The organism is Lysinibacillus sp. UGB7 (assembly GCF_049058285.1).
GTDB lineage: Bacteria > Bacillota > Bacilli > Bacillales_A > Planococcaceae > Lysinibacillus > Lysinibacillus sphaericus_B.
Genome location: NZ_JBMGUV010000011.1, coordinates 57672 through 151692, shown reverse-complemented (window position 1 = coordinate 151692; position 94021 = coordinate 57672). Strand labels below are relative to the sequence as shown.

Annotated in this window: 103 protein-coding genes, 5 pseudogenes and 2 riboswitches (1 of these 110 running past the window's edge); of the genes and pseudogenes, 73 read left to right on the top strand and 35 right to left on the bottom strand. The window is 36.1% G+C overall.

The genetic code is table 11. The features are described from left to right. Window positions 1-73 precede the first annotated feature (73 nt). On the top strand, window positions 74-334 hold the full coding sequence (locus tag ACOMCU_RS12355; RefSeq protein WP_421050350.1) for a DUF3953 domain-containing protein: 261 nt from the start codon (window positions 74-76) through the stop codon (window positions 332-334). 370 nt (window positions 335-704) lie between these two features. Beyond that, a complete protein-coding gene (locus tag ACOMCU_RS12350; protein WP_421050349.1) occupies window positions 705-935 on the top strand; it encodes a hypothetical protein in 231 nt (76 codons plus the stop codon). 528 nt (window positions 936-1463) lie between these two features. Here ACOMCU_RS12350 and ACOMCU_RS12345 read toward each other — a convergent pair. The 3 genes from ACOMCU_RS12345 to ACOMCU_RS12335 form a co-directional block, all read right to left on the bottom strand. Then, entirely contained in the window at window positions 1464-1799 is a 336-nt protein-coding gene (locus ACOMCU_RS12345; RefSeq protein ID WP_421050357.1) for a tyrosine-type recombinase/integrase, read from the bottom strand. A 305-nt stretch (window positions 1800-2104) separates the two neighbouring features. After that, window positions 2105-2422 carry a hypothetical protein gene (locus ACOMCU_RS12340; protein WP_421050348.1) on the bottom strand — a complete coding sequence of 106 codons (318 nt, stop codon included), beginning with the start codon at window positions 2420-2422 and terminating at the stop codon, window positions 2105-2107. Window positions 2423-3072: 650 nt separating this feature from the next. Then, entirely contained in the window at window positions 3073-3189 is a 117-nt protein-coding gene (locus tag ACOMCU_RS12335; RefSeq protein ID WP_010859527.1) for a YjcZ family sporulation protein, read from the bottom strand. Between the two features lie 892 nt (window positions 3190-4081). Between ACOMCU_RS12335 and ACOMCU_RS12330 the strand changes: the two genes are divergently transcribed. The 3 genes from ACOMCU_RS12330 (at window position 4082) to ACOMCU_RS12320 (ending at window position 7897) form a co-directional block, all read left to right on the top strand. After that, the gene (locus ACOMCU_RS12330) at window positions 4082-4237 is read left to right on the top strand and encodes a hypothetical protein (protein ID WP_421050347.1); all 156 of its coding nucleotides are present in this window, start codon (window positions 4082-4084) and stop codon (window positions 4235-4237) included. Between the two features lie 1322 nt (window positions 4238-5559). Continuing rightward, entirely contained in the window at window positions 5560-6840 is a 1281-nt protein-coding gene (locus ACOMCU_RS12325; protein ID WP_010859178.1) for a hypothetical protein, read from the top strand. A gap of 619 nt (window positions 6841-7459) precedes the next feature. After that, window positions 7460-7897 carry a hypothetical protein gene (locus ACOMCU_RS12320; RefSeq protein ID WP_421050346.1) on the top strand — a complete coding sequence of 146 codons (438 nt, stop codon included), beginning with the start codon at window positions 7460-7462 and terminating at the stop codon, window positions 7895-7897. Between the two features lie 219 nt (window positions 7898-8116). Here the strand turns inward: ACOMCU_RS12320 and ACOMCU_RS12315 are convergent, their stop codons facing one another. Then, on the bottom strand, window positions 8117-8767 hold the full coding sequence (locus ACOMCU_RS12315; RefSeq protein WP_421050345.1) for a FusB/FusC family EF-G-binding protein: 651 nt from the start codon (window positions 8765-8767) through the stop codon (window positions 8117-8119). 461 nt (window positions 8768-9228) lie between these two features. Here ACOMCU_RS12315 and ACOMCU_RS12310 point away from each other — a divergent pair, with 461 nt between their 5' ends. From ACOMCU_RS12310 to thrS, 9 genes are all read left to right on the top strand, one after another. Then, a complete protein-coding gene (locus ACOMCU_RS12310) occupies window positions 9229-9627 on the top strand; it encodes a MarR family winged helix-turn-helix transcriptional regulator (protein ID WP_421050344.1) in 399 nt (132 codons plus the stop codon). Beyond that, entirely contained in the window at window positions 9627-9974 is a 348-nt protein-coding gene (locus ACOMCU_RS12305; RefSeq protein WP_010859182.1) for a DUF3147 family protein, read from the top strand. Before ACOMCU_RS12310 ends, ACOMCU_RS12305 begins: the two co-directional genes overlap by 1 nt. Window positions 9975-9990: 16 nt before the next feature. Continuing rightward, window positions 9991-10467, top strand: coding sequence for a GNAT family N-acetyltransferase (locus ACOMCU_RS12300; protein WP_421050343.1), 477 nt, complete (start codon window positions 9991-9993; stop codon window positions 10465-10467). 91 nt (window positions 10468-10558) lie between these two features. Continuing rightward, window positions 10559-11023 carry a hypothetical protein gene (locus tag ACOMCU_RS12295; RefSeq protein WP_010859184.1) on the top strand — a complete coding sequence of 155 codons (465 nt, stop codon included), beginning with the start codon at window positions 10559-10561 and terminating at the stop codon, window positions 11021-11023. Between the two features lie 228 nt (window positions 11024-11251). After that, window positions 11252-11761, top strand: a complete 510-nt coding sequence (locus ACOMCU_RS12290; RefSeq protein WP_010859185.1) for a hypothetical protein — start codon at window positions 11252-11254, stop codon at window positions 11759-11761. 303 nt (window positions 11762-12064) lie between these two features. Continuing rightward, window positions 12065-12853 carry a lipid II flippase Amj family protein gene (locus ACOMCU_RS12285; protein WP_036131353.1) on the top strand — a complete coding sequence of 263 codons (789 nt, stop codon included), beginning with the start codon at window positions 12065-12067 and terminating at the stop codon, window positions 12851-12853. Window positions 12854-12891: 38 nt separating this feature from the next. Then, window positions 12892-13503 (top strand): hypothetical protein, encoded by a 612-nt coding sequence (locus ACOMCU_RS12280; protein ID WP_421050342.1) that lies wholly within the window; start codon window positions 12892-12894, stop codon window positions 13501-13503. Window positions 13504-13689: 186 nt separating this feature from the next. Continuing rightward, window positions 13690-14094, top strand: a complete 405-nt coding sequence (locus tag ACOMCU_RS12275) for a hypothetical protein (RefSeq protein ID WP_010859188.1) — start codon at window positions 13690-13692, stop codon at window positions 14092-14094. Between the two features lie 666 nt (window positions 14095-14760). Continuing rightward, window positions 14761-16689, top strand: a complete 1929-nt coding sequence (gene thrS, locus ACOMCU_RS12270; RefSeq protein WP_421050341.1) for a threonine--tRNA ligase — start codon at window positions 14761-14763, stop codon at window positions 16687-16689. A gap of 93 nt (window positions 16690-16782) precedes the next feature. Here thrS and ACOMCU_RS12265 read toward each other — a convergent pair whose 3' ends face one another. After that, window positions 16783-17271 (bottom strand): hypothetical protein, encoded by a 489-nt coding sequence (locus ACOMCU_RS12265; RefSeq protein WP_010859190.1) that lies wholly within the window; start codon window positions 17269-17271, stop codon window positions 16783-16785. 234 nt (window positions 17272-17505) lie between these two features. Then, entirely contained in the window at window positions 17506-17673 is a 168-nt protein-coding gene (locus tag ACOMCU_RS12260; protein WP_010859191.1) for an aspartyl-phosphate phosphatase Spo0E family protein, read from the bottom strand. Between the two features lie 544 nt (window positions 17674-18217). Here ACOMCU_RS12260 and ACOMCU_RS12255 point away from each other — a divergent pair. Further along, window positions 18218-18580 carry a DUF4440 domain-containing protein gene (locus ACOMCU_RS12255; RefSeq protein ID WP_421050340.1) on the top strand — a complete coding sequence of 121 codons (363 nt, stop codon included), beginning with the start codon at window positions 18218-18220 and terminating at the stop codon, window positions 18578-18580. 167 nt (window positions 18581-18747) lie between these two features. On the opposite strand, the gene ACOMCU_RS12250 is transcribed toward ACOMCU_RS12255, so the two are convergent. Beyond that, entirely contained in the window at window positions 18748-19302 is a 555-nt protein-coding gene (locus ACOMCU_RS12250) for a GNAT family N-acetyltransferase (RefSeq protein ID WP_010859193.1), read from the bottom strand. A gap of 494 nt (window positions 19303-19796) precedes the next feature. Between ACOMCU_RS12250 and ACOMCU_RS12245 the strand changes: the two genes are divergently transcribed. The 3 genes from ACOMCU_RS12245 to ACOMCU_RS12235 all read left to right on the top strand — a co-directional run bounded on the left by ACOMCU_RS12245 (window position 19797) and on the right by ACOMCU_RS12235 (window position 21543). Next, on the top strand, window positions 19797-20393 hold the full coding sequence (locus ACOMCU_RS12245; RefSeq protein ID WP_421050339.1) for an SMI1/KNR4 family protein: 597 nt from the start codon (window positions 19797-19799) through the stop codon (window positions 20391-20393). A 53-nt stretch (window positions 20394-20446) separates the two neighbouring features. Continuing rightward, window positions 20447-20932 (top strand): GNAT family N-acetyltransferase, encoded by a 486-nt coding sequence (locus tag ACOMCU_RS12240; protein ID WP_421050338.1) that lies wholly within the window; start codon window positions 20447-20449, stop codon window positions 20930-20932. A 191-nt stretch (window positions 20933-21123) separates the two neighbouring features. Further along, window positions 21124-21543, top strand: coding sequence for a GNAT family N-acetyltransferase (locus ACOMCU_RS12235; RefSeq protein WP_421050337.1), 420 nt, complete (start codon window positions 21124-21126; stop codon window positions 21541-21543). A 170-nt stretch (window positions 21544-21713) separates the two neighbouring features. Here the strand turns inward: ACOMCU_RS12235 and ACOMCU_RS12230 are convergent, their stop codons facing one another. After that, window positions 21714-22448: a class I SAM-dependent methyltransferase gene (locus ACOMCU_RS12230; protein WP_421050336.1), complete on the bottom strand. Its 735-nt coding sequence runs from the start codon at window positions 22446-22448 to the stop codon at window positions 21714-21716. Window positions 22449-22786: 338 nt separating this feature from the next. Between ACOMCU_RS12230 and ACOMCU_RS12225 the strand changes: the two genes are divergently transcribed. From ACOMCU_RS12225 to ACOMCU_RS12215, 3 genes are all read left to right on the top strand, one after another. Continuing rightward, window positions 22787-23437 carry a type II CAAX prenyl endopeptidase Rce1 family protein gene (locus ACOMCU_RS12225; protein ID WP_421050356.1) on the top strand — a complete coding sequence of 217 codons (651 nt, stop codon included), beginning with the start codon at window positions 22787-22789 and terminating at the stop codon, window positions 23435-23437. A gap of 99 nt (window positions 23438-23536) precedes the next feature. Further along, a complete protein-coding gene (gene ccsB / locus ACOMCU_RS12220; protein ID WP_421050335.1) occupies window positions 23537-24712 on the top strand; it encodes a c-type cytochrome biogenesis protein CcsB in 1176 nt (391 codons plus the stop codon). A gap of 22 nt (window positions 24713-24734) precedes the next feature. Then, window positions 24735-25163: a hypothetical protein gene (locus ACOMCU_RS12215; protein WP_421050334.1), complete on the top strand. Its 429-nt coding sequence runs from the start codon at window positions 24735-24737 to the stop codon at window positions 25161-25163. Window positions 25164-25234: 71 nt separating this feature from the next. Here ACOMCU_RS12215 and ACOMCU_RS12210 read toward each other — a convergent pair whose 3' ends face one another. The 3 genes from ACOMCU_RS12210 to ACOMCU_RS12200 form a co-directional block, all read right to left on the bottom strand. Beyond that, window positions 25235-25435 (bottom strand): cold-shock protein, encoded by a 201-nt coding sequence (locus tag ACOMCU_RS12210; RefSeq protein ID WP_010859201.1) that lies wholly within the window; start codon window positions 25433-25435, stop codon window positions 25235-25237. A 356-nt stretch (window positions 25436-25791) separates the two neighbouring features. Then, entirely contained in the window at window positions 25792-26418 is a 627-nt protein-coding gene (locus ACOMCU_RS12205; protein ID WP_421050333.1) for a response regulator transcription factor, read from the bottom strand. Beyond that, on the bottom strand, window positions 26411-28606 hold the full coding sequence (locus ACOMCU_RS12200) for a sensor histidine kinase (RefSeq protein ID WP_421050332.1): 2196 nt from the start codon (window positions 28604-28606) through the stop codon (window positions 26411-26413). Before ACOMCU_RS12200 ends, ACOMCU_RS12205 begins: the two co-directional genes overlap by 8 nt. Window positions 28607-28819: 213 nt before the next feature. Here ACOMCU_RS12200 and ACOMCU_RS12195 point away from each other — a divergent pair, with 213 nt between their 5' ends. The 23 genes from ACOMCU_RS12195 (at window position 28820) to ACOMCU_RS12085 (ending at window position 47454) form a co-directional block, all read left to right on the top strand. Then, window positions 28820-29740: a hypothetical protein gene (locus ACOMCU_RS12195; protein WP_010859203.1), complete on the top strand. Its 921-nt coding sequence runs from the start codon at window positions 28820-28822 to the stop codon at window positions 29738-29740. Window positions 29741-29909: 169 nt separating this feature from the next. Continuing rightward, window positions 29910-30887, top strand: coding sequence for a thymidylate synthase (locus ACOMCU_RS12190; protein WP_010859204.1), 978 nt, complete (start codon window positions 29910-29912; stop codon window positions 30885-30887). A gap of 198 nt (window positions 30888-31085) precedes the next feature. After that, window positions 31086-31292 (top strand): hypothetical protein, encoded by a 207-nt coding sequence (locus ACOMCU_RS12185; protein ID WP_421050331.1) that lies wholly within the window; start codon window positions 31086-31088, stop codon window positions 31290-31292. Between the two features lie 55 nt (window positions 31293-31347). Further along, entirely contained in the window at window positions 31348-31554 is a 207-nt protein-coding gene (locus ACOMCU_RS12180) for a thymidylate synthase (protein ID WP_421050355.1), read from the top strand. A 149-nt stretch (window positions 31555-31703) separates the two neighbouring features. Further along, complete coding sequence (locus ACOMCU_RS12175) at window positions 31704-32114, top strand: Rrf2 family transcriptional regulator (RefSeq protein ID WP_421050330.1); 411 nt, start codon at window positions 31704-31706, stop codon at window positions 32112-32114. Between the two features lie 73 nt (window positions 32115-32187). Beyond that, window positions 32188-32817 (top strand): NAD(P)-dependent oxidoreductase, encoded by a 630-nt coding sequence (locus tag ACOMCU_RS12170; protein ID WP_010859208.1) that lies wholly within the window; start codon window positions 32188-32190, stop codon window positions 32815-32817. Between the two features lie 149 nt (window positions 32818-32966). After that, window positions 32967-34385 (top strand): aspartate ammonia-lyase, encoded by a 1419-nt coding sequence (gene aspA, locus ACOMCU_RS12165; protein WP_010859209.1) that lies wholly within the window; start codon window positions 32967-32969, stop codon window positions 34383-34385. Window positions 34386-34762: 377 nt separating this feature from the next. Beyond that, window positions 34763-35053 carry a PAS domain S-box protein gene (locus ACOMCU_RS12160; RefSeq protein ID WP_010859210.1) on the top strand — a complete coding sequence of 97 codons (291 nt, stop codon included), beginning with the start codon at window positions 34763-34765 and terminating at the stop codon, window positions 35051-35053. 48 nt (window positions 35054-35101) lie between these two features. Continuing rightward, a complete protein-coding gene (locus ACOMCU_RS12155) occupies window positions 35102-35257 on the top strand; it encodes a hypothetical protein (protein ID WP_421050329.1) in 156 nt (51 codons plus the stop codon). Between the two features lie 37 nt (window positions 35258-35294). Further along, the gene (locus ACOMCU_RS12150; RefSeq protein WP_010859211.1) at window positions 35295-36536 is read left to right on the top strand and encodes a methyl-accepting chemotaxis protein; all 1242 of its coding nucleotides are present in this window, start codon (window positions 35295-35297) and stop codon (window positions 36534-36536) included. Between the two features lie 509 nt (window positions 36537-37045). Beyond that, entirely contained in the window at window positions 37046-37348 is a 303-nt protein-coding gene (gene ureA / locus ACOMCU_RS12145) for an urease subunit gamma (RefSeq protein ID WP_010859212.1), read from the top strand. A gap of 16 nt (window positions 37349-37364) precedes the next feature. Continuing rightward, window positions 37365-37733 carry an urease subunit beta gene (locus tag ACOMCU_RS12140; protein ID WP_010859213.1) on the top strand — a complete coding sequence of 123 codons (369 nt, stop codon included), beginning with the start codon at window positions 37365-37367 and terminating at the stop codon, window positions 37731-37733. Further along, window positions 37730-39445 (top strand): urease subunit alpha, encoded by a 1716-nt coding sequence (gene ureC, locus ACOMCU_RS12135; RefSeq protein ID WP_421050328.1) that lies wholly within the window; start codon window positions 37730-37732, stop codon window positions 39443-39445. Before ACOMCU_RS12140 ends, ureC begins: the two co-directional genes overlap by 4 nt. Before the next feature lie 97 nt (window positions 39446-39542). Continuing rightward, window positions 39543-39986 carry an urease accessory protein UreE gene (locus ACOMCU_RS12130; protein ID WP_421050327.1) on the top strand — a complete coding sequence of 148 codons (444 nt, stop codon included), beginning with the start codon at window positions 39543-39545 and terminating at the stop codon, window positions 39984-39986. Next, window positions 39928-40668, top strand: a complete 741-nt coding sequence (locus tag ACOMCU_RS12125) for an urease accessory protein UreF (protein WP_230491839.1) — start codon at window positions 39928-39930, stop codon at window positions 40666-40668. Before ACOMCU_RS12130 ends, ACOMCU_RS12125 begins: the two co-directional genes overlap by 59 nt. A gap of 20 nt (window positions 40669-40688) precedes the next feature. Further along, on the top strand, window positions 40689-41318 hold the full coding sequence (ureG, locus tag ACOMCU_RS12120; protein ID WP_421050326.1) for an urease accessory protein UreG: 630 nt from the start codon (window positions 40689-40691) through the stop codon (window positions 41316-41318). Further along, window positions 41311-42117, top strand: a complete 807-nt coding sequence (locus tag ACOMCU_RS12115) for an urease accessory protein UreD (protein ID WP_421050325.1) — start codon at window positions 41311-41313, stop codon at window positions 42115-42117. Before ureG ends, ACOMCU_RS12115 begins: the two co-directional genes overlap by 8 nt. A 35-nt stretch (window positions 42118-42152) precedes the next feature. Further along, on the top strand, window positions 42153-43745 hold the full coding sequence (locus ACOMCU_RS12110) for an ABC transporter substrate-binding protein (protein ID WP_421050324.1): 1593 nt from the start codon (window positions 42153-42155) through the stop codon (window positions 43743-43745). Further along, window positions 43735-44703: an ABC transporter permease gene (locus ACOMCU_RS12105; RefSeq protein ID WP_421050323.1), complete on the top strand. Its 969-nt coding sequence runs from the start codon at window positions 43735-43737 to the stop codon at window positions 44701-44703. The genes ACOMCU_RS12110 and ACOMCU_RS12105 overlap by 11 nt, the downstream gene beginning before the upstream one ends. Then, window positions 44703-45515: an ABC transporter permease gene (locus tag ACOMCU_RS12100; protein WP_010859221.1), complete on the top strand. Its 813-nt coding sequence runs from the start codon at window positions 44703-44705 to the stop codon at window positions 45513-45515. The genes ACOMCU_RS12105 and ACOMCU_RS12100 overlap by 1 nt, the downstream gene beginning before the upstream one ends. Further along, window positions 45508-46257: an ABC transporter ATP-binding protein gene (locus ACOMCU_RS12095; RefSeq protein WP_010859222.1), complete on the top strand. Its 750-nt coding sequence runs from the start codon at window positions 45508-45510 to the stop codon at window positions 46255-46257. Before ACOMCU_RS12100 ends, ACOMCU_RS12095 begins: the two co-directional genes overlap by 8 nt. A 6-nt stretch (window positions 46258-46263) precedes the next feature. Beyond that, a complete protein-coding gene (locus ACOMCU_RS12090) occupies window positions 46264-46992 on the top strand; it encodes an ABC transporter ATP-binding protein (RefSeq protein ID WP_421050322.1) in 729 nt (242 codons plus the stop codon). A 264-nt stretch (window positions 46993-47256) separates the two neighbouring features. Beyond that, window positions 47257-47454: a hypothetical protein gene (locus ACOMCU_RS12085; RefSeq protein WP_010859224.1), complete on the top strand. Its 198-nt coding sequence runs from the start codon at window positions 47257-47259 to the stop codon at window positions 47452-47454. 100 nt (window positions 47455-47554) lie between these two features. On the opposite strand, the gene ACOMCU_RS12080 is transcribed toward ACOMCU_RS12085, so the two are convergent. Further along, window positions 47555-48022: an NUDIX hydrolase gene (locus ACOMCU_RS12080; protein ID WP_421050321.1), complete on the bottom strand. Its 468-nt coding sequence runs from the start codon at window positions 48020-48022 to the stop codon at window positions 47555-47557. Between the two features lie 439 nt (window positions 48023-48461). Further along, a riboswitch (cobalamin riboswitch) is annotated at window positions 48462-48644 on the top strand. 274 nt (window positions 48645-48918) lie between these two features. Here ACOMCU_RS12080 and ACOMCU_RS12075 point away from each other — a divergent pair. Then, complete coding sequence (locus tag ACOMCU_RS12075) at window positions 48919-49701, top strand: hypothetical protein (protein WP_421050320.1); 783 nt, start codon at window positions 48919-48921, stop codon at window positions 49699-49701. 966 nt (window positions 49702-50667) lie between these two features. Here the strand turns inward: ACOMCU_RS12075 and ACOMCU_RS12070 are convergent. Then, a pseudogene (locus ACOMCU_RS12070) lies at window positions 50668-52607 on the bottom strand (GTP-binding protein). Between the two features lie 175 nt (window positions 52608-52782). Continuing rightward, window positions 52783-52967, top strand: a riboswitch (cobalamin riboswitch). Between the two features lie 226 nt (window positions 52968-53193). Here ACOMCU_RS12070 and ACOMCU_RS12065 point away from each other — a divergent pair. Beyond that, a complete protein-coding gene (locus tag ACOMCU_RS12065; RefSeq protein WP_421050319.1) occupies window positions 53194-54189 on the top strand; it encodes an ABC transporter substrate-binding protein in 996 nt (331 codons plus the stop codon). 95 nt (window positions 54190-54284) lie between these two features. Next, the gene (locus ACOMCU_RS12060) at window positions 54285-54956 is read left to right on the top strand and encodes a precorrin-3B methylase (protein ID WP_421050318.1); all 672 of its coding nucleotides are present in this window, start codon (window positions 54285-54287) and stop codon (window positions 54954-54956) included. 23 nt (window positions 54957-54979) lie between these two features. Here ACOMCU_RS12060 and ACOMCU_RS12055 read toward each other — a convergent pair whose 3' ends face one another. Continuing rightward, window positions 54980-56176, bottom strand: coding sequence for a class I SAM-dependent rRNA methyltransferase (locus tag ACOMCU_RS12055; RefSeq protein WP_421050317.1), 1197 nt, complete (start codon window positions 56174-56176; stop codon window positions 54980-54982). A 60-nt stretch (window positions 56177-56236) separates the two neighbouring features. After that, window positions 56237-57154: an alpha/beta hydrolase gene (locus ACOMCU_RS12050; protein ID WP_421050316.1), complete on the bottom strand. Its 918-nt coding sequence runs from the start codon at window positions 57152-57154 to the stop codon at window positions 56237-56239. A 172-nt stretch (window positions 57155-57326) separates the two neighbouring features. Here ACOMCU_RS12050 and ACOMCU_RS12045 point away from each other — a divergent pair, with 172 nt between their 5' ends. Then, a complete protein-coding gene (locus ACOMCU_RS12045; RefSeq protein ID WP_421050315.1) occupies window positions 57327-57815 on the top strand; it encodes a dihydrofolate reductase in 489 nt (162 codons plus the stop codon). 65 nt (window positions 57816-57880) lie between these two features. Here ACOMCU_RS12045 and trhA read toward each other — a convergent pair whose 3' ends face one another. Further along, window positions 57881-58516, bottom strand: coding sequence for a PAQR family membrane homeostasis protein TrhA (gene trhA / locus ACOMCU_RS12040; RefSeq protein ID WP_219361896.1), 636 nt, complete (start codon window positions 58514-58516; stop codon window positions 57881-57883). A gap of 275 nt (window positions 58517-58791) precedes the next feature. Between trhA and ACOMCU_RS12035 the strand changes: the two genes are divergently transcribed. From ACOMCU_RS12035 to msrB, 5 genes are all read left to right on the top strand, one after another. Further along, on the top strand, window positions 58792-59634 hold the full coding sequence (locus tag ACOMCU_RS12035; protein WP_421050314.1) for a DegV family protein: 843 nt from the start codon (window positions 58792-58794) through the stop codon (window positions 59632-59634). A 327-nt stretch (window positions 59635-59961) separates the two neighbouring features. Next, window positions 59962-60891, top strand: coding sequence for a GDSL-type esterase/lipase family protein (locus tag ACOMCU_RS12030; RefSeq protein WP_230491841.1), 930 nt, complete (start codon window positions 59962-59964; stop codon window positions 60889-60891). Window positions 60892-60895: 4 nt separating this feature from the next. Beyond that, window positions 60896-61474, top strand: coding sequence for a YpmS family protein (locus ACOMCU_RS12025; protein ID WP_010859237.1), 579 nt, complete (start codon window positions 60896-60898; stop codon window positions 61472-61474). Between the two features lie 13 nt (window positions 61475-61487). After that, a complete protein-coding gene (gene msrA, locus ACOMCU_RS12020; protein WP_421050313.1) occupies window positions 61488-62018 on the top strand; it encodes a peptide-methionine (S)-S-oxide reductase MsrA in 531 nt (176 codons plus the stop codon). Continuing rightward, entirely contained in the window at window positions 62015-62443 is a 429-nt protein-coding gene (msrB, locus tag ACOMCU_RS12015) for a peptide-methionine (R)-S-oxide reductase MsrB (RefSeq protein ID WP_421050312.1), read from the top strand. Before msrA ends, msrB begins: the two co-directional genes overlap by 4 nt. A 558-nt stretch (window positions 62444-63001) precedes the next feature. Here msrB and ACOMCU_RS12010 read toward each other — a convergent pair. Beyond that, the gene (locus tag ACOMCU_RS12010) at window positions 63002-64840 is read right to left on the bottom strand and encodes a methyl-accepting chemotaxis protein (protein WP_010861446.1); all 1839 of its coding nucleotides are present in this window, start codon (window positions 64838-64840) and stop codon (window positions 63002-63004) included. A gap of 273 nt (window positions 64841-65113) precedes the next feature. Here ACOMCU_RS12010 and ACOMCU_RS12005 point away from each other — a divergent pair, with 273 nt between their 5' ends. Together ACOMCU_RS12005 and deoD are read left to right on the top strand one after the other, a co-directional pair. After that, on the top strand, window positions 65114-65335 hold the full coding sequence (locus ACOMCU_RS12005; RefSeq protein WP_010861445.1) for a YozE family protein: 222 nt from the start codon (window positions 65114-65116) through the stop codon (window positions 65333-65335). A gap of 115 nt (window positions 65336-65450) precedes the next feature. Beyond that, window positions 65451-66158, top strand: coding sequence for a purine-nucleoside phosphorylase (deoD, locus tag ACOMCU_RS12000; RefSeq protein WP_010861444.1), 708 nt, complete (start codon window positions 65451-65453; stop codon window positions 66156-66158). An 80-nt stretch (window positions 66159-66238) separates the two neighbouring features. Here deoD and ACOMCU_RS11995 read toward each other — a convergent pair whose 3' ends face one another. After that, on the bottom strand, window positions 66239-66550 hold the full coding sequence (locus ACOMCU_RS11995; protein ID WP_010861443.1) for a tyrosine-type recombinase/integrase: 312 nt from the start codon (window positions 66548-66550) through the stop codon (window positions 66239-66241). A gap of 157 nt (window positions 66551-66707) precedes the next feature. After that, window positions 66708-67409 carry a tyrosine-type recombinase/integrase gene (locus ACOMCU_RS11990; RefSeq protein WP_421050311.1) on the bottom strand — a complete coding sequence of 234 codons (702 nt, stop codon included), beginning with the start codon at window positions 67407-67409 and terminating at the stop codon, window positions 66708-66710. Between the two features lie 319 nt (window positions 67410-67728). Here ACOMCU_RS11990 and ACOMCU_RS11985 point away from each other — a divergent pair, with 319 nt between their 5' ends. From ACOMCU_RS11985 to ACOMCU_RS11965, 5 genes are all read left to right on the top strand, one after another. Beyond that, window positions 67729-68133, top strand: coding sequence for a phage holin family protein (locus ACOMCU_RS11985; protein WP_421050310.1), 405 nt, complete (start codon window positions 67729-67731; stop codon window positions 68131-68133). Further along, window positions 68130-68798 carry a M15 family metallopeptidase gene (locus ACOMCU_RS11980; protein ID WP_421050309.1) on the top strand — a complete coding sequence of 223 codons (669 nt, stop codon included), beginning with the start codon at window positions 68130-68132 and terminating at the stop codon, window positions 68796-68798. The genes ACOMCU_RS11985 and ACOMCU_RS11980 overlap by 4 nt, the downstream gene beginning before the upstream one ends. 204 nt (window positions 68799-69002) lie before the next feature. Next, complete coding sequence (locus tag ACOMCU_RS11975; protein WP_421050308.1) at window positions 69003-69344, top strand: hypothetical protein; 342 nt, start codon at window positions 69003-69005, stop codon at window positions 69342-69344. Window positions 69345-69498: 154 nt separating this feature from the next. Beyond that, window positions 69499-69720 (top strand): transcriptional regulator, encoded by a 222-nt coding sequence (locus ACOMCU_RS11970; RefSeq protein ID WP_421050354.1) that lies wholly within the window; start codon window positions 69499-69501, stop codon window positions 69718-69720. Next, a complete protein-coding gene (locus ACOMCU_RS11965) occupies window positions 69717-70061 on the top strand; it encodes an aconitate hydratase (protein WP_421050307.1) in 345 nt (114 codons plus the stop codon). The genes ACOMCU_RS11970 and ACOMCU_RS11965 overlap by 4 nt, the downstream gene beginning before the upstream one ends. A gap of 41 nt (window positions 70062-70102) precedes the next feature. Here ACOMCU_RS11965 and ACOMCU_RS11960 read toward each other — a convergent pair whose 3' ends face one another. The 5 genes from ACOMCU_RS11960 to ACOMCU_RS11940 form a co-directional block, all read right to left on the bottom strand. Continuing rightward, a complete protein-coding gene (locus ACOMCU_RS11960; protein ID WP_421050306.1) occupies window positions 70103-70354 on the bottom strand; it encodes a helix-turn-helix transcriptional regulator in 252 nt (83 codons plus the stop codon). A 220-nt stretch (window positions 70355-70574) separates the two neighbouring features. Next, window positions 70575-70706 carry a hypothetical protein gene (locus ACOMCU_RS11955; protein ID WP_421050305.1) on the bottom strand — a complete coding sequence of 44 codons (132 nt, stop codon included), beginning with the start codon at window positions 70704-70706 and terminating at the stop codon, window positions 70575-70577. Between the two features lie 134 nt (window positions 70707-70840). Further along, a complete protein-coding gene (locus ACOMCU_RS11950; RefSeq protein ID WP_421050304.1) occupies window positions 70841-71308 on the bottom strand; it encodes a hypothetical protein in 468 nt (155 codons plus the stop codon). 105 nt (window positions 71309-71413) lie between these two features. After that, a complete protein-coding gene (locus tag ACOMCU_RS11945; protein ID WP_421050303.1) occupies window positions 71414-71722 on the bottom strand; it encodes a hypothetical protein in 309 nt (102 codons plus the stop codon). An 88-nt stretch (window positions 71723-71810) separates the two neighbouring features. Next, on the bottom strand, window positions 71811-72008 hold the full coding sequence (locus ACOMCU_RS11940) for a helix-turn-helix domain-containing protein (protein ID WP_421050302.1): 198 nt from the start codon (window positions 72006-72008) through the stop codon (window positions 71811-71813). A 178-nt stretch (window positions 72009-72186) separates the two neighbouring features. On the opposite strand from ACOMCU_RS11940, the gene ACOMCU_RS11935 reads away from it, so the two are divergent. Then, the gene (locus tag ACOMCU_RS11935; protein ID WP_421050301.1) at window positions 72187-73071 is read left to right on the top strand and encodes a helix-turn-helix domain-containing protein; all 885 of its coding nucleotides are present in this window, start codon (window positions 72187-72189) and stop codon (window positions 73069-73071) included. A gap of 238 nt (window positions 73072-73309) precedes the next feature. On the opposite strand, the gene ACOMCU_RS11930 is transcribed toward ACOMCU_RS11935, so the two are convergent. Next, entirely contained in the window at window positions 73310-74485 is a 1176-nt protein-coding gene (locus ACOMCU_RS11930; protein ID WP_010861463.1) for a hypothetical protein, read from the bottom strand. Between the two features lie 549 nt (window positions 74486-75034). Here ACOMCU_RS11930 and ACOMCU_RS11925 point away from each other — a divergent pair. After that, window positions 75035-75517: a GNAT family N-acetyltransferase gene (locus ACOMCU_RS11925; protein WP_010861031.1), complete on the top strand. Its 483-nt coding sequence runs from the start codon at window positions 75035-75037 to the stop codon at window positions 75515-75517. 252 nt (window positions 75518-75769) lie between these two features. On the opposite strand, the gene ACOMCU_RS11920 is transcribed toward ACOMCU_RS11925, so the two are convergent. The 4 genes from ACOMCU_RS11920 to ACOMCU_RS11905 all read right to left on the bottom strand — a co-directional run bounded on the left by ACOMCU_RS11920 (window position 75770) and on the right by ACOMCU_RS11905 (window position 78883). Beyond that, complete coding sequence (locus tag ACOMCU_RS11920) at window positions 75770-76432, bottom strand: cysteine hydrolase family protein (protein ID WP_010861030.1); 663 nt, start codon at window positions 76430-76432, stop codon at window positions 75770-75772. Window positions 76433-76449: 17 nt separating this feature from the next. After that, window positions 76450-76998 carry a hypothetical protein gene (locus tag ACOMCU_RS11915; protein WP_421050300.1) on the bottom strand — a complete coding sequence of 183 codons (549 nt, stop codon included), beginning with the start codon at window positions 76996-76998 and terminating at the stop codon, window positions 76450-76452. A 627-nt stretch (window positions 76999-77625) separates the two neighbouring features. Further along, a complete protein-coding gene (locus ACOMCU_RS11910; protein ID WP_421050299.1) occupies window positions 77626-78057 on the bottom strand; it encodes a hypothetical protein in 432 nt (143 codons plus the stop codon). Window positions 78058-78577: 520 nt separating this feature from the next. Next, entirely contained in the window at window positions 78578-78883 is a 306-nt protein-coding gene (locus ACOMCU_RS11905) for a hypothetical protein (protein ID WP_421050353.1), read from the bottom strand. A gap of 132 nt (window positions 78884-79015) precedes the next feature. On the opposite strand from ACOMCU_RS11905, the gene ACOMCU_RS11900 reads away from it, so the two are divergent. Beyond that, window positions 79016-79177, top strand: coding sequence for a hypothetical protein (locus tag ACOMCU_RS11900; RefSeq protein WP_421050298.1), 162 nt, complete (start codon window positions 79016-79018; stop codon window positions 79175-79177). 146 nt (window positions 79178-79323) lie between these two features. Here the strand turns inward: ACOMCU_RS11900 and ACOMCU_RS11895 are convergent, their stop codons facing one another. Beyond that, complete coding sequence (locus ACOMCU_RS11895) at window positions 79324-79599, bottom strand: YesK family protein (protein WP_010861017.1); 276 nt, start codon at window positions 79597-79599, stop codon at window positions 79324-79326. A gap of 461 nt (window positions 79600-80060) precedes the next feature. Here ACOMCU_RS11895 and ACOMCU_RS11890 point away from each other — a divergent pair, with 461 nt between their 5' ends. The 6 genes and pseudogenes from ACOMCU_RS11890 to ACOMCU_RS11865 all read left to right on the top strand — a co-directional run bounded on the left by ACOMCU_RS11890 (window position 80061) and on the right by ACOMCU_RS11865 (window position 83934). Then, complete coding sequence (locus ACOMCU_RS11890; protein ID WP_421050297.1) at window positions 80061-80975, top strand: collagen-like triple helix repeat-containing protein; 915 nt, start codon at window positions 80061-80063, stop codon at window positions 80973-80975. Window positions 80976-81072: 97 nt separating this feature from the next. Then, a complete protein-coding gene (locus tag ACOMCU_RS11885) occupies window positions 81073-81405 on the top strand; it encodes a hypothetical protein (RefSeq protein ID WP_421050296.1) in 333 nt (110 codons plus the stop codon). 294 nt (window positions 81406-81699) lie between these two features. Further along, window positions 81700-82113 (top strand): hypothetical protein, encoded by a 414-nt coding sequence (locus ACOMCU_RS11880; protein WP_010861015.1) that lies wholly within the window; start codon window positions 81700-81702, stop codon window positions 82111-82113. Between the two features lie 324 nt (window positions 82114-82437). Further along, window positions 82438-83132: pseudogene (locus ACOMCU_RS11875) on the top strand (DDE-type integrase/transposase/recombinase); the annotation flags it as partial. A 1-nt stretch (window position 83133) separates the two neighbouring features. Continuing rightward, a pseudogene (locus tag ACOMCU_RS11870) lies at window positions 83134-83308 on the top strand (IS1595 family transposase); the annotation flags it as partial. Window positions 83309-83364: 56 nt separating this feature from the next. Then, window positions 83365-83934 (top strand): dihydrofolate reductase family protein, encoded by a 570-nt coding sequence (locus ACOMCU_RS11865; protein WP_421050295.1) that lies wholly within the window; start codon window positions 83365-83367, stop codon window positions 83932-83934. A gap of 512 nt (window positions 83935-84446) precedes the next feature. Here ACOMCU_RS11865 and ACOMCU_RS11860 read toward each other — a convergent pair. From ACOMCU_RS11860 to ACOMCU_RS11850, 3 genes are all read right to left on the bottom strand, one after another. Further along, window positions 84447-84827 (bottom strand): hypothetical protein, encoded by a 381-nt coding sequence (locus ACOMCU_RS11860; RefSeq protein WP_421050294.1) that lies wholly within the window; start codon window positions 84825-84827, stop codon window positions 84447-84449. Between the two features lie 703 nt (window positions 84828-85530). Beyond that, window positions 85531-85956, bottom strand: a complete 426-nt coding sequence (locus ACOMCU_RS11855; RefSeq protein WP_010861010.1) for a DUF4181 domain-containing protein — start codon at window positions 85954-85956, stop codon at window positions 85531-85533. Between the two features lie 365 nt (window positions 85957-86321). Then, complete coding sequence (locus ACOMCU_RS11850) at window positions 86322-86492, bottom strand: hypothetical protein (protein ID WP_196228944.1); 171 nt, start codon at window positions 86490-86492, stop codon at window positions 86322-86324. A gap of 364 nt (window positions 86493-86856) precedes the next feature. Here ACOMCU_RS11850 and ACOMCU_RS11845 point away from each other — a divergent pair, with 364 nt between their 5' ends. Next, a complete protein-coding gene (locus ACOMCU_RS11845) occupies window positions 86857-87093 on the top strand; it encodes a hypothetical protein (protein WP_155242508.1) in 237 nt (78 codons plus the stop codon). A 411-nt stretch (window positions 87094-87504) separates the two neighbouring features. Here ACOMCU_RS11845 and ACOMCU_RS11840 read toward each other — a convergent pair whose 3' ends face one another. Beyond that, entirely contained in the window at window positions 87505-88929 is a 1425-nt protein-coding gene (locus ACOMCU_RS11840) for a VanZ family protein (protein ID WP_421050293.1), read from the bottom strand. A 355-nt stretch (window positions 88930-89284) separates the two neighbouring features. Next, window positions 89285-90328 carry an Ig-like domain-containing protein gene (locus ACOMCU_RS11835; protein WP_421050292.1) on the bottom strand — a complete coding sequence of 348 codons (1044 nt, stop codon included), beginning with the start codon at window positions 90326-90328 and terminating at the stop codon, window positions 89285-89287. 1789 nt (window positions 90329-92117) lie between these two features. Here ACOMCU_RS11835 and ACOMCU_RS11830 point away from each other — a divergent pair. The 3 genes and pseudogenes from ACOMCU_RS11830 to ACOMCU_RS11820 form a co-directional block, all read left to right on the top strand. Beyond that, window positions 92118-92593: pseudogene (locus tag ACOMCU_RS11830) on the top strand (GNAT family N-acetyltransferase). A 359-nt stretch (window positions 92594-92952) separates the two neighbouring features. Then, a pseudogene (locus tag ACOMCU_RS11825) lies at window positions 92953-93432 on the top strand (bclA protein); the annotation flags it as partial. Window positions 93433-93844: 412 nt separating this feature from the next. After that, a protein-coding gene (locus tag ACOMCU_RS11820; protein WP_421050291.1) for a leucine-rich repeat domain-containing protein crosses the window boundary here: on the top strand, window positions 93845-94021 show its 5' end (the start). It continues 675 nt past the right edge of the window; 177 of the gene's 852 nt are visible here — the first part of the coding sequence; the start codon lies at window positions 93845-93847; its stop codon lies off the right edge, out of view.

Here is a 94021-nt window from a genome sequence, read left to right as displayed (position 1 = left end):
ATCTAAATAATATAAAGGGCTAAAAATTTACAATCATTTCCATGACCTCTTTTTTGTTGTATGATAAATAAAAATGAAATTTAAAGAGGAGTGGAATATTATGCTGAAGATTTTACAAATTGTTTTTGTAATCATAGTAGTCTCTCTCTCAGCTTATCTACTTATAACACGTGATTACGATCTGATTTTTTTAATGGTATTCTTCTCGGGTTTAGTCATGTTAACTCGAGGAATTGAAGAATTTCAGAGAGAGAACAAAGTTTATGGTTGGTTACTGATCGGGCTATTTTTATTTTCAGTATATGTGTCAATTCATAGTTTCGTATTGATCTAAATAAAGGAGTGGTTTTTATGTGAACTTTGTCCACTTTCTAAATATTTTTCAGTCAAACTTTCTAAAACAAACTTACTACAGTAACAATGTGCACGGAAATGCACTGTAAAACACATTCGCTTACAATAGCACGTCAAGCTCTATGTGCTCCTACAAATGAGCTATCGACAACTAAATAGGTTTACCACAATAGACGAGCCTTCATCCTGAGTGGGGATGAGGGTTTTTATTATGCTTTGAAAACTGCATCAAACAGCCAAAACTATATGTGATGAGAGGGACGAGTTTGGTGTGGTTTTGAAAGTGGAATTTGTAGAAAATTATTCCAATTTTTTACCTCTCAGATTATTATTGAGTGGGAGGATAAGTAATGAATAAAAATTTTAGTTTATTGTATGACAGTGATGAGATTAATAGGTTTTTTAAAGATATATTAGTTCTAGACATTTATGATTATAACACTATGGAAAAATATGTAGAGAAAAACGTGGGTAAATTGAGTGTAAAAGAACTAAAAATTATATTAAAGACTATAACGGAGGAAAAAGATAATCTTAACTCCATTAGAATTTTTTTGTTACTCCGTTCACTGCTTTATTAACTATAATTGCTATCTTTATAACAGCATTTTTTACGATTTTTACTGCACTATCCATTTATTTAATTCCTACGGGAGATGAAAAAATAATTAATAGTGTTGAGGATGCATTTTCATATTGTCCGGAATTGTAATAGCATATACTATCTTGTTTTCATTATATTTTTTTCTAGAAATATTAAATATGCTAAAAAAAGTAAAATTACAGGAAGCTATTAAAGTAATTTTAGCTATAAAAAAATCGAAATAAACATAAACATCCTTCGGGGTGTTTTTATTTTGCCCTGAAAAGCCAGTATCGTGCAGACCTCCCCTTGCTGCTAAACAAACGGTACTTGCTTTGGAGAGTAGAATACATAATAGGTCAGGTTCATCGTGAACCAGACATGATTCTGGAGATGGTGTTTATGAGATATGGCTAATTGGGATGAAATTAAACAAGAGTGGGAAACCACAAAGATTACACTGGCTGAAAGTGTCCACTATTCGGGGTTCAGTTCAGTCTTGATATAGGGGTTTTGGGGCTGTCTCTTAGAGATTAGCCCCACTTTTAGCCCCAGTTTCAATAGCACGGTCAAATGTATCTATAATTTTATCTTCCATTTCCCTCAATACATGCCCGTATGTTTTATAAATCATTTCAGGTGTGTTCCCCAATCGTTCGGCAATCGCCCTTACCGGTACACCGTCATTCATTAAAATAGTAGCGTGCGAGTGCCTGAGAGAATGGATAGTGCACTCTTTTAGTCCAGCACGTTGAACAATTCTTTTAAAGCCTTTGTGTAGGGTTGTCAGCGGCATAGGTATCATGCTTTCTAATGAAAGGAATACATAATCCTCAACCTCTAGCCCCGTATGATAACAAATTTTCTTTGATTACCTTTTGATAACGAATTAACTGATCAATGACAATCTTACCAACTTTGATTTTACACCGTGTTCAATCAAGAACTAGGTAAATAAAAAATCGCAAATGCTGATTATGTAAAAATAGTCCAAGATGGTAACGAGTGGCGATTTACTACTGGTACATACGCAACTTAAGCAGTTGCCGATAATGCAATTGCAGAGATGAAACGTCTTGGCATTTTATCGTATGCCGAGTCAATACCTGCATAACATTAAAGACTAAGATAGCTTAATTGCCGTCTTGGTCATTTTCTAATTCATGATTAAAAATTTATATAACCTTCATCACTGTCTAGATCATAATATCGAAAATCTTTTATTCCGTGTTTTTCCTGTAAGTATTCTTTTACTATTTCTATATCTTTACCAAAAGTAGGAAATGGAAAGCTTCCAAATCTAATTATATGGGATTCTTCTTCAGATATAGAAGCGTATAGTATTTCCTTTTCATCGTAGTGGAAATTGACATTCCACCCTCTATAACAAATCAAATAAGTTCCGTCGTCTCTTAGTCCGCATTTGTCTTCATAAGGAACGATGTTAACATTACATAATTTATCATTTATAAAAAATGAATCCATGTTGCCTTACTCCTTTATAAATTTTATTTACACATTGCATTTTAATGGAGGTTTTTGATTAAGTACATAATTATTTTAATCCAGAGATTGAACCGCCGTATACGGAACCGTAAGTACGGTAGTGGGCGAGGTCAGCTAGTGATGAAAATACCTTTAAACCAGATGAACCCCTCTCAAGAGCTCACTACGCATTATTCCTATATCGCGTTTTTAATTATGAAAAATCGACTGAAAATCCAGTTGAAATTCCAGAAAAAGAAATTCTTAAATTAAGCATGGATATGTCTTTTGAAAGCAGGACCATATTTTCTATCTCAGTGGCAAAGGCTGTCCGAAACGTAAAGCTTATGATCCTACTAAAATGCAGAGGATGCAAGACGTAAAGGCAATTAAAAAACATTGGGAAAGAACTAGAGCACATTAGTAAATTGCGTAGGTGGAAGAAGTGAATCTTTGAAAGAAAATGTTCAATGAGTTGTGACTAAGTATGCATGTGAGGAAAGAAACTAATAAAAGGGTCACCAGGGTGGGGGTCGACCCTTTGGTCATAACAACAGTGTATAAAGGTTATAGAAAAGCATTATACTATTATTATGATAGTTTGTAGAAGGAGTAATAGAGATTATTGATTGTTGCCAATAATGAAGGTGTTAATTATGCATGAAACTAGCGCCGACAATAATTAAAAGAATAAATAGGACAACGATTAGAGCGAATGATAAATTATCATGTTTGCCATAGTCTGTACCATAAACTTCATTTCCCATATTAAATTTCCCCCTTTCTATAATCTAGAATATGTAAAGTTATAGATAGGAGAGATGCTATTCATCTAATCAATCATTCTTTCCTTTTGTAAAAAATAAATAATCATATTACGTAGTTTGATAAAGAACGTGGTTCGTGTGGAGCTGTATGAAATCCAATTGAAGTAGATATTTATAATTCCTAATTAAAAGAATATTACTGAAAAGGGTCACTTCCCATCCAAAAGTGACCCAAACCAACAAATCGGGAGGTGTAAGGCTATTTTAGCTTTACATTACTATTATTATGATTGGATTACTATGTTTATATAGTTCATTGCCTTTGAATTAGATTTAAATTAAAAAAACCGCAGCGAGGGAAGTTGCTGCAGTATAGAGATTAACTGCACAATATGTTATTTCTTTTCATCTTTTTTACTATCCCATGCCCATGTTATAAACGCATAAACAATAGTAGCAAATAAGGAATAAAAAAATTTTTCATTCAAATCCCAATTACCTTTTCTGAAATAATCTCCAACTGATAAAAGTAAAAACAATATGACGAAGTAAAAAATATATAAGTATTTTCTGATAAATGTCATTTGAATCACCTTAATATGTATTTTATGTAAATTGTAACATAAAAAAAGCTGCAGCGAAGGGAGTTGCTGCAGCTTTAAATCAGTAGAGAAAAACTTTATGACAATATTTATTTTGTACACTTTATGTTTATTTATGCATTAAAAAAGCCGCAGTGTATCAGACGCTACAGCCTAGAATTGATTCATGCCCATTGATGTTGCATTAACAGCATTATACCACAACTTAGGAGGGCAAAATTAATGGGCAAACAAGGGCAAAATAAAGTTATAAAGAAAATTTATTACACTGGATTGAGCATTATCGATGGATGGTTGAAACGATTGAGGAAGCAAGACAGCCAGTAGAGAAGGTTGATAACGGCAGTTACATTAGAGCTAAAACAACTATGTATGGCATCGAGGCAACACTACCAAAGGCAAGTGGTGGTGCATGTGATCCAGTTCTTGGCATTTATAAAAATTAATTACCAGGAAGGCGACTGACGACCCATAAACTTGTTCGGGGCATGACATACATGACCGGCCTATATTTTTTAAAAGATTAGGTATCTAAATAATATAAAGGACTAAAAGGAGCAGAACGGAAATGCACTGTAAACTAAAAACAATTTGATTTCCAATATAACATGGTGTAGTTCTACCACGATTTTGCAAGTGAGTTATCGACAATTAAATAGGTTTACCACAAAAGATGAGCCTTCATCCTGAGCGGGATGGAGGTTTTTATTATGCTTTGAAGACTGCATCAAACAGCCAATACAAAATGTGATGAGAGGGCGGAGTTTGGTGTAGTTTTGAGAGTGAATTTGTAGAAAATTGTTCCAATTTGTTACTTCTCACATTATGAGAGTGGGAGTGATTGGAATGTATAGTATAGGGAATTTTATGAAGCTTATGGAATTATAAGAGGAAAATAATTTACTTGAAGCTGAACTAAATTTGCTTGCAGAAAACAAAGTTCAACCAGAAATGAAACAAGCAATTATTAGTTTGAACGATAAATTATTACGGTATTTGGAAGCGTGGGGTTTTAAGGTTCAGAGCAGAGATAATAGATTTATAGCTTCGTATAAAAAAGGGACTATTAGCACAGAAATTATAGAAGACGATACGCACTCAAATTAAAGATAAATAACAATGAAATTGATACAATAAATTCAATTGTTTCACCTAGGATATACTATAGGGCTCAAGAAACTGTTGAGGATGAACATTTTGGGAAACAGATAATGGATGTTCAGAATAAAATTAAAGAGAAAATGGGGTTATTAACCAGTTATAAAGATTTGAAATTTGAGTATCAAAACAATAAAAATGATATCTTTTATTCTGAAGAAGAGTTAATTGAAACATATTTTGGATAGAGTAACAGACGCACCTTCAGTAGTAAGAGGGTGTTTTTATTTTGCCTTGAAAAGTGAGTATCGAGCAGAGTTTCCTCCCCTTTGATTCGTCGGTACTTGCTTTTAGAGTGAAATAATTCATCAAAATGTTATTACATATTTTCAGTATTCTAACTTAATATTAGATAAGAAAAGCACCCCTTCCAAAATATTTTTCCTAATAGAATCCATTCACGTTCGACCACGAATGGATTTTTTTGAAAATATAAATAATGGAAAATTATTAATATTATATTCTTTGATGTATTTATTATAAAAAATAGTATTTTTTTCTATAATTGAAATTTTATATATGATATACTATTTTTGTTTTACATAGAAATTGGTAATAATTTGTTGATTGAAGAGGAGGGGAAATAACATCTTTAGAAGGTGTGATTGGTATGAGTAAATTGAAACATTTTTTTGGAAAGTTAAATAAGATTGATATGTTTTCACCGTATTTCTTTTTACCGTTTATTTTAGTGCTATATTTCTTTACAAGCTTATTTGATTGGCATAAATTTGAACAATTCAGTGTACGTATATCCATATGGCCAGTCGTTATTTTAGCTCTTGTCTGCTATTACATAGGTGTATATATGATCGATAAACGCCAGTGGACGATTCCTTCATTCGGGCTTTCGCTCCTAGGAAAATATGTGATTCACTTTGTTATTATATTAACTTTGCTTGGGCTAGGTGCCTATTTAATGATGATTTTTAGTGGCGACTTAGGGATTACTGACGAAGCAAACCGCCGTAATCTAGACCCAAAGTTAAACTTCTTTAGCCAGTTATTATGGTTTGGGACTTTATTGCTGTTGTCTTATAAAATGATTTTGGAAAAGAATATGACATGGAAAAAGGCAATCATCTACGGTTCAATTTTCGCGGTGGTGATGTTCCTGTTCTTATTAATGGGCTATCGAACGCCATTAATCATCATGTTGTTTACAGGAATCATCATTTTCCACTATGTGGTTAAACGAGTAAAGTTGACGTGGTTCTTAACGGCATTAGTCGTGATTGGTGTTGCTTTCTCAATGTTTGGATTTATACGTGTCCTCACAGAGGATTTATCAAAAGATTTTAATAACCGTGATCAACCGAATGTGGAATTAACAGCAGAGGCAAAAGAGAAGCTATTAACGGCTGAACAAAAGGTAAACTTAACACCAAAATGGATGCGTGCCATAAACGCGGAAAGTGTAACAAGCCATATCGTTTTGAGTAAGATTATTGAGTATACACAAGATGAAGGGCACTTAAATGGTGAAATGCACAAGGGGATTTTCAATACGATTTTACCAGGTGAACAAACTTCACCTCGCATGAAGGTAACAGAAGTCGTAAACTCAATAAGTGTAAAAGATGGTATATTTATTACTCGTGAAACACGAACAACAACCCCGACCTTTATAGGACAATTGTTCTTAGATGGTGGTTATTTGTTAGTGGCGATTGGCTTCCTGTTATATGGTGTGTTAATTTCATTAATCTATAATAAAGTGAAGCAGGAGGGAATTCGCAGTTTCCATACTGTAGCATACGCATTTATTATTACGTTGTTTACCGTATCGATGCATACGGGTTTACTAGATTTAATCTTTATTTTAATGCTTGGGTTTGTGATTATCGCATCCTCTATCATTAAAACGGACAAGCGAAAACTTCAATCTTAGAAAAGATAGGCTTCACCAAAAAGTCGGTTTACACTTGCTTTTGGTGATAGCCTTTTTTTGTGGGGTATATTGAAAGGCATGTAAATATATTGAAACTTTTTGCTGTTTTAACCGTATAAGTAAAGAAGTGAGGTGGAAACACATGCTCCAGCTCAGAATATATGGTGTCATCATGTATTAGTGGATGGTTATTACTAGATAAGTATTTTTACAAGCGATTTCAAATTCCAAAGCAACCAAGCATGATGGATCAAACGGTTCATACAGAAGCGAGAGAATTTCTAATAGGCCTTTATCTTCTTAAGTAAATGTTAATGTTGAGCACACTTGCTTATTTTGTTAGTTATTTGAGTATTATGTCTGTATTAATGCGAATCTAAATTAGAATGTACAGACAAGAGGAGGGGTGATATATGATAAAAAGTAGGCGTTACTTTAGTATAGCCATAGTGCTGTTATTCGTTGGTATATTGCTAGCGATGCCGTACCCGATGCGTTGAATAATATTAGCGATGTTGTTTTGTTGAATGTTCCTATCGTTACACTTGATGCTATTCAAGTAAAGAGTATATTTGCAATCATCTTACTAATCGGAAGTCTTTATTTTTTAAGGAGGGCATTGAAGAAACATTTCTTTATGGTATATGTAACTGTGATTTTAAGCTTTGTCTTTATACCATCTTTCTTTGTTTATATCTATCAAATTACATTTGCAACAGGCATTGAGGCAATATCGTTTGAAGCCTATAAAAGTGATTGTACATTTGAAATACTGGATGAAAATACTTTACAAGGGGCTTGCCTATTAGCGCTACATAATTTAAGTAAGGATGATGTTACGTTTCAAGTAGAATTTAATGATGCCCACTACAAGGAAAAAATGATCTTCATGAATAATAATGCACCATACGAGGTTACGCTTCACGGACAACAAAAAAAGCTAGTGAAAATTAAGACAGTAATGGATATGACACAAATGGAAGGTCACATTGATGAAGGCAAAATATCCAATCTAAGTATTAAGATCTCAGCATGTCATCAACAACGGAGGATATAACAGGGTTACGTTTAGTGAAGGATAATCAATAAGCTATACAACATTACATAATACTTTTATATTGACAAACAGAAAACGATACTATCCAAAATAGGTGATGGATAAGTTAGAGAATATTCAAACAGTACTCCTCAAAAATTTAAGGGACATACTCCATTTAGAACCGAATAGCTGAGCTAAATAAAAAGCCTTCTCCCTATCAAGGAGAAGGCCCGTTTATTATTGTGTGATGCGATTGAAAAAAGCATTTACTTTTTGCATATCAGCTACATGCTGATTACAGTTGGCACTGTCCGCACAAATGTAATTACTGTGATTGGTAAATGTTCCAACGACTTGGCCTTTAACGGAAGTTGTAAAAAGACCAACATCGGAGTGACGGTTACAGATCGCACAAATACCACGAATCGTACTGTTTGCGAAAATACCTTTAATGGCTTTTAGCTGCCCTTCTTGCTCGATGAGTACATATTTTCGATGCGTACCAGGATCATCCCAAGCTAAATAGCACATTTGCCGAAAATCCATATCATTCAAACTGGGCAACTTTAACTTTTTTTCCTTTTTGAACAAGCTTTTTATCGTACTTGCTGTGACTGGTTTGAAAGGGATGACGTAGGGCTTTAAACTTTCTAAATAATCCTCACCCTGTTTACGCTCTGTTACGGTAAATAGCGTCTCGATAAGCTGAGCTTCGGCAGCAGTCATTGTAACCTTCGTTGTAATTTCAGTTTCAACAATACCGCGAACGGCGAGAATGACATTTTTATCTTTTGTTGTAGCAAGTGCTTGTAAGATTTTATTCATTTGTTGCTCGAGTAAATGATAGTTAGCAACCGTTAAAAACGGCTGGATTGTTTGTTTTTCCATGTGAAATCACTCCATTACATATAGGCTTTTGGTTGTGGCCTAAAGAGATCATCCATTATGTTTCATCTGGGTTAACTTAATCTAGATCTCTTTGACCTGCAAAGATGTGGTTCTAGAGCAAGCATTACAAAAGAATGCGACCATTTCGATTCCTCCTTGTAAAGAAAACTACAATTATCTTAACATTTTAAGGAAACGAAATAAAGAAAAGGAGTAATTTATTTGTAATACATGCACTACTTATTATCAAACTCAGGAGATAGAGGCAGTTCATTTAAAATGTCGATAAATAGCAAAAGTTGGGCGATAAATCACAAAAGATGGGTGATAAAACAAACAAGTTAGGCGATAAATCCAAAAAGTTAAGGGATAACGAGATACCCTCCTAAAAAAATCCTCTTTTAATATATCGATAATTACGATATAATCGTTTCTAACGATATAATAAAGGAGTAATAGTCATGATTGAGGATATAAATAATTATTTTACAACCATTTTCTATCATCTGCACGCTACACATGAGGATGTTATTTCGCATCAGAGTGTCCGCATATTGCAAATGATTCAAAAGGAAGATGAAGTGACGGTTCGTCAAATTGCCGAGTTATTGAATATTTCACAAAATACAGCGTCTGAACATATAAAAAAACTAGTACGTAATGGGTGGGTGCAAAAGGAGCGGGCAGTTGATGATCAGCGCAAAGTGAATCTCCACCTAACGGCGCAAGGGCTAACTGTCGTAAAGAAAAACACTGAATTGGATGATCAGAAGCTACAGTATGCACTAAATCATTTATCAGCTAGTGAACAGCAAACAATCTTACAGGCATTTCGTCTATTAAGTGAGGTGTCGAAGTAATGTATACACTGTTAAAAATTCTTAGCTCCGCAGCAATTATTGGTATCGTAACAGAGGTGGCAAGGAGGTTCCCTACATACGGGGGCATTATTGCAGCTCTACCACTTGTCAGTATTTTAAGTATTATTTGGCTGACGGTTCAAAGTGAATCGAGTGACCATATCCAACGATTTACAGTTGGTGTTTTGGTCGGTCTTCCAGCAACGATGGTCATGCTTTTTGTCATCTATATGGCGATGAAATCATCCGTCCATATTGTGTTTGCGATTGGACTGGGCATTATTTCGTGGGCGGTGTTTTTAGGTATTCAAAAAGCGGTTGCGGGTGTATTTCATATTTCAATTTAGAGTAGGAGATATATAAATGTCAATTGTACTAATTCAGCAGTTGCCTCAACAAAAAGTTTTGCAGTTTTTTAAAGAGCATTGGGGAAGCACAGAGATGGTTATTTCCAGTGGCATCTATGACTGTAGCCAATTAGATGGCTTTGCTTATGTTGATGAAGATCAAACAATTATGGGCCTAGTCACCTATATTATTCGTGGTGAGACATGTGAAATTATTTCGCTCGATAGTATAGATGGTGGAAAAGGTGTTGGTTCATTACTTGTACAAGCCGTAGAAAAAAATGCAGCCCAAAATGACTGCATCATGATGACGCTTATTACCACAAACGATAATTTACCAGCATTAAGATTTTATCAAAAAAGAGGGTATCATTTAGTAGAAATCCTACAAAATGCAGTAGAGCTTGCAAGAGCTAATAAGCCTGAAATCCCATTGATTGGCGATCAAGGTATTCCGATACGTGATGAAATTGTATTGAACAAAACATTGTAAAGTACTGTGAATTTTTGATAATGAAAAAATCGATTCCACTGGCAATGATTTCTCGCTATACTTGTTGTGAAGCAGGAAAGAGAGGAATAGAATGAAAAAAGTACTATTTGTTGTGTTTTTTAGTTTGTTTGTGGTGGGGGCTGTTTTGATTATCTATCTAAAAAGTAATCCACCACTTGTCATAAATGGTTATACAAGCCTTGATGATAATTCAACGGTTCGATTTATAGAAATTGACAATAAGGGACTGCGGGAGATTCAGTTACAGAGTATTGTCGTCAATGAAAAGCATCCTGAAAGTGTTGAATTGGTGGTAAGTAAGTCTGAGCCATTTGAAGCAGAAACTAAAATAGAAGGCAATCCAAACTTTACATTTCATAAATTACAGCAAGTGAAGATTTTCCCTAGTCAATACATAGATAGACAGGCAATTGGCAAGCAGCCACAGCACTACGCTCTAAAGGTAAATGCTTCAGATATCCAAAAGATTACCATTCAGTACGAATATTTAAAAATGCCTTTTACAGTAACTGCTGAATTGCAAACGACAAAATAGAAAAAAATAATGAATGAGCGAGGTCAATGAAAGCTTCTACCTTCTACCTTCTACGATCTCACAAATGAATGGGATGCCTACTTATTACTTCTTAAGTAAGGCATCCCGTTTTTTGTCACATCATTTATGCCCATGTCATATCCTAAGATTGTTTGGTGAAAACATACTATTATACCCAAAACATGGTAATCTATTGGTAATAGTAATTGGGAAGATAGGAGGGGTCTAATGGGGTTGATTATTATTGGCGTCGTGCTTGTCATGTGTATTTTTATTGCGATTTTAGTTGCTGTATTTAAACTCTCAAAAGAAGATATTAAACTTCAAGTAGCAGCGACGTGTGCAGGGAAAAATGAGTTGGATCAGGCTATTATAAAGATATATTTTACATTCTCAATTGGCAAACTCGCCAGTCGCAAAAAAGAAATACTCGGTACTATTGACTGGTCAGAAGGATGGATGCCAGTGTGCTACAATTTGAAAGAGCAGGGGGTATTTAAAGAGGAGCGTTTACTCGTTTCGCAGGGTGAAGATTCGTATGCAACTTTTGAATTTGATGCCACAAACGCGGTAGACGAACAGGGGCAAGGGGAAGGCTATGTCGTTTTAGTATTAGAGAATCCTACAAATGTGACGAGCTTTCGAGCTGGCATCGTACTCGCCGTAACTGCCAATATGGTGACCTATCAACTTTCAGAGTCTACAAGTTGGAACAATGAGTTTGTCATAAACCATTAATTAATCTATAAAATGCTATTCACAAGGGAAATCTTATGAATAGTATTTTTTTGTTTTTGGAAATAAAATGTAAAATATAGTGTTCAACGGAACTTATTAACATCAATTTCGTAAAATATAATAATGAAAGGCGTGTTTGGCTTAAATTCTTCACTTTATTTTTAAAAAAGAAAGGGGAAATAGAAAACACTCACCAAAATGGTGACAGCATTTTCAGATGAATAAAAGCGTGAGTGCTTAGAAAACAAGCGCTTGCTGAAAAGAAGGTATAAATATTTGGACATATTAACGGAAAAGCTCATCATGATATCTTTATTCATTCTCATCATACATTCCATTGAAACACTCGCATATGCAGTGCGTTTATCGGGAGCTCGTGTGAAATTATTAGCTTCGGCACTATCACTGTTTAATGTCATGGTAATGGTATCAAGGTTAGCGAATATGATGCAACAACCCTTTACAGGGAGTTTGATAGATAAAGCACCCGAGGAAAACACCTTTGCGTTTGTAGAGCAGCAATTTCGCATTATTATTGGCTCTGCTTCACTCGGAACTTTACTAGGTATTCTTTTGTTACCAACGTTTGTAGCCATTTTTTCGAGAGCAATTATTCATTTGTCAGAGGAAAGAGGATCTATTCCTGGACTTATAAAAAAGGGCTTTAGTATGGAATATTTTAAACGAGGGATGAAGCATATACGTGTGCCGAGCTTCTCCTATTTAAAGGGAATCAGTTGGCGCGACATCCCACTTAAATTATTTATCATTAATGTAGTGATTACAGCGATTTATACGATAGGTGTTTTGTCGGCACTTTATGCTTCTTTATTGGTGCCTGAAAGAGAGACAACGGCGGTGATGGCTTCGGGACTTATCAATGGGGTGGCGACGATGTTATTGATCGTATTCATTGACCCGAAAATTTCAATTCTTGCAGATGATGTAATCAATCAAAGAGGTAGTTATCTTAGTCTAAAAAGAGTCTCGGTAATGATGATGGGGTCTCGTTTGTTAGGAACAATCTTAGCACAAGTTTTATTTATCCCGGGTGCCAAATATGTAGCATGGTTTACCCAATTTATGGTGTAAATCATTATTTTTTATTATTTAATTTAAGGAGGAGTAACTTGAACCGAGAATCTGATAGTGGTCCAACAGATCATTATGATGAGCAACTTCTCACGATTGATGAACAAATTTGTGCGTTAATACAACAGCGTAGAAACCTTTCAAACAATAATCCAGGTCTTCCTCCAGATGAGGCAATGTCAATATGGGCTAAAAAATACGGTTTTTATGAAGCCTATCTTGCCTCGTTATTTTACATGATGAGAACGGAGAATCATTATAAACCACGTGTTGAACCAACTGATTTTAGGAAGTACATCCCCGTTTTAAAATCGCTTGAAAAGGATGGACGAAATTACACGGTAAGCTTTATACGTCAATATGAAAATGCTAGCGTTGTACAACTACTCGTCGATTGGGATGCTACAAATGATACGCCCATAAATCTTATTCAAAAATCTTCTCGCAATCATTTTGAGTTGTCTTTAGGGGAACCTTATGAATGTCGGTTGGATCGCAGTGGAGGGTCAACAGGACATTATAGTACTAACTTTGTTGTTACGCCACCGTTGCCTGACGATATTGCAGGACTAGACTTTGTCTTTAAAGAATACAGTGACGTCTTTGGAGAAAAACCTACAGGATTAGCAATTGTCATGCAAGGGGACTAACTACTTTTCACTTCCACTGTGTTTGACAATTCATATGTAAACGCAAGATTCAAGGGAGAGTAGCGTCGAAGGGGAATATTATTTGTAAGAGGGTGATTTCTCCTCTTGCTTGCATTTTTATGCAATATAGGAAGTAGGTCATAAACTATAGTGAGGGGTTTAGTTACACCTGGGAATATTCATCTTATGTTACTAGGGTTAGGAATAAAAGGGGGACTAAAGAAAGAAGTGAAATCGATGAAAAAATACTACTGCCTGCTGTTAATGATTTTCATATTAGGTGCATGTAGCGAGGGCTCTCAAGAAGTACATTATGTGGCAAAAAGCGAGCATTGGAAAGCAATTTATCACAGTAATACCAATAACGGCTTACAGCTAATTTATCTTGGTGATGAACTAGAACTTGGCGATTTACACATAAATATTGAAGGTGCACAAGACTCACTGGATATGTTAGATATTCGTGTAAATAGTGATGGTAAAGTTAGTATACCTAAAAAAGATATGGCTAAAATTTTCAATGAAAGTACCTCCGAAACGATTATTCAAATTAGTTGGCAGTCAAACAAAGAAATATTAGATGTTCAATAAGTCTTGAGATTACGGGCTTTTTCCCGCATGAACGGTCAGTAAGCCCGAGATGGTCTATGCACTGACCGTAAAAGCCTGATTGGTTCAACTAGCAAACCATGGGAGTTGAAGAAAACCCCCATGGTTTGCTAGCACTCGATAGGTATACATACAATAATTGGAGTGTATTATGAAAATATAACAGACGAAGATGATGCACGGACAACATAAATTGCTTTTGGAGTGTGTGATGACGAAACAATGAGGAATAAAAATATTTTTTTATGGTGAAATAGCTGTAAAAATACATTGCTGTATCAACAAATAAAGAGAATTCAGCGTACATTAAAAATAATTTTCAATTATTGACAAGTTATGGCGTGTCCGATATAGTGAATATCAATTTCATGAAACAATGAAAACAGCGATGATTAGGACATGAGTTTTGATTGAACGATTCACAGAGAGGGAAGTCTAGGCTGAGAACTTCCTAATGCAGCATCAAACCTTACTACCTAGGAGCAGTGCTTGGAAACTTGCACCGTGTATGCGACGTTACAGCATAGTCAATGAGCCACTAGAGCATCTAGTGGGAATTTGGGTGGAACCACGGGTAATTAACACATACTCGTCCCTTTTTGGGGCGGCTATGTGTTTTTTTATATTTACAGAAAAGGAGAAGAGAACATGTCAAATCAATCAATTAACATTCAGTTTCCAGATGGTAAACAACAAGTATTTACAAAAGGTGTTACACTAACCGACATTGCACAAGCGATTAGTCCAGGTTTACGTAAGAAAGCAATTGCAGGAAGTGTCAACGGAACCATCATTGATTTGACACGCCCGATAGTGGAAGATGCACAAATTACACTATACGATGCTCGCTCAAAAGAAGGAATAGAGGTTATTCGACACTCAACAGCTCATTTATTAGCACAAGCTTTTAAGCGCTTATTTCCAACAGCTCAATTTGGTGTAGGGCCGGTCATCGAAAATGGATTTTATTATGATATCAACATGGCACATACGCTTGTACCAAGTGATTTACAACAAATAGAAAAAATGATGAAGCAAATTGTTCAAGAAAATATTCAAATCTTGCGAAAAGAGGTAACGCGAGAAGAAGCGAAACAGCTATTTGCACACGATAAGTTAAAGTTAGAGCTCCTAGAGGATATCCCTGAAAACGATATTGTGTCGGTTTATGAACAGGATGAATTTTATGATTTATGTCGTGGGCCACATGTATCTTCAACAGGTAAATTACAACATTTTAAATTAATGCATGTTTCAGGTGCGTACTGGCGTGGTAATAGCCAAAATCAAATGTTGCAACGTATTTATGGCGTAGCATTTGCGACAAATGAGGAAATGAATGATTACTTTGTTTTCTTAGAAGAAGCTGAAAAGCGCAATCATCGTAAACTTGGAAAAGAACTTGATTTGTTTATGTTTTCAGAAGAAGCACCTGGTATGCCATTTTACTTAGCAAATGGTCAAATCATTCGAAATGAATTGGAGTCCTTTTTACGCAATCTACAAACAAAATATGACTACCAAGAAGTACGTACACCGTTGATGATGAATCAGCGCTTATGGGAACAATCAGGACATTGGGATCACTATAAAGAGAATATGTATTTTACACAGGTAGATGAACAAAGCTTCGCTTTAAAACCAATGAACTGTCCAGGGCATATGTTGATGTTCAAAAATGAACGCCATTCTTACAGAGATTTACCGATTCGTATGGCTGAATTTGGTCAAGTTCATCGTCATGAGTTTAGCGGCGCTTTAAATGGACTTCTACGTGTACGTTCGTTTTGCCAAGATGATGCGCATATTTTTGTGACACCTCAACAAATAGAGGACGAAATCGCGCTCGCGCTAAAAATTATTGATCAGGTGTATAAGGTATTTGGCTTTCAATACGACATTGAATTGTCGACACGCCCTGATGACTTTATGGGGGATATTAAGCTTTGGGACCAAGCCGAAACGGCATTAGAAAACGTACTAAATCATTTAGGATACCCTTATATAATGAATGAAGGTGACGGGGCATTCTATGGACCAAAAATCGATATTCATATTAAAGACGCCATTAAGCGAAGCCATCAGTGTGCAACAGTCCAACTCGATTTCCAATTGCCAGAGAAGTTCGATTTAACATACATTAATGAGCTAAATGAAAAAGTAAGGCCTGTCGTCATTCATCGTGCTGTTTTTGGCTCACTTGACCGTTTTCTAGGCATTTTGATTGAACATTTTGGAGGTGCCTTCCCAACATGGTTAGCACCTCAACAAGTAAAAGTGATTGGTGTAGCAGATTCGCATCAAGTATATGTACAGCAAGTGATGCAAGCCTTACAACAGGAACAAATACGTGTTAGTGAAGATAATCATCAAGAAAAACTTGGGAAAAAAATACGAGAAGCCCAGATGAAAAAGATACCGTACATTCTAGTGCTCGGTGACAAAGAATGTGACAACCAAAGTGTGACAGTTCGTAAATACGGTAAGTCAGAATTAACGACTATGCCACTTCAGCAGTTTATAGAGGAAATAACACAAGAAATTTGGGATAAAAAGTTGCCTGGTCGTGATTTATAGAGAAGTTGACAATCTATTTTTAATGTAATACTTCTAGAAATGGTTTTTCATGCATACTATTAACTATAGAGATTATATAAACTAACTCTCTATTCATTGACTATCAGCTTGTTGATAGGGGTTATCGTAATGATGATAATGACTTCCACCGAGAAGTATGCTTTTTGTTTCGGCATCAATGACAACGAATTTATGGAATTCTTCTTGTCCATTTTGATAAAAAGATGCCAAAAAATATACTTGTCGATTCGGATGAATAAATGTGTGATTGGAAAGATCCATTTTGTCATTGGCATGATTCGTTTTCACATTAAATGTATGCTCAGCATCCGGTACGTCTTTAAACAGTATTTTTTGACGCATACTAAACGTAGCATTGTTATATTCCTCGTAGATTGTTCTATCTAATTGCTGATAAAATTCGTCTTTATCTAGAAATGATTTAGTTTGATTGACAGGGTATTGTAAAGTTGGGCTGGATGTTTCAACGGGTGCACAAATATTGTCTGTCGAAACTTCTGGCGTTGTTTGAGGTTGAAACAAGTTCGAAATAACAACCAATGATAGAAATAATAACTGCATGATTGTACCTCCTGATTTAGCAATAACAGTAGGTTTCCCTAATTCTTGTTATGTATACATTGATTTACATACTTGTATATGAGGGAAGTTGCTAGTAAGGAGGCTATAAGGTAGCCGTGGCAATAATCTAATTTTGTGATGATAAAACCAGCCATGCGAACGTTTCGTTTTGACTGGTTTTATTGTAAATAAGTATGCTAAATGAAAGTTATTTATAAAAACTCCTCCTTCGACTTAAGATGCTTGCTTTAAATATCTATTCAGTAATACATCTAATTCTTGACTACAATCAACGACTTTGGGATGGGTAAATCCTAAATCTTTTGCCTTTTTGTACATAATTCTTCTTTTAATTTCAATTTCAACCTTCAAGAATTGTTTAAGTAAAAAATTCACAAACATAATTTCCTCCTATGATTTTCTCCATATTCATGAAATAAATTCTAGTGGCCTCGATTCAACTTTTTCATTGTATATCACTTAAATTAAAAAATATGTCATATTGTGTATCGGAAAAGAAATTCGTAAATTAGTCACACATAAGTGGCTTAAACCTTAATAGGGAATAAAATTCGTTAATTAATTATAAAGGACTTTAGTATTTGGTTGATTTACTTTTAATGTAATTTTAATGTAGTTTTATAACTAATATAATAGATTTTTAAGCTTTTGTATGCACTGAATTTTAGAAAATCTAAAGAATAAGACATTTATTTTTAGTGTCTTTTTTACTATATAGAAAGTCGATTAGAATGGTAATAGAATGTAACGAAACGTATTGATCTACTTATCTTGTCATAATTTATCAAATAACCTTTAATGTTGTTTATTTATTAAATAGTTTCTTTCATTTAAGAGCTAAAGATTAAAAAATAAATAAATCGTTGTATATTTTTGTAATAAATGGAATAATTGTTTTAGAATTATTTAAACATTTCTGGAGGAGATGAGTAGTGTAGTGGATACAAAGCTGAAAGAACAAATATTAATGCTAGAAAAACAACTAATGCATTATATAAAAGATGATTTTGAAAAAATACTAGCAGATCATTATGTGGAGTTTGGTAGTTCTGGTATGAAATACGATAAAACAATGCAATTAAGCGCTCTAGATGATGAAACGGGCTTACATAAAATACCTTACAACATTACAGATTTTACAATTAAACAATTAGCCCCGAATATAGTCCATTCCACATATTGTACAACGACAATGGCAAGTGGTAAAAAATCGTTAAGAAGTTCCATTTGGCTTTTACATGAAACGCAATGGAAAATGTACTTTCATCAAGGGACACCAACAATGTGAACAAAAGGATAATACAGAAAAAAAGTAGCCTTGCAGAGGGAAAGACGAAGTGTTTTTTGTGCGACCGTTGGGGCAATTTTAGTTACTAACGTAAAGGATTGGGTATAATTCACAAATAGAAAACGCACGCATTCAGTAAATTTTGAATGCGTGCGTTATTGTTTTCGCTAACCCAATTCAGACCACTCTTCACGTAATAGACCAAATAAGATGATGTCATGAAATTTGCCGAAGCGGAAAAGTTCATTTCGTAAGATGCCTTCTTTTGTAAAGCCACATTTTTCGTAGGAACGTATGGCTGAGCCATTAAAGCTAAATACCTGAAGTTTAATTTTGTTTATCGCGATGTAATGAAAGATAAATGTGATGAGGGTCCGCATGGCATCTGTACCAAATCCTTTTCCGTGCCACTCTTCACCTATTGAAATCCCCACAAAGCAAGTGCTGTTTGTCCAGTTAATCGAAAAGACACTACATGAACCAATAAGCTGGTGAGAAGTCTTTTCAAAAATCCCAAAAATGAATTCTTCTTTTTTTCCACTAATACTTTGAAAGAATGAAGAATGGTCTTCAAATGTATTTGGAAAAGGAATTTCATCATTGGCGAGTAATAAAGTGCTCTTTTCGCTCTCAATTTTTACAAATGCATCTAAATCAGAAGTAGTCATTTGTTTTAAAGTAATCAATTGACCTTGAAGAAAATCATTAAAATATTGTTCCATTATATATTCTCCCTCGTTCAAGGGCTGCAGTATGAGTTACAACCCTTGGATCATTTGTTTTGCAACCAAACATCTACTGATCTTTGCGCAATCATATTCACAACTCCTTAAAATCAGAATGAAAAAATAATAGCACATATTGGAATTTTTTGAAATAATGATTTAATTGAAGTGAAAATTAATGAAAAATGGAACTATTTTCATTTTGATGCGTATAACACTAAGAAGCTATTCCCGAATTGATAGTTTAATGGTAGATAACAACGAAATAGGGAGGTTGGTAATTTTTGTAATTTTAATAATCTAAATGTTTTATCTTTCAAGGATTTATAATTCTTGCAATTTTGCTGATTATGGAAAGTTAAACAACAAGAATGTATTTTAATAGAAATTGTTGAGATTTATTAGTACAAGCTGAGGCAATGATTTAGAACATATATATTGATTCGACACGGACCGCAACCGGACCAAAAAAGAAAGAAGGGTAATAAAGTATGCGACAGTTTAATCGATATTTTAGTGAATTAATTCAATATTTACCTGAAGAAGAACAGCATCAATTACAACTCACTGCAGGCGCAACTGAACACCAAATTTACGCCTTACTGGCAGTGTTTCCACAATGTCCACAGTCACTTATAAGTCTATTAAAAGATGTCAACGGAACATATTATTGTAAGCATGGTGCGCATACGATTTGTGTGCTAGTCCTTGGCTCCGATTTATATGAATATCCTTATTATTTAAAGTCAATTGAGCAAATCATGAATGATGATCACATGGATGCGGAGGATAGCATTTTAGATCGATATGGAGAGTTTATGGACCAAATTGAATTAGATGAACGAATCAATATCCATGTGCCGTTAAGAGAGCGATTATGTTTTTCTGATTGCATGAATAATGGTGGTACGTCGTGCTTATACATTGACTTTACACCAAATGAGCGAGGAACAGTCGGGCAAATAATTCGTTATGTACATGACCCTGATAGTTATGAGGTCATTGCACCTTCTTTTGATGTGTATCTACAGCAACTCATGGATGGGGCATATGAATTTACTGCCATTTATGAGGAAGAGCGGGACTAGGGTTTAATGCTAGTAAACGTTTACTCAATTCACCACTAGAAAGAAGGGGTATAATGCAACTAAAATTTTATGAAGAAACCGATAGACAATTGATTGAGCAGTACACGATAACAGAACAACAGCTTCGTTATACGAAGTCCCCTCAAGATAGCATCGAACTAGCAAGAGTCGAAGCAAGCCGTCATCCAGTTCTAGCACTGAAAGAAGAAAAACTCGTTACGTTTTTGGTGCTCCATGAAAAAGAAGGTGTCATACCGTATTCTACGAATGAACGAGCCATTTTAATCCGCTCATTTTCGACAGATTTTCATGAACAAGGGAAGGGCTACGCAAAGAAGGCATTACAATTATTGCCTACTTTTGTCCAAAAGTATTTTCCTACTATAAATGAGCTTGTTTTAAGCGTAGACTTGCCGAATATAGCGGCACAGGAATTGTATAAGAAATGTGGTTTTGTTGATGAGGGAGTGCGTACAAAGAGTTACGATGAAGAGCTTATAGTGATGAGTTACTACCTTGATGGAAACAAAGTTGACTAAAAAACATGTGATAAAGAGCATTCTTTTTAGCAGGAATTTTTTTGGCTGTTGTACTGACAAATTATCAGTCGTTTGTTTCTACTTAAAGTAAAAAACATGTTCTGGCATCATGGCTGGAACAAAATTTTTTTAGCATCGTCAGTGAAAGATCAATAGCAAGTTACTATTATTACGATTGGAAGAGATGGACAATGGAATATTCGATGTACGCTTGTATGGATGATTTAGATGAACTTGTCACAATCGATCAACAGGTGATTGGAAGTACTACTAGACGTCATTTCATACAAAAAGCGCTTGTAGAAGAACGATGCATCATCCAAAAAACACAGAGCAGTATAGCAGGATTTCTAATTTTCACCACTGATTTTTTTGCATGTAGCTTTATTTCTTTGGTCATCGTCAAACCGACTGAGCGACGAAAAGGCATAGCAACGTCCTTATTAGCAAATTACGTCGAGATGGCATCAACTCAAAAAATTTTTTCTTCGACCAATCAATCGAATACGGCTATGCAAAAAGTATTTGAAACAGCAGGATTTCAAAAGAGTGGCTATATAGAAAATTTAGATGAAGGTGATCCGGAAATCATCTATTTTAAATTAAAGTAGTATAGGTCATCAAAAAATCCTCTTGTTTTTCTTTTCTTATGAGTAAGGCATTTAACCTTGAAGGGCGAACCGCAAGCCTCACAGGTGCAAAAAAGCATCTGTGAGACTTGCGGTTCACTACCCGTTGGCATATCGTGAAACGACTACAATCAATTAGGCAACTCCCGCACTCATTTTCTTGCTTTTACTAATAAAAAGGATGGTCGCCGCAGTTCTTTTTCGAGGGAAGACAGTGTTTGAATAGCTTCTCTATCAGGAATTGGCTCAATAACTTTTTCAATCGCTAGACCGTGCGCAATAAGTTTGTTGATAATGGTTGACATAGTACGGTGGTATTTTTCGACACCTTCAACAAACCAAGTTTGCTTACGCAAGCCCTCATCCTGATAATCATCAATGGCATAATGACACCTGTTACCATCCTTATCGTAAATCCAACTTTCCATTTCCTTACGTGCTGTTACTATCGGATGCTCCACGGAGAAAATTAGTACACCGTTGGGACGTAGCATCGTCGTGATTTTGCCAATTAAGGCATGGAAATCGCTTATATAATGAAGGACAAGGGAGCTTGCAATACAATCAAAGCTGCTTGGTTTTGCCTCAAAATGCTCTAACGATTGTTGATAAAAGTCAATCTTTGGGTGAGCATGCACGCTCTGCGCTATCAAAAGCATATTTTTAGAAATATCAATAGCTGTTACATGCTGTGCTCCGTTTTCAATACAATATTTTGCAAATCCACCCATACCACAACCGATATCAAGTACCTTTAAATTACAAAGATCAGGTAATAACGATTTTAAAGCTGGTTGTTCAAGCAAAGTATTAAAGTTATACTTTGTTTTTCGTAATTGTCGATAATGTTTGAAAAAATTAGGGTCATCATAAATATTTTGCTGCATGTAAAACCTCCAGTTGTTTTACATAACGTTATGTAACATTTGCGCATATTCATTCTCCCATAATTAAACAAAAAGAAATAGACTTATAATTCAATTTTTGGTAGGATGTAGATAGAGGCATGTCAACTTTAATTTTTCGAAGATACCATCTTTTCCCATTGCGGGGATAGGTGGTTTAATTTTAGCTATTCAATGTTTTGACTATGTTAAGGGAAGGGGATTACAACCTTTTGACAATATATCGTACTGTTTACGACTTTTTTTATTTATGTCATTACTATAGGTAGCCATGTTTTTTGTATCAATTCGACAATGGGCGGACTTTTTTAGGTTTAACAATGTTGATTCCACTTTTTTCAGTTTTTCTACTTCAAAAATTCATCATGAAACAAGCTATTATGCATACTTTTTCATTCATAAAACCCTCGAGGAAGTGGTTACTTTTCGCTATACTCCTACCTATTTTTATGGGTTACAGCTATCATACATATATCCGTTTAACCTATTCTGAATTTTTCCTTTTTCCTACTTTTACCGAATTCCTTCCAGTCTTTTTTATTGGCCTTACTATAGGCTCTCTTTCTGCATTGCTAGAAGAAGTAGTTTGGCGTGGTAATTTTCATTACTATTTCCGAAAACAGTACGGTTTATGGTCGACTGCTTGTTTTACAGCCGTTATTTGGTCAATGTGGCATTTACAGATTGCTCTATTTTACAAATCCTATGTCACACCAGGTATCACTTCATTGGTCTATTTATTGTTGCTATGTATGTTGTCAATTATTCTAACGCTGATAAGAGAATATGGAAAATCAATTGTTCCAGTTGCAATCATGCACGGTATGATGAATGTCTTTTATTTAAGTGAAAGGCAATTGTATATATCAATTGATAGTCAAGAAGTGTTAAAAAGTATTGGCATGTTGTTGGCTCTACTAATCTGCATTTTATTCATGTGTCATAAAACTGTAACAATTTTAAAAAAATAAATACATTTGTAGGTGAAAATGGCACTTATTTTGCGGAGCAACGTTCATTTATAGGAGAAGTTAGTTTACAGCTTCTACTAAAAAAGGATGTTAGGGGAAATGAAATTGAGTACAGAAGAGATTTTGAGTTTAAGTAGCAATTCGTTGTTTATCGCATTCATCTTGCTACTAATCGCCATTTTACCGCTAGGGCTTGCTGTGAAATCAAAAGGAAAAATATTTAAGCGTCTGGGACTGGTCCTTACATATATCGCTTTTGTTTTACAATTAGGCTATTTCATTTTAAGGTGGAATGCTGTCGAGCATGCACCAGTAAGTAATATGTATGAGTTTATGACGTTTTTTGGCATTATGCTAACTGGTAGTTTTCTGCTCATTCATTATTTGTATAAACAAATCGTTGTAGGCTTGTTTACGATTCCCGTGTCGTTAATTATTATTGGCTATGGTAGTGTGTTTGCAAAAGAGGTCACACCACTTGTGCCTTCATTGCAAAGTAACTGGCTAACGATTCATGTTATGACCGTTGCCTTTTCGAGTGCGATTTTATCTATTTCCTTTGCAACAGGTATTATTTACTTATTAAGAACCTTGGATGTTTCCAAGAGATCAATTAGTACCTTTGGTTTGGAATTTGTCATGTATTGTTTACTTGTTGTCATTGGCTTTATTGGCGTTTCCACGGTTTTTAACTTAACGACTGATGAAGTAACAGTCCAATTTGAAAATGTTCAAGGCAAGGAAGAAAAGGTAGTTTATACAATGATGCCGCTAATCGTCAATAAAGGTACTGTGACAGAAAACGGGGAATCGATAGGCTTTTTGAAGATAACTAATGCGGTTGATGCGAAAAAGCTGAATTCAATCGTCTGGGCATTTATTGTAGGCACTATTTTATATAGTATCATTCGACTTATCACAAGAAAACCAATTACTGTATTATTAAAGCCTTTAACAAACCGAGTGCAGCCGGCCTTGATGGACGAAATTTCATATAGGGCGGTTGTCATTGGGTTTCCCTTGTTTGCTCTTGGGGGATTATTATTTGCAATGATTTGGGCACAAATCGCGTGGAGTCGATATTGGGGGTGGGACCCGAAAGAGGTATGGGCGCTCATCACATTTTTATATTACGCAGCCTTTCTGCATTTTCGACTCTCTAAGGGCTGGGAAGGGGAGAAAACGGCATGGCTATCTATTATTGGTTTTGGCATCATCGTCTTTAACCAAGTATTTGTTAATTTAGTCATCGCTGGTTTGCATTCTTATGCGTAATTAATTGCAGGAGGAATGGGGTATGAACTATTTTTTTAAGATAAATGCAATAAGCGCTCTCTATGGTCTTTTGTTTTTTACCTTAATAGAATTGCAATTGAATTTTTATCGTATTGTGCGTTTAACGGGCTGGGAAAGCAAAACTATAGATACTTTATTGTTGGTCGTACACCTAATGGCTTTCGTTACTGCCAGCTTGCTACTGTATAAATTGACCTGTAAATGGCTGGGGTGTAGGCGCGCAAATTATTGGACAATGCTTCTTTGGTTACCTTACGCAGTATTATTTCTCATCCTATTCGCCATTGCTTTTCCGATTACAAATCGGGGCGACATGCCAGCACCTGTACAAGGTTTAATACTATTAGCTCAACTTATAAGCTACCCCTTCTGTATTGGTTTTTTGAATTTACTGTACCATGTACAAAATACTGATGTAGTACAGGGATGATAACAATAAAAGAGACACCCACAACATGTGGATGTCTCTTGGATTTTGAACTGTTAATTCTAAATTGAGAATTAAAGTTTCACAACGTTTGTAGCTTGAGGGCCACGGTTGCCTTCTTCAACGCCGAATTCAACTTTTTGACCTTCTTCTAGTGTTTTGAAACCTTCAGATTGGATAGCAGAGAAGTGTACGAATACATCGTTTCCACCTTCTACTTCGATGAAGCCAAAACCTTTTTCTGCGTTAAACCATTTTACTGTACCTTGTGTCATTAGAAAAACCTCCAAAAATTAAATTCAACAATCATATTCCTTCACTCAGTATAAAAAAACACATAGTTAGAAGATCGCATGAACACGACACTTTTGAATGCGTGATTTCATTGTTTACGATGAAGCAATTTAATTATTGTTTTTATTATATAACAGATTTATACATTTATCCAGCATATTCCGTTTTTTAGTAAGAAAAAATTACATGGGATTGTTTACAAGTATAATATTGAAAAAACTTACTAAAAAAGAGGGGATTATTGTGCCATTTTCCATCCATCCAAAGTTAAAAATAATCAACTAATAAAAATCGCTTCATAAAATTTATTTCGATAGCATTCATTTTTTTTAGGTAATCAGTCAATCCATGCTTTTTCCTTGGCGACAATTACTGCTTCGGCACGTGATTCGACATGGAGTCTTACAAAGAGTTTAGATAAATAATTCTCAACCGTACGTTGTGTCACACCAATCGCTGAGGCAATGGCCTTATTGGTGCAACCTTGTGCTACAAGTTGTAAAATTTCTTGTTCTTTGTCGCTCAGTAATACCTCCTGCTGCACATTTTGATGATGCGAGCGACGTTGCACGAAATCTAAAAAGTCGGCGGACAATAAAATTTCCCCTCGAAGTGCAGCCTGAACGGTTTGAATAACTTGTTCTTTTGTTGCAAGCTTCGATAAAAGCCCATCTACTTTTTTTTCGACGAGTAGCTCGTAATAATCAGCAAGTTCGTAGCCTGTATAGAGCAAAATAACCGCTTCAGGTTGTTTTTTCTTAATCATCTCTGAAAGTTGGATGCCATTCAGAGGCTTCATATTAATATCAATTAAAAAGAGTTGAAATGTTTGCGTGTCCATTCTTGAAAGTACGGCAGCACTGTTTTGCTCTGTTGTGATTTGTACATTTACTAAGTCCTGTAATAATGTTTTTGTGCCGTCTAACACAACCGGATGATCATCTATAATAAGTATGTTAATCATGTATGTTTTCGCCTTCTTCTTGTATTTTAATATAGATATGCATGCCTTCATTTTCCTTGGAGGTTATGGTCATGTCACCATTAAAGGCGCGAACACGTTCACGAATACCGTTGATGCCCATGGAAGCAGAAGATTGCATTAAAGCTTCGATATTACAGCCGATGCCGTTATCATCGTATTGCAAAACAAAACCACGATCTAATGCAAGTAGTCTCAGAGAAACTTCTGTAGCTTCAGCGTGTTTAATAGCGTTATTGAATAGCTCCTGAACAAGAAGGTATACAACTAAATGTAACGATAAATCTTGGAAATGGACACGTTCTATTTGTGTATTCAGTAAAAAATTAGCCCGAATATTTACTTTTTGTATAAGTTTTTTTAGCGCAATGTGTAAACCTAACGTATCAAGTAGGGGAGGACTTAAATTTTCACAATACTCTCGTAAATCTTTGGCTGCATTAAGAAGTTGCTCTCGGATAGCTCGCACCTTTTCTCCTTTAATGGATGGTGAGCCTGCTAGTACATCAAGCTCTCTGGCCAAATGGAGCTGCTCCTGTAAAATAGTGTCGTGTAATTCCTGAGCTAATATACCCTTTTCTTTCTCGATAATATTCCATAATAACTTATCAAGCCAAGGTAAGGGTGTATTATTGGTCACTTTCATATGCTGTATTTCAAGCACTAAATCCTCTATGAGCTTTAAACTATCGATAAGCATAGAAACGTAGAGTGCAAGTAATTCCAACCATAGTAGCTCTTCTTTTTGCAGTGTATGGCTAATCAATAATACGATTTTTTCATCCGCAGAATCATATATAAGTAGCTGTGTCTTTTGGTCTCTTGCATTAACTTCACCACGTGCTAATGAAACATCTTCTGTAATTGTTTCAATCGTAAAATCGGTTGTGCCAAGTTTTTCAGTAATTTCATACGTGAAGCGGGCCAGTAAATCCTGTTGATTTTTTGCATTGCCCATTCGATTGACCGCTGCATATAAACTATGAACATAATCTCCATTTGACGAAAATATCACTTTTCGATGCTTGAAATCGAGTTGCTCTTTCAAATAGAAACTAGCGATATTTACTAAAAAAACAAGAACAAAGATAGCTGTAAGCAAAGTGATTGAAAGGTGGTTCACTAAAAATATCGACAGGCCTAGCGTTATGACAAATGCACTGAAAAATGCAAGTGCACAGTAATAGCGCAAGCGAGATAATTGGTACTCAATATCAAATAAGCGCTCATTTACCTGAATGAAAACAAAAGAGAAAGGTATGAACAATAAAAATAATGCACTGAATTCTGCTTGTAAAATCGGCGTATAGCGAAAAATTTCCGGAATGACAAATAAAAATAAAAAAGGTAGGAAAGGAACGATTAATGCAATGGCAATTAATCGTATTTTTGCTGAGTGTGTCCGTAAATAGCCAGTTATTAAAATACAAATCGCAGAAAGAACAAGTATACCAAACAAACCTAGAATCACAATTGGTGTTATCATTTTGAAACGAGAATCATACATTTCCAAAAAATAACAGCATGTAATGAGTATAGGTAGTAAATAGAGCCATTTCGCATGAAAAAACGGCCATTTTATATGTAGAAAATAGTAATAATGTTGCAAAAAATGAATGAATACTACGAAGCATAATACAATACAATGGCCCATGACCATCTTGCCAAGTAAGTCCTCTCTGCCAGAGGCTCCAATACTTGTATAGGCTAGAGAACACGTTAATAAAAATAGTATAAGTAGGTTCGTGAGTTGATTTTCTCTATTACGTTTCCATAAATAGATAGCCACGCCAAAGGACAGCGCAAAATATAATAAGGGAAAAACAATATGTATAAACAGCTCTTCTGGCATATCTGTATGCTTGACTGGAATAGAATGAACGAACCCATCAGCCTTCAAAATGGTTAACTCATGCGCACTTCTCAATGTATGAGGTTTTCCCATCATTATTTTTTCTTCAGCAAGTTGCAGGTCGATAGTAACTAGGATGTCACCTTTTTCGATGTTTTGTTGTTGTGCCCAATCTGGATAATAAGATTTTACAATGACAGGTTGACCACTAGTTGTATCAATAGCGATGCCAATGAACGGTGTTTGGATAGCAATGACAAGTACATAAATGCCAAGAAGTAGGTATGTGATGAAAATACTGTATGTTAATTTACTCATGTACATCGCTCTTTAATGTTTAATAAAATCATGATCATGTCTCATTTCTTAAAAATGTATTTTATATATTATGCGGAATTATTGGTATTTTTGGAAGACCGAAATGGATACTTTCGGAAAACCACTAGCATTTTTTCGGAATGACGAAATAGTGTTTTCGGTCAAATATATGCTAGTGTGAACATAACAAACGCGGCGGGGAGGGGGCGTAGTGTGGGAACATGCAAACTGTCATTTATCCTGTTATTTCTAGTTGCTATGATGGCGTATCCTATGACATCAACAGCCGAAACATGGAAGACAGATGCTGTAGAAGTAGATATTTGCATTATTGGTGTCGATAATCATTTTGTCTACAAGATTCCAAAACATTTACATAATGATACTACTTATTTTGAAATGAAGGATTACTTAGAAGGTTCCTTATCCAGACATTGGAAGGTAGAGAAGGTTCATTATGAAACAAATCAATCGAATGTAGCCTATACATTTTTCATTGAGGATTTATTTCAAAAGAAGCAAAATGGACAACTAAAGATAGCTATACCATACAGTATTTTAGTGGGAATGTTTGGTGAAGAGGAGAACATACAATTACGAATCATGGCAAGTAAATTGACAAATTGGCAGGTCAATGCTACGGAATGGGCATCGCTCGGATTTGTTCAGCCATTTACATTTTTAAGTGAGCGTGAATATGTGTTTGAGGGTGCCGTCAACGAGCTATTACAGCAACGTGTTGGTCATTTGGATGGGTCCATCGTTAAAGGACAAATGATACTTTATAGTGTCATCTATTTTAGTTTCATATTATGGCAAGTGGCAACTTGTCTGTTGTTTGCGAGGCGCTTAAAAAAACGAATCCTCCAGCGTCCAGAGGAGATGCATCAGTTTAGAAAGCTTAATTATATGTACCAAATCATGCCGTTAATGATTATAATAGCTCAAATTGTGTTTCTAGTGATGTCGGGACTGCTGACAGCATTTGGGCTCTATTTTAACCCAGGAATTGATTTGTTATTTATTGCTGGACCAATTTTACTTAATATTATTGTTTTACCTATGTTCTTTGTAACGACTGAGCATGAAATTTCTAAGGAATTACGCAATAATTCGTTGGGCACGGGTATGTGATTAAACGAAAATTAATAGTAATTATATGCGAGAAAATGACGTTTCAAGTATTGATATTTCCCAATATTAACAGGAATAAGCTGTACACTGTTTTTTCCTTTTTGGCGTTCAAATGTCATTTTTGATGGTATAATGGTCAACAGCATACTTGAAGGAGCTGTTGACAGTAATGACGCATCCAGAAACTGCGTATTTAAATTTATTACAACATATATTAGAGAACGGTGTAAAAAAGGAAGATCGTACGGGAACCGGTACATACAGTGTATTTGGCTATCAAATGCGCTTTGATTTAAATGGGGGCTTTCCACTTCTAACGACAAAACGGGTGCCGTTTAAACTTGTTGCAAGTGAGCTACTTTGGTTCATTAAAGGAGATACTAATATCCGCTATCTCTTACAGAATAACAATCATATTTGGGATGAATGGGCCTTTAAAAAATGGGTACAATCAGATGAATATTCTGGTCCTGATATGACAGATTTCGGTCGTCGCTGCTTAGTAGATGAAGCTTTTAACGCTAGTTATCAAGCTGAGCTAGCATCATTTTGTGAACGTGTACTAACTGATGATGAATTTGCTAGCAAATATGGGGAACTTGGCAATGTTTATGGTAAGCAGTGGCGTCATTGGACAACATCAACCGGAGAAAGCTTAGACCAACTGCAAGATGTTATTCATCAGATTAAGCACAATCCAGATTCGCGTCGTATCATTGTGAATGCTTGGAACCCTGAAGATGTCATTAATGCCGGAGCGAAAGGCAGTAAAGCTGCACTACCTCCTTGTCATGTCATGTTCCAATTTTATGTCGCAAATGGAAAGCTGAGTTGTCAGTTAATGCAACGAAGTCTGGATACTTTACTTGGCTGTCCGTTCAATATAGCTTCCTACGCATTACTTACGCATCTAATTGCGCATGAATGTGGGCTTGAAGTTGGCGAATTTATTCATAGTATAGGCGATGCACATATTTATGCAAATCACGTGGAGCAAGTGCAAGAACAGCTATCACGCGAGCCTAAGGACCTACCAACCTTAAAAATAAATCCAAATAAAACGTCAATTTTTGAAATGGAACTTGAAGATCTTTCACTCGAGGGCTATGACCCACATCCAGCGATTAAAGCGCCGATTGCCGTATAGCTAAAAGCAGCAGCCAAATTGGTTGCTGCTTTTTTAAAAATATATTTTAAAAATCAATCTAAGGTAGAAAATCCTAGGTCGAAATAATCTTTTTCTAAAATAGGCTAGTTGGCCGATGCTATGTTGAACGATTGATTTTAATATTGTATATGGTATTTATAGGTTGTTTTTCCAACTAAATGTGCAGAGGTGATTGTGGTGAGAGAAATTTTAAAGTACCCGATAGAAGGGGGCGGAGGGGGACAGAAACTGAGGGAAAAGACACTCGAAGCACCTCCGCAAGAAAAATTGGATATTTTACACAAACAATGTGACTTATCACACATCCCAACTGAACTCTCGCAGGAGCAAGTACAAAAAATGATGCAGGTAATTGAAGAGATTCGCCTCAATCGCCAAAAATAAACGCTGTAAATGTAAGCGCCTTCTAAGCTATAATGGCTAAGGAGGTGTTTTTTTGATGAATGTGGTATTTGTTGAAACGTTATCTGGTGCAGAACTTTTACAAATGGTGTCGCATGATGTGGCTGGAATATTGTCTGCGGCACAAGGTGAGAGCGTCACTTTTCCAATGGGGCATTTTAAATATGAATTTCATAACTTGGATTTTTATGAAGAAAACGGCGAAATAAGACAAGAGTTAGTTATTTACGTTTCGAAAATATAAATGCAGCAATAATTATAAATTCTCCATGTTTATTAGTAAATGTTTAGTTTATAGTATATAAAAGACTAATTTTGTACAGGAATAGGAAGCAAAGTATTTGCTATTTTCTAAACCTGTAACTATAATAGTTACAACGGGTGGTGATACATATGGTGAACAGTCGATTTTCGGTAGCGATCCATATACTTTCGCTCATTGCAACAACTTCAGATAAAAGCCAGCTTTCATCAGATTATATCGCAGGTAGTGTGAATACAAATCCAGTTGTCGTTCGTCGTATGATTGGCAAACTGAAAAAAGCAGGCTTGCTCACGTCACAATCAGGTTTAGCAGGCTACGAGCTTTTAGTTGAACCTAAGGATTTGTCATTACTAACGATTTACCATGCGATTGATGGGCCTGAGCAGCTTTTTGCTATTCACGATGAGCCGAATCCAGATTGTACGGTTGGGCGTAAAATTCAACGCACTTTGGAGGGTGTTTATACATCTGTTTGGGATGCAATGGAAGAACAGTTACAAGCACAGACTTTACAGGATGTGCTAGATCAGCTTCGTTAACAAACGAGGTCGATCTTACTGTATCCAACCTGTAACTTATTTCGTTACAACTAATCTGTAGGAGGAATTTAAGATGAAAATTGCTGTAATTGGTGCAACAGGAAAAGCAGGACAAAAAATTGTTGAGGAAGCATTACAACGCGGTCACGATGTAACTGCAATTGTACGCTCTGCCTCAAAAGTGACGGCTGATATTGCTGTCATTGAAAAAGAAGTTTTTGAGCTATCTCAAGAAGATGTGAAAGGTTTTGACGTTGTCGTAAATGCGTTTGGTGCTCCTTTTGGACAAGAGGATCTACATGTAAAAGTGGGTCGTCACTTAATTGCTATTTTTACTGGCATTGCGACAAAATTAGTCGTTGTCGGTGGTGCAGGAAGCCTGTTTGTTGATCCAGAAAAAACTGTACGAGTAATGGATACACCAGACTTCCCAGAGATGTTCCTTGCCACTGCAAAAAATCAAGGGGAAAACTTAAAAGATTTACAAGCGTCAAAAATTACATGGACATTCTTAAGCCCATCTGCATTCTTCGACCCACAAGGTCCACGTACAGGTAGTTATACAGTTGGCATTGATCATCTATTAGTGAATGCCGCAGGAGAAAGCTATGTCAGCTATAGTGATTATGCAATTGCGTTAGTAGATGAAATCGAAAGCCCACAGCATGTAAATAGTCGCTTTACAGTTACTTCAAATAAATAATGATTAATCCGAGCGTATAAATAGCGCTCGGTTTTTAGTTTTTCTTGGCCATCAACAAAAAATTCTTCTTTTACAGAAAATTGACTGTTTACAATCGGTCATTAATTAGCTACTATCAGTGTGAGTATACATAAAAGGAGTCGACAATAATGTCCACAGTACGTATTGAAAAAGATTTTTTAGGTGAACGTACCTTACCAAGCAGTGCCTATTACGGGATTCAAACACTTCGAGCAACGGAAAACTTCCCGATAACAGGCTATACAATCCATCCAGCACTTATTAAAGCAATGGGAATTGTGAAAAAAGCAGCTGCATTAGGCAATATGGAGGTACACCTGCTATCAAAGGACATTGGTGAAGCAATTGTCGAAGCAGCACAAGAAGTAATTGATGGTAAATGGAATAGTGAATTTATCGTAGACCCAATCCAAGGCGGTGCGGGTACATCGATTAATATGAATGCTAATGAAGTGATTGCGAATCGTGCACTAGAGATTATGGGGAAAGAAAAAGGGGACTATCAATCGATTAGCCCGAATAGTCATGTCAATATGTCCCAGTCGACAAATGATGCATTCCCAACGGCGATTCATATTGCCGTATTACATTTAGTGGATGAGCTTTTAGTTACAATGGAGGACATGCAAGCAGTGTTCCACCAAAAAGCCGAACAATTTGCACATGTGATTAAAATGGGCCGTACGCATTTACAAGATGCTGTACCGATCCGTTTAGGTCAAGAGTTTGAAGCATATTGCCGTGTTATCAATCGCGATATTCAGCGTATCCGTCAAACACGTCCAAATCTATACGATGTAAATATGGGGGCAACTGCTGTAGGAACAGGATTAAACGCATTCCCTGATTATATTAAGTCAGTAGATCAGCATCTTGCTGAAATTTCTGGTTTACCACTTCAAGGGGCTACACATTTAGTGGATGCTACGCAAAATACAGATGCATATACTGAAGTGTCTGGCGCACTAAAAATTTGTATGATTAATATTTCTAAAATCTCTAATGACCTTCGTTTAATGGCATCAGGACCTCGTGCTGGTTTAGGCGAAATTATTTTACCAGCTCGTCAACCTGGTTCTTCGATTATGCCTGGTAAGGTAAATCCAGTTATGCCAGAGGTGCTTAATCAGGTAGCATTCCAAGTTATCGGAAATGACCAAACGATTTGCCTTGCTTCTGAAGCGGGTCAGTTAGAGTTAAATGTAATGGAACCTGTGTTAGTCTTTAACCTGATCCAATCTATTAGTATTATGAATAATGTGTTCCGTGCATTTACGGAAAACTGCTTGAAGGATATTGAAGCGAACGAAGAACGCATGAAAGAATACGTTGAAAAGAGTGTTGGTGTATTAACAGCGGTAAACCCTCATATCGGTTATGAGATTGCAGCGCGCCTTGCACGTGAGGCAATTTTATCTGGCCGTTCTATTCGTGAGCTTTGCGTCGAGGCAGGCGTTTTAACGACGGAGCAATTAGATTTAATTTTAGATCCATATGAAATGACACATCCAGGTATTGCTGGTGCAAGCATCATGAAATTAAAATAATACCTGTTTCACAAACATTTGTTTCTTGTGAACTTCATTCACACAGTTAGACAACAAAAAAAGCATCTTTAAAAGAACTTCGGTAGAAGATACCAAAACTGTTCTTTTGGAGGTGCTTTTTTATATGCGAAAAAAAGTAAGTTTTTGAACTGAATAATTTCTGAGCTTTTTTAATTTAGCATGATGAAGAGGAAAGGGAAGATTTAAAACGTGTTTAAATATCTACGTTTCTTTCTACATATCATTCATTCTTTTTGCTAGTAAAGTTATTATTATTTTCTAAAAACCTTACATAAAGTGATAAGTGAAAGTCGTGTAATGTATGAAACTATGGACTTTATGGAAAAAATAATTACTAGTAAAAAAGGAGTTTTAAAGTGGTTGATAACATAAGTACTCAAGTGCTAGATCCGAATGATGTATTGTATGCTTTGGACGTTAATCTAGCCATGATTGAATTCGATACGGAAGGGAATATACTTTGGGTAAATGAGCATTTTGCAAGTGCGGTAGGTTATTCCATAAAAGAACTACAACAAATGCATCATAAAGAATTATGTGCTGACGAATTTCAAACAAGTATAAAGTATACAGAACTATGGAGTAACTTAAACAAAGGGAAGAAGTTTCAGGAGAAAATACAAAGAATAGGAAAAAGAGGAAATTAGATTTGGCTTGAAGCAACTTACATCCCTATCGTCAATACTGAGGATAAAGTGACAGCAGTTTTAAAGATTGCAACTGATATTACAGAGCCGTGCCCGCGGAAAGCGTCCGCCGTAGCGGAGAGAAATGACTACGAAGTAGACTATATGTATCACTATACAAAAGTAGTGCCTTTCGCTATGTTTTTTGGGAAAATTAAACTATAATGACAACGTCGGAATAATATATTTGGAGGGACTTCGGATGAGTTTAAGCAAAAAAAGTATTCTTGGCTTTTCTGTATTAAATGTAGTAATGATCATGCTTTTAATTATAGATTTAACAAATTTAACATCATTAGCATGGCTATCTACGGTATTAACTTTTGTAGGAATAGCTATTACATCGTCCTACATTCTTTATGTGAAATACAAAATTACTACACCCCTTAAACAGCTGTCCATAGCTGCTCAAACGATAGCAGATGGCAACTTACAAGTGAAACCTTTACAAGTAAAATCCAAAGATGAAATTGCAGATTTAGCAAATGCATTTTTTATTATGAAAGAGCAGATACATACAATGACGCAGAAAGTGGCCAATAGTTCTACAGATCTATCTGCTAGCATGGAGGAACTATCAGCAAGCACAAATGAAATTACTATTGCAGTAGATGAAGTAGACCAACAAATGGAAAAAACTACAGACGCACTTAAACGAGTGGCACAGTCTGCCAATGAAAGTGCTATTTCTATGCTTGAAACTGCTAAAGGAGTGGAACGTATTACGCAAGCTACTCAGGATGTCTTTGACCATGCAAAAGGAGCTAACGAAATTGCAGGTAATGGTGTGCAAATCTTAAATATCGCGAAAAATCAAATGCAATTTATCTCAACTTCTACTGAAAAAACAAGTGGTTTAATGCAACAACTGACAGAAAAAATGACGGATATTATATCCATGACAGCCATGATTACCGATATTACAGATCAAACGAATTTACTAGCATTGAATGCGGCGATTGAAGCAGCACGGGCAGGAGAACACGGTAAAGGCTTTGCGGTAGTTGCTGAAGAAGTTCGTAAATTAGCTGAGCAATCGAAACAATCTGCAAGTGAAATTGTGGAATTAGTTGTAGCGATTGAAAACGATACAAAACAAGTTGCTAGTTCTGTTGAAGAAGACTTAAAAAATGTACAGCAGGGTGTTTATGTTATTGATGAAGCGACGCAGTCTTTCGGAACAATTTCACAACATGTAAGCAAAATGACAAATCAGCTTGAGGAAATTTCAGCAACAGCAGAAGAATTATCTGGTAGTGCCAATGTCGTAACTAATTTAGTGACGAATATCGCAAGCGGTATGGATAAATTATCTGATTATACGGGCGTAATCTTACAATCAGTTGATGAACAAAGTGCTTCGATGCAGGCCGTAAATACTGTAACTAAGGAGTTAAGTGTGCAGGCAGAAAATTTACAAAAACTTACCCAACAATTCAGCTAAATTGCGCAAATGTGAAGCTATCTAACTGGGCAGGTTATTAAACAATGGTTGGTTAGCGAATGTAGTGTAATTGAAAAAAAGTAAAGTTTTGAGAGCGTGTGTGAGCAGTTTAATATCTAGTATAATACTGCTTTTTACGTTGATTGTGGAGGGGTTTTGCAGCAATAATGATAAGGTCTATTTTGAGAGAAGTCCATTCTTCTGCAAAATAGGCCCTTTTTTATTTTTCATTCGCTAAATTTATAAATTGACAGAGTAATATAAATGTTGAATTTTTTGAATTAGTTTCTTATAATAGGTTAGCTGTTACCTCTAATATTTCACCTCACACTTTGCAACCCGCGTCTGCCGGGTCAAATCGTCAATTCTTTGTCTTATTCGCTTGTCCTTGCGAAATCTAAATTGTTAGACCAAACTAAAAGTTAATAAAGTAAGAATGCTGGAACCTGTTTTATTGAAATGGAATAAAACAGTTGGAAAATTCAGATTTAAGAAAGAGAGAGATTGAATTGAAGCTATCACAAGTGGAACAAGAAAAGCTACTACTCCATTTGGCAGGAGAACTTGCGCTGAAAAGAAAAGCGCGTGGATTAAAGTTAAATTACCCTGAATCAGTAGCACTGATTAGTAGTTATATTATGGAGGGTGCTCGAGATGGAAAAACCGTTGCTCAGCTAATGAGTGATGCAAAACAAGTACTCACAGCAGAAGATGTAATGGAAGGCGTCGGTGACATGATTTCGGATGTTCAAGTTGAGTGTACATTCCCAGATGGTACGAAACTTGTAACAGTTCACCGTCCAATACAGTAAAGGGGGTATTTGCATTATGATTCCTGGAGAAATTAGGCCAGCACAAGGCGAAATCGAAATGAATGTAGGGCGCGCTACTAAAACTGTAATTGTAGCGAATACAGGAGATCGCCCGATTCAGGTTGGTTCACATTTTCATTTTATAGAAGTGAATAGATTTTTAGAGTTTGATAGACAAGAAGCTATTGGTATGCATTTAAATATTCCTTCAGGTACAGCGGTTCGCTTTGAACCAGGTGAGGAAAAAGAAGTTGAACTCGTTGAATTTGGTGGCAAACGTCATATTTTTGGATTAAATAAATTAACAGAGGGTTCAACACATAATAAGGACGAAATTTTAGACAAAGCGATTGAAGGTGGCTTTAAAGGAGCTGAAGACAAGTGAAGGTAACGCATGAAGCATATGCAAAAATGTTTGGACCTACTGTTGGAGACAAGGTTCGTTTAGCGGATACAGAACTTTGGATTGAAATAGAAAAGGACTATACATCTTATGGTGACGAAGGAGTTTTCGGAGGTGGAAAATCACTTCGTGTATCTATGGGGCAAAATGGTAATAACAAAAGAAGTGATGGCGTGCTAGATACAGTCATTACAAATGTAATGATTATTGATTATACCGGTATAGTAAAGGCGGATATCGGCATTAAAGACGGTCGAATTATCGGTATTGGCAAAGCTGGAAACCCGAATGGGATGGACGGTGTTGACCAGGACATGATCATTGGTGTTGGTACAGAAGTTTATGCAGGAGAGGGCTTAATTGCTACAGCTGGTGCTATCGACACACATATTCATTTCATCAGTCCAGATCAGGTGGAAACGGCTTTATTTGCTGGTACAACAACATTTATTGGTGGTGGAACAGGACCAGCTGCTGGCTCTAAAGCGACAAGCTTAACTGCTGGTGAATGGCATTTACATAGGATGTTGCAAGCTGTCGAAAGTTTACCAATAAACGTTGGGCTATTAGGAAAGGGGAGTGCCTCTGACCCTGAACCGATTATTGAGCAAGTTCGTGCTGGGGCAATTGGTATGAAAATACATGAAGATTGGGGTGCAACACCTGCAGCTCTTGACCAAAGCTTAACTGTAGCGGATGAGTATGACATTCAAGTTGCATTACACTCAGATACATTGAATGAGGCAGGCTTTGTAGAAGATACCATTAACGCAATCAATGGTCGTGTTATACACATTTTCCATACGGAGGGTGCTGGTGGCGGCCATGCGCCAGACCAGTTAGTGATGGCCTCGTTACCTAATATTTTGCCAGCATCGACAAATCCAACGAAACCATTTACTACCAATACGATTGACGAACATTTAGATATGCTCATGGTATGTCATCACTTAAAGCATGATGTTCCTGAAGATGTGGCATTTGCGGATTCTCGTATTCGTCCGGAAACAATTGCGGCGGAAGATATTATGCAGGATCTGGGTATTTTAAGTATTATGTCATCCGATTCTCAAGCGATGGGGCGTGTGGGGGAAGTCACATTACGTACGTTCCAAACAGCAGACAAAATGAAAAAACAACGTGGTCCATTGCCACAGGATGAAGGCAAAGATAACGATAATTACCGCGTGAAACGCTATATGGCAAAACTGAACATAAATCCAGCGATTGCGCACGGTATTAGCCATGAGGTTGGTTCTTTGGAAGAAGGTAAACTAGCAGATATCGTTCTGTGGGACCCAGCATTTTTCGGTGTAAAAGCAGAAGTTGTTATTAAAGGTGGTATTGCAGTTTATGCCATTACAGGTGATCCCAATGCGTCAATTCCGACGCCACAACCTATGAAAGGTCGTCAGACGTTTGGCTTCTATGGACAAGGTCCTCAAAATTGTGCGATGACATTTTTGCCAAAGATTGCAGTTGAAGAAGGATTACCGGAGAAATTAGCTTTAAAACGACAAATCGGTACAGTGAAAAATTGTCGAAATATTGGTAAAGCAGATATGAAACATAACAACGCGACACCGCACATTGATGTAAACCCAGAAACGTATGAAGTGAAAATCGATGGTGAATTAGCGACTTGTGAGCCAGTAGATGTATTGCCGATGGCGCAAAGATATTTCTTATTCTAACTATTTTGTGGTGATTTTTACGTTAATTAATTGTTAGAATATTGCAGGAATTACAGGGTGATTTGAAAACCATTAATAAATGAGGAGTGCAAACAACATGTTAATCGAAAAAATTATTGGAAATATTGGTCAAGAAGAAGTAGACAGTAAGTTAACAGAATGGATTGAACTTGACTGGGAAGCGTTAAGTAAACGCATTCTTCGTACAGAAACAGATAAAGGGACAGATATCGCTTTACGTTTAAGCGGTGAAGAACCGTTAAAATATGGTGATTTATTATTCGAAGACGGGGAGCGACGTATTGCAATCCGTACAAAATTAGAGCCAGTCATTGTAATTTGCCCAAAAAACATGATGGAAATGGGAAAAGCTGCGTTTGAGTTAGGCAATCGCCATACACCATGTTTGATTGAAAATGGTGAAATTATTGTACGTGCCGATCATACGATTAATCCGTTATTAGACGAAGTAGGAGTCCAATATGAAACGACAGAGCGACGCTTTAAACAACCGTTCAAATTCCGCGGACACTCTCACTGATTTCTCTTTGCTGCGTTTATTACAAATTCATGACTCAGCCTTTCCAATTGGCTCCTATACGCACTCATACGGCATGGAAACGTATATTCAGGAAGATTTGATTCAAACGAAAGCGCAGTTAATTGAATTTTGTAAAACTTATTTATTTCATAATTTAGTAAGTGGAGATGCATTGATTATTCAAGATGCGTTCCATGCAGCAAAAGCAAGAAATGAAGCGCGTCTTGCTGAGCTAGATGAGCTTTGTGGGGCTATTAAGCTAGCAAAGGAATCAAGAGATGCTAGCGTGAACGTTGGCAAACAATTTGTTCGAACTGTAGCCCCTCTCATTGACAGTTCGTTAGTAGAGCAGTGGAAGCACAAGATAGACAAAGAAGATGTCAAGGGCCATTATGCAGTCCTTTACGGTATATATAGTGAGGCGCTCGGGGTCAATGTGTATCATGCAGTTATGACATTTATGTACGCGTCATTAAGTGGGTTAGTACAAAATGCCGTACGGGCAGTGCCGTTCGGACAAAATACTGGGGTACAGGCTTTAAATGAACTGCTTGTTCATGTAGAGGAAGCCGCACAAAAAGTGATGCGTTTGACGATAGATGATTTATCAAATAATGCATTAGGAATTGAACTTGCCTCTATGAAGCATGAATTTTTATTTTCAAGATTATTTATTTCTTAAGTAGGGAGTTGGAACTTTTTATGAAACCAATAAGAATCGGCATCGGTGGACCAGTTGGGTCAGGAAAAACATCGTTAGTTGACCAATTAACGCGCGTTATGCATGAGCAATATAATGTGGCTGTTATTACCAATGATATTTATACTCGAGAAGATGCGCAATATTTAATAACAAATGGGGTGCTTAATGAGGATCGCATCGTAGGTGTTGAAACAGGTGGATGTCCACATACAGCAATCCGAGAAGATGCATCGATGAACTTTTCGGCAATCGATGAACTAAACAAACGCTTCCCAGATTTAGACATTATTTTCTTAGAAAGTGGTGGCGATAATTTATCCGCAACATTTAGTCCAGAGCTTGTGGATGGTTATATTTACGTAATTGATGTGGCAGAAGGTCAAGATATCCCACGTAAAGGTGGTCCAGCCTTAACACGGTCGGATCTATTGCTTATTAATAAAACATCACTTGCGCCTCATGTTGGCGTGGATTTAGACCTTATGGATGAAGATGTGAAAAGAATGAGAGCCGGACGTCCTTACATTTTTGCGGATGTTCGCTCACAAAAAAATGTAGATAAAGTGGTAGCGTGGATACAGCACCAGATGTTATTAGAGGGTGCTGAAGCAGTTGACGCACATGTCTAAGCAAGGAAAAGTAAATCATTTTGGAAAATTAGAAATGGCCTTTGAGCCAAGAAGAGGGTACACACGACTTGTTCATGTGTACCAACAACCTCCATTGAAGGCAAGTCGAGAATTATATGAAGGTCAAAAGCCAACAGCAACTGTTTTTATCATGGAATCTTCAGGTGGCATGGTCGCAGGAGACAGGAATGAAATTGATATAAAACTTGCTCCTGACAGTCAAGTTAGATTAAAGCAACAATCCGCTTTAAAAATTTATCCTTCCCATACAGGTGAATTTTGTACACAATCCATTACCGTTAAATTGGGAGAGAATGCTCGATTAGAATGGATGCCAGAAGTGACAATTCCATTCGAACGAGCCAAATGTCAGGTTGATACGACCATTCGAATGATGGCAAGCTCTACGTTGATCTGGGGAGAAATAATTGCCCCTGGACGAGAAATGCGCGGAGAAATTTTTGATTTTCAATCGTTTCGCTCGCAATACAAAATATATGTAGAAGATGCTTTAATCGCCTTTGATACATTGCATTTTAAACCAGAGGAAATGGATTTTTCATCTATGGGGATTCTTGAAAATTCGTTGTATATTGGTTCGTTATGGGTGGTTTCGCCAAATGTTGAGCAACTTAATGTAAGAGAATTACAGGAAACGATGCATGTCGAGAGTGATACACAAGCGAGTGTAACGAAGCTTAACGATTTTGCTATTCATTGTAGATGGCTTTCGACAGAGCAACGGACACTACATAAAGAAATAAACCGCATGTTTGTACATGTTTCAAATTTAATATAAGAAAGTATGTTGAATTTTAAAGGAGATAGAGAGAATTGAAAAAGTTTTCATTATTTATAATGTTAACAGCTCTTGTTTTTAGCTTGGTTGGGTGTGGAAATGAGTCTAATCAAGGGAAAGAAAAACAAAAGTCTGCTGAGACATCATCAAAAGCTAATGAACTTATTTATGCCTCGGAGTCAGAGTTCAATGGTTTGAACCCAATTTTAGAAGAAACGAATTTAGATGCTTTTTTATTTCGTGGATTAATGCGTTTTGATGAAAATAATTTACCAGTCAATGATATTGCTGAGAATGTACAAGTTTCCGATGATCAGTTGACATATACAGTGAAAATAAAAAATGATGTGACGTTCCATGATGGCCAAATTTTAACGGTGGACGATGTCATTTTTACCATAGAAAGTATTCTAGACGATCATAATGCATCGTTTTTAAAGTCTGATTTTATTCACGTGACGGCTATGGAAAAAGTGAATGAAACAACGATGAAGCTGAAGTTAGATAAGCCATTCACGCCGATGCTGGATAAACTAACGGTACCTATATTGCCGAAGCACGCATTTAAAGGACAAGATATGCGCACAGCTTCATTTAACGCAGAACCTATAGGGTCTGGCCCATTTATGTTTGACAAATGGGATCGAGGCACCAGTTTAACATTGAAAGCCTATCCTTCGTTTTTTGGTACAAAAGCTTCTTTAGATAAAGTAATATTTAAATTTATACCAGATAGTAATGTTCGAGCGTTACAACTTAAATCGGGTGAAGTTGATATTGCATTACTAGATCCTACGCAAATTGCAGAGCTTTCGCAAGCAGAGCATTTAAAAATGTATGAGGTAGATTCAGCAGATTACCGTGGTATTTTATTTAACATGCAATCAGACCTTTGGCAAGATGTAAATATCCGAAAGGCCATTAGCTATGCGACAGATCGCGCAGGAATTGTGAAAGGCATTTTACAAGGATTTGGTATAGAGGCATATTCGCCACTACAAAAGCATACATTCGCCAATGAAAATATTGAGCATTATGCTTACAATGTAGACAAAGCACAAGATTTACTTGAGCAATCAGGTTGGAAATTAAAAAATGATGGTTTTCGTTATAAAGATGGTCAAAAGCTTGGCTTCACCATTACAGTGCCTGTAACAGATACTGTACGTGTCAATATGGCTAACTATGTTGCTGAGGGCTATAAAGTAGTTGGCGCAGATGTCGAAGTAGCTGCATTAGATTGGAGTAATATTGTGATTGAAGAGACAGAAACGTTTATGGTCGGTTGGGGCAGTCCATATGATGCAGACCATCATACGTATAGCTTATTCCATACAGACCAATCAAGTTTAACAAGTGCCGGCTACAATTACGGAAGCTATTCTAACGCAAACGTGGATGCGTTATTAGAGAAAGGGCGTGTAACAGTTGACCCTTCTGAACGACAAGCAATTTATATGGCATTACAAGAGGAATTAGCAGAAGATCCACCGTTTACTTATTTTGCATATGTTGATGCAGTTTACGGTATCGATAAAAATATTAGCGGTGTGAAAGAACGCATATTGGGCCATCATGGCGCAGGCTTCTTGTGGAATGTCGAGGAGTGGAAATGGCATGATCGCTAAGTGGATTGGGAAGCGCATGATAATGGGGACAATTGTCCTCATTATCGTGAGCTTCCTGTCTTTTTTCATCATGCATGCCGCACCAGGAGATCCAGCAGCGGCCTACTATGGTGGAAATTCACAAACTTTAACAACAGCTGAGAAGGAAAGGATTGAACAAGCTTTCGGCTTAGATAAATCAGTTATGTCACAGTACGGTGCTTGGCTTAGTGAGGCTGTCACAGGGAATCTAGGTTATTCCGCAAAAGAAGGAAGAGCGGTTTCTACCATTTTGCTAGAGAAGCTGCCAAATACGTTACAGCTTGTTGGTATCACCTTGTTGATATTAGCAATATCATCTACTTGGCTAGGTTTACTGGCTGGGATGAAAGAAGGTTCACTCCTAGATCGAGGATTGTCGATCTTCAGTATTGCTAGCTCCGCTGTACCTTCGTTTTGGTTAGGCATATTAGTAATGATGGTCTTTTCAGTACAGTTAGGCTGGTTCCCTTCATCTGGAATGAACGATGTGCGAGGGGAAGGGGGATTTGCTGATAGAATGCACCATATTATCCTACCTGTTTCAGTCCTTGTACTTTCTCATGTGGGTATATTTGCACGATTTTTACAGGACTGCGTAAAGAGTGAAAGTAAAAGCTATTATGTTCAGGTTGCTCGCGCTAATGGCGTAGCAGAACGAGAAATTAGAAAAAATATTTTACGTAATGCATTTATTCCGTATGTAAATTATGTAGGGGTTACGATTCCATCATTTTTTGGAGGTTCAATTGTTGTAGAATCCTTATTTGGATGGTCAGGGTTAGGACAGCTACTCGTCAAATCAGTTATGGTGAAAGATTTTCCATTATTAATGGGTGGGGTACTGATTATCGGTGTGGTCGTTGTTGTTAGTCTTTTTATCATTGATTTCTTAATGATTGTTATCAATCCAAAGCTAAGAAGGGGTGTGCTGCGCTGATGAAATCGCGAAAAATGCTCTTTTTCTGGCTAATCTTACTTGCTATCATTTTTGCTTTGACTGCTTTGTCATCATTGCTAGCCCCTTATGAGCCAAATTCAATGGATATGAATAATATTTATGCTTCTCCTAGTGGTGGTCATTTACTTGGTACAGATCAATTAGGTCGTGATGTGCTATCACGCTTACTTGTAGGGGGGCAGGTGACTTTTCTGATAGCTGTAGTATCTGTTGTGATTTCCACAATCATTGGGCTTATTTATGGCGGGATTAGTGGCTATTTTGGGGGAATGGTAGACATAGTCATGATGCGGATGCTAGAAGCATTTTTAACCATCCCATCACTAGTCATCGTGCTTGCTTTTCAAGCCATAATGCGAGGAAGTGTATGGAGTATGGCTGTCATTATAGGCGTGACAGGTTGGTTTGTCACGGCGCGTATTGTACGCTCTGAATTTATGCGACTAAAGGAATCAGAATTTGTCCAAATGGCCGTGATGTTCCGTACACCTACATGGAAAATATTGTTTGGGCATTTGTTGCGCAATAGTTTCCCTGCTATTTTTGTCGTAACACTATTTAACTTCGCTGGTGCTATTTTCATGGAAGTATCGCTTAGTTTTTTAGGAATCGGTGTACCACCAGCAACGCCGTCTTGGGGCACAATGCTGTATTCAGCTCAAACAGATTTACTTGTTGGTGCATGGTGGATTGGATTATTTCCGGGACTTTTAATTTTCTTCACAATTTTATGTCTTCAATTTATCGGGGAGGCATTAAAGAAGCAAGGAGGTGAGCGTTCTCATGCTTAGCATTGATGGATTATCTGTTTCATTGAACGGAAGACAACTTATCAATAATGTAACGTTTACAGTACCTAAAGGCCGTATTACGTCAATTATTGGGGAGAGTGGTAGTGGGAAAAGTATGACTGTATCTGCCATCCTTGGCTTATTACCTGTGCATGCACAGGCGTCGGGAGCTATTTCTTTAAATGACAAAAATTTAGTCGAAATGTCCCCAAAAGACAAAGTGGAGCTACGCAAAATGCATTTTTTTACGATCTTTCAGGATGCAGCGAATAGCTTTTCACCCTCCACGAAAATGAAACACCAATTGTTTATCTTTACAGGGCACAAAAAAGGCCATACGAAAATGGTGTTTTTTCAAAAAATGCGTCTGATTTTACAGGATTTGGATTTAACAGAAGACATAATGGAACGCTATCCCTTTGAGCTTTCAGGAGGCATGCTGCAACGGTGTATGATCGCTTGTGCCTTATATACGGAGCCCACATTATTAATCGCAGATGAACCAACATCTGCACTCGATATGCTCATTCAAAAGGATTTTATTGAATTACTGAAAAAACTTAATGACGAAAAAGGAACTACCATATTACTCATTACGCATGATTTGGACATCGCTGTTTCAGCTGCGCATTCAGTAGTTGTCATGAAGAAAGGTGAGGTCGTGGAAACAGGTCTGGTAACCGATATATTTGAAACGCCGAAAAATTCATATACAAAGCTACTTTTAGAGAATCATTTTTAGGGGGAAATGTCATTGTTGCTGCAAGTAGAAAATGTTAGTAAAACCTTTCATAGAGGGCAGCAAATACTAAAGCATGTGAACGTTTTAGTAGGACATGGCGAAATCGTTGGACTGGTAGGCGAAAGTGGAAGCGGTAAAAGCACACTTGCCAAAATCATTATGCAGTTGGAAAAGGCCGATCAAGGTCATATTCATTTGAATGACGTGCGCATTACGAAGAAAAATTGTCAGTCATTTTATGAACAATGTCAGTTGATATTCCAGAATGCAACTGCCGCCTTAAACCCATTGTGGGCTGTGAGGGAATCATTATTGGAGCCATTACAGCATAAAAAATCAGTAACCAACGACTATTTGCATGCCATGCTCGACAAGGTGAAGCTACCAATCGCTGTGTTAAATTGTTTGCCAAATGAGCTAAGTGGTGGAGAAAGACAAAGAGTTAATTTGTTAAGGTCCATTTTAGTAGAGCCCAAATTGTTAGTGTGCGACGAAATTGTTTCCAGCTTAGACCGATTAATTCAACGGGAAATTATTGATTTATTAATGACACTAAATAAAGAACGGAACATGGCGATATTATTTATTTCCCATGATTTAAAGGCTGTTTCCTATTTATGCGAACGATTATACGTCATGAAGGATGGCGTAATAGTCGATGAAAGTAAAAAAGAACAAGGTGTTTTTCGATTAACCAACAACTACGCCCAAAAGCTGTTTCAAGCGATAGAATGATGAACTTTTGCAGGGGGCGAGCTACTATTTCAAAAGTTGCTGCATGTTTAATACAATTTACCGAAATTATTTCATACTGAATTAAACAATCAACGGTTAAGTTCCTATAGCTTGACCGTTTTTTGAATTCCTTTAGCAATAATCTTCTAAAAGATAATTTATGAAGTAACTTTAGTTTAGTTCTCTAAGGTTTATTTTTAGGTACATGCCACTAAACATGTTTTCTACAAGTATTCACGTTATAATTGAATGGGGTGATAGCGAATGAAAAGTGTAAACTTACAACTTGACCACAATAACTCGATTGAGATAACGCAGATAGATAATACTTTATTCGAAGTTCGACTCGGTATTAACGGAAGTATTAGCATGTACTATATGACGCGCGCTCAACTTGAAAATCTTGAACTAGGCGCTGATGTTCATATTGAGACGATTCGTGCTGGATTACTTAACGATTAATGGTAGTTCAAGACGTTCTACTATAACGGTTAGGCTATTGCAGCTTAACTGTTTTTTTATTTTCCCAAAGGCCCCGTACCTGATTAGTTCAAGAACGTTTTCATTTTATTACTGGTGTAGGCATACCATTGTGCCAATCCATGATGAATGGGGCTTGGTGAGGATTGAGATTTAATGGTATTTCATTTCTCGATACAAAGTGCAATTCGCTACTTTCATCATTGATTTGTAAAGTGCCTTGATAATCGTTTGAATAAAATATTATCTGAACACTAAATACTTTATCTCCATTTGAGTACTCTGCAAAACCATTTTTACCTGAATACAATCCAAACAAACTTACATTGTTCAGAATAAGATTAGTTTCCTCAAAGACCTCCCTTTTGACTGTCTCTTCAAAGGTTTCTCCGATTTCCAAGATGCCTCCTGGGATGCCCCAAATATTATTGTCAGTCCTTTTTTGTAAAAGAATACGTCCAATATCATCTTCAATTATTGCTCCGCATCCAATCGTCAATAGAGTTTCATGTCCAATCATTTGTCTCATTGTTTTAATGTAGTCATTCATCAATGATTACCTCATTCCTTGTTTTAGCCCAAATGTCTCTGTATTTAACTTTATTTTCCAGAAGAGAATTTTTTATAAAGATGGACGGTGTCTTTTTTTCCTTCAAGTCCTTGTCCTACTTTACGGTCAAAAAATTTTTAACTATGTAGGCTGATGTTTGCCATTTACAACTTTTCTTAAAGAGTCTCAAGTTGAATGCAAGGGTGCGTTGATAACTATATTATATCTTATATAGAACTTTATAAAAAAAACTTCCACATTAGCATGTAGTCTATCAAAATAAAAAAAGGTAATTTTAGAGAACTAACAAGTGACTCTATACTCTCCATCATAAAGTATATGGAATATTTTGTTATAATTGACAATGTAAAAACACTTCTTTACAATTAATACTAGTAATCTATAAGGAATGTGACGTAGTTCACGTTCTTTCACAACTGAATAGCGTGTAGTAATAGGTGTAAATTGAATCAATTTACTAAAAGGGAAGTCGGTGGAAGTCCGACACTGTCCCGCAACTGTAAATGTGAGCGTCTTTTTTGAATACCACTGTCTAAAGACGGGAAGGGGAAAGATGCGTTGACCGTAAGTCAGGAGACCTGCCTATTACGAGTACACACCAAAACCCTACGAGGAATAGGAGGTGGCATGTTGACAAAACAGAATATTCTGTTTGTCACTGTACGTCAAACGCCCATAGTAAAAGAAGTTATTCGGTACCGAACCGTTTCTTTCCTATGTTGGCGATGTTTGATGTTACGTGATGAATGATATGTATAAGGTGTTATAGCCATTACATAACGGATTTCCTCTTATTGAAGAAGAAATCCGTTTTTTTTTTTTAGTGGCCGTACACCTGTCGTTTTGAAAATATGTACGAAAAGAGGAATGCACGTATGACGAATATTCATGTATGTACAGCACAGGAAAAGCATCAATCAGCTATGAAAATTTGTAAGCATCCACGCACTGAAGTTGGTAAGCAGACGAAGACAAGAATCGTCATCGAATCACTTGTCGATCAGTTTTTAGCAACAGGACTTATTCGCAACGAACGATTATTTAATCGCATTTTATATAACAAAGCAATCATCTGGATTCAAAATGAAGGGTATGATGGACATCTATTGGCCAAAGCAAATGTAGCTGATGAGTTAAAAACAAGAAAGAATGGCTTTAGGATGTATATGCCGACCAATCCGATTGTTTATGAAGTGAACGGAGAAGCGTATCATTTAATTACACGTATCGATTCGGTTCGTGCAAAACCAAATTTAGAAAGACTTCATTTGGACCCAAAGCCGATTTTAAGCGCTGCACGTGTAAATGATTTATTGTGCTCGATGGTCATGCGTTTTTATGAGACGTATGTAGCAGATTTAGCATTAGTAATTGCGACAAAAAGAGAGTCAAATAAATTATCGAATCTAAAAAAATACGTAGAGCACGAATATGCGCAATTTATGCAAGCTGTAAAAACACTAAATGATTACCATTTAAATTGGCATCCTCGTGGCAATGGTCATGAACTATTGCTCCAAGTTATCGATAACTTACAATTATTAAAAAGTAAGCCGGGCACTGTGTTAGTTGATTTTTCAAACAATCATGGCTATGTCATTGTGGAACCTGCTTATTTACTCATTGAAGAGACAAATAGTACCGCGCAAGCTTTATAAAAGTAACTCCTCCACCTTGGTGGTGCATTTAGGCTGTCAACAAACTCAAAAAATTGGTTTGTTGACAGCTTTTTTCTTTTAGAGGGACCTATAACCTGTTGAGATCCGCTACGGCGGACGCTTTTCGCGGGCATGGCTTCAGTCTACTCTTCGCTACGCTCCTGCGGGGCCTTTTCGCTCATGCGATTCCCGCGGAAATCAACGGTTTTTTACTATTTATTCAAAAGACTGAAGGCAAAATCAAAGAGATTTAAGTTTGCCTTTAGTCTGAATCCTCCACTTTTGTGGAGAATTTTTTTTATCATTCTCTTAAATGAAACTAGGGAAGGATGCATTAAGTCCAGTTATCAATCATTTTTAGGTGCGCTGAACATACTAAGGATGAGTGACATGCCAGCGATTATACCGAACACATCCGAAGAATAAATGTTTAGTAGCCAATCCAAAATGATTGGTTTTTTTATAGTTATTGGCAACGATTCAAATGTAGCGAAAACTGGGTAAGCGAACGTAAGTAACAAACAAGGAATAGCGACACACCATAATAATGATAGATTTATGTTGAGTGACCCATTTTTTTACAATGATAAGCGAAATATAGAAACCTAGTAGAACAGCAATGAATGGATTTGACCAGATGACAGGCATAAAGTTGAAAGTTTCACTTACATTTTGTTGAATGATTTTTTCAATCTTTGACAATAACATTACTAATAAGAGTAAGCCAATTAGCCAAAGAATTTTCCTGCAATAAACTAGCCAAATAGATTTTTTCAAAAATATACCCCCTTCGTTGCTTAATAATTGATAAGATTTATGTATCCCGCATTAACGGTCAGTAAGACACCGCTTCAAGTTGAAGATGACAACGATTCCGCTAGGGGAGATTAACACTGACCGTAAAAGCCCGATTGGTTCAACTAACAATCAGTGGGAACAAAAGCCTCCTCTGATTGAAGTTTCATTTTATTTTATGCAATGCATGGCAGCTTGTGCTTCATGCCATGGAATCGAGTAGCCTTTTCCTTTGGCACAAAATATACTAGACGAAGTATACGCAGGGTCGGCATTTTTATCGTAGGCTATTTGGGCAATGATTTCCTCTGTATTATGACAAACATCATAGCCATCAAATTGTAGCGACAGTGAGCCTTTGCCATTTGTGTAAGCTGCAAAGACTGTACTGTAGCTCTAAAGGTAGCGACAGGTGCACGCCCTGTTAAAATTACCTGTTCTTCTGTCATAATCGGCGCATCAAAAGTGCCGGCTGCTTGTTGAATATCGGTCATCATGCGGCCAATAAAATCGTTAGGCGCCTTTAGCTTGAAGCGGTAATAGGGTTCAAGCAATAGATTTTCAGCTTGTTCTAGGCCTTGACGCAGTGCGCGGAATGTCGCTTCTCGAAAATCGCCGCCATTCGTATGCTTGATATGTGCACTGCCAGTTAGAAGGGTGAACCGGATATCTGTGACAGGGAAACCTGTTAATAGTCCATGGTGTTCACGCTCGAATAGGTGCTTTTCAATAAGCCGTTGATGCCCGACAGATAAATCATCAGCGTGACAAGAGTTGACAAACGTATTGCCAGCACCACGTGTAGTGGGTTCCATGCGTAAATGCACCTCAGCATAATGCTTTAATGGTTCAAAATGGCCATAGCCTGTCACTACTGTTGCAATTGTTTCCATATATAAAATTTGGGGTTCACCAAATGTAACTGTCAGTGCAAAGCGATCTTTTAGCACGTCACTTAGTACTTCAAGCTGAATGACGCCCATAATGTGTACGTGAATTTCCTGAAATTTCTCGTGCCACACAACACGTAATGAGGGCTCCTCGGCTTCAAGCAAACGGAAGATTTTCAATATTTCCTTTATATGTTGTTGTCCTACATATTGCACTTTTGCTTGTAATGTTGGTACTAGTTCAAATGGCTGAGGACGCATCGCACTGCCCAAGATGTCACCAATGTTTGCTTGACTGAGCCCCTTCACTGCAAATACTTCTCCAGCACTTACTTCTTGCACTGTTTCAAAGCGATTCCCATTATATAACCGTATTTCGGTCACTTTTTCAGAAATCTCACCAAAAGTAAAATCATCACGAACATGCAGCGTGCCTTGTAATGCTTTAATAAATGTTAAGCGCTGTTGCCCGTCATGGCGAATTTTAAATACCTCACCTTGAAACGGTTCGTCTTTTTTATATTTAGTCTCAGTGAGAAGGGAAAGTTGCATCAAAAATTCCTTGATGCCAATATCTTTTAAGGCAGACCCGAAAAAGCAAGGGAAGGCTAGCTCTTCCTTGATCATTGTTTGCAAACGGGTTAGACAAGTATGGTTCTCTAGCGTTTCAGCGAGAAAAGCATCGAGTAACTGTTCATCTCGCTCAGCAAGCCACTCCTTCATTTGACTCGATATAGAGTCAGTGCGGAGCGGTTCATTTATTAACAAAACATCAGCAGAAAATTCCTTTTGAAGCTGTTTCTTTACTGCTTCGACATCGGCCCCTTCACGATCGATTTTGTTGATAAAGAACAACGTTGGTACATGATACTGGCGTAGTAGCTGCCACACTGTTTCGGTATGGCCCTGTACGCCTTCGACTGCACTAACGACAAGAACGGCATAGTCCATGACACGTATCGCACGTTCCATTTCAGGAGAGAAATCCACATGCCCGGGCGTATCAATAAGCGTATATGTTTCATTGCCAACTTGCATGCGTGCTTGCTCAGCAAATATAGTAATGCCACGTGCACGTTCAATCGCATGATTATCTAAAAAAGTATCCTGGTGATCGACACGTCCGCGAGCTTGAATACTATTCGTATGATAAAGTAACTGCTCAGAGAATGTCGTTTTCCCTGCATCCACGTGAGCGAGTACGCCAATTGTTTTATACATAAAAATCCTCATTTCCATCGTACATTTCTCTTTATTGTAACAGAATTCACATAAAAAGATTTCGTGTGAAATAGTTAGTGTTTATGTTTAAATAGTGCTAGGTTATTAATCATTTTTATTATTGGATATTTTTGTGTGATTGCTATCAAATTTCACTTCTGCTAGTCTTTCAAGTAGAAATAAAATACATATTGGTGCAAATGGCTTTAGGTCATTTGCTTAAAAGGGAAATCGGTGCAAATCCGATGCTGTCCCGCAACTGTAAATGGGGAGTCTAGACTACATCCACTGTAGGAAACTATGGAAAGGAGTAGATGATGAGCCTAAGCCAGGATACCTGCCAATACATACATAATTTACTTCAGGCCACGAGGATGGCTGTAGTGACTGGTTGGAGAACCTGGATTAATTCACTATGATACCCTCTTGGAAACAAGGGGATTTTTTATGCCCTTTTTTAACGAATTGACGTCATAAGTCGTTATATTTGGGCTGAATGTTACTAGATTCAGTCAATAGAATATAGGTAGCAAAGAAGTCTTTGATTTCTTACTATACAGATTACATAACAAAGGGGAAAACAGACATGAACAAGTGGAAAGGCATATGGCTTATTCTTGTTATTGCGATGTTAAGCATTTTAGGTGCTTGCAACAGTAAGGATGAACAAGAATTAGCTGCGCAAAGTGAAAAGGTAGAACCAGCACAAGCTGAAACTACGGAAATAACGATGGAAAATAATGATACGAGGCAAGTTTATACAGAAGCGCCAAAAAAGGCGATTAGCTTAAATCAGCATGTCACAGAGATCATGCTGGCTCTAGGCCTAGAAGATTCAATGGTAGGTACAGCTTATTTAGATGACAAAATTTATGAGCCGTTACAAGCTGCATATGATAAAGTACCAGTTTTAGCTGAACAGTATCCATCGAAAGAACAAATAATTGATACAGAAGCTGATTTTTTATATGCAGGATGGAAAAGTGGTTTTAGTGAGAAGGGCGTTGGAACACCAGAAGAATTAGAGGCACTTGGTATCCACACATATTTACATACATCTTCTAGTATTACGAATCCAACGCTGGACGATATTTTCACCGATATTCGTAATATCGCATCCATTTTTCGAGTAGTGGATCGTGGGGAAGCTTTAATTGAGCAGATGACGAAAGAGGTAGAGTCTGTACGAGAAAAGCTACCACAAGATAAGGAAGCGCTACGAGTTCTTGTTTATGATAGTGGGGAAAAGGAAGTCTTTACAGCTGCACAAAACTTTATGAATGAGCTTGTTACAGTTGCCGGTGGTCACAATATCTTTGGCGATGTGGAATCAGGTTGGACAACTGTATCAAAAGAAGATGCAGTAGAACGTAATCCTGAAGTTATTGTTGTCATTGATTACGGTGCTACAACAGCCGAGGAAAAAATCAACTTTCTAAAAAATGATCCAGCGTTAAAAGAAACTGCAGCCGTAACTAATGAGCGCTTTGTTATTTTACCGCTATCAGCAGCATCAGAAGGGGTACGTGCAGCAGAGGCGATTCAAATTTTAGCGCAAGGATTCTATCCGGAGAATTTTTAACTCTTAAGCACAAAAGAAAATGAAATCCAAAAAGTAAATTTGTAATTAAAATGGGCTAGCAATTTGCTAGCTCTTTTTCATAGGGGGAGAGATTGGTGAACGCATTTCGTAATAATATTCCTGAAAAAACATTTGCAACACTCAATGCCAATGGAGAATTTGCACGTCTAGCCGTGAGTCCTGGTATGATTAATAAACACTATACGCCAGCCCAATTTCAAAAAATTGCGGAAGTTGTTGGTGAGGGTGGGGCCATTAAATATTCTGCATCGTACAGTATCCTTTTATCTGTACCTACGAATGGTGTGGAGCAAGCGATTAAGACATTACAACAAGCTGGCTTGTATATAGCAAAACAAGGTTCAATTGTTGCGATGAAGGCCTGTGATTTTTGCGATGGCGATAAAATGGAGGCCGCTGCGATTACAGAACAATTATACATTGCATTGGAAGGTTTAGAAGTTCCGAAAAGGTTACGATTAAATGTCAACGGTTGTGCATCCGCCTGCTATAATGCGATATATGATGATATTGGACTTGTTTATCAGAAGGACAGCTTTGACATCTATTTAGGTGCAGTTCCAATGGGTGTTCATGCACAAGCGGGTACATTATTTGCCAAACGTGTGTCGATTCAACATATAGAAGTCTTGCTTCATCAAATTATCACCCTATATAAAGACTATGCGCGTCCAGAAGAGCCGTTTTATAAATTTTACCGTAGAACAAATACCGCTGCATTTTGGCAACATCTAAAAAACGGGTGACTCGAAAAGAGCCACCCGTTTTTTTAGTTTAGTTTTTGAATAAAAACAACCTTTAAATAATTGAACTCAGGAAATTCACGAGGTACGCGGAAGTCCTTTGGTAGGCCGAATTCTTCAACAATTTTATAGCGAGTATTTGTTTCCTTGAATGCTTGGTCAATAAAACCTCTAAACTTTTTTATGCCAAAGCTTGCGTTATTCGTTGACGCCACTATAATGCCATTTTTCTCTGTAATGTCGATTGCATCCATTAATAATTTAGGATAGTCCTTGGCAGTTGAAAACGTTATTTGCTTTGTACGTGCAAAGCTAGGTGGATCTAAAACAACAAGGTCAAATTTTAAATGATGTCGCTGTGCATATTTGAAATATTGAAATACATCCATTACTTTAATGTCTTGTGCTTCGTAGTCAATGTTATTGACACTAAATTGCTCTATTGTTTTCGCTAAACTACGCTTGGCTACGTCTACACTTGTCGTTTTCATTGCTCCACCAAGAGCTGCTGCAACTGAGAACGCTCCTGTATAAGAGAATGTATTCAACATATTTTTATGTTGAGAATAGCGCTCGCGAATAGCAAGTCGCACTTCACGTTGATCAAGGAAAATACCTGTCATCGCACCATCGTTCAAATTAACAGCGTAGTTCATGCCATTTTCCTTCACAATGATTGGAAATTCGCCGGGTGTACCCATTACGAAATCGTCTTGTTCGATATATTGCCCTTTGCTATCAAAACGCTTCTTCTCATAAATGGCTTTATAGTTTACTGTCTCTGCAAGTGCCTCGTAGACCGCTTCTTTAAATGAATAGATGCCTGCACTATACCAACTCACCATATAATAGCCTTCAAAGAAGTCAATCGTTAGTCCACCAATACCATCACCTTCCCCATTGAAGACCCGGAAGGCTGTAGTATGACCATTGTTAAAGAAAGCTTCACGATTTTGAATGGCTTTTTTTATTTTTTTAGCAAAAAATGCTTTATCGATTTCTTCATCTGCATCGGGCGTTAACATCCAGCCGATACCTTTATTTTGTACACCATAATAACCTGTACCAATAAAGCGGTTATGGATATCCAGTAGTCGCAGTAGGGCGCCTTCCTCTTGTGGCAGTTTCCGTACGTCGACCGCATCTTTTGAAATTAGCGGATAGCCTTTTTTTAATGATGCGGCAAATTGATTGTTAATTTGTAATGCAATAGTTTGTGTCATGTTGTCATCCTTTAAAAACATTTTGCTCTATTATCTCATTGTTTGGTAGGGTTAACAAACTTATTTCACAAATGCGGCGATTTTTTCAACAGTATCAAGGGTAGCTTCTTCGAAAAACTCCATTTTGCTAAAATAGCTATGGATGAGTCCAGACATGTGTACATGTTCGACAATCACACCTGCATCGGCCAGTTTTTGTGCGTAGGCAAGGCCTTCATCATAGAGTACATCTGCTTCCGCTGCTATAATGATTGTCTTTGGTAAGACACTAACATGTTCAAGAAGCAATGGTGAAACAAGTGGATTTGTATAGTTATCTACATCTGTATAATGACTAGCAAACCATTTCATACCTTGTTTGTCTAAACCAAAGTGTTCACCATAAGTTGTGTAGGAAGGGGTAGTGAAATCGACATTTGTGACAGGATAAATAAGTGCCTGTGCAGCAATTTTAGGCCCGTTTAAAATGGCAGCTAAATAGGCCACGACCGTCGCTAAGTTGCCACCCGCACTATCTCCAGCAACTGAGAGACGCGATGCCTCTCCACCAAAACTTGCTATGTTTTCATATACCCAAAGTAAGCCATCATAAGCATCGAGAAGCGGTGTTGGGAAGTGGTATTCAGGAGCTAATCGGTAATCTACTGACACGACGATTGCCTGCGCTTTTTCAGCAAGTAACTGACAACCTGCATCAGCCGACTCTAAATCACCAAATACCCAGCCACCACCGTGGTAATACACGATAACAGGTAATGTTCCGTTATGAACAGGTGTATAAATACGTGCATTAATTTTTGCTCCATCACGCACAACTATTTTTTTATCGACAATCGATGCAAGTTGCGGAACGCGAGTAGATTGCCATTTAGGAACGGCTCGCATTGCTCTTGCTTCTTGAGGGGTTGCTTCATAATAATGTGCATTCGAATTAGTTGCATGTATATAACGTACAGCTTCATTCGTTAACCAGGTCATGTTCATCAGTCCTTTATATTTACGTTTATAATCTTATTATAAACTATTCATATAATTTTACTAGGTTTTAATATTGGAAAACAAGATAATTATATTAATGAGCAGAAATATTCCGATTGTAAAGCAAAAATATGTTTATAATATAATGAACTAGTTAACTAGGAGGGACAAAATGATTTCTTTAATTGTAGCACATGATGAAAAGTACGTAATTGGTTATGAAAACGGCATGCCGTGGCATCTCCCAGGAGATTTACAATACTTTAAGGAAAAAACGATGGGCAAGCCAATGATTATGGGACGTAAAACATTTGAATCCATTGGTAGAGCGCTTCCGGGACGCCGTAACATTGTCATTACTCGTGATGAAAGCTACCATGCTGATGGTATTGAAACAGTAACGAGTTTAGAGGCGGCTCTTGCCCTTGCGGGAGATGTCCCAGAAATTATGATAATTGGTGGTGAACAAATATTCCGTTTATCAATGCCAATTACAGATCGAATATACATTACAAAAATTAATCATGCGTTTAATGGGGATACATTCTTCCCAAAATATGAAGAGGACTTTATTGAGGTTTCGGAACAAGAACCTGAGACTGCACCAGAGGGCTATACTTTTCAATATCAAATTTTTGAACGAAAAGCTCAAAATCGTTAAATCACTCGTTTACAGCCAGTCAATCATAATGAAGGTGCACGGTGTTTGCTAACACCGTGCTTTTACTATAGGTAAAAATAGATACAGGCATACATGGAACCACATCCTGCTAGAACAAAGAGGTGCCAGATTGTATGGTTGTAGGGAAGAGAGCGCCATGCATAAAAAATCGCACCAATTGTATAAAAAAGACCACCAGCTAATAGCAGTGAAAAACCAGGATTCCCTAAGTAAATATAAACGGGTTTAATGGCAAAAATAATGAGCCAGCCCATACCAATGTAAAAGAGTAGAGAAAGAATTTCAAAGCGATTGATAAAAAAGCATTTAAAGAGTACGCCAACAATGGCAAGTGTCCAAATTATGCAAAGTAACGTAACGCCCATTGTTCCGCCAACCGCAAGTAATAGAAAGGGTGTATAGGTCCCTGCAATTAAAATATAAATAGAGGAATGGTCGAGGATGGCAAAAAAGCGTTTGTATTTTTCAGGCATGCTATGAAGCAGTGTCGACATTAAAAACAAGATGATGACGGAGGTGCCGAATACACTGAAGGTTACAATATGCATCGCACTGCCATGTTGTACACCTGCTAAAATCAGGACAATAAGTGCTGGAATACTGGCTATAAAACCAACGCCGTGTGTAATGGCATTCCAAAGCTCTTCCTTCCACGTTTTATAGTCAAATGAATTCATCATTTAAAACACTTCCTTTCGTTACTTTTACTATACCCCGATAGCTTACATTCGACTATTTACATTTGTCATATCTTTCATGTCAAAAGTGTCATACGGATTTTCTGCCACTTTTAGAGGTATTTATTAGACAAATTCAGTAAAAAAAAGCTATAGTATCAAAGGTAAAGTCCACGAAAAAGACTAGGAATTGACATGTCAAATGACAAATGTCATGTTTACATATGGAAACATTAGTCTATATAATTAATTTTAATGAAGTAAAAGGATGTGTCAAAGTGGGACGAATTCATATTGTAACGGACTCAACTTGTGATTTAACTAAAGAAGAGGTAGCACAACACGGTATACATATTGTGCCGTTAACGATCCAAATTGATGGTAAAACGTATATAGACGGTGTAGATTTAGAGCCACAACCCTTTTTAGGCTTAATGAAGAAAGCGGAAAATTTACCAAAAAGTTCACAGCCTGCACCAGGGAAATTTAAAGAGTTATATGATGAACTCGGTAAAGATGGTGACCAAATCATTTCAATTCATATGACAGGTGGCATGAGTGGTACTGTAGAGTCTGCTCGACAAGCTGCTCAAATGACTGATGCAGATGTCACAGTTATCGATTCACGATTCATCGCCGTTGGACTTGCTATTCAGTTAAGAGAAGCAATAAAAATGCGTGATGCGGGTGCTACAGTTGAACAAATCGTCGCACGCCTAGACCAAGTACGTGAAAACACTCATTTATACGTAATTGTTGATACGCTCGAAAACCTTATTAAAGGTGGACGTATTGGTAAAGGTACGGGCTTTATCGGTTCACTGCTCAATATTAAAGTCATTGCGAACTTAGAGGGTGGGGCATACAACCCGGTGTCAAAAGTACGTAGTCACAAACAAGTCGTTAACTTCCTATTTAAGCAATTCCAAGCGGATACTGCTGGTAAAACAGTGAAGGCTGTTGGGATTTCCCATGCTGATGGGTTGACAACTATGGGAGGACCTTTAAAAGAATTAGTAGAAAGTACTGGCTTTGATGAGGTAGAGATTGCCTTTACATCACCAATTATCTCTACACATACAGGTCCGGGTGCGATTGGATTTATTTATTTTTCAGAATAATAATCAAGAGCTGCTACATAAATAATTGTAGTGGCTTTTTATTTACTTACAATAGGCGTTTTAGTACTGTCACAATTGAGGGGATTTGGGTCCTTAGCAGATCTAGATAAATATAACGCATTTTTTCCCCTTGGTGGTGGTCTGCCTTCTTTGGCAGATGTATGCTATGCGAAAAATAGCCATGACGTTGAGATCTAAAGATGGATTAAAAACAGTGCAAGTGAAATGCATTAGGTTAATTTATTTATAAAGTGAAGTATAGTCACTTTTCATTGCAGCGTGAACTATCTATAATAGTAGTAACAGTAAAAGATGGAAGGTGGTCAAATGGACATCTGGCGAGTAATTTTGTCATGTTTGATCGTCTTAGTACTAAGTGGTTGTGCTATTTCAATAGATGAACCGAATCCGCAGGCTGAACCAGAAAGTGATCAGGCAGCGACGGAGCAAGATATGAGACAGGATGAGCAACAAACAGAAGACGAGGGTAAATCCTCTAGTAATATGTTGACGCAAATTTTTGAACATTTTTTTGAACCTTCACCAGAGGATTTACGGCAAATTGATGATGAAAACGCGGAGCAACTACATTACCTGGCACTAGGAGATTCTTTAACGGATGGTGTTGGTGATGAGTATAGTCAAGACGGTTATGTTGGAAGATTAGCAGACTCACTGCTCACTTGGCCTTCGATTTCAGAAGTTGAGGTTGATAATCGAGGAAAAAGGGGAAGACGTAGTGATCAGCTATTAAAATTAGTGAAAAAAGGGCATTATGATGAAGAGTTACAACAAGCACAACTCATTTCATTGACAATGGGTGGAAACGATGTAATGAAAGTTGTTAAACAGGATCTATTTAATCTGAAACGCGATGCTTTTGATGCTGAATTACAGGCCTATGAAAAACGCTATAGTAAAATTATTGATGGTATTCGTGCAAAAAACCCAACAGTACCACTATTACTAATTGGCTTTTATAATCCATTCTCTATCGTCACAAATGAGGCCAATGAATTTGATACAATTATTACTGAATGGAATAATGTGATTGAAAGGGTAGCTAGTAAGGATACAAATGCATGCTATGTATCAGTGGAAGATTTATTTGATTCGAATGAAGAACTCGTTTATCATACGGATTTCTTTCACCCTAATGCAAAAGGTTACGATAAAATGACAGAGCGAATTTTAGAAGCAATGGGGCAATGCGGAATGGAAAAGAAGATTAACAAGGAAATAGGCTTCGAGGAGTGACAAAATGAATAAATGGAAATTCGCATTTTTCGCATTAGCAGGAACGGTGCTTTTTGCGATCCTCCTCGTCGTTTATTTAGCTACGAAACCAGTAGATGGAGTAAATTTAGCGAAGAGTTCAGAAAGTGAAGAAGTAAAAGGCAATGTACTAGTCGTTCAAACAACAACGAAGGAATTTGAATCGATATCGAAAAAGTATTTAAAGGATACAGCCAAGGGTTCGCCATTACCGATTGATTTCACAATAGGTGATGACATTCAACTTAAGAGTAAATTGACGGTCTTTTATACTGAAATTCCAATTACCATGAATTTTGAACCGATTGTGGATAAGAAAGGCAATATTATATTAAAGCAAACGGAGATGAATGTCGGCCTATTGAATATTCCACCGGAGACCACGATGAAAATAATGCGTGATTCGGTGGAATTCCCTTCATGGATTACTGTGGATCCGAATAGAGCAGAAATTTACATTGATTTATCACGTGTAAATATTGCTTCAGGATCTCGTGTGCGCGCGAAGGAACTAGACTTACCAAACGATAAAATTTTATTGGAAATTATCGTTCCTGGTCAATAAGGAGTGAGAAGAAATGGCAATACAATATGCAACGTTTGCGGGTGGCTGTTTTTGGTGCATGGTCAAGCCATTCGATGAGACACCTGGCATAGAATCCGTGATTTCTGGCTACACAGGAGGCCATGTTGAAAATCCAACATATGAACAAGTGTGCTCTGAAACGACAGGTCATGTGGAAGCTGTTCAAATTATGTTCGATGATGAGCTCTATTCGTACGAGCAATTACTGTCAACATTCTGGACATTAATCGATCCTACTGATGCTGGAGGACAATTTTATGATCGAGGTCAATCTTATACAACTGCGATTTTTTATCATGATGAAGAACAACGTGAACTGGCAGAACGCTCAAAGGCTGATTTAGCGGCATCAGGAAAATTTAACAAGCCGATTGCCGTGAGAATTTTACCTGCAAGTACGTTTTATGCAGCCGAAGATTACCATCAATATTATTATAAGAAAAATCCAATGCACTATGAACGCTATGCAGTCGGCTCAGGTCGCGAAGCGTTTCAGGCGCTACACTGGGGGCACAATAAATGAGCAAAGAACAGCGATTAAAAGAGTTAACAGATATGCAATACTATGTCACGCAGGAAAATGGGACAGAACCACCATTTCGTAATGAATATGACCAGCACTTTGTAGATGGTATTTATGTCGATATCGTTTCTGGTAAGCCGTTGTTTAGCTCATTCGATAAGTTTGACGCAGGTTGTGGCTGGCCAGCATTTGCTAAACCAATTATCAATGAAGAAGTAATTGAGCATTTTGATACGACACATGGCATGCGTCGTGTAGAAGTGCGTAGCAAAGAGGCTAACTCGCATTTAGGACATGTCTTCCCAGATGGACCAGCTGAGCTTGGGGGCTTACGTTATTGCATTAACTCTGCGGCTCTTCGTTTTATCCCAAAAGAAAATTTAGAAAAAGAAGGCTATGCTGAATATATTTCATTGTTTAAATAAGAACGTAAAAACGCCTAGTACCCACCGTGCTAGGCGTTTTCAGTCTTTTTTCTTCTCTTAATAGAAGTATATATGGAGCCGTTGATTTCCACTACGGCGGACGCTTTTCGCGGGCCTGACTTCAGTCTCCTCGTCGCTACGCTCTTGTGGGGCCTTTTCGCTCTCTATGCACGTCGACGCCTAGTACACACTGTGCTAGGCGTTTAGACAAATTCAAAAAATGGATTTTGTTTACAGTTTTTTCATTTTAGAAGAAATAGTAAGAAATCGTTGCTTTCCGTTCCAGGCACTCCCTTTCCTCAGGCACGGCTCCAACTAATTTTTGCGGCGGGTCGCCGCAGAAATGGTTTTAAACACGTGCTGTTCCTGTAGGAGTGTCGCGCCTTCCACTCCAATCAACTTGTATCGCCTACTGATAATTCTGCTCCTAACCTGCTAAGAATACTTAAGGAGATGATGATCATGATGACAAAAGTACTATGAATGCTCGTTGACACTGTCTACTTCCTCACGATGACATAAAAAAGAATGTCCCTAGGAGAGTCATTCTTATACGTGTTACACTTTAAATTCACTAACGACATTTCGGAGGCTATCTGCCTGGTGAGCTAGCTCTGTGGCTGCTGCGTTGATTTCTTGCATGGATGCAGAACCCTGTGTTGCGGCTGCAGCTGACGTAACGGTATTTGCAGCCGTTTGCTCTGTGAAAGCATTCATATGCACAAAATCACTGGCAACTGCATTACTATAATCAAGTGTCAAAGCAATTTTCTCTACCATAGCCGTAATAATGGTCGTCGTTTCTTTGGTGTGCGCTAAAATATTCGACAACGATTGATTCGTTTCATTTGTCACCTCGACTCCTCGAATGACGGAAATAACCCCTTCATGATTTTGCGAAATAATCGATGACACTTCATCTTGAATAGACGTCACAATGGATGTTACTTCTTTAGCAGCTGATTGAGATTGCTCAGCTAACTTGCGAACTTCATCGGCTACAACAGCAAAGCCTCTGCCGTGATCACCTGCGCGAGCAGCTTCGATTGCTGCATTTAAAGCAAGAAGATTTGTTTGCTCAGATATGGCTGTAATCGTACTGATAATCGATGTAATATCCGTAGATTTTCGGCCAAGTGCCTCGACGGTAGTAGTAGTGGAGGCCATTGTTTCTTCAATAGACTGCATAACTACAGAGGATTGATATACTGAACGGCTCCCATCGTCGGCTGCTTGTTGCATGGCAAGAGAGGCTTGCTGTACCCCGTTCGTCAGTTCTGTTAACTGATGCATAGAATGTTCCAAATCACTCATTTTTTGCTGTGCACTGGTCATGCTATGAATCGTATTGTCGCTATCACTGGCAATATCTGCAGTAGTATCTGCAATATTTTGAATGGTACGGGCATTATCTTCTGCCAATGCCATTAGCTCCTGGCTACTGCTTGAAACGTGGTCAGCAAGTTGGCTAACTCGTTTAATCAGGTTCGAAATAGAAATGATAAGTGTATTTGTCGATGTGGCAATGGTTGAGAATTCATCATTGTTTCGAACTTGGACGCGTCGTGTCAAATCGCCCCCAGCTTGGGCAATATCTAAGATAGAGTGGTTTATAGCAGACGTATTGTTTTTCAATGATTTAAATAGCATATACCCAAAAATAATCATGGCAATTAGTCCGACCAGCGAGATGAAAAAAAATGTAGTATTTGAAACTTTGATTTGTTCGTTGAGCTTACTTAGTGTTGCTTTATTGGATTCATCCATAACAGAGTTAATTGATTCAATGTTATCATCAATATGGATTTTCATGGTTTCCCCTGTACCGTTCATCATGAGCTTACGTGCTTGTTCAAGGCCAATTTCATCACGGATTGTCATCACCTTTTTAGAGTACTCAAGGTAGTTTTTGTAGTATTGACCAATTGCTTGCATATGGCCCAGTTCCAGTTCACGGTCGGAAAACTTTTCTTGTAAAGCCTGAATTTTTTTATTGATAGCATCAATTTTCATATTATAGGAAGTAGAATAACTACCATTCCCTGTGATTAAATAGGCCTGTTCAAGATTGGTTAGTCTAGCAATTTCATACGCAAGTTGATTGACCGTTAGTTGCTCTTGTACATTTTTTTCAGTAAAATCTTTCATTTGCTGTTGCAAATTCGTAATATTGACGTACGATAATATACCCATTACAGCATTAATAAGGATGAGTATGGCAAAAATAATCATCACTTTACCGCGGATTAAATGATAAAAACGTTGTCGTTTTTCTTTAGTAGAAGGGAGATTAGGCCTACTATGCTTTGAATCTGGATTTTTCCTTTTGAAAAAACTAGATTTAAAGAGAGACGGGCGTTTTTTCGTTGAACTACTTAGATTATTAGAGTTTTGCATCGCCATCACCTTCCTAAATTTGTATAGTCGATTTCAATTTTATCGTATTTTGCTAAATGTTTCTATTATTTTTTCATAAAATTTTCATTTTTCTGATAAAATAGCAATTGATCTTTTTATGACCATAGTCATAAGAAATGATCTTAGATGATGTTATTATCTGTAATAGGAAAAAATACTTAAAAGAAACTATAAGCTTTTTTATGACGAATTGTAATTTTTTTGATAAACTAGCGAAAAGAAAAATGAGAGAAAAGGAGGCACTTTTTGGTTATGAAAAAGAGCTTTTATTTATATGTATTAACTTTCCGTGGGGGAGATTGGTCAGATGAAAAGGTGCGTTTTGCAGAAGAGATGTTTCATGAGCATAATTTTCCAAAGCAAAGTTCAGATTTTGATGAGCTATCTACATATATAGAAACCTATGCAACGGATAATTTAACAACAGAAGTATTTGATGAACTATGGGATTTATATGTGGGTCATGAACGATAAGTCGGAATAATTTGACTACTCTTTCTTTTTAAGTTGCTAGACGTCTATCATTGCGTAAATATGAGAAACACAGTATCATTTAAAGTGATAACTGACAGAAAAGAGGGATTGCAGTATGAGTATTCATATTAATGCAAAAAAAGGCGAGATCGCTGACACAATTTTACTTCCAGGGGATCCGCTTCGCGCAAAATACATCGCAGAGACTTTTTTAGAGGATGTTACTTGTTATAACGAAGTTCGTAATATGTTTGGTTATACAGGTACGTATAAAGGCAAACGTATTTCTGTACAAGGCACTGGTATGGGTGTTCCATCTATTTCGATCTATGCAACAGAGTTAATGCAAGAATATGATGTTCAAAAATTAATCCGCGTTGGTACTTGTGGTGCAATTCAAAAAGATGTAAAAGTTCGCGACGTAATTTTAGCGCAAGCAGCGACATCGGATACGCGTATGAATCAAATCATTTGGGGTGGCGCTATCGATTTTGCTCCAATCGCAGATTTTGATTTATTATTAAAAGCTTATAACGCAGGTAAAGAGGCAGGGTTAAACTTACAAGTGGGGAACATCTTCACAGCAGATTTATTCTACTCGGATGAGCACCAAAATGAAAAACTAGCTCAATACGGTGTACTAGCAGTTGAAATGGAATCCGCAGCGCTTTACACGCTAGCAGCAAAATTTGGTCGTAAAGCACTTTCTGTATTAACAGTAAGTGACCACATCATTACTGGCGAAGTAACGACTTCAGAAGAACGTCAAACGACGTTCAATGACATGATGGTTGTTGCGTTAGAAGCGGCTATTCAAGACTAGTTGATATATCAACGTTTTAGGGGTATTTAATTTAATAGTAATTAAGGCAAGTGACCGAAGGCGACGAAAAGGAGACCATTTTATAAGATTTCGTCAAACAGGTCACTTGCTTTTACTTTGTCACGCTCAGTTAAATGACTATAAGTATTATGTGTTTGTTTTATATCAACATGTCCCAATTGTTCTTGTATGATTTTAAAGTTTACATTTTTACTAATCATATACGAAGCATATGTGTGACGTAATCCATGGAAATTTAGGCGTGGTAAGTTAAATCTGTCCACAATTTCTTTCCATCTATTAGACATGCCGTCTGGATGTGAAGGAAATCCATTACTTTTCACAAATAACAGGTTAATTGGATTGTTTTCGTCGTCAGCATCGGTGTCCATAATTCACCTGATTTTAACTTTAACTTTTTTCTTTCCTTTTCAAATTCTTTTGTCTCTTTCATCAAAGATTCTGGAATAAATACGGTTCTTGATCTCTTGGTCTTTGTGTTTCCAAGAAAAAAGCGTTTTGTATCTTTATCATATTGAAGTGTTTTATCTATAATAACGAATTGTTGGTGTAATCTAAACATTCAACTCTAATACCGGCTATTTCAGTCATTCGTAGACCTCCGAAAACTGCTAGTTTAATTTGTAATCGGTGCTTCGGATAAACTTGGTCCAGTATCGAGAGTAGTTGTTTTAACTGATTTTCATTATAAAATTGTATTTCACGATATCTTTTTTCAACGTATGGACGCTTCACTCCTTTCATTGGATTTTCTTGAACAACTCCCCAATCAATTGCTTTTGAAAAAATACTTTTTAATACCATGTATTTTCCATTTAAATTACGCTTTCCTTGTTCTTTTTCTTCTTTGAAAAAATTAACAACATGAAATGTTTTTATTTTTGACAGTTTCATTTTATTAAAATATTGAAGAATGCCTCCTCGCAAACTCGATTCATAATTATTCTTAGATTTAATTGCTAAATCGACACGTACATAAACATCCATCCAACGTTGTACAAACTGTTCAAAAGTAATATTCTCTATATCATTTTCAATCTCCATATTAGCAACTTCAATTTCAAACTCTGTAATTGCTTTTTTGATAGTACGTTCTGATAGACTATTTAATGTGACATTTTTGTATTTTCTTATGCGTTTACATTTTTCTTCATCATATCCGAGTTCAACAGTTATTTTTATGCGGGGTTTGCCATTTTTATTTGGCTCCAATTCTTTGTAACTTGCCATGATTATTTCTCCTTTCCTGATTAAAGAAAGAGCAGCGGATGAGCCACTCTTAAATTTTAATTACAAACGTTTGTAATCAAAAACATGGATCCGTGAAGTATTTTACAACCTTGCCACGTATCCTAATAGAACTCTCGAAATTTTCTAAACTTATTACATACTGCCTAAATGACCTATCGCATGAATCTGGACTAAATATGACTTCAGCGTTCTCTGTGTCAATAAATATTCTTTTTACAGAGTACTCGTTATCTCCGTTGCTAAATACCACTATGTCGTCATTGTTTAAGCCACTTAATTCGGTTGAGGAAGTGGTGTTATGGAAAAGTGGATTGCTGCAGTAAGCGGAGCAATTGGCACGTTGGTGTCTTATTCAGTTGACGGTCTAGGTATGGCCGTAACTGTTTTAATCGGCTTTATGGCTATTGATTATGCAACCGGTCTTATGAGTGGAATTGTTAATCAAAACCTAAATAGTCGTATTGGCTTTAACGGCATCATACGAAAAATTTATTACTTAATGCTAGTCAGTTCAGTGTATTTACTAGCATTAGTGATACCAGGTATCGAGTACGCAGGGGATGGTGCAGCCATTGCATTCTGTGTACTCGAATTTATTACTATCACAGAAAACGGTACAAAGATGGGCTTGCCAACACCGGAGTTCATTAAAAATATCTTATCAATTGTAAAAGATAAAACGGGGGAGGGAGAAACTAAATGACAAGCGTAACAACAACATGCCGAGACTTATCTGAGCTTTTACCACCTGCACAAACAGCCTGTAGATTACTATTTCAAAAGTGCTACAAGGCAGGCATTAAGAACATCTTCATTACAGAAACATATCGCTCACAAGAACGGCAAAAGTATCTATACGCACAAGGACGCACTCGACCAGGGCAAATTGTTACCTGGACATTAAATAGCAATCACAAATCACGTTTAGCATGGGACATTGCTGTTGGCCCTCTACAAACTTTGTATGATGTGACTACTTTAAATAAAGTCGATGCCATTGCTAAAAAGTTAGGCATTGAGTGGGGAGGTACATGGACAAACGCTATTGACCGACCACATTTTGAAGTTAAGACAAATTGGTTAATGCCTAAGAGTTACAAATTGGAAGGACGAGTAATTGTACCAAGCAACAGTAAATATAAAGTTCAATTAATTGTGGAAGACAAAAAGGAGGAAATTAAAGTGACAAATACAAATTGGAATCCAGGTTCACCAGCTATGAAAACTGAAACAGAAAACTTTATTGCACAGGCGGTTAAGGATGGGATTATTCAAGCTTCACATTTGAAGGATTTACAGAATGGTACTATGACAACTGATCGTTTGATGGGTTTGTATATTACTATTCAGCAACGTAAAAGCAAATAATAATTGCATTGTTAGAAAAAACAGAACCAATGTCAATAGACAATTTCGTGTAGATTATTATTGTAATAAAAATAAATAGTAAAAATGTTAAAAATAAGTTTGGATTGTTATTGTTGGTAATGTTAGGATGTAATTACCTCGAGAGTAAGTGTTTGCTATAGCAATTCATAATCTATTTTTTACATAAATGGAAGGATGATAATCATGAAAAAATTTAAAAAAATAGCTTTAGCTTCTGCTCTAGCTTTATCAATGTCTGTAGTACCATTAACGGCTACTCAGCAAGCATCTGCAGCGACTGATTGGCAAGAATTTTGTAAGAACGACGACTTGTGTACAGGTAATGCTGTATTTGGAATGAGAGTAAATTCAGAAGGTATACGCGGTGCTACTAGACTGGAAATAAAATCTGGTGCGGGTGTAGTTAGTATAACTCCTTATAATACAATTAAAGCAAATAAGCCTGGTGAGGCTATTGTATATTTCTACGATAAATCTGGTGCTGAAAACGGGAAATATTATCTTTATAGAATTATTGTTAAATAGGTTATATAAAATCTTTTCTGTCTATCCAAAGTCCAGGTACTCAATTAGTTTTGAGCCTGGACTTTTTTTATTTCCACAAATTTCACTTGATAAAATAAAAACATTTGTTCTAAAATGATACAAACAAACGTTCTGTATCGAGGAGTGTGGAATGATGAAAGAACAACTGATTAAAGCAATGCAGCGTAACCAATTCTTGATTATGATGTACATGGCCAAAGATGGCAAGGTGTCAAAAAGGCGTATCAAGATTATTAAAATTGTTGGTAATTCGTTTCAGGCATATTGTTTTACAAGGCAAGCCAAGCGTACGTTTATGATTGAAAGCGTGTTAGCAGTTGTTCCAATCATCCACAAGGGGCGCTCAGTTGTATGATAAGTTTTGAACAAAGGCGACTACTTCATAAATTTGTGGTTTATGATATGGCTGTTCAATCATTACAGCGTGACTACAAGGTGATTGAAAACCTTAAAATGAGCAAAGTATATTTGCCTATACTTGATAAGCTTTTGGACGACATCTCACAAGAATGTTATAACTCTAAGAGATTATTGGCCAAAGATAAAATTAGAGTCGTGAAGTGGGAAAAGAAAGATGAATACTTTAGCGATCTTGTTGTTGCCACAGCTGGAGAGGATTTAGTGTTAACGTACGCTAATATGGCATTGAAAACGCAGGTGGAAAAATTATTATTAAGTCACCAAAATAAAGAATGACCAGGCGCTCATTATAAAAGTGAGTACCTGGTCTTTTTTTGTTATTCATCATAAGGTCTATATTTAGTATGAAGCTCTTTAGCTGCTTCTTTCCTACTTTCTATATCTTCTCTCAAATATAATTTATCTCGACTTAATTCTTTTACAGGAACTAACTTACCACGTTTTACAAGGGAGTTTAAAGCTTGTCGTGATATTTGTAATTCGTCTAATACTTCTGAGGTTGTTAATATTTCAGATTGCACCAACTTAATAAAGTCATCTTTAGTATTGAAAGAGTAGTTTTTCGACATTAGATTATACCACCTATTATTTATTATTTTTTCTCATTATAACAATTGTTGCACCGATAACTAATAATGTTGCAACTGTGAGAACTAAGGATAAAGTCGTCAATATAATACACCTTCTTTCATGTTATTTTTTGTTTGTATCTCAATTTAAAATGTTTTATAGTTAGGGTGAAGGCTAAGGGGATGAGCCTTAACCTTCGTTTTTAAATTTTGTTGGGCGCTACTTCTTTGAGGTAGTGTCTTTTTTGTTTTCTTTAGCTTTCTTACTGTTTATCTTCGCTGTTTGGAAGTTAACTAGTGCGATTGCTAAGTTGACGAATGCCGTGATTGCTACTACTCTTTCAAGTTCCATTATTATTACCTCCTTTCTATACTCTTATTATACAATATCTATTTACTATCGTCAACAGATATTAATGATTTATTTTCCTATTGTGCTAAAAATTTTCATGAAAAAAGCCACTCGGGTGAGTGACCTAATTTATTTTAATCGTTATGGACACTAATTTGAGTAGCATTCATAGCCCCTGTCATTCCTACTACATTGTTAACACCTAAGTCGGACGCTGCGAACCCATCACCTGACAGTGGTCCCCAAGCTTCTAAAGTCTGGCCAACTGTGGCATCAATTTCATGAGGAGAGAAAATAGGCATTACATAACCTTTGTCGTTCTTAATTAATAAGGCGTCTTCCATGTTTCCGAATAATCCTTCTAATTTCTTAACTCCAACTAATTCACCTTTGAAATAATAATTCATACCTTTAAATTTTGTTTCATTTTTATCGTAAAGCATAGCTGCTGGACTAGCAGGATATAGTTCAGCATTTGCTTCACCTTCAAGTATATATGCGGGTTTACTTGGTTCTTTATTAAGTTTTGTTTCTTCTTGTTTTGTAATTAGACCATATTCCATAATAACATCTGCTTTCCCACCATTGAACATAATAGTCACAGAAGAATCTCCATCGACGCCATTTTCGCCATCAAAATATAATGACACTACACTTTCATTAAATTTTTTATCGTTTGTAGCTGTACCACCAATGATTTTTTTTACTTAATCGTAACTCATGCCCGTTTCAATTTGTTTAAATTCTTCAGGTGTAATTGTAGCTACTTCCATCTTTTCACCATCAGCAGAAGCTGTTACTTTTTCTACATCGTCTTTAGCTGAATCGGTTGGCTTTTCAAGTAAATTATCTAAAGACATCAAACCCACCATTAACAAAAAAGAAATACCTGCAAATTTTAAGAATTTCATACCCTGAGCTTTACTGTTCTGTTTAAACTTTTTGTAGGTTAAAGTACTGAAAGTTATCAACGATATGAAACTCAATACTCCAACTATTGCAATAAAATCTGACAACATAAAAACCTCCCTTGATATTACCATTTTAGGAAATTACACATCGAATGTACACAACAAAAAACAGACAACCGTAATTAGTTATCTGTTAATCCCATTCTAAAATATCATCAAAGCTTGTGATTTCTAACGCTTTACAAATCGTTTCTAAGTGTGCTTTGTTGATTGTGTCTCTACGATTATTAACTATCTCACTAATAGCTGCTTGACGAATACCTGTCATCTCAGACAACTTTGATTGTGTAAGCCCACGATCATCCATCACTTCTTTTAATTTTATCCGCATTTTAAACCACCTTCCTTCAGTTAAATCTCTTATAAAAAATATATCAAATTATACGTTTATACGCAATATCAAATAAAATTTACCGAAAAGCATTGACTATACGAATATGCGTATATTATGATGTATTCAAATAAACGTATATATGGATATTCGTATAAATGGGATTGAGGTGAAAACGATGGCATTCGAATACTTAGCAACATACACAACATTTGAATCAATATCAGATATGGATAAGAGTGTGGAGGACCACATAACAGCGCACTATTATGATTTAACAGAATCAGAACGTGCCATCGTTTTCAAGCTTGCTTCACATAGCTTAGAGCATCCAGGGGCTTGTCATTTGAAGGCAGCCACAATTGCTGCAGCATTGGAAGTTAGTACAAAGACAGTTTATCGATCAATTAAGAAATTAGAGTCATTGGGCATCATTGAAAAAGTACCTGGTACAAAATTAAACGGCATCAAAGGGGCTAGTATTTATCGCATTTTACCTTATGTCCCATCGAGCGTGTCCCAACGAGAGACAGCCGATGAAGCTAGTAACGACGCGGTTTGTCCTCCACAATCTGAAAACCAATCATCTAAATCTTTTAATCTTTCTTCTTTTAAAACAAGCACTTTACAAGAAATATATAATAATGCTCACGCTGAAAAAGAAGCTTGTAAGGAATGGATGAATGGGTACCAAGTGATGCTATTTGATTTCATGAATAGCTTGCCATTAGCAGATAACTTGAAAGATGAATTGCATAAGGTTGTATTGGCTGCTCAGGTTCATAGTGCACCAGAGTTTGTAAAAGCTAAGAACATCCTATTCAAAATTGCTATGGATATTAAAGAAGGTGTACTGACAGTTGCTAGTACATTAAGAGCCGTATTTGTAGGGGCATATAGTAAGGCTGTTGAGCGTTTGGATAAGAAGATGATTAATTCATCATATATAGAAGAAACAACTAATAGAGAGCGTCCATTGCCGTTTTATAATTGGCTGAATGAGCGTGATGGTCGAACAGAGTTATGTATTAGACCTAATTTAGATAACTGGCTGGAGTGGTAGAGGGGAATAACCGCTATGAATGGAGTCTGGGTTCTCATGTCGATGTTTTAGTTCACCGAGCGTATTCATAGCGATTATACAATGAGTGTTTACAGACTCAGTAAAATTTAAACTAACATTTTTATTTTATAAGGAGATGGAGAAATGACTCATTTTGAATAATGGGAGAGGTAAGGAAAGGGGTTATACCCAAAAATCGTTTTTAATGACTTTTAGGATAACCCCGAATTTTTACTGGTTAATGTTGTGGAAGATAGTCTTGGCCGTTTATCGTTATTTTAGACCCTGAAATAAGAATTTCTTTATTTGCTGTTCTATATGGGGCTAAAATATTGTAAAAAGCTTCCCATATTTCTTCGCCTTTTTCTTGTTCTCCTTTTTTATCAAGTGCTTGGTATTCTTCATAAAGTTGTTTTAATTTCTTGCTATCTGCTTCACTAACTTTGTATTCAAAGTCAGCCATGTACTCTTCAAATGTTTGAGGCTTTTCGAACTGATTAAGGATTCCATAGAATTCTTCGTGTAACTTATCATACAACTCATCATTTTTATCTTTTAATGCTTTTTGTAAATCCCCTTGAAGAGCTTTTAGTTTGACTAAAGTTTCAGCGGGGATATCTAAAAATTCCATGGCTTTCTTATAGCTATCCATAAATTTTTCCAATGTTTCTAGTGCATTTAGCTCATCTACATATGGCTCAAGGATTTTATAAAACTCTTCATATTTATCGTTAGCCTTTTCTTCATCCCCACTTTTTTCAAGCTTTATCCATTCTTCATAAATAGCTTTAAGCTGTTTTTTATCGTTTTCTTTAATAACTATATTACTCTCATTAAATCCGTAGTCTTCTATATATTCATCAAATGGTTTAGGTAGCCAATTAGCTAATACATATGGCTTTTCAATTTTAAACATTTCGGCATAAATCTTATCCATTTCCTCAAATTTCTTTTCTATCTCTTCAACTGAATAATCATTGTCTTCATTTATTTCCTTTTCTAGCTTCTTCATTTCATTAAACATTTTTTCTAATCTTATTAAATCTTCTTTTGTTACCTCTTTAGGTAGGTCTTTTTTATAAGCTTCAAATGTATTGAAGTCAATATAATCTTCTACAACATTACCTTCTACAGAGATTTCTTGTCCTTCTACTAAGCTCATTTTTTCTATTTGTTCAGTAGAAAAATTACTGAAACTGATGAAATAATTTTTACTATCTTGCCCTTTAAGGTACATTCCACTGTTGAAGATATTTTTAATGGTCCCTTTAATTTGTTGTTGTTGTTCCTTTTGAACGGATGCTTCAATTGTTTTTTCTGCTGATGCAGCTCCTGCTTGAAGTGGCGTTAGAACAGCCATTCCTATAGTAAGTGCAGAAGCAATCATCCAAGTTTTTTTAATCTGTGGTTTCATTGTAAATTCAATACTCCTTTATATTGGTTTTTCTACCAACAATTATACGTTTTTCCACCTGTAAAAGTTTCATTGCTTTTGAAAGATTTTTATTTTTTTAAAATAAAGAAGAGAACTAAAATAAGAACACACCGTGTGTGAAGGGTGGTTTTACTTATGTAGTCATCTAATTGGCTGGAATGGTAAATGGAAATAGTCATCCATATAAATTTTAAATGAGGTATTATTAAACTAACAGAACTGATTAGTGGAAGAATGATCTGATAGGAGATTGAGTATGAAGCGTTTAATTATAGGTATAGCAGTAATTTGGTTGATTTTATTAGCTATTGGTTTTTAACTTCAGGGTCACCAAGTTAGAGTGATATCGGATTATTAAACTAACGGCGCAGGATAGTTATAATTAATAATGTGATTTTGTTCCATTTGATCCGTTTAACTATACATTAAGTTGCCATCTATGATAATAATACAATAATCTCAATTGATACAAATGGTTTTAACCTTGATGAAGTTGAGAAAAATAATTAAAAAAGAGGAATTTGATATATGAAAATACGTACAGCTAAGCTAAGTGATTTATCTGCTATTTTTGAAGTGGGAACAGTGTGTTTTCCCCCTGAAGAGGCAGCAACAGAGAAGGAGTTTGAAGAAAGACTGAAAGTGTATCCAGATCATTTCTGGATTTTAGAAGAGAACGGGGAATTAATAGGTTTTATCAATGGAATGGTGACAAATGAGCCAACAATCCGAGATGAAATGTTTAAGAATGCTTCTTTGCATGAGGGGGAAGGAGCATGGCAGGCTATATTTGGTGTAAACACGGTTCCTAAATACCGAAAGCATGGATATGCTGCAAAGATGATGGAGCAGGTTATTGCAGATGCAAAAAAGCAAGGACGTAAAGGCTGTATCTTGACTTGTAAGAAAGAGTTAATACATTATTATGAAAAGTTTGGATATAAAAATGAGGGAATATCGCAGTCTTCACTTGGTGATTCAGTCTGGTATGATATGTGTTTAGAGTTTTAACACATCGCATTTAGTATATTAGCTAATCACATTTAATTTTAACACTGTGAATAGTTACACTGGGTGCTTTAATTAAATAATCCATAATAAGACCACTCCGTGATGGGTGGTCTAATTTTTTTCTTTAGTAAGAGTTACAATAAAAAAGGACACTTTTTAGAGATAGTCGTAAATTTGTATATTTTCAAATTTTTATAGTGCTAAACAATCTAATATAATTTCCTTTACCGTTCTTAGTTACACCAATCAGTCTTATGTTTGGATAAAATTATTAATATTAGTTATCTCGATACCATTTGTCTGATATTTCTCAAGCATTTTATTCAGTGCATCTTTTTTTACTGAAAATAAGCAATCATCCAAAACAATAACGCGATAACCCCTGTTTATGCCGCCTAAAGCTGTCTTGTATACACAACCACTGGCATCTGCACCAACAATATAAAGGGTATCAATTTCGTTTTCTACGAGATAATTTTCAAAAAGTTCTGAAGAAAAAGCATCAGAGCGGAGCTTGTTAAAAACGTTCTCTGATTGAATAGATAGTTCATTATATAAGTTCGCTCCATCACTATCAGCCTGATACATACCACCAGAAAGCAGTGAATCCAATGAATTTCTCATAAACTCTTGCTTGACGTAAATAATCTCCATTTCAGAATCATTGGCGTATTCGATAGCTGTGTTGATGTTAGACATTAACGGATCCGTGTTGTCATATTCGGATATACCTAAGGTGTCATTTTGGATATCTGTTACCAGAAGTGCGCTTTTGGGACTTTTATATTTGATGATTGTATCGCCCTTTGTGGCACTCGACAAATATACCAATCGTACGGCTATAATTCCTATACAAAGTACCAATATTCCAATGAGTATCACAAAAAGATTTCTCCTCTTATTCTTTGTTTTCATAACAGTCACCTCATAATTTATTTATCGTTTGGGGGCGTAATAATAGTTGCTAGAATATGCATTTTTTGTCCCTCAAACGATGCGTTTCTTGTTTGATAAGGGGTAATTATTTCTTTGAATTTATTTCCGATATCTAACATTTCTTCAACAGTTGCATAGATAGGAGTTGCGCTGAAACCTGACCCATCCTCAACAATATTTATAGAGGATTTTTCAGCGTAATTTTGAAACTCTTTCATCAATACAAATAAAAAGTTCGTAAATAACTTAAAATATGCTTCACCATCGTTCTGCTCAATGATAGATTGGTTGACATTCAAAAAACTCTCATTCAAGGCGTAAACTTTCTCCGTTACTGCTCGAACTTTTTTTTCTTCAACAATCTTAATAACCCCACTCTCTACCAAACGATTTAATGTGCGATAGAGCGTGGCTTGTGGGATGTCGTATTGTAATGATAATAAATCTTTTGCTGTACACTCACCTTTTGCTTGAATCGCAAGTATAATTTGATTTTTAACAGGGTTGACAATACAGTCCATCATATCTTTAATGCTAATATCCATTTGGATATTCACCTCCATATGTTATCTATATGATTATATAATCACATTGATAACATAAAGGTCAATAGTTTTTTACCTAGACATAACTTATAAATAGAAGAAAGACCGCCTTTTTAGGGGCAGTCTTAGTTAAAAACAGGAGACTTTAGGCGACCAAAAAGCGACCAACATCTAAAATTTAGGTAACTTAATAAAAAGTTAAACACTTTAAGATGCAATTAATAAAGTGTAAAACGTTGTTAAATCAATACTATTGAAGTATCTTGTTATTATTAAAAGTACAAGTAATTCAATGACATGATGGTTGTTGCGTTAGAAGCGGCTATTCAAGACTAGGCGTAGCAAGGGTTTGACAACTTACAAATATTGGCGAGAGACCAAAAGAGACCAAAGTGATTTTTCACAGGTTATCGAAAGGTCACTCGTCTTTTCTTTTTGTGTTGTATCAACGTGTGAATATGAGTTTAATGTCTCACGAATATTCGCATGTTGAGCCATGTGTGGGGTTACATGAGTGGCTAAGGGAAACATAACAAAAGGACTTGCATATATGAAAATCAATCATACACGCAAGTCCTATTCTTATTAAACAAAATTCTCCGTTAGTTTAAGTACATCTTTTCACAATTATAATTTTATCGTTCTTACTATAAAACCAATCGTAAACACCAATAACATTGAAAGATATGAAATAATTGTTATGGTTGTTCCATGAATTATATCTGTAAACAATAATGACAATTTAGTACCAGACCAAATAAATGGTAGCATGTAATATTGACTAATACCTGCTAAAAACATATTTCTGCTTTCACCATCTAAAAGTGCAAATTGCCATAAATATAATAAAAATGAAAGTAACCAAATACTATTACCAATAAAGAAACTCTTCACTTTGTTGCCACTTAAACAAGAAAACTTCATTCCTACCCAGAACCAAAAGACCGCAAAGACAAGTTGGCTCAAAAGTGGAGGTATTATCAGCATAAAGGTGTTGGATACAAATCCATAGGATAATGGAATAATTATACATGCTAGCATTTTTTTATTTTCTGTCACTTTTTCATCTCCCGATTTTTGTGCCACCTTTTAAATAATATTCTCAATAAGTATTCTAAAAGCTGTTTATATTTCCCTTACTTTATTTAGTATCTTATTAAATTGTAACATATTTACAAAATATAGTGTGTGGAGGTTTAAGCTTATAAAGCAAGTTATGATGAGATTGCGGTAGCACATCATTAAGTTGGTGTGCTTTTTGAGGTTGTTATGAATATTAACAATTTTGATTTTTTGTCTATATTGATAGATAATGGTAAATTATCAACAAGTGAGTTTGACTGTCACAAGGACTGAGTAGCAAGCTACAAGAGGTGTTTAACGAGCCTGTGAGAGTTGGTAGTGGAGTAGAGGAATTATTTCACACAGGTTGTTTGATTGGAGCTACTGAGCCATATGTGGAGCTACAGGAGTGTTTCTGTGACATCATAACAAAAGGACTTGCATATATGAGACTCAATCATACACGCAAGTCCTGTTCTTAATTAAACTAAAGCTCCCTATTATGGAATATAGATTCTTATGAATAACTTTCCTGTTTATTGCCATAAATTTCATAAGTAAAATATCCAAGTAGTAAGCCTATCCCTGAGCCAAAACTTAGTGTAGATAATAATGGAATTGAGAAAAACATGCTAAGAATCAAACCAATTGTACAACCCAAAAGCATACCTAGTGGCATTAAACTGTCTAATGAATTTTGATCGTCTTTTGATTTTTTCTTACCTAATTTTCCTTGCTTATGTTTATATTCAAGCCTTTTAACAACAAAGACCATAATGCCTCCAACTATTGCAATGGGTAGAACAATACCTACAAGTTCTATGAATAACTCCAAGCTGTAATCTCCTTTCATTTACATCCTATTAGCTGAACTACCGAGTGTTCAGTCATTTGTTAAAGTGTATTATATTTACAAATATTGGGGTGGTAAGAATGTGTATGACTAACAAAAAAGATGCCTGTTACAGCAGGGCGAGGTATTGAAGGTCTAAATTCTTTTAATTTTGAGTTAGCTTATAACAACAACCGTAGCAACGCCTTAGCAGAGTTTGACGAGCTTGTAGAACCTGTGAGCGTTGATAGTGGAGCTGAGGAAAACATTCACACAGGCATTTAATCGTTGCTACAAAGCCATGTGTAGGGTGACTGTTGCATTCCTGTGAAAGTGTGAGAGCATAACAAAAGGACTTGCATATATGAGATTCAATCATACACGCAAGTCCTATTCTTATTGAACTGAAACACACCCGATTGCGGTATAAATTACACTCTTATATTTTTACTAGAAATGCCAGATATAGTGCCTATCCATGTTCCTAATAGAACGCTAATCGCAACGAATCCTAGTCCCATACCTTCCCATCCACCAACAACAAATATGCTGTATATGACAAAGCCGAAACAAATTAAGCTCAATACTAACGAAACTGTATATAAGGCTTTTCGTGATACCTTACGAGATATGAAGTAAATCCCAGCAATAAATATAGCCCCCAGAAGTAATATGGGTGTCCATCCTTCTAGCATAAATGCATTCATTTTTGTCAACTCCTTAATCATTTTGTCTTATTATCTGGCTTGTTAGTTGAACAACTGAACAATCAGCATTTTGTTAAATTATAACATATTTACAATTTTGGTGCGAGATGAATGTGTGAGGTGCAGCAATTACACATCGCTGTTAAGAAAAACGAGACGAGCGTGTCCGAAGTACCTTAGAAGCTTATTCATTAATTATGCATAATGTAACTCAGGATATAAGCTATGGTGCTGATAACGATCCGTATTATCAAAATTTACAACACATCATAAAAACTGTGGAAGGCCTAAATATAAATTTAAAAGGGTCACCGGTCACCTTATGGCTTAAGCAAACCTAAAATTAGAGAAGTTGAAAGTTTATAAGGTAGCAATTTTCAGTCATATGACCTAGTGCAGTGCTATGTCTATTTCATGGCTTCTAATAAGAATATTATAAAAATGGAGAAGGAGGTGATCTAATGAGATTCAGTTACTTTCAAAGTGGGTTAGGAGAAACAGGTGCCACAGGAGAGATGGGTTCTCAAGGTATAACAGGAGCAACCAGTCCAACAGATCTCCAAGGATTAGCAGGAGCGATAGGTTCAACCGGCTTGCAAATAATAACAGGGAGAATGGGAGCAACGGGTCCAACAGGCCTGCAAGGAATACCAGGGGCAACGGGTCCAACAGGCCTGCAAGGAATAACAGGAGCAACGGGTTCAACAGGCCTGCAAGGAATAACAGGAGCAACGGGTCCAACAGGGCTACAAGGAACAACAGGGGCAACGGGTCCAACAGGCCTGCAAGGAATACCAGGGGCAACGGGTCCAACAGGCCTGCAAGGAATAACAGGAGCAACGGGTTCAACAGGCCTGCAAGGAATAACAGGAGCAACGGGTTCAACAGGGCTACAAGGAACAACAGGGGCAACGGGTCCAACAGGCCGGCAAGGAATAACAGGAGCAACGGGTCCAACAGGTGCATCTGGTACTAAATCAATGGAAGTTTATTTTAGTACAAATCAGTCGGTAGGAGACCTTGACTTTCTAGGGATAGGAACTTCAACAGCATCTTTCATTAAAAATACAATAGTAGTTCCTCAAAATGCAGTTATTACAAGTTTAACTCTCAATATACGTAATAATGTTCTAAGTGCAGGAGCAACAGCATCAGCACAAATATATATAAGCACAAATTGTGGTTTTACTACTCCTATAGCTACTGGAATTATTGCAACTATAGTTGGGCCAAATTCATCTACAACACCAAATTGTTGCACAACAACAACAACAAACTTTTCAGTAAATAGCTGTACTCTGCTATCTGTAAAAATCACAACTACTGGAGGTGCTTTTGCAGAGGGTGTATCAGCAACTATTCTATTTAATGTTTAATAACTATAAATAATTTTAGTTACTGAACAAATTGAGAAAATTAACAAACAAGGTAGGTGCTGCACATGTACGTATGGTTGAAGGATTATCGTAAACTGTGGAACAAATAACTTACCTTGAACATAATCTCGATAAGACCAAATGTGAATTAAGACGTTGGGAGAATGTAAATGACTTAGGTAAGTATAAGTTAGAAGCCAAGTCACTTGGGGCGAATGCAGAAGAAAAAATAGAAGCAATCGAATATGAATTGGCTCATAAAATGAACGACCTACATGATTTAAAGAAGCTCATTTGTACATTTAATGGGCTTGAATATAAAATCCTTTATCGTAAGCATGTGGAAGGAAAGACGCTTGAAACAATTGCTAACGATTTAAATTACAGTACAAATTACATCAAGATTAAGCACGCAAGCTCATGCGTATGATGGAGTATGCAGAAAAAGTTTCATCAAAGAAAGGTATTAAAATAGTAACTTACTAAGTAGGGGCTGAAACTATTGAAAACCGTTATATGATAGTAGTATCAAAAAGCGCAAGGAAATGCGTAAACAAAATTTCCTTACAATAATAAGCACGTTCGCTTGTACGTGTGTTCTGAAAACAAGCTTTCCTCCTTTCATGAGACTACTTGGTTGGGTAGTCTCTTTTATGTTTTATATTTCAATTAGTGACATAACTTACCTTTTAATCTAATATTAGGTTAAAAGGGAGGTTTTAAATTGAGTAATGTATATTTGAAAAATACAGAAGATAGACCATTTGCAAAAGCTATTGATGGGAATTTAAATTCACTAATTGAGTATTTTTCGAGTGCATTCGGAGTAATTTTATCGATTATCGATATACCAGAAGAAATGAAAGAGGAAATTAAAATAAAAGAATTGAATTTTATAAAGGGATTCCGAATCTGCTTTAAAGAGAAAAGTATATTAGTAAAGAAACTTGAGCATAGGATAATCATAAGATATATAGGTATTGAGGAATTAAGTAATAATTATTATGAAATCTACTCGAATGATGAAAATTGGTGTATAAAAAAATTCGAAAATCGTATTTTTTTGAATTTCGATGAAGATTTAAAGCATATGCATTTAGATAATATTTTTAGAGAATATAAATCAAATATAAAATAATTAAAAATAAAAATGTCACATGATATGCTCCCTATTAGGTAGACGGATTAAAAATAAAATCTGTTTATCTAATGGGAGTATTTTTTATGGGGCGAAGCAAACATCCACTCGAGATAAAACTACATATTCTTCAATTGTTCGAAGAAGGTCATTATTTTCAACGAATTGTGGGGAAAGGTGTTCATTAGATCATTAAACTTTTTGTAGAGGAAAATGAAATATGGCAGGTGGACGTGAAGGGTTACAAGAAGTTATTTCATGTAAATTCTATTAAAAAGAGTTAAAATTAGCGCTGTGAAAGACTACATACAACGGAATTATTAACAGATGGAGGTGTTGGCGAAATATGAGATTAGCAGTATCTCTGTTTTAAAAAGGTGGGTAAAAAAGTATACTAGTCATAGTGAATTAAAAGATTCAGGTAAAGGAATGAGTCAAGCTATCACGGAAGGAAGAAAGTCAACTTTTGAGGAACGTATTGAAATTGTCGACTACTGTTTGAAGCACCAGAAAAATTATCAGTTAGCAGCGTACGCCTAGGGTGTTTCGTATCAACAGGTGTATCAATGGGTGTACGGCTATCGTCGAATAGCGTTGTCAATCAATCGTCAGCAGAAAGAAAAAGATCAAGCGGCGGTTAACGAGAAGCGTATTTATCATTTAATGCAGATTAGTGGATTGAAGTCTATTATTCGACGAAAGCGAAAGCCTTATCGTAAATCTCCAGCGTATCATGTGGCAGAGAACGTATTAAATCGGGCATTTACATCGAAAAAGCCAAATTAAAAATGGTGTACCGATGTCACGGAATTTAAGTATGGGAATGGGAAAAAAGCTTATTTGAGTGCAATTATTGATTTGTATGATGGATCAATTGTGAGCTATGTGTTAGGACATCCCAATAACAATCCATTAGTATTTCATAGCATCTAGCTAATCGTTCGTTAAAAGAAGGTGAACAGCCATTGATTCATAGTAATCGTGGATTCCAATATACATTAAAAGGATTTAAACGCATGTTTTAAAGGTGTAGCTACCAAATATCCTGATAATCACCTTACTTGGTTCTTTTTTGTCGATAGTCGTAGTAATGAAAGCACTAAACAGCGTATTTAAGAATCTCTACTAACGTCATTTGTATTTGAAAATGAAAGATACTTATAATAGCCTACGGTTATCTAAATTCGTTGTGTAATCCTTATTCAACGGGGCAGAAGAAACAATAACTGAATGATAATAGGAGGAAGCGTTATGTCAAAAAACGAAAAACAAAGAAGAATAATTTTAGATTTAGCAGTTACTTTAGATGGTTTTATTGAAGGGGAAAATGGAGAAGTTGATTGGTGCATTATGGACCCTGATATGGGGTTCACTAATTTTTTGAATCAAATTGACACTATTTTATATGGTAGAAAAAGTTACGATTTATGGGGACAATATATTCCAAAAACTGAAGACTCTGATAGCGAAAAAGAGATTTGGGAATTGGTTCATTGTAAAGAGAAATATGTATTTTCCAGAACACAAATAGGGACTGATAATCGAGCAATATTCATAAATGATAATATTCTTGAAGAAGTAAATAAATTGAAGAATAAGCCTGGTAAAGATATCTGGCTATATGGCGGAGCAGGTCTCATTACAACTTTTATAAATTTAGGGCTTGTTGATGAATTTAGATTATCTATTCACCCTGTTATTTTGGGAGAAGGAAAACCGATGTTTATTGATATAAAACAGAGGTTAAATTTAAAAATGGTTAATAAAAGAACTTTCTCTTCTGGCGTTGTGCAACTAATTTATCATTGGAATGGTATTTAATAATATGGAGATTATCAATTAAATCTTACATTGGAAGGAACTAGGGGCTTAAATTAATTTTTGGAACTACACTATGGAGTTGAAAATTAAAAATATCTTCTTAAACTGACGGGGCTTTAGTTGAATAAGCTATAAGAAGACCATTCCGTGATGGTATGCTAGTGTAGAAGTGCATTGAAAGAGATTTAATTGTTACAGCAGGTGAGGAGTAAGTACTTAACGGGTTCAACTTTGAGTTAGCTTACAACAACAATCGTAGCAACCTTGTAGAGCAATTTAACGAGCAGTGAGGGTTTTGATAGGGAAGTGGTGAAATATTCATACAGGGATCTAATCGTTGCTATAGAGCCTTCTATGAAGATACAGGAGTGATTGAGGAAGCATAACAAAAGGACTTGCATATATGAAAATCAATCATAAACACAAGTCCTATTCTTATTAAACTAAAGCCCTCGTTACTTTAATAACACTCTTTACTTATAAATAGAAGCTGTTCAATAATAGAACAACTTCTATCCACCTACAATAAACTTACCAATAATAGTCTCTCCATCAACATCATACAAAGGAATTTCTCTTGGTTTAGCTTCATTTGTAAGTCTAACTGCTTCTTTCGGGGTTTTAGGCTGAGGACCATTCAAATCTACTTTTTTTGCATACCCTTTTGTACCGTCTATTCCTATAGCTCTAATTAAATCGGGTTCATCTTCATAAGAAGAAGCATCCGATGCTGAACCAAACGTTTGCCCTTGCCCATTTTGAGGATAAGTTATTTTTATTTCATGTTTGAAGTTATCATCTATGTTGTCAGCTAAACTATTACCGAAGAAAAAATTTCCAATACTTATACCTAAAACAAGTAAGCCACTAACAAATAAAATTCGTTTAAACATAAAATAACCTCCTTCAATTACCATATTCTTTAGGATAAACTATTTTTTTCTTGCCCTATGTGCACCGTTAGTTGAATAACTGAATAATCAGTTGTTTGGTATAGTGTAACGCATTTACAAATATTGGTGTAGAGAAGTATGAGCTTATAAATCAAGTTGTGATGAGATTGCGATAGCTCATCATTAAGTTGGTGTGCTTTTTTTTGTTGCTTAACTTCTCAGAACAGCCCTCAGACGATTCGAGTATCAGCTAGGCGTATACTTGGTTGCGTGGATTGCTCTTAGGTCAGTTCTCTTAGATGCAAGGATTAACCTTGTTGCAGAATAAAAGATTCTAACTACACACTGGGTAGAGTTAGCAAGGTTCTGTGTGTACCCTGCAAAACTAATCAGTTCAAATTGAACGGTTTAGGTCATTGGTTTCTAAATGAATCCGAAAGGTCTAACCCTTTACCTTGAGGAATTTAGCTTTTCAAGTTAACGGTTAGGTCTAAGCGTGACAATGTGCCACACTTAGATTCTAGTGTGCTGTCATACGCTCATAAACGAGCCACAAGAATGGAACATCATCTGAGCCACGCTAGAGGGTGTAGGGGCAATTGAGGAACATAACAAAAGGGCTTGCGTGTAATTTTTAGGTACAAGCCCCTAGATTAATATGTGATGGCTATTAAATTGACGAATGGTCTTTTATAGCGCCCGATTAAATATTAAATAAGCCGAAAAAATCAGTTATTATCGTCAAAAATACTATGCTAGTCATAAATAAGATTTCTGTGATAGTAGCAACAAAGTCTTTTTTATTTTCTGCGTATTTCCATTCCATAAATGCACGTAACAATTCAGATGTTAATACAAACACAATTAAGATAAACCATGTTTCGAAATACCAATAGGACAAAATTTCATTATTGTTAATCGAATAATACGTACTAATTAATAATAGTATGGTAAAAAATATTCGTACTGACCAATCTAGTTTTTTATGTCTTTCGTTAATGTGATTATAAGAAAACCATTTCTTTCTCTTAGCACCTAAGAACTTTCTAATTACAAATCCAAAAATACTAAGTACTAAAACTAGCACAATTAGAAAAAGTAATAATGTTCCTAGTTCACTATTATTCAATTTCACTCACCTCTCAAACCTGCATCTTTATTAACTAACTATAAATTCAATCCATATAGAAATCATAACATAGCAAAGTTTCATTTGGTATATAAATGGAAAATATATAATAATGATATTGACAGTTACAATAACAATCGTAACAAGCCTCTAGAAGGGATTAACGAGCCTATTAGCGTTGGTATGAAAGTAGAGGAATCATTTACACTGGTAGTCTGATTGGTGCTACTGAGTCACGTATGAAGCTGTAGAAGTGATTGAGGAATACAACAAAAGGACTTGAGTGTGTAATTCTACGCAAAAGTCCTTAGATTGGTGTGTGAAGGATATTGTTTCGTTTGTTAAAAAGGAGATAATAATCCTTGTTAACGTTTTAATTTTTCATTGATTTCTTCCAATAATATGGATTGCCTTTTTAATTGCTTAGTTGTACTGATAGCAAACCAAAGGAAAAAAATAATTGGAACAAGGGAAAATAATAACCCGAAAATCGAGAAAGCACTAAATAAAATATCTCCTGTATTAAAACTATTCACAACTCAAATCCTCCTGTCTTTTTTAAACTAACTGAAAATTTTTTTCTATATCGAAATTGTAACATAGCAGAGTTTGGGTTGGTAGATGAATGGTAAATGTGTAACATATGAGTTTGACTGTTACCTAAGCCAACACGATGAGTTCAATCGATTCAACTTTTAGTTAGCTAACATGAGTAACCATAGCAATATCCTAGAAGATTTAACGAGCCTATAGCATCTGTGAGCGTTAATAGTGAAACAGAGGAATCAATCACACAGGCTATCTAATCGTGGCTAGGACAGGCGTTCTCAGACGATTCAAGGATGGGATAGATGAGTGCTTGGTTACGTGGATTGCACTCAGTTCAGTGTGAGGACTATATTGAATCCAGTAGGGTCTATTGCTAAGAAGATAGGCATCGAGTGGAGAGATGCTTGGACTAACGCTATTGACCGACCGCATTTTGAAGTAAAAGCTAATTGGTTACTGCCAAAGGGATACAAGTTAGAAGGACAAATAAATGTACCGAATAATAGTAGAGGACAAGTTCAATTAATTATGGAAGACAAAAAGGAGGAAATCGAAGTGACAAATACAAATCAGGTTCACTGGCTATGAAAACTGAAACTGAAAACTTTATTGCCCAGGCGGTAAAGGATGGTATTATCAGGCTTCATACTTGAAGGATTTACAGTATGGCATGATGACAACTGATCGTTTGATTGGTTTGTATATTACTATTCAGCAAATTAGAAATAAATAGCATGAATGACCAACAAAGCTATTTTAGCCGAACTTGAAATCGTTTAGAATTATTTTAATACTTGGTGATTATTAGTTAAAAATGTATATTATTCAAGACGTTAGCATTATATTTCTTTTTAATCCATTTGTTGGATACTTTTTAGATTCCTGAATTGATATACTATTTCAGGTGCATCTTTTCCCTTCTGCACAAAGGGTTAAGATGTACCTAATCCCAACTTAACATCAAAGCCAGGTTGAAACGTGGGCTACCGAACGATATGACTACTTTCTTGCTTGAATCAAGGTGAACCAACTTTTTCCGTTAAATGTTCCAGAAACTCTGTATACTGGCTGATAGAAATCTTTCGTGTCATACATATACGAAAGCTCAATTAATTCTACATCAAGTTGGTCACCTTTTTTTATAATAAGTTCTTCTTCCTTTACCAGTGCATTATATTTTATTTGGGGAAATTCTCCATTCTTAATTCGCTCATACACCTCTGCAAATGACAAGATGTTCACTTCCCGTATAAATTGGTTTTTATGAAGATTATACGATAATGAATAAACACTGCCATCGGGTTTAAGCCCAAGACTTAAATCTCCATGCCAATAATCGTTGCTTAAATCAGTACGATCTGGAAGCTTCCATTCAAAATCTCCACTCTCTAATACAGTAAATTCTGCATCTTGGGGTAGTATAGAAAGTTCGTCCATCATTGCTAATGCCTTGTCAACCATTGGTTCTTGCTCGGCTAATGAAGTTTGCTCTGGTGTATAAAGATTATCTGATAATGACCAACTTCCCTCTGAACTTATAAATAACGTATATGGGACCCCTGCTTTATCTTCCAATAGAATCTCACGATCACCAATAATAACCTGTGCACTCAACTCTGATAATCCTAATTTCTCTTGCAACAGGGCTTCAGCTCCAACATTATTAATCATTTTCTTATATACTGGGGCAACTGCGGGTAATGGGCTTAATTTTAATGAAGTTGATAAAGAAACACCTGACATATTCGATTTTGTATACGCGTTTATTGCTAGATGACCAAACTCCTTTTGGGCGTAGATAATATTCATCCCAAGAAAAATCAAACCCATCAAGAGAGGTATAGAAAGGGTTCCGACCAGACTTTTTATTTTTACTTTTTTGTGATGAGCAATGGAAGCTCCTAGTCTGTATAACTGGTATCCAATAATCCCACCAAGTGAATTGTTAATTAAATCATCAAGCTCAAAAATCCCTGCTCCTGAAAGTGTCTGATACGTTTCAATAGACAGTGTGGCACTTACAACAACAAGAAGAAGCCACTTAAACTCTTTAGTTTTAGCGATAATTAAAGGCAAGAAAATGCCTAATGGAACAAACATTAATATATTAAAAATACAATTTTGTAGATCACGTAAAGAGTATTTTTTCCACGCGTCAATATAACCACTGAACGGATGAAGGTTCATCTGCAAGTAGTGTGAAGTGCCACGGCCAATAATAGTTAACTCACACACAAAAACAATATATCCGATGAAAAGTGCGCCAAGAATAAGTTTCTTTATTTGAATTTTTTTTCGGTCTGTTTGTTGTTTTCTATAATAAAAGAAGTAATATAGTGCGATAAGTAAGAACTCAACTACAATAATAATGATTACTGGCAACATTAAATATCGGATATTATTAATAATTTCTGTAACTCCCAAGATAAGACGCTCCTAACTAATTTATTTCACTTTATTATAAATGGAAATTATTAATAATTAATGAGAAATTTTATGAAGATTTCTTAAGAATTTGAATTAGTTAAACTAAGATATTGGTTAAACCTGAAGAAAAGGAAGCTTTTCGCCAAATAGCCAAACAAATTATAACCAAGGTAGAGCGCGATATGATATGGCTGGAGTCAAAGTTGTATTGTAAAGTTCAGTATCTCGAAAGAACAAACACTGGAATGTTAAAAATAGTATCGTTTAAAGGGTTTAATTTTGATAAGGTTCCTGAAGAAGTAAACAAATAACCAGGCGCCCCTTTTTAAGTGAGTACCTGGTCTTTTTATGTTTAGTATTCTCTTACTTCAAATGAAGCAATCTTATCATGTACGATATATTCAGTTACCCTTTTATAAGGGGAGATAGTTTTTGAAAATTTGTATGTTGAAGTACCTTGTGCACTATCAAACCAATTTAAGTAGTCATTTAAAACTTTATTAGTTACATCGTATTCTTTTGTTATACCATTTATCAAAGTGATACTCAGAATAGCACTTGAAAACTCATTAGCTGGTTTTTTTACTACCACTGTACTAGTAGCTGCAATATCGGTGTTTTCAATCTTTGCAGTAATTAGCACTTCACCTTCGCGAAGTGCCATTACATTACCATCTTGATCTACAGTAGCAATTGATTCATCACTAGATGACCATATTACTGTTGCAGTATTGGGAGTAACCGTTGCTATTAACTTATCTTGACTGCCTTCTAGAAGTTCTAATACATTTCTATCTAATGCTATTGATACAGGTTTTGATGGTGTTGAAATTTTTTCCATCATTTGTAGTTCAGATATTGCTGTGTTTACTGCATGATATTTGCTGTTAGTAAGTGTAATGTTAACTCTGTACTTGTTATAATAACCAGAATTTTCAAAAGTGAAGCTTTGTTTCGGATTCTTTCTCCAGTCGTCTACTGTAACATTGCTATGAGAATCCAATACTATCCAATTTGAACCATCCCAAGCCTCAAAAGTCCAGGTATTTGGAAAAAGTTCTGGCCAGCTTCCTTGATTATGCATTACGTATTTACTAATTGCTTTTGGACTTGAGAATTCATAGGCTAACCATCCAGTTTTTTCGAGCGTTCCCCAAGCATAGTTTGCACCACCACTATTATAGTATTCTATACCATCAAATGCTTTCCAACTTGGTGTTTCAACATGGTTACTTGAAGATGATGCTTTACCAAACCCTGATTCATCCGAAGTCATTTTAGGTATTAAATTTTCTGAATATCCATCTTCAGCCTGCGCTTTTTCAACACTAAAGCTCACTAGTGCTAGCAGTATTATTGCTATAGAAATAATACTATGTTTGATTAACTTAATCACTTATGTATCCTCCTTTAAAATTGAGTAAGGCAATTTTTTAGAATAACCTACAAAAACAACTTTAACCAAAAAAAGATTTTTTTACCATAATAAAAATCGTTTATTTTTGATAATTAAAAAGCCACTCATTTGATAACCTCTAACGCTTCAGTATTTCTGTAAGTATCAACCATTGGATACATCCATATAATAACCACTTTCTTGATTTCATCGATGGAATGCACTGCTTCTAGAGCATCCACTGTTTTTATCCACATGCTTTTTTTGCTTGACTTAACCGTCAAACTTTCATCCGCATTTAATATGATTTTTAAAAGTTTGGCATCTTCAACTATAAATACGATTCGTTATTCTTTTTTATTATTTTTTCTTTTATAGCGTCAATAATTGTACTTTCCGATTTTTCTGTTAGGCTTTTTCTTCTTTAATCTCTTTTTCAGTTATATCTGTGTTTCGTTCTCTTAGATAAAATTCGCTTCATATTTCATATGGGAGGATTAGAATAATTGCAACTAAGAATAAGGCGTGAAAAAGTATAAATTTTTAAGCCAATACAAATATGTATTTTTGGCGCAATAAAGTTCTGACTCTTCTTTTCACCAGTCCAAAGATAGCTTTAAATGACAGGATAAAAAAGTCAGGATGTTTTAATGTATAAACAAAGACTGAGGGCTTTGAGTAGGTTAGATTAGAAAAAGAGATTATTTGGAATAATATTTACTAGCTGAGTTTACATCTTTGTTTTATTTTCAACGGATATGTCTATTATGGAATATATTAGACGAAGAAAATTAACTTCACTGTACAAGAGTTAATGAGTGCAAATCGCTATATACTGATTTCACCTTTATAGATGGCAACGTTTTTCATGAAGCCTTACAAAAGTGTTTCGTAACAATATAACGAAACGCCAAGTGAAGAAAAAAGCAGAAAAGACAATTAAGATTTTACAACCGCCTGGTCTTACAGGTTAGCCTGAAGGGAGCCGAATCAATGAAGTGCAATAATTCTGTTAATAGCCCAAAAAGGAAGGATGCGATAGGAAACCGTATGGATGATGAATTATTTAAATTAAACAAAGAAATCAAATGGAGGCGGGACGCTTGTATTCCAGACAAAAACTATAAGAAAGATAATATAATGGATTATTGCATGATGTACCGGAGGATCTATTAGCAATGAAAGGGGGTATCGTGAAAAGTGGATACTTTGTGAGTAAATTGTTTAATTTTTAAAAAATGGTAAATACGGGATTTTAATACCGTGATTCATTTTAAACTGTGTATAAAGGGCAAGGAAGAAGGATTACCTTTAAAAAAGGTATTAATTTTATTAATGTTCACAGTGTCTATTTTAACAGCCAAGTGATGCTGTTTGATTGTATTGGCTGCTCAGTTTCATAGTGAACCTGACTTCATTGGAGCTAAGAACGAAACGGAGGATAGTGGAAGAAGGATTTACTATCATTTTTATAATATTATCAATTTATCTAAAATAAGGCGTGTCTTATGGAACCGGAATTACAAGAAGGTTTATATGTTTACACTGTGGAATGACTAAAGAATTTGTCCACAAAAGTAACTGCTATAACCAACCTAAAGAAAATACCATCAAACAAGCAAGGTTTTTGTGAAAATTTACATTTAAATCAACAAAGGCTTTACTTGGAGAGCATTGAGCTGTTAAAACAGCTCTTATTTTTTTCTTCAATGCATGGGGCAGGTTAGTTGAAGAAAAGGTTTAATAATAAAATATACTTATTCTAATATATAGAGAGGTACATTAGAAAATGATTATTATAAAATTTAAGGAAACTGATACTGAAGAAATTGTTTCTTTATTTTACGAAACAGTTCATTCAGTTAATTTGAAAGATTATTCGCAAGAACATTTAGATATTTGGGCACCAAAAGATGAAAAATAATTTAAAACGAAATCGTGGAAAAAATCATTGGGTCAAAATATAACACTTGTTGCAAAAGTAAATGATAAAGTAGTTGGTTTTATCGATTTAACGCTTAATGGACACTTAGATAGACTGTATGTTCATAAAGATTATCAAGGACAAGGTATAGCTTCAGCTCTAGTTAATTCGCTTGAATCTGAAGCAAAAAAAATAAAGATTTTAGAAATTGACACGAAGCTAGTATTACTGCTAAGCCATTTTTTGAACGTCGAGGGTATAAAACAGTTTGTTTACAAACCGTAGAACGAAAAGGTGTTAAATTAACTAATTATCAAATGGTTAAAAAGATAGTGTTATGAGTGAACTAACAGGTACTTGAGTTAAATAAGCCATAGAAGACCACTTCATGATGGGTGGTTTTTCATTTGTAAAATTATTTGTGGAGGACAAAACAACTAGCGAGCGTTCTGAGCTGCTATACATTTGGCTAATTGAGCGTGATAGTTTTCCACAATCAATAGTGTAATGTGAACCATCATTAAAGATTTGGCTTATTAGGGTTTAATCCAATTTAATATTGCTTAAAAACATATTTTATAAGAATAAGAATTGATGGGGTGAAAACATTTCTAAAAAAAGAAAAATAGTTAGAGTGATTAATGAATGTTGTCCGTCGGTGAAAACTATATGCCCTCCTCCAAGCGCCCCTTGTTTGAGTCTTTGTGACTGTTGTGTTTTTCCACTTCAGTCCGTCTTACAACAACTTGTTGGGCAAACTGTAATTCTTGGCACTATTGCAGATGCACCAAATGTACCTCCTCTCTTTTTTTTATTCACTATTATTGATGTGAATGATTTTTTAGTTACTGTTACAGATGGAACGACAACCTATGAGGTAAATATTTCTGATGTAACAGGGGTAGGATTCTTATTGCCGGGACCTACTATCAACTTGATGCCACCTGTTGATTCTGGGTGCGAATGTGATTGTCGTGAACGACCAATTAGAAAATTGTTGAATACACTTATTGGTTCCACTGTGAATCTTTTAGCAAGTAATGGTTCTATTGCAGCAGATTTTAACGTAGAACAAATAGGTCTTGGCATAGTGTTAGGTACTCTACCAATAAGTCCTGATACAATCGTTAGATTTGCAATTTCAACTTGTAAAATTGTAGCTGTAGGGCAGACTAATTGAATAAGGGATGATGTTAAAAAAATATTAGTGAGAAAGTGGTTATTAAAAATTAGAAAGCGATGTTCAAGGGTTGTTTTGGCTTCTAAAGATGGTAACGATAATTTTACATTTATAACTCTTGCAATATTTGTTATTAGTCAGTTTTCCTTTATAAAAAATTAAAATCATCACAAACGCACATTCTTATTTAGCAGAAGATTTATTCAAAACAAGACCACTCGTGAAGGGTGGTTTTACTTATGTAGTCATCTAATTGGCTGGAATGGTAAATGGAAATAGTTATCCAAATGACTCTGATTTGAGGTAATATTAAACTTACGGAGCAGCATTTTTAGTTTAGCAAAGATATTAAAATTGTAGATAGAGCATTGAATTATGTTAAGATTGTATTTTCAAAAAAGGAGGCAGACAAATGAAATTAAATTTTCCTCATATGAAATTAGACTCTTTACCTAATTTAGGTGTACACATAAAAGAAATAACAAATTTAAACCTTTTTGATAATAAGTTAACAACAATTCCTTCAGAAATTTATAAAATGAACAGATTAAAAGTTTTGAATATATCTGTTAATAAGATTAGTAAAATG

What these genes read in the sequence shown, in the direction of transcription:
- ACOMCU_RS12355 (WP_421050350.1), top strand. Translation starts at nt 74, where the DNA reads ATGAAATTTAAAGAGGAGTGGAATATTATGCTGAAGATTTTACAAATT.
- ACOMCU_RS12350 (WP_421050349.1), top strand. Translation starts at nt 705, where the DNA reads ATGAATAAAAATTTTAGTTTATTGTATGACAGTGATGAGATTAATAGG.
- ACOMCU_RS12340 (WP_421050348.1), bottom strand. Translation starts at nt 2,422, where the DNA reads ATGGATTCATTTTTTATAAATGATAAATTATGTAATGTTAACATCGTT.
- ACOMCU_RS12335 (WP_010859527.1), bottom strand. Translation starts at nt 3,189, where the DNA reads ATGGGAAATGAAGTTTATGGTACAGACTATGGCAAACATGATAATTTA.
- ACOMCU_RS12330 (WP_421050347.1), top strand. Translation starts at nt 4,082, where the DNA reads ATGGTTGAAACGATTGAGGAAGCAAGACAGCCAGTAGAGAAGGTTGAT.
- ACOMCU_RS12325 (WP_010859178.1), top strand. Translation starts at nt 5,560, where the DNA reads ATGAGTAAATTGAAACATTTTTTTGGAAAGTTAAATAAGATTGATATG.
- ACOMCU_RS12315 (WP_421050345.1), bottom strand. Translation starts at nt 8,767, where the DNA reads ATGGAAAAACAAACAATCCAGCCGTTTTTAACGGTTGCTAACTATCAT.
- ACOMCU_RS12310 (WP_421050344.1), top strand. Translation starts at nt 9,229, where the DNA reads ATGATTGAGGATATAAATAATTATTTTACAACCATTTTCTATCATCTG.
- ACOMCU_RS12305 (WP_010859182.1), top strand. Translation starts at nt 9,627, where the DNA reads ATGTATACACTGTTAAAAATTCTTAGCTCCGCAGCAATTATTGGTATC.
- ACOMCU_RS12300 (WP_421050343.1), top strand. Translation starts at nt 9,991, where the DNA reads ATGTCAATTGTACTAATTCAGCAGTTGCCTCAACAAAAAGTTTTGCAG.
- ACOMCU_RS12295 (WP_010859184.1), top strand. Translation starts at nt 10,559, where the DNA reads ATGAAAAAAGTACTATTTGTTGTGTTTTTTAGTTTGTTTGTGGTGGGG.
- ACOMCU_RS12290 (WP_010859185.1), top strand. Translation starts at nt 11,252, where the DNA reads ATGGGGTTGATTATTATTGGCGTCGTGCTTGTCATGTGTATTTTTATT.
- ACOMCU_RS12285 (WP_036131353.1), top strand. Translation starts at nt 12,065, where the DNA reads ATGATATCTTTATTCATTCTCATCATACATTCCATTGAAACACTCGCA.
- ACOMCU_RS12275 (WP_010859188.1), top strand. Translation starts at nt 13,690, where the DNA reads ATGTTACTAGGGTTAGGAATAAAAGGGGGACTAAAGAAAGAAGTGAAA.
- thrS (WP_421050341.1), top strand. Translation starts at nt 14,761, where the DNA reads ATGTCAAATCAATCAATTAACATTCAGTTTCCAGATGGTAAACAACAA.
- ACOMCU_RS12265 (WP_010859190.1), bottom strand. Translation starts at nt 17,271, where the DNA reads ATGCAGTTATTATTTCTATCATTGGTTGTTATTTCGAACTTGTTTCAA.
- ACOMCU_RS12260 (WP_010859191.1), bottom strand. Translation starts at nt 17,673, where the DNA reads ATGTTTGTGAATTTTTTACTTAAACAATTCTTGAAGGTTGAAATTGAA.
- ACOMCU_RS12255 (WP_421050340.1), top strand. Translation starts at nt 18,218, where the DNA reads ATGAGTAGTGTAGTGGATACAAAGCTGAAAGAACAAATATTAATGCTA.
- ACOMCU_RS12250 (WP_010859193.1), bottom strand. Translation starts at nt 19,302, where the DNA reads ATGGAACAATATTTTAATGATTTTCTTCAAGGTCAATTGATTACTTTA.
- ACOMCU_RS12245 (WP_421050339.1), top strand. Translation starts at nt 19,797, where the DNA reads ATGCGACAGTTTAATCGATATTTTAGTGAATTAATTCAATATTTACCT.
- ACOMCU_RS12240 (WP_421050338.1), top strand. Translation starts at nt 20,447, where the DNA reads ATGCAACTAAAATTTTATGAAGAAACCGATAGACAATTGATTGAGCAG.
- ACOMCU_RS12235 (WP_421050337.1), top strand. Translation starts at nt 21,124, where the DNA reads ATGGAATATTCGATGTACGCTTGTATGGATGATTTAGATGAACTTGTC.
- ACOMCU_RS12230 (WP_421050336.1), bottom strand. Translation starts at nt 22,448, where the DNA reads ATGCAGCAAAATATTTATGATGACCCTAATTTTTTCAAACATTATCGA.
- ACOMCU_RS12225 (WP_421050356.1), top strand. Translation starts at nt 22,787, where the DNA reads ATGTTGATTCCACTTTTTTCAGTTTTTCTACTTCAAAAATTCATCATG.
- ccsB (WP_421050335.1), top strand. Translation starts at nt 23,537, where the DNA reads ATGAAATTGAGTACAGAAGAGATTTTGAGTTTAAGTAGCAATTCGTTG.
- ACOMCU_RS12215 (WP_421050334.1), top strand. Translation starts at nt 24,735, where the DNA reads ATGAACTATTTTTTTAAGATAAATGCAATAAGCGCTCTCTATGGTCTT.
- ACOMCU_RS12210 (WP_010859201.1), bottom strand. Translation starts at nt 25,435, where the DNA reads ATGACACAAGGTACAGTAAAATGGTTTAACGCAGAAAAAGGTTTTGGC.
- ACOMCU_RS12205 (WP_421050333.1), bottom strand. Translation starts at nt 26,418, where the DNA reads ATGATTAACATACTTATTATAGATGATCATCCGGTTGTGTTAGACGGC.
- ACOMCU_RS12200 (WP_421050332.1), bottom strand. Translation starts at nt 28,606, where the DNA reads ATGAGTAAATTAACATACAGTATTTTCATCACATACCTACTTCTTGGC.
- ACOMCU_RS12190 (WP_010859204.1), top strand. Translation starts at nt 29,910, where the DNA reads ATGACGCATCCAGAAACTGCGTATTTAAATTTATTACAACATATATTA.
- ACOMCU_RS12180 (WP_421050355.1), top strand. Translation starts at nt 31,348, where the DNA reads ATGAATGTGGTATTTGTTGAAACGTTATCTGGTGCAGAACTTTTACAA.
- ACOMCU_RS12175 (WP_421050330.1), top strand. Translation starts at nt 31,704, where the DNA reads ATGGTGAACAGTCGATTTTCGGTAGCGATCCATATACTTTCGCTCATT.
- ACOMCU_RS12170 (WP_010859208.1), top strand. Translation starts at nt 32,188, where the DNA reads ATGAAAATTGCTGTAATTGGTGCAACAGGAAAAGCAGGACAAAAAATT.
- aspA (WP_010859209.1), top strand. Translation starts at nt 32,967, where the DNA reads ATGTCCACAGTACGTATTGAAAAAGATTTTTTAGGTGAACGTACCTTA.
- ACOMCU_RS12150 (WP_010859211.1), top strand. Translation starts at nt 35,295, where the DNA reads ATGAGTTTAAGCAAAAAAAGTATTCTTGGCTTTTCTGTATTAAATGTA.
- ACOMCU_RS12140 (WP_010859213.1), top strand. Translation starts at nt 37,365, where the DNA reads ATGATTCCTGGAGAAATTAGGCCAGCACAAGGCGAAATCGAAATGAAT.
- ACOMCU_RS12130 (WP_421050327.1), top strand. Translation starts at nt 39,543, where the DNA reads ATGTTAATCGAAAAAATTATTGGAAATATTGGTCAAGAAGAAGTAGAC.
- ACOMCU_RS12125 (WP_230491839.1), top strand. Translation starts at nt 39,928, where the DNA reads ATGAAACGACAGAGCGACGCTTTAAACAACCGTTCAAATTCCGCGGAC.
- ureG (WP_421050326.1), top strand. Translation starts at nt 40,689, where the DNA reads ATGAAACCAATAAGAATCGGCATCGGTGGACCAGTTGGGTCAGGAAAA.
- ACOMCU_RS12115 (WP_421050325.1), top strand. Translation starts at nt 41,311, where the DNA reads ATGTCTAAGCAAGGAAAAGTAAATCATTTTGGAAAATTAGAAATGGCC.
- ACOMCU_RS12105 (WP_421050323.1), top strand. Translation starts at nt 43,735, where the DNA reads ATGATCGCTAAGTGGATTGGGAAGCGCATGATAATGGGGACAATTGTC.
- ACOMCU_RS12100 (WP_010859221.1), top strand. Translation starts at nt 44,703, where the DNA reads ATGAAATCGCGAAAAATGCTCTTTTTCTGGCTAATCTTACTTGCTATC.
- ACOMCU_RS12095 (WP_010859222.1), top strand. Translation starts at nt 45,508, where the DNA reads ATGCTTAGCATTGATGGATTATCTGTTTCATTGAACGGAAGACAACTT.
- ACOMCU_RS12090 (WP_421050322.1), top strand. Translation starts at nt 46,264, where the DNA reads ATGTCATTGTTGCTGCAAGTAGAAAATGTTAGTAAAACCTTTCATAGA.
- ACOMCU_RS12085 (WP_010859224.1), top strand. Translation starts at nt 47,257, where the DNA reads ATGAAAAGTGTAAACTTACAACTTGACCACAATAACTCGATTGAGATA.
- ACOMCU_RS12080 (WP_421050321.1), bottom strand. Translation starts at nt 48,022, where the DNA reads ATGAATGACTACATTAAAACAATGAGACAAATGATTGGACATGAAACT.
- ACOMCU_RS12075 (WP_421050320.1), top strand. Translation starts at nt 48,919, where the DNA reads ATGACGAATATTCATGTATGTACAGCACAGGAAAAGCATCAATCAGCT.
- ACOMCU_RS12065 (WP_421050319.1), top strand. Translation starts at nt 53,194, where the DNA reads ATGAACAAGTGGAAAGGCATATGGCTTATTCTTGTTATTGCGATGTTA.
- ACOMCU_RS12055 (WP_421050317.1), bottom strand. Translation starts at nt 56,176, where the DNA reads ATGACACAAACTATTGCATTACAAATTAACAATCAATTTGCCGCATCA.
- ACOMCU_RS12050 (WP_421050316.1), bottom strand. Translation starts at nt 57,154, where the DNA reads ATGACCTGGTTAACGAATGAAGCTGTACGTTATATACATGCAACTAAT.
- ACOMCU_RS12045 (WP_421050315.1), top strand. Translation starts at nt 57,327, where the DNA reads ATGATTTCTTTAATTGTAGCACATGATGAAAAGTACGTAATTGGTTAT.
- trhA (WP_219361896.1), bottom strand. Translation starts at nt 58,516, where the DNA reads ATGATGAATTCATTTGACTATAAAACGTGGAAGGAAGAGCTTTGGAAT.
- ACOMCU_RS12030 (WP_230491841.1), top strand. Translation starts at nt 59,962, where the DNA reads ATGGACATCTGGCGAGTAATTTTGTCATGTTTGATCGTCTTAGTACTA.
- ACOMCU_RS12025 (WP_010859237.1), top strand. Translation starts at nt 60,896, where the DNA reads ATGAATAAATGGAAATTCGCATTTTTCGCATTAGCAGGAACGGTGCTT.
- msrA (WP_421050313.1), top strand. Translation starts at nt 61,488, where the DNA reads ATGGCAATACAATATGCAACGTTTGCGGGTGGCTGTTTTTGGTGCATG.
- msrB (WP_421050312.1), top strand. Translation starts at nt 62,015, where the DNA reads ATGAGCAAAGAACAGCGATTAAAAGAGTTAACAGATATGCAATACTAT.
- ACOMCU_RS12010 (WP_010861446.1), bottom strand. Translation starts at nt 64,840, where the DNA reads ATGCAAAACTCTAATAATCTAAGTAGTTCAACGAAAAAACGCCCGTCT.
- ACOMCU_RS12005 (WP_010861445.1), top strand. Translation starts at nt 65,114, where the DNA reads ATGAAAAAGAGCTTTTATTTATATGTATTAACTTTCCGTGGGGGAGAT.
- deoD (WP_010861444.1), top strand. Translation starts at nt 65,451, where the DNA reads ATGAGTATTCATATTAATGCAAAAAAAGGCGAGATCGCTGACACAATT.
- ACOMCU_RS11995 (WP_010861443.1), bottom strand. Translation starts at nt 66,550, where the DNA reads ATGGACACCGATGCTGACGACGAAAACAATCCAATTAACCTGTTATTT.
- ACOMCU_RS11990 (WP_421050311.1), bottom strand. Translation starts at nt 67,409, where the DNA reads ATGGCAAGTTACAAAGAATTGGAGCCAAATAAAAATGGCAAACCCCGC.
- ACOMCU_RS11985 (WP_421050310.1), top strand. Translation starts at nt 67,729, where the DNA reads ATGGAAAAGTGGATTGCTGCAGTAAGCGGAGCAATTGGCACGTTGGTG.
- ACOMCU_RS11980 (WP_421050309.1), top strand. Translation starts at nt 68,130, where the DNA reads ATGACAAGCGTAACAACAACATGCCGAGACTTATCTGAGCTTTTACCA.
- ACOMCU_RS11975 (WP_421050308.1), top strand. Translation starts at nt 69,003, where the DNA reads ATGAAAAAATTTAAAAAAATAGCTTTAGCTTCTGCTCTAGCTTTATCA.
- ACOMCU_RS11970 (WP_421050354.1), top strand. Translation starts at nt 69,499, where the DNA reads ATGAAAGAACAACTGATTAAAGCAATGCAGCGTAACCAATTCTTGATT.
- ACOMCU_RS11965 (WP_421050307.1), top strand. Translation starts at nt 69,717, where the DNA reads ATGATAAGTTTTGAACAAAGGCGACTACTTCATAAATTTGTGGTTTAT.
- ACOMCU_RS11960 (WP_421050306.1), bottom strand. Translation starts at nt 70,354, where the DNA reads ATGTCGAAAAACTACTCTTTCAATACTAAAGATGACTTTATTAAGTTG.
- ACOMCU_RS11955 (WP_421050305.1), bottom strand. Translation starts at nt 70,706, where the DNA reads ATGGAACTTGAAAGAGTAGTAGCAATCACGGCATTCGTCAACTTAGCA.
- ACOMCU_RS11940 (WP_421050302.1), bottom strand. Translation starts at nt 72,008, where the DNA reads ATGCGGATAAAATTAAAAGAAGTGATGGATGATCGTGGGCTTACACAA.
- ACOMCU_RS11935 (WP_421050301.1), top strand. Translation starts at nt 72,187, where the DNA reads ATGGCATTCGAATACTTAGCAACATACACAACATTTGAATCAATATCA.
- ACOMCU_RS11930 (WP_010861463.1), bottom strand. Translation starts at nt 74,485, where the DNA reads ATGAAACCACAGATTAAAAAAACTTGGATGATTGCTTCTGCACTTACT.
- ACOMCU_RS11925 (WP_010861031.1), top strand. Translation starts at nt 75,035, where the DNA reads ATGAAAATACGTACAGCTAAGCTAAGTGATTTATCTGCTATTTTTGAA.
- ACOMCU_RS11920 (WP_010861030.1), bottom strand. Translation starts at nt 76,432, where the DNA reads ATGAAAACAAAGAATAAGAGGAGAAATCTTTTTGTGATACTCATTGGA.
- ACOMCU_RS11915 (WP_421050300.1), bottom strand. Translation starts at nt 76,998, where the DNA reads ATGGATATTAGCATTAAAGATATGATGGACTGTATTGTCAACCCTGTT.
- ACOMCU_RS11900 (WP_421050298.1), top strand. Translation starts at nt 79,016, where the DNA reads ATGCCTGTTACAGCAGGGCGAGGTATTGAAGGTCTAAATTCTTTTAAT.
- ACOMCU_RS11895 (WP_010861017.1), bottom strand. Translation starts at nt 79,599, where the DNA reads ATGAATGCATTTATGCTAGAAGGATGGACACCCATATTACTTCTGGGG.
- ACOMCU_RS11890 (WP_421050297.1), top strand. Translation starts at nt 80,061, where the DNA reads ATGAGATTCAGTTACTTTCAAAGTGGGTTAGGAGAAACAGGTGCCACA.
- ACOMCU_RS11865 (WP_421050295.1), top strand. Translation starts at nt 83,365, where the DNA reads ATGTCAAAAAACGAAAAACAAAGAAGAATAATTTTAGATTTAGCAGTT.
- ACOMCU_RS11860 (WP_421050294.1), bottom strand. Translation starts at nt 84,827, where the DNA reads ATGTTTAAACGAATTTTATTTGTTAGTGGCTTACTTGTTTTAGGTATA.